The organism is Chryseobacterium sp. UNC8MFCol (assembly GCF_000482305.1).
Lineage (GTDB): Bacteria > Bacteroidota > Bacteroidia > Flavobacteriales > Weeksellaceae > Chryseobacterium > Chryseobacterium indologenes.
The window spans coordinates 1-115,343 of sequence record NZ_AXUZ01000016.1 but is presented as its reverse complement, the minus strand read 5'-3'; the positions used below and the strand labels follow the sequence as shown (position 1 = coordinate 115,343).

At 36.7% G+C, this 115,343-nt stretch carries 107 protein-coding genes, 1 tRNA gene and 1 rRNA gene (1 of these 109 running past the window's edge); 64 read left to right on the top strand and 45 right to left on the bottom strand.

The genetic code is table 11. From position 1 onward, the window contains the following. The 3 genes from M030_RS0111010 to M030_RS0111000 form a co-directional block, all read right to left on the bottom strand. Positions 1 to 761, bottom strand: partial view of an AAA family ATPase gene (locus M030_RS0111010; protein WP_027373556.1) — the 5' portion only. It extends 373 nt beyond the left edge of the window; the window shows 761 of its 1,134 coding nt (coding positions 1-761); it begins with the start codon at positions 759 to 761; the stop codon falls past the left edge of the window. Continuing rightward, positions 758 to 1,408, bottom strand: coding sequence for a hypothetical protein (locus M030_RS0111005; protein ID WP_228375216.1), 651 nt, complete (start codon positions 1,406 to 1,408; stop codon positions 758 to 760). The genes M030_RS0111010 and M030_RS0111005 overlap by 4 nt, the downstream gene beginning before the upstream one ends. A 152-nt stretch (positions 1,409 to 1,560) precedes the next feature. Continuing rightward, positions 1,561 to 1,950 (bottom strand): VOC family protein, encoded by a 390-nt coding sequence (locus M030_RS0111000; RefSeq protein WP_027373554.1) that lies wholly within the window; start codon positions 1,948 to 1,950, stop codon positions 1,561 to 1,563. A 277-nt stretch (positions 1,951 to 2,227) separates the two neighbouring features. On the opposite strand from M030_RS0111000, the gene deoD reads away from it, so the two are divergent. Beyond that, a complete protein-coding gene (gene deoD / locus M030_RS0110995; protein WP_027373553.1) occupies positions 2,228 to 2,938 on the top strand; it encodes a purine-nucleoside phosphorylase in 711 nt (236 codons plus the stop codon). Between the two features lie 75 nt (positions 2,939 to 3,013). On the opposite strand, the gene M030_RS0110990 is transcribed toward deoD, so the two are convergent. The 3 genes from M030_RS0110990 to M030_RS0110980 form a co-directional block, all read right to left on the bottom strand. Continuing rightward, the gene (locus M030_RS0110990) at positions 3,014 to 3,799 is read right to left on the bottom strand and encodes a TatD family hydrolase (RefSeq protein WP_027373552.1); all 786 of its coding nucleotides are present in this window, start codon (positions 3,797 to 3,799) and stop codon (positions 3,014 to 3,016) included. Between the two features lie 69 nt (positions 3,800 to 3,868). Continuing rightward, positions 3,869 to 4,519 carry a hypothetical protein gene (locus tag M030_RS0110985; protein WP_027373551.1) on the bottom strand — a complete coding sequence of 217 codons (651 nt, stop codon included), beginning with the start codon at positions 4,517 to 4,519 and terminating at the stop codon, positions 3,869 to 3,871. Between the two features lies 1 nt (position 4,520). After that, entirely contained in the window at positions 4,521 to 5,234 is a 714-nt protein-coding gene (locus tag M030_RS0110980; RefSeq protein WP_027373550.1) for a DUF434 domain-containing protein, read from the bottom strand. A 423-nt stretch (positions 5,235 to 5,657) separates the two neighbouring features. Here M030_RS0110980 and M030_RS25280 point away from each other — a divergent pair, with 423 nt between their 5' ends. After that, entirely contained in the window at positions 5,658 to 6,497 is an 840-nt protein-coding gene (locus M030_RS25280) for a DUF4822 domain-containing protein (RefSeq protein WP_081806328.1), read from the top strand. A gap of 52 nt (positions 6,498 to 6,549) precedes the next feature. Here the strand turns inward: M030_RS25280 and M030_RS0110965 are convergent, their stop codons facing one another. The 8 genes from M030_RS0110965 to M030_RS0110930 all read right to left on the bottom strand — a co-directional run bounded on the left by M030_RS0110965 (position 6,550) and on the right by M030_RS0110930 (position 17,502). Continuing rightward, positions 6,550 to 7,596, bottom strand: coding sequence for an MBL fold metallo-hydrolase (locus tag M030_RS0110965; protein WP_027373549.1), 1,047 nt, complete (start codon positions 7,594 to 7,596; stop codon positions 6,550 to 6,552). Between the two features lie 11 nt (positions 7,597 to 7,607). Then, positions 7,608 to 9,188, bottom strand: coding sequence for a Na+/H+ antiporter (locus M030_RS0110960; protein WP_027373548.1), 1,581 nt, complete (start codon positions 9,186 to 9,188; stop codon positions 7,608 to 7,610). A 259-nt stretch (positions 9,189 to 9,447) separates the two neighbouring features. Continuing rightward, positions 9,448 to 10,134 carry a hypothetical protein gene (locus M030_RS0110955; protein ID WP_027373547.1) on the bottom strand — a complete coding sequence of 229 codons (687 nt, stop codon included), beginning with the start codon at positions 10,132 to 10,134 and terminating at the stop codon, positions 9,448 to 9,450. Between the two features lie 98 nt (positions 10,135 to 10,232). Then, on the bottom strand, positions 10,233 to 11,987 hold the full coding sequence (locus M030_RS0110950; RefSeq protein WP_081735611.1) for an alkaline phosphatase D family protein: 1,755 nt from the start codon (positions 11,985 to 11,987) through the stop codon (positions 10,233 to 10,235). 95 nt (positions 11,988 to 12,082) lie between these two features. Continuing rightward, entirely contained in the window at positions 12,083 to 12,928 is an 846-nt protein-coding gene (locus tag M030_RS0110945; RefSeq protein WP_027373545.1) for a thiopeptide-type bacteriocin biosynthesis protein, read from the bottom strand. A gap of 8 nt (positions 12,929 to 12,936) precedes the next feature. Further along, positions 12,937 to 15,126 carry a lantibiotic dehydratase family protein gene (locus M030_RS0110940; RefSeq protein ID WP_027373544.1) on the bottom strand — a complete coding sequence of 730 codons (2,190 nt, stop codon included), beginning with the start codon at positions 15,124 to 15,126 and terminating at the stop codon, positions 12,937 to 12,939. Between the two features lies 1 nt (position 15,127). Beyond that, entirely contained in the window at positions 15,128 to 17,233 is a 2,106-nt protein-coding gene (locus M030_RS0110935; RefSeq protein WP_228375214.1) for a prolyl oligopeptidase family serine peptidase, read from the bottom strand. Between the two features lie 86 nt (positions 17,234 to 17,319). Beyond that, entirely contained in the window at positions 17,320 to 17,502 is a 183-nt protein-coding gene (locus tag M030_RS0110930; protein WP_027373542.1) for a hypothetical protein, read from the bottom strand. Positions 17,503 to 17,703: 201 nt separating this feature from the next. Between M030_RS0110930 and M030_RS0110925 the strand changes: the two genes are divergently transcribed. From M030_RS0110925 to M030_RS0110895, 7 genes are all read left to right on the top strand, one after another. Then, positions 17,704 to 19,422, top strand: coding sequence for a helix-turn-helix domain-containing protein (locus M030_RS0110925; RefSeq protein ID WP_081806327.1), 1,719 nt, complete (start codon positions 17,704 to 17,706; stop codon positions 19,420 to 19,422). Positions 19,423 to 19,649: 227 nt separating this feature from the next. Then, positions 19,650 to 21,821 carry an outer membrane beta-barrel family protein gene (locus M030_RS0110920; RefSeq protein ID WP_027373540.1) on the top strand — a complete coding sequence of 724 codons (2,172 nt, stop codon included), beginning with the start codon at positions 19,650 to 19,652 and terminating at the stop codon, positions 21,819 to 21,821. A 128-nt stretch (positions 21,822 to 21,949) separates the two neighbouring features. Then, complete coding sequence (locus tag M030_RS25510; RefSeq protein WP_155857889.1) at positions 21,950 to 22,108, top strand: hypothetical protein; 159 nt, start codon at positions 21,950 to 21,952, stop codon at positions 22,106 to 22,108. Positions 22,109 to 22,219: 111 nt separating this feature from the next. Beyond that, positions 22,220 to 22,390, top strand: a complete 171-nt coding sequence (locus M030_RS25505) for a hypothetical protein (protein ID WP_155857888.1) — start codon at positions 22,220 to 22,222, stop codon at positions 22,388 to 22,390. A gap of 133 nt (positions 22,391 to 22,523) precedes the next feature. Continuing rightward, the gene (locus M030_RS0110905) at positions 22,524 to 23,555 is read left to right on the top strand and encodes a hypothetical protein (RefSeq protein WP_027373539.1); all 1,032 of its coding nucleotides are present in this window, start codon (positions 22,524 to 22,526) and stop codon (positions 23,553 to 23,555) included. A 140-nt stretch (positions 23,556 to 23,695) separates the two neighbouring features. Next, positions 23,696 to 24,655: a hypothetical protein gene (locus M030_RS0110900; RefSeq protein WP_027373538.1), complete on the top strand. Its 960-nt coding sequence runs from the start codon at positions 23,696 to 23,698 to the stop codon at positions 24,653 to 24,655. Positions 24,656 to 24,663: 8 nt separating this feature from the next. After that, the gene (locus tag M030_RS0110895; RefSeq protein ID WP_027373537.1) at positions 24,664 to 26,853 is read left to right on the top strand and encodes a peptidase domain-containing ABC transporter; all 2,190 of its coding nucleotides are present in this window, start codon (positions 24,664 to 24,666) and stop codon (positions 26,851 to 26,853) included. Between the two features lie 72 nt (positions 26,854 to 26,925). Here M030_RS0110895 and M030_RS0110890 read toward each other — a convergent pair whose 3' ends face one another. From M030_RS0110890 to mce, 3 genes are all read right to left on the bottom strand, one after another. Then, the gene (locus M030_RS0110890; protein WP_027373536.1) at positions 26,926 to 28,365 is read right to left on the bottom strand and encodes a T9SS type A sorting domain-containing protein; all 1,440 of its coding nucleotides are present in this window, start codon (positions 28,363 to 28,365) and stop codon (positions 26,926 to 26,928) included. A 158-nt stretch (positions 28,366 to 28,523) separates the two neighbouring features. After that, a tRNA-Ile gene (locus tag M030_RS0110885) sits at positions 28,524 to 28,597 on the bottom strand. 62 nt (positions 28,598 to 28,659) lie between these two features. Beyond that, positions 28,660 to 29,058, bottom strand: coding sequence for a methylmalonyl-CoA epimerase (gene mce / locus M030_RS0110880; protein ID WP_027373535.1), 399 nt, complete (start codon positions 29,056 to 29,058; stop codon positions 28,660 to 28,662). Positions 29,059 to 29,151: 93 nt separating this feature from the next. On the opposite strand from mce, the gene rbfA reads away from it, so the two are divergent. From rbfA to M030_RS0110845, 7 genes are all read left to right on the top strand, one after another. Further along, positions 29,152 to 29,511 (top strand): 30S ribosome-binding factor RbfA, encoded by a 360-nt coding sequence (rbfA, locus tag M030_RS0110875; RefSeq protein WP_027373534.1) that lies wholly within the window; start codon positions 29,152 to 29,154, stop codon positions 29,509 to 29,511. Positions 29,512 to 29,514: 3 nt separating this feature from the next. Further along, the gene (locus tag M030_RS0110870) at positions 29,515 to 30,720 is read left to right on the top strand and encodes an ABC transporter permease (protein ID WP_027373533.1); all 1,206 of its coding nucleotides are present in this window, start codon (positions 29,515 to 29,517) and stop codon (positions 30,718 to 30,720) included. Positions 30,721 to 30,800: 80 nt separating this feature from the next. Next, positions 30,801 to 32,585 carry an endonuclease gene (locus M030_RS0110865; RefSeq protein WP_027373532.1) on the top strand — a complete coding sequence of 595 codons (1,785 nt, stop codon included), beginning with the start codon at positions 30,801 to 30,803 and terminating at the stop codon, positions 32,583 to 32,585. A gap of 62 nt (positions 32,586 to 32,647) precedes the next feature. After that, a complete protein-coding gene (locus M030_RS0110860) occupies positions 32,648 to 33,376 on the top strand; it encodes a shikimate dehydrogenase family protein (protein WP_027373531.1) in 729 nt (242 codons plus the stop codon). A gap of 83 nt (positions 33,377 to 33,459) precedes the next feature. Further along, positions 33,460 to 35,259 (top strand): DUF349 domain-containing protein, encoded by a 1,800-nt coding sequence (locus M030_RS0110855; RefSeq protein WP_027373530.1) that lies wholly within the window; start codon positions 33,460 to 33,462, stop codon positions 35,257 to 35,259. Positions 35,260 to 35,322: 63 nt separating this feature from the next. Beyond that, a complete protein-coding gene (ribD, locus tag M030_RS0110850) occupies positions 35,323 to 36,357 on the top strand; it encodes a bifunctional diaminohydroxyphosphoribosylaminopyrimidine deaminase/5-amino-6-(5-phosphoribosylamino)uracil reductase RibD (RefSeq protein WP_027373529.1) in 1,035 nt (344 codons plus the stop codon). A 488-nt stretch (positions 36,358 to 36,845) separates the two neighbouring features. Further along, complete coding sequence (locus tag M030_RS0110845; RefSeq protein ID WP_027373528.1) at positions 36,846 to 37,448, top strand: IMPACT family protein; 603 nt, start codon at positions 36,846 to 36,848, stop codon at positions 37,446 to 37,448. Here M030_RS0110845 and M030_RS0110840 read toward each other — a convergent pair. Then, positions 37,445 to 38,155, bottom strand: coding sequence for a zinc metallopeptidase (locus M030_RS0110840; protein ID WP_027373527.1), 711 nt, complete (start codon positions 38,153 to 38,155; stop codon positions 37,445 to 37,447). The two genes, M030_RS0110845 and M030_RS0110840, sit on opposite strands and share 4 nt — an antisense overlap. A gap of 104 nt (positions 38,156 to 38,259) precedes the next feature. Between M030_RS0110840 and M030_RS0110835 the strand changes: the two genes are divergently transcribed. The 18 genes from M030_RS0110835 to M030_RS0110745 all read left to right on the top strand — a co-directional run bounded on the left by M030_RS0110835 (position 38,260) and on the right by M030_RS0110745 (position 56,827). Then, positions 38,260 to 39,399, top strand: a complete 1,140-nt coding sequence (locus tag M030_RS0110835) for a GNAT family N-acetyltransferase (RefSeq protein WP_027373526.1) — start codon at positions 38,260 to 38,262, stop codon at positions 39,397 to 39,399. A 53-nt stretch (positions 39,400 to 39,452) separates the two neighbouring features. After that, the gene (locus tag M030_RS25755) at positions 39,453 to 39,629 is read left to right on the top strand and encodes a hypothetical protein (protein WP_165446407.1); all 177 of its coding nucleotides are present in this window, start codon (positions 39,453 to 39,455) and stop codon (positions 39,627 to 39,629) included. 122 nt (positions 39,630 to 39,751) lie between these two features. Further along, on the top strand, positions 39,752 to 40,123 hold the full coding sequence (locus tag M030_RS0110825; RefSeq protein WP_002983537.1) for an NADH-quinone oxidoreductase subunit A: 372 nt from the start codon (positions 39,752 to 39,754) through the stop codon (positions 40,121 to 40,123). A 100-nt stretch (positions 40,124 to 40,223) separates the two neighbouring features. Beyond that, complete coding sequence (locus M030_RS0110820; RefSeq protein WP_002983540.1) at positions 40,224 to 40,784, top strand: NADH-quinone oxidoreductase subunit B; 561 nt, start codon at positions 40,224 to 40,226, stop codon at positions 40,782 to 40,784. Between the two features lie 6 nt (positions 40,785 to 40,790). Next, complete coding sequence (locus M030_RS0110815; RefSeq protein WP_027373525.1) at positions 40,791 to 41,285, top strand: NADH-quinone oxidoreductase subunit C; 495 nt, start codon at positions 40,791 to 40,793, stop codon at positions 41,283 to 41,285. Between the two features lie 75 nt (positions 41,286 to 41,360). Further along, positions 41,361 to 42,584: an NADH dehydrogenase (quinone) subunit D gene (nuoD, locus tag M030_RS0110810; RefSeq protein ID WP_027373524.1), complete on the top strand. Its 1,224-nt coding sequence runs from the start codon at positions 41,361 to 41,363 to the stop codon at positions 42,582 to 42,584. 126 nt (positions 42,585 to 42,710) lie between these two features. Then, on the top strand, positions 42,711 to 43,220 hold the full coding sequence (nuoE, locus tag M030_RS0110805; protein WP_027373523.1) for a complex I 24 kDa subunit family protein: 510 nt from the start codon (positions 42,711 to 42,713) through the stop codon (positions 43,218 to 43,220). A 102-nt stretch (positions 43,221 to 43,322) separates the two neighbouring features. Continuing rightward, on the top strand, positions 43,323 to 44,681 hold the full coding sequence (nuoF, locus tag M030_RS0110800) for an NADH-quinone oxidoreductase subunit NuoF (protein ID WP_027373522.1): 1,359 nt from the start codon (positions 43,323 to 43,325) through the stop codon (positions 44,679 to 44,681). 5 nt (positions 44,682 to 44,686) lie between these two features. Further along, positions 44,687 to 45,559 carry a hypothetical protein gene (locus M030_RS0110795; RefSeq protein ID WP_027373521.1) on the top strand — a complete coding sequence of 291 codons (873 nt, stop codon included), beginning with the start codon at positions 44,687 to 44,689 and terminating at the stop codon, positions 45,557 to 45,559. A 41-nt stretch (positions 45,560 to 45,600) separates the two neighbouring features. Next, the gene (locus M030_RS0110790; RefSeq protein WP_027373520.1) at positions 45,601 to 46,599 is read left to right on the top strand and encodes a 2Fe-2S iron-sulfur cluster-binding protein; all 999 of its coding nucleotides are present in this window, start codon (positions 45,601 to 45,603) and stop codon (positions 46,597 to 46,599) included. Positions 46,600 to 46,695: 96 nt separating this feature from the next. After that, the gene (gene nuoH, locus M030_RS0110785; protein WP_027373519.1) at positions 46,696 to 47,760 is read left to right on the top strand and encodes an NADH-quinone oxidoreductase subunit NuoH; all 1,065 of its coding nucleotides are present in this window, start codon (positions 46,696 to 46,698) and stop codon (positions 47,758 to 47,760) included. A gap of 123 nt (positions 47,761 to 47,883) precedes the next feature. Next, positions 47,884 to 48,441, top strand: coding sequence for a NuoI/complex I 23 kDa subunit family protein (locus tag M030_RS0110780; protein WP_027373518.1), 558 nt, complete (start codon positions 47,884 to 47,886; stop codon positions 48,439 to 48,441). Beyond that, positions 48,441 to 48,938, top strand: coding sequence for an NADH-quinone oxidoreductase subunit J (locus M030_RS0110775; RefSeq protein ID WP_027373517.1), 498 nt, complete (start codon positions 48,441 to 48,443; stop codon positions 48,936 to 48,938). The genes M030_RS0110780 and M030_RS0110775 overlap by 1 nt, the downstream gene beginning before the upstream one ends. Before the next feature lie 4 nt (positions 48,939 to 48,942). After that, positions 48,943 to 49,272: an NADH-quinone oxidoreductase subunit NuoK gene (gene nuoK, locus M030_RS0110770; protein WP_027373516.1), complete on the top strand. Its 330-nt coding sequence runs from the start codon at positions 48,943 to 48,945 to the stop codon at positions 49,270 to 49,272. Positions 49,273 to 49,274: 2 nt separating this feature from the next. Further along, complete coding sequence (gene nuoL, locus M030_RS0110765; protein ID WP_027373515.1) at positions 49,275 to 51,188, top strand: NADH-quinone oxidoreductase subunit L; 1,914 nt, start codon at positions 49,275 to 49,277, stop codon at positions 51,186 to 51,188. A gap of 2 nt (positions 51,189 to 51,190) precedes the next feature. After that, entirely contained in the window at positions 51,191 to 52,684 is a 1,494-nt protein-coding gene (locus tag M030_RS0110760; protein ID WP_027373514.1) for a NuoM family protein, read from the top strand. A 154-nt stretch (positions 52,685 to 52,838) separates the two neighbouring features. Continuing rightward, positions 52,839 to 54,218, top strand: a complete 1,380-nt coding sequence (locus M030_RS0110755; RefSeq protein WP_027373513.1) for an NADH-quinone oxidoreductase subunit N — start codon at positions 52,839 to 52,841, stop codon at positions 54,216 to 54,218. 308 nt (positions 54,219 to 54,526) lie between these two features. Further along, positions 54,527 to 56,827 carry a GAF domain-containing protein gene (locus M030_RS0110745; protein ID WP_027373512.1) on the top strand — a complete coding sequence of 767 codons (2,301 nt, stop codon included), beginning with the start codon at positions 54,527 to 54,529 and terminating at the stop codon, positions 56,825 to 56,827. Between the two features lie 67 nt (positions 56,828 to 56,894). On the opposite strand, the gene M030_RS0110740 is transcribed toward M030_RS0110745, so the two are convergent. Continuing rightward, a complete protein-coding gene (locus M030_RS0110740) occupies positions 56,895 to 58,070 on the bottom strand; it encodes a Pycsar system effector family protein (protein WP_027373511.1) in 1,176 nt (391 codons plus the stop codon). A gap of 26 nt (positions 58,071 to 58,096) precedes the next feature. Here M030_RS0110740 and M030_RS0110735 point away from each other — a divergent pair, with 26 nt between their 5' ends. Next, complete coding sequence (locus tag M030_RS0110735) at positions 58,097 to 61,813, top strand: metallophosphoesterase (RefSeq protein ID WP_027373510.1); 3,717 nt, start codon at positions 58,097 to 58,099, stop codon at positions 61,811 to 61,813. A 320-nt stretch (positions 61,814 to 62,133) separates the two neighbouring features. After that, a complete protein-coding gene (locus M030_RS0110730) occupies positions 62,134 to 62,853 on the top strand; it encodes a hypothetical protein (protein WP_027373509.1) in 720 nt (239 codons plus the stop codon). A 90-nt stretch (positions 62,854 to 62,943) separates the two neighbouring features. Here M030_RS0110730 and M030_RS0110725 read toward each other — a convergent pair whose 3' ends face one another. The 5 genes from M030_RS0110725 to ruvX all read right to left on the bottom strand — a co-directional run bounded on the left by M030_RS0110725 (position 62,944) and on the right by ruvX (position 66,437). Next, complete coding sequence (locus M030_RS0110725; protein ID WP_027373508.1) at positions 62,944 to 63,816, bottom strand: hypothetical protein; 873 nt, start codon at positions 63,814 to 63,816, stop codon at positions 62,944 to 62,946. 51 nt (positions 63,817 to 63,867) lie between these two features. After that, positions 63,868 to 64,644, bottom strand: coding sequence for a nucleoside triphosphate pyrophosphohydrolase (mazG, locus tag M030_RS0110720; RefSeq protein WP_027373507.1), 777 nt, complete (start codon positions 64,642 to 64,644; stop codon positions 63,868 to 63,870). 175 nt (positions 64,645 to 64,819) lie between these two features. Then, on the bottom strand, positions 64,820 to 65,377 hold the full coding sequence (locus M030_RS0110715; RefSeq protein WP_027373506.1) for a DUF5606 domain-containing protein: 558 nt from the start codon (positions 65,375 to 65,377) through the stop codon (positions 64,820 to 64,822). 74 nt (positions 65,378 to 65,451) lie between these two features. After that, the gene (gene def, locus M030_RS0110710) at positions 65,452 to 66,024 is read right to left on the bottom strand and encodes a peptide deformylase (protein ID WP_027373505.1); all 573 of its coding nucleotides are present in this window, start codon (positions 66,022 to 66,024) and stop codon (positions 65,452 to 65,454) included. Then, positions 66,021 to 66,437 (bottom strand): Holliday junction resolvase RuvX, encoded by a 417-nt coding sequence (ruvX, locus tag M030_RS0110705; RefSeq protein ID WP_027373504.1) that lies wholly within the window; start codon positions 66,435 to 66,437, stop codon positions 66,021 to 66,023. Before ruvX ends, def begins: the two co-directional genes overlap by 4 nt. A 115-nt stretch (positions 66,438 to 66,552) precedes the next feature. On the opposite strand from ruvX, the gene M030_RS0110700 reads away from it, so the two are divergent. Next, a complete protein-coding gene (locus M030_RS0110700; protein WP_027373503.1) occupies positions 66,553 to 67,029 on the top strand; it encodes a SixA phosphatase family protein in 477 nt (158 codons plus the stop codon). A gap of 27 nt (positions 67,030 to 67,056) precedes the next feature. On the opposite strand, the gene M030_RS0110695 is transcribed toward M030_RS0110700, so the two are convergent. Then, complete coding sequence (locus tag M030_RS0110695) at positions 67,057 to 68,601, bottom strand: serine hydrolase (protein ID WP_027373502.1); 1,545 nt, start codon at positions 68,599 to 68,601, stop codon at positions 67,057 to 67,059. Between the two features lie 94 nt (positions 68,602 to 68,695). Between M030_RS0110695 and M030_RS0110690 the strand changes: the two genes are divergently transcribed. The 6 genes from M030_RS0110690 (at position 68,696) to rsmD (ending at position 72,126) form a co-directional block, all read left to right on the top strand. Further along, entirely contained in the window at positions 68,696 to 69,160 is a 465-nt protein-coding gene (locus M030_RS0110690; protein WP_155860245.1) for a hypothetical protein, read from the top strand. A gap of 87 nt (positions 69,161 to 69,247) precedes the next feature. Beyond that, positions 69,248 to 69,697, top strand: coding sequence for a hypothetical protein (locus M030_RS0110685; RefSeq protein WP_027373500.1), 450 nt, complete (start codon positions 69,248 to 69,250; stop codon positions 69,695 to 69,697). Continuing rightward, a complete protein-coding gene (locus M030_RS0110680) occupies positions 69,697 to 70,194 on the top strand; it encodes a metallophosphoesterase family protein (protein ID WP_027373499.1) in 498 nt (165 codons plus the stop codon). Before M030_RS0110685 ends, M030_RS0110680 begins: the two co-directional genes overlap by 1 nt. 41 nt (positions 70,195 to 70,235) lie before the next feature. After that, positions 70,236 to 70,730, top strand: coding sequence for a Smr/MutS family protein (locus tag M030_RS0110675; RefSeq protein ID WP_027373498.1), 495 nt, complete (start codon positions 70,236 to 70,238; stop codon positions 70,728 to 70,730). Between the two features lie 18 nt (positions 70,731 to 70,748). After that, a complete protein-coding gene (locus M030_RS0110670; protein WP_027373497.1) occupies positions 70,749 to 71,465 on the top strand; it encodes a DUF3822 family protein in 717 nt (238 codons plus the stop codon). Between the two features lie 88 nt (positions 71,466 to 71,553). Then, positions 71,554 to 72,126 carry a 16S rRNA (guanine(966)-N(2))-methyltransferase RsmD gene (gene rsmD / locus M030_RS0110665; protein ID WP_027373496.1) on the top strand — a complete coding sequence of 191 codons (573 nt, stop codon included), beginning with the start codon at positions 71,554 to 71,556 and terminating at the stop codon, positions 72,124 to 72,126. On the opposite strand, the gene M030_RS0110660 is transcribed toward rsmD, so the two are convergent. Beyond that, the gene (locus M030_RS0110660; protein WP_034722459.1) at positions 72,123 to 72,470 is read right to left on the bottom strand and encodes a winged helix-turn-helix transcriptional regulator; all 348 of its coding nucleotides are present in this window, start codon (positions 72,468 to 72,470) and stop codon (positions 72,123 to 72,125) included. The genes rsmD and M030_RS0110660 overlap by 4 nt on opposite strands. An 84-nt stretch (positions 72,471 to 72,554) precedes the next feature. Here M030_RS0110660 and M030_RS0110655 point away from each other — a divergent pair, with 84 nt between their 5' ends. Next, positions 72,555 to 73,154, top strand: coding sequence for a nitroreductase family protein (locus tag M030_RS0110655; protein WP_027373494.1), 600 nt, complete (start codon positions 72,555 to 72,557; stop codon positions 73,152 to 73,154). 297 nt (positions 73,155 to 73,451) lie between these two features. Here the strand turns inward: M030_RS0110655 and murI are convergent, their stop codons facing one another. The 5 genes from murI to M030_RS0110625 all read right to left on the bottom strand — a co-directional run bounded on the left by murI (position 73,452) and on the right by M030_RS0110625 (position 78,758). Then, the gene (gene murI / locus M030_RS0110650) at positions 73,452 to 74,282 is read right to left on the bottom strand and encodes a glutamate racemase (RefSeq protein ID WP_027373493.1); all 831 of its coding nucleotides are present in this window, start codon (positions 74,280 to 74,282) and stop codon (positions 73,452 to 73,454) included. Between the two features lie 63 nt (positions 74,283 to 74,345). Next, positions 74,346 to 75,470, bottom strand: coding sequence for a radical SAM family heme chaperone HemW (gene hemW, locus M030_RS0110645; RefSeq protein WP_081806326.1), 1,125 nt, complete (start codon positions 75,468 to 75,470; stop codon positions 74,346 to 74,348). A gap of 51 nt (positions 75,471 to 75,521) precedes the next feature. Further along, entirely contained in the window at positions 75,522 to 76,472 is a 951-nt protein-coding gene (locus tag M030_RS0110635; RefSeq protein ID WP_027373491.1) for a PorP/SprF family type IX secretion system membrane protein, read from the bottom strand. Positions 76,473 to 76,523: 51 nt separating this feature from the next. Continuing rightward, positions 76,524 to 77,597: an RluA family pseudouridine synthase gene (locus M030_RS0110630; protein WP_027373490.1), complete on the bottom strand. Its 1,074-nt coding sequence runs from the start codon at positions 77,595 to 77,597 to the stop codon at positions 76,524 to 76,526. Between the two features lie 72 nt (positions 77,598 to 77,669). Next, positions 77,670 to 78,758 (bottom strand): PASTA domain-containing protein, encoded by a 1,089-nt coding sequence (locus M030_RS0110625; RefSeq protein WP_027373489.1) that lies wholly within the window; start codon positions 78,756 to 78,758, stop codon positions 77,670 to 77,672. A gap of 156 nt (positions 78,759 to 78,914) precedes the next feature. Between M030_RS0110625 and M030_RS0110620 the strand changes: the two genes are divergently transcribed. The 3 genes from M030_RS0110620 (at position 78,915) to M030_RS0110610 (ending at position 81,295) form a co-directional block, all read left to right on the top strand. Beyond that, entirely contained in the window at positions 78,915 to 79,898 is a 984-nt protein-coding gene (locus M030_RS0110620; protein ID WP_027373488.1) for a D-alanine--D-alanine ligase, read from the top strand. A gap of 74 nt (positions 79,899 to 79,972) precedes the next feature. Then, positions 79,973 to 80,437, top strand: a complete 465-nt coding sequence (gene coaD / locus M030_RS0110615; RefSeq protein WP_027373487.1) for a pantetheine-phosphate adenylyltransferase — start codon at positions 79,973 to 79,975, stop codon at positions 80,435 to 80,437. A 225-nt stretch (positions 80,438 to 80,662) separates the two neighbouring features. Continuing rightward, entirely contained in the window at positions 80,663 to 81,295 is a 633-nt protein-coding gene (locus M030_RS0110610) for a trimeric intracellular cation channel family protein (protein WP_027373486.1), read from the top strand. A gap of 70 nt (positions 81,296 to 81,365) precedes the next feature. Here the strand turns inward: M030_RS0110610 and M030_RS0110605 are convergent, their stop codons facing one another. Next, a complete protein-coding gene (locus M030_RS0110605; RefSeq protein WP_027373485.1) occupies positions 81,366 to 81,935 on the bottom strand; it encodes a tetratricopeptide repeat protein in 570 nt (189 codons plus the stop codon). Between the two features lie 148 nt (positions 81,936 to 82,083). After that, on the bottom strand, positions 82,084 to 82,581 hold the full coding sequence (locus M030_RS0110600) for a dihydrofolate reductase (RefSeq protein WP_027373484.1): 498 nt from the start codon (positions 82,579 to 82,581) through the stop codon (positions 82,084 to 82,086). A 75-nt stretch (positions 82,582 to 82,656) separates the two neighbouring features. Between M030_RS0110600 and M030_RS0110595 the strand changes: the two genes are divergently transcribed. The 5 genes from M030_RS0110595 to M030_RS0110575 all read left to right on the top strand — a co-directional run bounded on the left by M030_RS0110595 (position 82,657) and on the right by M030_RS0110575 (position 87,099). Then, positions 82,657 to 83,262, top strand: coding sequence for a LemA family protein (locus M030_RS0110595; protein ID WP_027373483.1), 606 nt, complete (start codon positions 82,657 to 82,659; stop codon positions 83,260 to 83,262). After that, complete coding sequence (locus M030_RS0110590) at positions 83,262 to 83,690, top strand: TPM domain-containing protein (RefSeq protein WP_194385281.1); 429 nt, start codon at positions 83,262 to 83,264, stop codon at positions 83,688 to 83,690. The genes M030_RS0110595 and M030_RS0110590 overlap by 1 nt, the downstream gene beginning before the upstream one ends. Next, a complete protein-coding gene (locus M030_RS0110585) occupies positions 83,671 to 84,489 on the top strand; it encodes a TPM domain-containing protein (RefSeq protein WP_027373481.1) in 819 nt (272 codons plus the stop codon). Before M030_RS0110590 ends, M030_RS0110585 begins: the two co-directional genes overlap by 20 nt. Positions 84,490 to 84,687: 198 nt before the next feature. Continuing rightward, entirely contained in the window at positions 84,688 to 85,209 is a 522-nt protein-coding gene (locus M030_RS0110580) for an NAD(P)H-dependent oxidoreductase (RefSeq protein WP_027373480.1), read from the top strand. A 3-nt stretch (positions 85,210 to 85,212) separates the two neighbouring features. After that, positions 85,213 to 87,099 (top strand): monovalent cation:proton antiporter-2 (CPA2) family protein, encoded by a 1,887-nt coding sequence (locus tag M030_RS0110575; protein ID WP_027373479.1) that lies wholly within the window; start codon positions 85,213 to 85,215, stop codon positions 87,097 to 87,099. A 1-nt stretch (position 87,100) separates the two neighbouring features. On the opposite strand, the gene M030_RS0110570 is transcribed toward M030_RS0110575, so the two are convergent. After that, positions 87,101 to 87,916 carry a GIN domain-containing protein gene (locus M030_RS0110570; RefSeq protein ID WP_027373478.1) on the bottom strand — a complete coding sequence of 272 codons (816 nt, stop codon included), beginning with the start codon at positions 87,914 to 87,916 and terminating at the stop codon, positions 87,101 to 87,103. A 231-nt stretch (positions 87,917 to 88,147) separates the two neighbouring features. Between M030_RS0110570 and M030_RS0110565 the strand changes: the two genes are divergently transcribed. The 3 genes from M030_RS0110565 (at position 88,148) to M030_RS0110555 (ending at position 91,443) form a co-directional block, all read left to right on the top strand. After that, positions 88,148 to 90,289, top strand: coding sequence for a M3 family metallopeptidase (locus M030_RS0110565; RefSeq protein ID WP_027373477.1), 2,142 nt, complete (start codon positions 88,148 to 88,150; stop codon positions 90,287 to 90,289). Between the two features lie 176 nt (positions 90,290 to 90,465). Next, positions 90,466 to 90,843: a YchJ family protein gene (locus M030_RS0110560; protein WP_027373476.1), complete on the top strand. Its 378-nt coding sequence runs from the start codon at positions 90,466 to 90,468 to the stop codon at positions 90,841 to 90,843. 6 nt (positions 90,844 to 90,849) lie between these two features. Then, positions 90,850 to 91,443, top strand: a complete 594-nt coding sequence (locus tag M030_RS0110555) for a hypothetical protein (RefSeq protein ID WP_027373475.1) — start codon at positions 90,850 to 90,852, stop codon at positions 91,441 to 91,443. A gap of 152 nt (positions 91,444 to 91,595) precedes the next feature. Here the strand turns inward: M030_RS0110555 and M030_RS0110550 are convergent, their stop codons facing one another. Together M030_RS0110550 and M030_RS0110545 are read right to left on the bottom strand one after the other, a co-directional pair. Continuing rightward, positions 91,596 to 92,096 (bottom strand): peptidylprolyl isomerase, encoded by a 501-nt coding sequence (locus M030_RS0110550; RefSeq protein WP_027373474.1) that lies wholly within the window; start codon positions 92,094 to 92,096, stop codon positions 91,596 to 91,598. Positions 92,097 to 92,307: 211 nt separating this feature from the next. Beyond that, positions 92,308 to 92,559, bottom strand: a complete 252-nt coding sequence (locus tag M030_RS0110545) for a VF530 family DNA-binding protein (RefSeq protein ID WP_027373473.1) — start codon at positions 92,557 to 92,559, stop codon at positions 92,308 to 92,310. Between the two features lie 117 nt (positions 92,560 to 92,676). Here M030_RS0110545 and M030_RS25750 point away from each other — a divergent pair, with 117 nt between their 5' ends. From M030_RS25750 to M030_RS0110530, 3 genes are all read left to right on the top strand, one after another. Further along, a complete protein-coding gene (locus tag M030_RS25750) occupies positions 92,677 to 92,826 on the top strand; it encodes a hypothetical protein (RefSeq protein WP_185097389.1) in 150 nt (49 codons plus the stop codon). A 169-nt stretch (positions 92,827 to 92,995) separates the two neighbouring features. Continuing rightward, complete coding sequence (locus M030_RS0110535) at positions 92,996 to 94,201, top strand: exonuclease SbcCD subunit D (protein ID WP_027373472.1); 1,206 nt, start codon at positions 92,996 to 92,998, stop codon at positions 94,199 to 94,201. 3 nt (positions 94,202 to 94,204) lie between these two features. Further along, positions 94,205 to 97,240 carry an AAA family ATPase gene (locus M030_RS0110530; RefSeq protein WP_027373471.1) on the top strand — a complete coding sequence of 1,012 codons (3,036 nt, stop codon included), beginning with the start codon at positions 94,205 to 94,207 and terminating at the stop codon, positions 97,238 to 97,240. Between the two features lie 85 nt (positions 97,241 to 97,325). Here the strand turns inward: M030_RS0110530 and M030_RS0110525 are convergent, their stop codons facing one another. Further along, a complete protein-coding gene (locus M030_RS0110525; RefSeq protein ID WP_027373470.1) occupies positions 97,326 to 98,351 on the bottom strand; it encodes an LLM class flavin-dependent oxidoreductase in 1,026 nt (341 codons plus the stop codon). A gap of 407 nt (positions 98,352 to 98,758) precedes the next feature. Beyond that, entirely contained in the window at positions 98,759 to 100,894 is a 2,136-nt protein-coding gene (locus M030_RS0110520; protein ID WP_027373469.1) for a S9 family peptidase, read from the bottom strand. A gap of 287 nt (positions 100,895 to 101,181) precedes the next feature. Between M030_RS0110520 and M030_RS0110515 the strand changes: the two genes are divergently transcribed. Further along, complete coding sequence (locus tag M030_RS0110515; protein WP_027373468.1) at positions 101,182 to 101,694, top strand: YceI family protein; 513 nt, start codon at positions 101,182 to 101,184, stop codon at positions 101,692 to 101,694. An 82-nt stretch (positions 101,695 to 101,776) separates the two neighbouring features. Beyond that, positions 101,777 to 102,604 (top strand): 4,5-DOPA dioxygenase extradiol, encoded by an 828-nt coding sequence (gene ygiD / locus M030_RS0110510; RefSeq protein ID WP_027373467.1) that lies wholly within the window; start codon positions 101,777 to 101,779, stop codon positions 102,602 to 102,604. Between the two features lie 66 nt (positions 102,605 to 102,670). Here the strand turns inward: ygiD and M030_RS0110505 are convergent, their stop codons facing one another. The 3 genes from M030_RS0110505 to hutH all read right to left on the bottom strand — a co-directional run bounded on the left by M030_RS0110505 (position 102,671) and on the right by hutH (position 106,301). Next, positions 102,671 to 104,152, bottom strand: coding sequence for a S8 family peptidase (locus M030_RS0110505; protein WP_027373466.1), 1,482 nt, complete (start codon positions 104,150 to 104,152; stop codon positions 102,671 to 102,673). A gap of 150 nt (positions 104,153 to 104,302) precedes the next feature. Beyond that, positions 104,303 to 104,749 carry a GNAT family N-acetyltransferase gene (locus M030_RS0110500; RefSeq protein ID WP_027373465.1) on the bottom strand — a complete coding sequence of 149 codons (447 nt, stop codon included), beginning with the start codon at positions 104,747 to 104,749 and terminating at the stop codon, positions 104,303 to 104,305. A gap of 64 nt (positions 104,750 to 104,813) precedes the next feature. Further along, positions 104,814 to 106,301, bottom strand: a complete 1,488-nt coding sequence (gene hutH / locus M030_RS0110495; RefSeq protein WP_027373464.1) for a histidine ammonia-lyase — start codon at positions 106,299 to 106,301, stop codon at positions 104,814 to 104,816. Between the two features lie 131 nt (positions 106,302 to 106,432). Between hutH and M030_RS0110490 the strand changes: the two genes are divergently transcribed. Together M030_RS0110490 and uvrC are read left to right on the top strand one after the other, a co-directional pair. Beyond that, the gene (locus M030_RS0110490; RefSeq protein ID WP_027373463.1) at positions 106,433 to 107,194 is read left to right on the top strand and encodes a hypothetical protein; all 762 of its coding nucleotides are present in this window, start codon (positions 106,433 to 106,435) and stop codon (positions 107,192 to 107,194) included. Positions 107,195 to 107,280: 86 nt separating this feature from the next. After that, on the top strand, positions 107,281 to 109,074 hold the full coding sequence (gene uvrC / locus M030_RS0110485; RefSeq protein WP_027373462.1) for an excinuclease ABC subunit UvrC: 1,794 nt from the start codon (positions 107,281 to 107,283) through the stop codon (positions 109,072 to 109,074). Positions 109,075 to 109,630: 556 nt separating this feature from the next. On the opposite strand, the gene M030_RS0110480 is transcribed toward uvrC, so the two are convergent. The 3 genes from M030_RS0110480 to M030_RS0110470 are packed head-to-tail and all read right to left on the bottom strand — an operon-like array spanning position 109,631 to position 112,368. Continuing rightward, positions 109,631 to 110,383 carry a hypothetical protein gene (locus tag M030_RS0110480; protein WP_027373461.1) on the bottom strand — a complete coding sequence of 251 codons (753 nt, stop codon included), beginning with the start codon at positions 110,381 to 110,383 and terminating at the stop codon, positions 109,631 to 109,633. A 10-nt stretch (positions 110,384 to 110,393) separates the two neighbouring features. Then, positions 110,394 to 111,476: a PorV/PorQ family protein gene (locus M030_RS0110475; protein WP_027373460.1), complete on the bottom strand. Its 1,083-nt coding sequence runs from the start codon at positions 111,474 to 111,476 to the stop codon at positions 110,394 to 110,396. A gap of 13 nt (positions 111,477 to 111,489) precedes the next feature. Next, on the bottom strand, positions 111,490 to 112,368 hold the full coding sequence (locus tag M030_RS0110470) for a DMT family transporter (RefSeq protein ID WP_027373459.1): 879 nt from the start codon (positions 112,366 to 112,368) through the stop codon (positions 111,490 to 111,492). A gap of 186 nt (positions 112,369 to 112,554) precedes the next feature. Here M030_RS0110470 and M030_RS0110465 point away from each other — a divergent pair, with 186 nt between their 5' ends. Further along, entirely contained in the window at positions 112,555 to 113,106 is a 552-nt protein-coding gene (locus M030_RS0110465; RefSeq protein ID WP_081806325.1) for a GNAT family N-acetyltransferase, read from the top strand. 249 nt (positions 113,107 to 113,355) lie between these two features. After that, a complete protein-coding gene (locus M030_RS0110460; protein ID WP_027373457.1) occupies positions 113,356 to 114,984 on the top strand; it encodes an acyl-CoA carboxylase subunit beta in 1,629 nt (542 codons plus the stop codon). A gap of 229 nt (positions 114,985 to 115,213) precedes the next feature. Here M030_RS0110460 and rrf read toward each other — a convergent pair. Next, positions 115,214 to 115,321, bottom strand: a 5S ribosomal RNA gene (gene rrf, locus M030_RS0110455). Positions 115,322 to 115,343: the final 22 nt, after the last annotated feature.

The following is a 115,343-nucleotide window of genomic DNA, read 5'->3' as shown; positions in this document are numbered from 1 at the left end:
CTTGCTGCAATAAGATTCTGGAGTTTCACTGCTCTACGGTCTGAAATACTTATTCCCGTATTTCTAAGGCTCATAATGGTATTGAGATACACTTCATAAATGGGTTTAAGATCCACTGTTCTGCAGAGTTTCTGGAGTTCTCTGATTTCATCGGCATGAATTCCCGGAACTTCTGTTTCTTCTTCATTTTCGAGTTTTCTTCCTGCTAAAAGTACTTGCTGTAATAATTCCGGATTTACATAATCAACATTGATACGTATCAGAAAACGGTCAAACAAGGCATTCAAAGCTTCATCTTCGGGCAGTACGTTACTGGCTCCCACAAACATCAGAGCGGGCAGGTGTTTGGATTCTTTTCCTCTTTTGAAAATCTTTTCGTTCAAAGCCGTCAGAAGAGAGTTCAGGATAGCTGAATTGGCATTGAAAATCTCATCCAGAAAAACCATTGAAGCTTCCGGCATCATTCCTTCAGTGTTGGTGAGAAGCTCACCCTCTTTTAATCTCCGGATATCAAAAGGACCGAAAATTTCATTAGGTTCCGTGAAACGTGTTAACAGATATTCAAAATTTTTACCGTCCTGAACGGTTTTTGACAATGTTCTTACAATAGCAGATTTTGCCGTACCTGGGGGACCGTACAAAAAAGCATTTTCTCTGGCCAGCAGACAGATCCCCAACAGGTCTACCACATCATTTTTACCAACAAATGTATCTTTTACATAGTTGAGAGCCGTATTGAGTTTATTGATATTCTGTGTCATTGATTTTCTTGGGTTATTATTTTTAGTTCTCTCCAGAATGCCTCTTTATGCATCCCGAATTCTGCCATCAGCAATTTATTGATCAACGGAATTTCTGCCAGTTTATAATCTTTCTTTTCTACAATTCTTTCCAGATATAATTTTCGGTAGGTTTTGTTTTCCAATTCTTTTTCCCAATTTATATTTTTAAGGTCGCAATCATAACCAATTCCGGAATAATGAAAAACGCTTAGAATGTCTTCCAGCATTTTGATCAGTATATCTTCCGGATCTGCAGAATATAATGCTGTTATTATCTCCGGTAAAAATCTCAGTGATAAATCAGCCGAAAGTATAGCAGAAACATCTCTGCTTCCTTTAAATCCTGGAATAAGCCTGCTAAGATCTTTATCAGTATTCTCTCTGATCATATACAACTGAGCACTATGGTACAGTACTTTTGCTGCCCAAACCGCTGTTTTTTTATCATACGCAACCTGATCAGATAAAAACTCCAATCTTTCTTTTTCAAATTCTGTTTCAAAATATACTTCTGCACCTTCTTCCTCTTTCATGGAAATCTCCTGCAAGCTGGAAAAAAGTGTGATGCATTCGTTTTGTCTGAGCAAAAAGATTGTGTCTAGGAATGGTGATCTGGTATCCATCATCTAACAAAAATAAAATTATTTCGTTTAGAATAAAATTTTTAATCAAAGTATTGGTGTTAAATACCGTAACGGAATTTTTTAATGTGAAAAACTGATTAATCAAGAAACCGTGCGTTGTCAGTATTTTAAACCTTGACAACGCACGGCAGGAGTTAAGCGACAATTTCAATGATATTATTTTCCGGATCGAGAATTACACTTTCATAATAGCCATCTCCTGTCGTACGGGGTTCTCCGGCAATCGTATACCCATCTTGTCTCAGGAGATTGGTAAGGTCATCGACTTTTTCTTTGCTTCCTGCTGAAAATGCCAGATGTATGATTCCAAACTGTTGGGAATCGTAGGAGTTTCCCCCTTCCTGAATATCAGGCCTTGTCATGATTTCAATACGGCATCCATTCTCAAAACTCAGGAAATAAGACTGAAATTTCTTAAGAGGATTATCATATTTTTCATTGGAAACAGCTCCGAAATATTTCTGATAGAAAGCTCTTGATTTTTCAAGATCTCTGACCCAGATAGCGATGTGTTCAATTTTCATTTTTTAAATTTTAGCTGATTGAATAGAGCAAAAATAACGGATGGAACTTCCTGATACACGCTCCGTATTGTTCTGTTTTTGTTCTGTATGTACCGGGTTTACATTTTGTCAGAAAGAATATGAAATTTATAAAAGTCTTGCTGTATTTTAGGATTTACAATATTTATTCCGAATATCCTGTAGATTTTATTGCCATGATTTGCCTATCTTGTTTCAGTCATGACAATACTGTCAGCAATCTAAAAGTTATTATCTTTGCGGCAGTCAAAATAAAATTATGAGTATTCACATCAGTGCCAACAAAGGAGAAATTGCCAAAGTAGTATTACAGCCGGGGGATCCGCTTCGTGCACAGTACATTGCTGAAAATTATTTAGAAAATGCTGAACTGGTAAGCAAAACCAGAGGAATATTGTATTATACCGGTCTTTACAAAGGTAAAGAAATCACTGTAGGAGCCAGTGGAATGGGTTTTCCGAGCATCGGGATCTATTCTTTTGAGCTGTATACAGAATATGAAGTAGAAACCATCATCAGAATCGGAACTTGTGGTGCTTATAATACGGATCTTAAGCTTTTTGATCTTTTAAATATTGAAAATGCTGCCAGCGAAAGCACTTATGCTAAATACGCTTGGGGAATTGAAGATGAGATTCTTCCTCACCAGGGAAATATCTTTAGTACGATCAATGAAACGGCTAAAGAATTATCATTGAATGCCAAAGCAATCAACATCCACAGTAGTGATATTTTCTACAGAAAAGATCCTGCTACTCCTGAAATTGCAACAAAATACAACTGCCCTGCAGTAGAGATGGAAGCTTTCGGATTGTTTGCCAATGCACAGCACTTAGGAAAAAATGCCGCAACGATTCTTACGGTAACGGATATCATTCCTACTCACGAAAAAATCTCAGCTGACCAAAGAGAAAAAGCTTTGAATCCAATGATGGAACTGGCTTTGGAATCGGCAATCAAGAGTTTATAAGAAGTCCGGGACGCCGGCCAGGAGAATGGGCAAACTGCTATAAAAAAAGAGCTTTACTTTAGTGTAGAGCTCTTTTTATATTCTGAAAAACTGTCTGGCAGTTTCTGTGGTTTCGTCTGCAACTTCGGAAATTTCTATTCTTTTTAAACGGGCAATTGTTTGTGCCACATAGGGCAAAAATGAGGGCTCATTTCTGCTGTTCTGTATTCTGGGCATATTTTTCGGAAGCATGAACGGAGCATCGGTTTCAATCATCATTCTATCGAGCGGAACATACCTGATCACCTCTTCCAGATGCTTAAATCTTCTTTCGTCGCTGATAGCCCCGGTAAACCCAAGGTAAAATCCTTTATCCAGGTATATTTTTGCTTCATCCAAAGTTCCGGTGAAACAATGAACTACAGCTTCCGGTAATTGTGAAATATATTCGTCTGTTATTTCATTCAACCTTTTAAAGGCTGCTCTTTCGTGTAGAAAAAGAGGTTTATTGACTTCTATGGCCAGCTCAAGTTGTGCTTTATAACATTTTTCCTGTATGGGCCTCGGAGAAAAATCGCGGTCAAAATCAAGCCCGCACTCTCCTACAGAAATAACGTGATCTTGTTCCAAAAGGTTTTTAAGCTCCCTGATGCTTTGGTCAGTCAATGATTTAGCGTCATGAGGATGTATTCCGGCTGTTGAAAATAAAATATCCGGGTATTCTTCTGCGATTTGAGCAGACTCTTTGCTGCCTCGTACGCTTGTTCCCGTGAGAATCATATGATCTACCCCTTGATCCAAGGCCCTGTTGATAATTTCATCATGTTCATTACAGAACTGTTTATTAGTCAGGTTAATGCCAATATCGATGTAAGTGTTCATTTTTTACTGATTTATTATATTTTGCAGCAAAGCTACCAGGTTAGTACGCAACCTTTTTACGGTATTCAGTTATTCATTGATAAATTTTTCGAGAAAACCGATGAGCTTTGTTCCGCCATGACTCCAGCGCAGGCCGTGTCCTTCTTTTTCTCTGACTTCAAAAACAAGGCCGTGTTTATAGTGGAAGAATACATTCCACCAGGTTTGGTGTTCAAGAATATCATAGATTTTAGCCATCACTTTTTCCTGCTTTTGCTGATTATTTCCTTTGATTTCACCCCAGAAGTCATCATCCATTCTTCCGATATGTTTTTCCCAGGCTCTCTGGGCAATGGTAATTTCATTGTTAAAAGGTTCCAGACAGGCTTTTATTAAAACTGGTTTAACGGGAGGAGCTGCATTTTCATCGCGAATACTTGCTGATGTCAGTCTCTGACCTAAGAGAATAAGCCAGTCTTCAAACGGAATTGTCTCTAAAATTTGTGCTTTTACCTCATCGGACTGATCATTTCCAAGAATACCTATAAAGTTTTCGAAGATTTCCTGCCTGTTGATTTTTATTTCTTCATTAAAGTAAGGCAGGTCATATTCCAAAATACCAGCTTGATATTTTTCAATATTGCTTTTCAAACTATTTAGATGCTCTTCTGCCAGTACAGCCAGATATTTTTCTTTCCACTCCTTTGAAATAAAGGGAATATATTTTTTTATCAGATTCATTTCAGTATGTTTTCACCAGATTCACCGATAAATTTTCTTTCTCAATCAGATACCCGACAAGGTTAAACCATTCTTTGCAATGATCCAGAATCCAAGCATCTGAGGAAATAATAATTTCTGAACTTTCGGATAAAAATTTATCTGGATTGTATTGAAGCTCTGCCTCCCAGTTGAGATTGTTTTCTTTGGAAAAGTCTAGAATCATTTGTTTAATTCTGCCACTGTTGGAAACCGGCTGATCAAAAATCCAGACTATTTTCCGGATTTTATTCTCCACATGAAAAGCTGCCACCAGTTCAATCGCCTGCAGGGTCTGATGAACCCTTTTATATGTACCGTGAACACCTGAAAGATCACGTAAACATCCGTCCAGCCCTTTAAAAATATAAGCTCCCGAAAGCCAACTTTCTAACAATATCAGGACATTGAACCCATCGAGATAAACTATTTTGTCCTGTAAATCTGAAGCATTCAATTCTTTTGTTTTCCTGGTGGTCAGCTGATGCTCAGATGCTGAAGCTCCCCTCAACGCCTGAACCTGTCTTGTTTTTAACCTGTATCGGTTTCCTACCAGTTCGGATGTTGCTTTTTCTGGATAACCTCTTGTCAGCAAATAGTGCATATCCTGCACAGCCATTCTGAGTTTACCCAACTGCTTTTCTGAGTCGAACAAGGGATCATCACCGGTATTCTTTCCACGGTTTCTGTTATTCATATTTCAAAAATACTTTTTTAGGAAGAAATAAGAAAACCTACATCTTAATTAAAGTTGAAAGCAAAATATTGTATTGTCGCCAAAGGATCGCCAAGGTTTTTAACAAGCTTCATTTTTTAAGGTACAGGGATTTTATCTTCGGTAAAATTTGTGATCTGTCTATTGTTTGCCACGAATGCAAGATTAAAAAGTTTTTGTCATTCTATGTGCCTATGTGGTTTGAAAATTATAGCCTTACAAATATTAGAAAACGCAACGGAGTGTATCTACGACAATTTTTTACTAATATTTCTCAAAAGATGATTTATTGATTTGAAAATCTTAAAAACGAAAAGCTATGTTTTCTACAACAAAAGAGATATTTTATACAAAGTTTGAAACAGCAATAAGGAATATGTTTGCAAAAGATTTAAAAATACTCTTATGAATACACTGAAAAAATTATGTTATCTGTCTGCAGCAATGCTTTTATCAGTATCTTTTATATCGTGTTCAAATGATGACAATGAAATGATTATTGAACAGCAGACTCCTTTCCAGGTTTTATCTTCCACACCATGGGAAACAACCGGAGCTAAAGATAAAAACGGAAACAGCGTGGCATTAACTGATTCCAGCGTTGCGGGATATGTAGGTTTTGCCTATTTCAAAACTAATGGAAGCTTTGCGATCTATAATTTGACTGATGTCTTAAGGTCGATGGGAACATGGTCTGTAGATGCGCAGGGAAAAACAAGAACTATTTCTTCCCTGAACCCGGACGGAACCACTATTTTTACCCGTGATGTTGAAATTCTTGTTTTAAACAGAAATGAATTTACTTACAGAATACGTCCTAATTCTGCAGATCCTTCAGTTTATTATGACATTATCCATACAAGAACATCTCATGCTGAACCTGCCAATGGACAGCTTACATTAGCTTCTACCCCCTGGGAAACAACAGGTGCCAAAGATAAGGATGGAAACAGCGTGGCATTAAATGACAATAAAGTGGCCGGTTACGTAGGATATTCTTACTTTAAAGCTAACGGAACCTTTAAAATCTTCGGGTTAAATGATGTTTTACGCTCTGAAGGGACATGGTCTATTTCTCCGGATGGGAAAAAGAGAACACTGACTACCCCTACATTTACCAGAGTCGTGGATATTCTGACTCTCAACGAAACGACATTCACATACAGAATAACGCCTGATGCATCAAATCCGGCTGTATTTTATGACATCATCCATACTAAGGTAAACCATAAGGAACCTTTATAGTATTATTTTTTTGATCACAAGAAACCCCTGCTCAAGCCGAACAGGGGTTTAATTATATGTATTCTTTCCACCATTTTTCCCAGACCGTGTGCTCCAGGTGATCGAGATTTACTTTTTCACCGATGAGCGGCAAGGTAATGGGTTGATGGTTTTCTTCTGCATATTTTGAGATCAGTTCCAGAGGTTCGTACCAGGTATGCTGAGACAATTTAAATTTTGAATGGTGTACAGGGATGAAATTTTTCGCCTTCAATTCTTTTACTTCGGTAATAATCTGGTCAGGCAAGGAATGGATGTACGGCCATTTCTCGTTATACTGTCCGCACTCCATTACAGCCAGATCAAAGGGTCCGTATTTTTCTCCTATTTCGGTAAAATGATTTCCATAGCCGCTGTCTCCTCCCAGAAACATGTTTTTGGATGGGGTTTTCAATACAAATGAAGTCCATAATGAGATATTCCTGTTCAGCAATCTGCCGGAAAAATGTCTTGCCGGTGTCAGCGTAATGGTAAAACCTTCTGCAATACTGATACTTTCCCACCAGTTTTTTTCAATAATTTTTTCCGGTTTCCAGCCCCAGTATTCAAAATGCTGACCGGTACCTAATCCACAAATGACAGTCCCTACATGATTTTTTAAGGCCTGTACGGTTTTAAAATCCAGATGATCCCAGTGATCATGGGAAATAAGGAGGAAATCAATATCAGGCATATGCTCCGGTTTATAATAATCTGCACCCTGGAAAGCTTTGATAGACCCGGGCATTGGAGAAGCATTTCCACTGAAAACCGGATCTATTAAAAATCTTTTACCATCAATCTGTATCAGATAAGAGCTATGTCCAAACCATACGAGAATATTTTCTTCACGGGTAAGATTTTTGAGATCAGTTGTTACAAAAGGAAGAGCTGTTCGGGGTGATGTATTTTCTATTTTGCATAAGCTGCTCACAAGAGCTTTGGTCATGCTTTCACCTTCTAATAAGGCTGGTGTGACAAGTATATTCTGGAATTTCCCGTTAATATAATTGGGAAGTGTACTGAAATATTCTTTTCTTTTTTCATCGGGGAATTGCCCCAGTTGTTTTACTAAATTCATTCTTCTGGTATTTACATTCTCACTCTTTCTTCTTCCATATCCAATCTGGTTAAGTAATGTCTGATGTATTCTTCATCTATATTCATATTGCGTCTGTTTTCTTCGCGAAGCCATATGCGTTGCTGTTCCAGTGCCTCAAAATATATTTTTTTACCTTCATCAGACATTTTATGAATGGAGTCTTCCTTATCTTCTTTCTCCCAACGATCAAGCATACGATTAAAATATTCATTCTCGGCTCTTCTTTCCCTATAGTTTTCGTTAAGATAATGCAGGGCTACACGACGCATTTCTCTCCGCAGAAAATGTTCGGATTCTTCTTTCGACCAATACCTTCCTCCGGAATCTGATAAGTTGAGCTTCCTGATCAGCGCCGGCAATGTAAGTCCCTGAAGGATTAATGTGACCAGAATCACTACAAAGGTAATAAAGAGAATCAGATCACGATGTGGAAAGGGTTGTCCGTTATCCATCAGTACCGGGATGGATAATGCGGCTGCCAGGGAAACCACTCCGCGCATTCCCGTCCAGCCCATCAGAACGGGAAGTTTCATCCCCGGGCTTCTGTCTGCAACGTTGATATAATTCCGCATTATCATTGTTGTAAATACCGCCCCAAAGGAAGCCAGAAACCGGACTACAATCAATACTGCCGTAATCACGAGACTATAATTGACGGCATCTGAAAAGCTTACTCCTTCTTTACGTAGCCCCACCATAATTTCAGGGAGATCTAATCCTATTAATAAAAATACAATTCCATTGATTAAAAATACAAAGCTTTCCCATACGTTGGATCCTTTCAATCTTGATTCCGGGGTTCTGAAGATCTCATGTCTCCTGACCGAAAGAAACAATCCGCCACTTACTACGGCCAATACTCCCGAAGCATGAACTTCTTCTGCAGCAATATACATCACATAAGGTGCTACAAGACTTAATATCGCATCCATATTGACATCTGTAGGGAATATTTTTTCGATCTTCAAAAAGATATAGGCAAGCAACACACCTATTCCCAATCCTCCGAAGATCATCCATCCAAAGCTTGCAAGAGCGTCCTGCCATAAAAACTGGCCTGTAGCGACAGCCACCATGGCAAACCTGAATATAATCAAAGAAGAGGCATCATTGAAGAGGCTTTCTCCTTCTAAAACTGTAGAAACATTTTTAGGAACTTTTACAAATTTCAAAATCGCCCCGGCACTTACCGCATCCGGAGGAGATACTATGCCTCCCAATACAAAACCTAAAGCCAAAGAAAACCCCGGAATATAGTAATTGGCTACAAAGGCAACTGAAATTGCAGTAAGAAAAACCACGATAAACGCAAAGCTTGTAATGACACGTCTTAGCTTCCATATTTCTTTCCATGAAACGGCAAAAGCGGCCTCATATAAAAGGGGTGGCAGAAAAATAATGAAGATCAGTTCAGGATCAATTTTGATAACAGGCAAACCGGGAATGAAACTTATAAGTAATCCTGCAATGACCAGAATAATAGGATATGCAACTTTCAAACGGTTGGCTAACATAATAGAGCCAATGATTACGAGGACGAGCCCTAAGTAATAAATAAAATTTTCCACCATTGTCTTTTCAATTAATTTTTAAACCTAATGATATATTTTATTTGGTTTTAATCTCAATAGAAAAATAAATATAAGCAATAGATTCGGAAAATGTTATTTTTTTAACAATTTGGTTTTTACCTGGTAGTAATTAAATTGAAATATTGTAAGATAAAATTTAATTTATTTTTGTCTCAGGTCAGGCGGATTACACAGATCTTTATAAAAATATCTAAGTCAACTATACTGAGAGAACGACATTTTATTTTTCTGCTAGGTCTTATTTTACCAGCCATATCACCAAAAGAGTAAATACCATAATAAGTCCCAACATCAATGCAACTGTGCCGAGTACACTTTTCCAGTACTGTAGGGCATTAAACCGGAAGTTTTCAGGATTGATGTAAAAGGCATCGAATACGAAAGGATCTACTCTTAGATCTGGTCTGAAATGGACAATTCCCTGAATAAATTTTCTTCTGAGTGCCCTTTTATTGCCGGTGTAATAGCTAAATCCGGGATCTATTTTACCAAAATCAACCTCAACAACGTCATCATCATACCTTAATTTCAGAAACCAGGTTTTAACTTTTTGCGCTACCCCGACATCATACACATCGGCAAGGCTCCACCCCTGAATCTGACTGTAAAGAATTTCTTCTTTACTTCCGTTTATTTTATAATAGTGAAGTCCTTCATTATCTACCAGAATTTTAGTCACCCTTTCTGCGGAAGCTTTTTTACCCTGACGGAATAAACGATAACCGATGTAAATCAACGCCGGATAATATACCAAGGCAAGTATGATAAAAGCTGTTACGTTCTTGGCCAACAGAAACGGGAATACCAGAAACATTACAATAGCCACCAATAAAAAAATCGGGCAAAAAATCCTGATCAGCCACGTTATGATCCACCAGGGTTTTGATTCCAGTGGTAAAAATTCTTTCTCTACATATTCTTGCATAATCTCAAGATATGAAAAAAAGACTATAAAAACAAAAAAGAGCTGCAATAGTGCTGCAGCTCTTTTTGTACAAAATTGAAATAAAGATGTTCTTAAAACTATGATATACTATGTGTTTTTTCAGTAGTGGTATTATAAGTTTCGGAAAAGACATTGTCTACGAACCTCCATTCTGCCTGAGCGCTTCCTGGAGTAAACTTTATATGCAGATAACCTCTTTTATGAAGGTTAGCATACTCAAGGTCATCGATCAGTAACGAAAATGCCTGAGCCAGTTCCTGAGCTTTAGCAGGATCGGAGCTAATTCCCAGATAGCCTTCTAATCCGGGTGAAGAGACTGAGCTGCATGCCAATTCTGTTCCAATGAAATTTCCCTGTGCGTTGTTGAGTTTACCCAACCATGCATTGTGTGTATCTCCTGCCAGAACAACTACATTCTTCCCCGCCAAAATAGAATAAAGTTGTTCTCTTTCCATAAAGTAGCCATCCCATGCGTCCAGATTGTAAGGGAGAGTGGTTTTTATTCTGGCGATTTCCTGTGGTGTTAAAGCCGGATCTTGCTGCTGATATCTTTTTTTGATAACAATCAATTGGGCCAATGTGGTCTGAAGGGCTTGCATTGTTGCAGGCTGTGCACTTCCATACTTTTTTATTTCACCCAGAATCTGATTGAGCAGCATCAATAATTCGGCAGGAACCAACATTTTGGTCATGAGGATCTGTTGCCCCAGCACTTTCCATTTCGCTGTATCTGTATTAATCTGAGATCCCAGCCAGGCCATTTGCTCACTTCCGATCAGTTTTCTGCCTGTACTTAGAAAGTCTGTCTGAAACTCTGCCTGTTTAAAGTTTCCTGAACTATCCAGATAATCTGAATATTCCATTTGTTTGTCCCTTGCAATCACTCTTGTATCCATCATGTAAAGGGAAAGTATATTTCCGAAATTAAAACTTCTGTAAATTCTAAGATCTTTTCCGGTTTTTAAGGGAATATACTCGCTGTATGCCTGGAATGCCGCCATTTTTCTTGCCTGAAAATCGCCTTCGTCCGGCTGATGATTTTCTGCTCCGGTTTTATAAGTATCGTTGGCAAATTCGTGGTCATCCCAAACACAGATAAATGGTTTTTTCTGGTGAAGAAGCTGAAGGTTTTTATCTCCTCTGTACTGCCTGTATCGTTCTCTGTAATCATCAAGGGTAAGAATTTCTTTAGCGGGCTTATGAGCTCTTCCCAGTGGGTTGGTGTAAGGATTGGTTCCGTATTGTCCCGGTGCATATTCATAAATGTAATCACCAAGGTGCACCACAACATCTGCTTCGGACTGAGCAATGGCTCCATAGACGTTAAAAAGTCCGGCCGGAAAATTAGAACAGGAAACGACGGCCATTTTCACATCATTCACGGAATCAGATTTGGATGGTAATGTCAATGTTTCTCCAATAACACTGGTTTCTTTCGTAGTTCTGTTATAAAACCTGTAATAGTATTTTGTATGGGAAGGAATATTCTGTACATCAATGGCAATGGTAAAATCATTAACAGTCGTTGCATTGGCTTTTCCACGTCTTATGACTTCTGAGAAAGTATTATTTTTACTGATTTCCCAGGTAATTTCAGCATTGGAGCCCGCTGAATATCTTGTCCAGATAATTACTCCTGTTGCTCCGGGATCAAAACTGGCTACCCCGGATTCAAATCCTGAATTTTTTAACCCGTCCGGAGCTGCGTCTGCATCACCGGTGAAGTCATCACTACAGCTTTCAATAAGAGGTGCGATAAAAAATCCACCGGCTGCTAATAATGAATTTTTCAGAAATCTCCTTCTGCTGAATTGGTTGTTGTTTTCCATCATTACTTTTTTGCAAAGCAACGGTATCTGAAGAAGAAGGCTGTTAACTGAGTTTTAATTATTTTTTATGGTTTTTTAAACAGATGTTTAACTACAGTTTACAAAGGATAATTAATTGTAGTTTTATAATGTCTGAGTAGATAGTCATAGATTACCATTTCAAATAACCTTTGATCAGATATGAAAAGTCTGTTGATATTCATATGAAATATACTTTGAAAAAAAACCTGTAAGGACATTCCTAAAGATTGGTTTTCATTATGGTTGATAATATTTTGAAATGCAAGATTGCCTGCCAGAATATTAATAATACATTCTCTTTCTTTAGAAAATTCTTCAGAAGTAAGAAAATCAACAAATTTTAATTTGAATTCTCTATACTTTTTATCTAATTGTGAATTGAGTTTTTTATCTGCATTAAACTCTTGTTTAAAAACATTATTGAAATTCCTGATCCATCCTAGTTTCTCCGGAATAGTAAGATTGATTTCGTCGAGAGTCTGATCAATATAATACATAGAAACAATAATTTTTTCCTCATCATCATAATGCAAGCACTGCAGAGTAAATTCGCTATTGTTTTGGAATAAGGTTTCGGCATCATCCATTGTATTTTCTCCATATCTCTCTATTTCCCTATTGTAAGTATCTACAATAATATTGGAGATTTCTCCACTTTCTGTATATTCCTTTAAGGCATCATTGATTTTTTCAAAAATTGTATTGTAATTATTTATATTACTGACCTTCAGCCTTATTCTTAGGTGTGGCTCCGGATCAGTATAACGAATGAAAAACCATTTTGAGATATGATTATTTTTTTGAAGATCTTCTATAAAAAAAGCAATAGCTTCTTCCAAAATAATATCAGCAGTTTTTACTCCTGTATAAATTTTAATATACAGCCATTCACTTCCGGGAAAAAATTGTCTCTGGGACACCATTATAATTTTTAATTTTTATACATAGGAAAGACAAATTCATATCTAAAATCACAATTTTCATTGTACAGAAACTCTTCAATATTGATCGACTTTTCACTTTTTATAGTTTGAATAAAAAGTTTTGCCATATCATAATTTTCCAGATTCATTGTTAATGTATTATCAAACTTTGCCCACTGAATCCAGGGTTTAATTTTTCTTTTTGTTCTCCAGTTTTTCAATTCAGCTAAAAAAAGTTTTTTATCCGGAATCATGGCATCAAGATGAGCAATATCCTTTTCTGTAATTTTCCACCGAGCTTTTGAAAGAATGATATTATTATATTCTACCCTTGGCAGAAATTTATAGATCTGATCTAAACTTCCCCAATCAAAATATAGTTTCGGGGCTGCATTTTGTGAATATAAATCAGAAAGAAAATGATAAACGGGTAAGGAATTCGTAAAATAATTATGAGCGTTTGTTAAATAAGGCCGTACTTCTTTATTAAGCTTTTTAGATCGTAAAATAATATCGTCATTCTTCAAAGAAATATACAAATCATCTACTGATATCTGATTTTCTTTATTTAAAACCGATTGGGCAAGATATGGAATTTCATATTGTCTTAAAGTAGGTCTTCGAATTACATTTCCTATTCTTGCTTCCGGTAAATGAATTATTTCAGCTAAAATATATTCAGGGTTCAGTTCTTCTTCTTTTTTTGTAATTGCTTTTGTTAAAGCTTCTATTTTTGATTTTTCTGAACAAAATCTTCCAGAAAAATTAGCAGCACTACTTCCTGTATGGCTATTTATAAATAGTTTCTCCTGACTATTGTCTGAAACAATTTCTGCCAGAAAAGAGATCGTATCGGGCAAATTATTCCAGTTTTCTTCAAAATCTTTAAAGTCTTCATCAGACAATTCTATTGTATATTGGCTTTCTAACAAAGCACTTTGTAGTTTCTCATTGAGAATTTTCTGTATAGGATTAAGAATAATAGTACTATTTTGACCTTTCTTTGAATTAGAAATCTTTAGATCTTCCAAATACGGATGAATCCCTTTTATGGCACTATTCTGCTTATATCCGATACCGGCTTCAGTATCAAGAGCAAGGCTTAGAGAAACTTCCCGTGTTTCATATCTCTTTGCAAAGGCTTTTTTAAACTTTTCTAATGTAGTACCCTGCTGAGGCTGATGTATTTTATTTAAAAAAATAACCGCCTTCTTCAATTCATTTTTCCAAATCCTTGGTAGAGTGAATTTAATATTGGAATATAAATCTGTCTGGAATAAATACTTTCGGTCATATTGTATTTCAAAGGGCTGTATAAGTTTCTCAATTTCATGATATTTTGAAATATGATTTCCTATTTCCTGGTCTATTTCGTCTATTTTTTGTTTTACAGAAAGTAAAAGAGATATTTCTTTATCTGCTTTAATTCTATGTAAAACTAAGAGTATGGCTTCCAAAAAGTCTATTCCTGAAACATTAGGTTCAAGTTCGCTTACAAGAACCTGATTATCTACTAGTTCTTCCAAAAAATCCAAAGCATCTTCCCAAGTTATTTCTTCGTTTACAAGAATTTCTGAAAGTTGCTGAATCGTTTTTCCCGTTTTTGAAAATTCTAATATTTGCTGTAATTCTTCTGAAAGAGGAGCTGAGGAGATGATATACTCTCTTTTGCCATTTGCATATTGGTATTCTATATACCGGATTTTATTTCCAAGTTTATAAATAGTGCTGTTTGGAAAGAACAAAAGCTTTTGTCTTATTTCCTGTGTCTTTACAAAATGTTGTCCCAAAGTAACAAGAAAATGCATATCCAGCCTTGTATCTCTAACTAAATCATCAGTATGATCAGATATTTCTCTAACCACATCATCAAAATTCCCTATACTGACATTAGAAAATAAGCCGAATGGGGTACAACGAGTACACATTCGGCTATAATACTTTAAAATGGTATTTTTTAGTTTTTGATATTCTTTTGCAGATACTTCCCGTTCCGAGCTAAAATATTTAGATAGTTCTTCATACAAGTTCGGTGAGGCTAAATAAATGGCTTCCTGAAATACCTTATCATTAAAAATTTCTCTCAACTCTTCACCTGACACTTCTTCACCACCTACTTTTTCATAAAATTTTTTATATGAAAACAAAGGAGTACGCATCATATACTCATTAAAAAACTGATAAGGAAAACGAGGCATTCTACTTCTCTGTATTTTTTTGTTTGGGTTGATAATCCGGATGGCCAAGTTGCCATAATGCAAACGCAAACATTTCTCCAATATTCGAATAACGCTGTGCAACAGGTACATTCCCTGCATGTCCGCCTTCAAAATCTATTTTTAGTAATACCGGATTATTAGATGTGGTACTAGCCATTAATTTAGCGGCATATTTTACAGGCTCCCATACAGCAACTCTCTGATCATTTATTCCTCCTGTAATATAGGTAGCAGGATATTTTGTTCCCTTTTTAATGTGGTGGTAGGAGTCCATCTCGAGTAATGCTTTAAACTCCTTAGGATCTTTTATCGTTCCGAATTCTTTTGGCTGGGCATTAGGAGTTGTTTCATCTCTAATTGGATTCATAACGCCTACTTCAGCAATCACAGCTTTAAACAAATCAGGCCTTTCGGTCATAGCTCTTCCTACTGTAATGCCTCCTGCGCTGGCACCCCAAATTGCCACTTTATCTTTTGCAGTATATTTTTCTTTGATTAAATATTCAGTACAGTCAATCAGATCTCTCCATGTATTGGGTTTTGTTTCTTTTAAACCACCTAGGCGCCACTTTTCTCCTTTTTCACCACCACCTCGTACATGAGCCACTGCAACCATTCCTCCTTGATTCACCCACAGTAAATAAGTAGTAGAAAAGGATGGGTTTATTGAAAGGCCGTATGATCCATAACTATCAATCAAAACCATATTATTTCCGTTTTTCTTAAGATTCTTATTGTAAATCAAAGAAACTGGGATTTCTTCTCCATCTTTTGCTTTTACAGTAATTTCTTTGACAATAATATCTTCAAATTCGGGATATTTTGCAACAGGAGACAAGTTTTCAGGAATGAATGTATTGTTTTTCACATCATATTTGAAACGTTGGCCTTCATTAGCCCAACCAGCACAAGTTATCCAGATATCAGAAGAATTTTCTCCCTGAGATTGCAAATTAATACTTCCAGATGCATATGGAAGTTGAATAGGAGTATCTTTTCCATCCTTGTACAGGTATAATTTTGCTTCTACCCCATTTTTAGTTGTAGTATAATAGATTCCGTCTTTTGTAATCTTATAGCTTTTAATAAACTCGTCTTTTTTCTCGGGAACAAGAATTTCCGGATGTTTAAAGTTGGGGTTGTTAATACTAGTTTGGCATAGTTGATTAAATGACGTATTAAATGACGATAAAAAAAATACCTGATCTCCACATATATCAAGATTTCTTACTTTATCACTAGCATCATATAATGGTTTCCAGTTTTTCTTACCATTTAATAAGTCTTTTTTACTGATAAAGAATGTTTTTCTATAGCTTTCATAATCTACTAACATCCCTACATAGTATGGATCCTCTCTGTCAATATCGACAATCATCGGAAAATGTTCGTCGATAATATTTAAATCAGGATTATTTTTAGCAGAAAATACATCATTTATCTTTTTCGGATCTGTTCCGATTTTATATAAAACAGTTCGGGTATTCTTATAAAAATCTAAGGATTTAGAATCCGTAGTAGGGTAATAAAGATAGAAGAAACCGCTATTATCATCTAACCATTTTATGCCTCCGCCACTTACGGGCTCAATCTGTCCAATAACTTCAGGATAAATATATTTTTTCTTGACATCAAGAACAATAACTTCTGCCAATTCCTGTCCTTTTTCCGCCATTGAGATGGCAACCTTACTTCCATCCCAGCTTGGATTTATGTAATTGATTACAAATTCGTGATTTGTTTTTTCATTACTTCTATAACTGCTGGGATCATATAGTAATTCTTCTTTTCCTGATAACCCTTCTCTGGAATACAACTTTGCTACTTTCTCCGTATCATTCTTTTTTAAATAAAAATATTTTTCATTACTTGTCACTTTGAGATTAGTCAAAGAATAGCCCTGTCTTTTATCAAATTCAAGCCTTTTGTTCAAATAATAATTTTTGCTGGGAATAAGGTCTAATACTGATTTTGTATAGGAAGTCTGGGACTTCATCCAGTTCATAGTATTTGTATCATCAAGGTTTTCCAGATTTCTATAATCGTCAGAAATTTTAACTCCAAAATATTCATCTGTAGCACGCACTGATGGAGGTAAATTTGATTGTTGAGCATGAAAGAGAAAAGAAGAAAAGCAAGTAATGAAAAATAAGGGCCTCATAAATAAGTTAGTTATTTTACATGAGTATTTCTTAATGGAGTTGGTGTCTGATCGTCATCGCCATCACTATCAATAGCCATACTACCATTATTACCTGCATTATATCCACCTTTAATTACTTTCATATCGTTAATTTTCATAATTTGTACTTTCTTCAACGATAATTTTTTTTCTTGTTTAACTGATTTTTTCATCTAAATTTATTTTAAATTTTAACACAAATAAAAGGATATTTTTCAAATCAACAATGAAAAGGGCTTACGAATTTATAAATCAATAACATACAACAAACAATATAAAGCATTGAAAATAAGACAATTAAATATTTTTATATTGATTTTCAACTTAGTAGTTTTTTGAGTAAGAAAAATGTAAATTTGTACTGTATTGAAAAAATGATGAAGTTAATATTTATAATTTTATTGCTGTTGAGTAGCTTTGGAAATGCTCAAACAAAAACAATTGATTCTTTAGGTGAGTTTAATTATTCACAACTGAAGAATAAATTTGACGATTATTATAATAATGATAATGTTTCTGAATCTAAAAAAATTGCTAAATACTATTTACAGAAAGCAAAAAGAGAAAAAAATATTGTTCAGATAGCGGAAGGATATACTCTTATGCATTTTAATGAAAATTTCTCAACAGCCTTACAATATATTGACAGTATATCCACAGTTACAAAAGATATTAAAGGAAGTTACTGGATTTCCACAGTATACAGACTAAAAGGGAATCAGTACTACAAGTATGATCAATTAAAAGCAGCACTGGACAATTATATCTTAAGTTTAAAATATGCAAAAGAAGAAAAAGATGAAAAACTCATTGCCTATACCAACCTAAACATTGCCTATATCAACAGCTATATAGGCAGAAACGCTGAAGCGGCTAAAATTTTCAGATATTATTACAATAAAAAAGATTTTCTTAAGACAGAACATAATCAAAACAGGGTAAACCTGATCAACTGCTACATTGAAATTAACAAACTGGATTCTGCCAATATATTGATTCAACAGGGATTACAATATTCGATTGAAAACAAAAACAAATATAGCATTAGTCAATATCAATACTTATCAGGGCTTTATCATCTAAAGCAGAAGGAATATAAAACTGCAACCGATGAACTATTAAAAGCCTATAATTATTTTTCAGGAATCAAAGATAATAATGAAAATTATGCACTATACCATATAGGCAGGGCATATAACGGATTAGCAAACAAGGAAAAAGCAGTACAATATTTTACCCAGTTAGATTCTAATATACAGAGTAGTAATATTACCTTTCCTGAGCTTCGGGAGACCTACACCTATCTTATAGATTATTATAAAGAAAAAAACGATAAGGAGAAACAACTATATTATATTGATCGTTTTCTAAAAGTTGATAAAAAGCTTGATGAACAATTCCAGTATTTATCCACCGAACTCCCTAAAAAATACGATACTCCGAACCTGCTGCAGGAAAAGGAAGATATTATTACCGATTTAAAACATAGAAAAACACTTTTACATGTCTCTATCAGTATTTTAATACTCTTGCTTTTATTGCTCGCAGCATTTTACTATAAAACAAAAAAAGCCGAAAAAAAACATCGAAAAATTGCTCAAGAGCTGATTCAATGGGTTGAAAAAAAGAAATCAGAAACAGTATATGTCCCAAGTGAAAATGAGGTAAACATACCGGAAGTATCCGCAAAAGCTGAAATTACTGAAACTAAAATGATCAAAACTGTTCCTGACGATGTTGCTCAATCTATTTTAAAGGCTTTAGACCTTTTTGAAAGCAAACTGCAGTTTTTAAAGAATGGCATTACCCTGGCCAGTTTAGCAAAAAGTATAAAAACAAATACGACCTATCTATCTGAAATTATTAATAATCATAAAGGTAAAAACTTCACTGCTTACCTTAATGATCTACGTATTGACTACGTATTAGATGTGCTTGTAAAGGATAAAAAGTTTAGATCTTACAAATTACCGGCTATTGCGGAAGAAATAGGTTACAATAATGTGCAGGCATTTTCTATTGCCTTTAAGAAAAAGACAGGAATTACTCCCTCTATTTATATCAAAGAAATTGAGAAATCAATTATTCAATAATTTCATCTTTCACAATACTATAAAGCACTCACTTTCAGCAATTTAATTTTTTTTAATTTTTATAAAATCAAATACTGAATTTATAAATTACTTACCATATTCACCTTAAATTTATAAATCCTGATAGGCTTTTCTTGTTTTATCGCAAAAGCTCGTGCATCTTTGCTCCAGATAAAACATCAAACACTTATTTTTGAGTTTATCAAAATTTGTAATAACCTTTAGAAATGAAAAAAGTATTTTCCGCATTAAGTATCACTTTTACAATCTTCGCTTTTTCGCAAGAGAAAAAGAATGATTCTGTGGGAAAATTAATAGAAAAAGAAATACAGGAAGTTGAAATAAAGGCAAGAAAAAAGCTTGTAGAAAGAAAAATTGATCGGCTAGTATTTAATGTACAGAACTCTACATCTGCAACAGGCGGAGATGCAATGGACGCATTAAGAGTTACGCCCGGAGTAAAAGTAATTAATGATAAAATATCCATCATTGGTAAAAGTGGAGTTTCAGTTCTGATAGATGACAAAATTATGCACCTTGCCGGAGATGATTTAGCCAACTTTTTAAAGACTATACCTTCTGACCAGATTAAATCTATAGAAGTTATCACTACTCCACCGGCAAAATATGATGCACAGGGAAACGGAGGTCTTATTAATATAGTATTGAAAAAAACTAAAAAGAATAGCTGGAATGCTACCATAAGGTCATCTTATAAGCAAGCCACTTATGCGACAGGGAATCTTGGAGCAGATTTTAGTTTTCAAAAAGATAAAATCACGCTGTTCTCTTCTATTAATACGGGAGATGGAACCAGAAAAAACATTGATAACAGCAGTATTTATTATCCTGAAGAGAGATGGGAAAATAAAAGTCCGCGAAAGATTGAGAATAAATTCCTTTCAACAAGGCTTGGGCTGGATTATGATCTGACCAATAAACTTTCAATGGGATTTCAGTATTTAGGCAGTTTTTCTGAGATGAATATTAATGAAAATAATACAGCATCATATATTTATGACAGCCGGGATTATTTAAAATCATATATTATTTCGAAGGCAAAAAGTAATGAGAAGCCCAATTTGAATCAGTTTAATTTTCATACAATCTATAAATTGGATTCGTTAGGAAAAAAAATATCATTTGATGTGGATTATTTTTCTTTAAAAGATAAAAACACCCGAAATTACGATGGTAATTCCTGGGATAAGAATGATATTCCGCAATCGTACTTTGCAGCAATAAATAATAATAACCAAGATATTACAAACTATTCAGGAAAAATAGATGCTGAACTTCCGTTAGAATGGGCAAAACTCTCATTTGGAGGTAAGATTTCACAGTCCAGGACTCATAACAATGTCGTTTTTTATGACAATAGTTCAGGTACCCCGATTATAGATGAAAAACAAACCAATGAATTTGATTTTACAGAAAATACACAGGCATTATATTTTTCAGCCAACAAAAAACTGGGTGAAAAATGGGAAGCAAATGTAGGGCTGAGAGCCGAGAATACACAGACGAAAGGATATTCAAGGAATCTTGATCAGGAAAATAAAAATACATATTTTCAGCTTTTTCCTACCGCCTATCTTGCGTATACTCCAAATGACAACCACTCATTTAATATGACATACAGCAGAAGAATAAACAGACCCAATTATAATCAACTGAACCCTTTCAGGATATATGATAATCCTTACTCGTATGTAGAAGGAAATCCTTTTCTGAAACCTTCTTATACCAGTAACTTTGAGTTCATCTATACATTTGATAATCTGGAGTCTAAGATATACTATTCATATGAAAAAAATGGTTTTGAACAGCTGGGTATATTGGATAATGATACAAAAATAACCCGTTATTTTGTATTAAACTTCCTTAAAACCTACAATATTGGCCTTACAGAAAACATATCGTTTAATCCTGTAAAGTTCTGGACAACAACCAATTCATTTGATATTAATTATACAAAATCTACATCAGACACCCCGATAACGGTTGGTTCTCTGAATGGATGGAATACTTACCTTTCTACAGATAATGAATTTTCTTTAAATTCAAAAAAAACATTATCATTTAATGTAGGATACTGGATAAGCCTTCCCGGAGTAAACGGAGTAGATAAAGTGGGTACCAACCAATCTTTATATGCAGGACTTAAATTTTTAATGTTAGATAAAAATTTACAGCTCTCCATTATCGCAAATGATATTTTAAAAACACAAAAACCTGTTTATACGTCATATTCCAACGGTATAAAAACGATGTATCGAAACTATTATGACACGCAGTTTTTTACCTTATCCCTATCTTATAAGTTTGGAAATCAAAAACTTAAAGTTTCAAAACATAATTTTGGAAACCAGGAAGAAAAAAACAGAACAGGAAAATAAACTTTGAATGATTCTTTTTGTAAGTGTACAGTACAAAAAGACCATAATAAATCGCTAGCTAGCAAAAACCCTTGTCAGGGATAGTATGACAAAAAATAAAATTATTAATCCAACTAAAATTAATTAAAATGAAATTAGCAAATTTAAACACAGTTAAACCATTAGATCTTAAAACTATTAAACTTGTATCTGGAGGATATCAGATCGAAGACAGCCTTGAAATCGCAGAAGGCTCTAAGAAAAGAGATGTAGAATCTACTTCAAATGACTCTTTGAAGAGAGACTAATATAAGGAATATCCGTATACTGTCAGGCTTTTACTGACGGTATACGGTTTTCTACAATAGAATATCACAAATATTACTTATTATATGCCATAACCTTCAAAAACAAAAAAAATGACACCAAACAAAACTAAAATCAAATTAACAACTCTAAAGACAGTCAAGCTATTAAATAAAAAAGCAATGACTATTACCTTTGGAGGAAGCCTTTCAAAAGACATTGAAAGTACCGGAAGAGACAGCCAGGCCCGCGATATAGAATCGCATTGGAGCGACAATATGTAACAAATACGTTTCTGTATAAGGCAGTCTTACCAATACAAATCATCGCGTAAGAATTCTCTACATACTCAAAGTTGCCCTACAGAAAGTCAGAAAGTATTCTTTTAAGATCATCCATCCTTTAACATCAAAAAAAATGATACTTATACTATCTTATGACTGGTATGAGCAGGGAACCGACCCTGTAATAGACTGGCTTATCTATCAGAAGGCAGACTTCGCCAAAATTACAATTAATGATTTGGTTAACAGAACCACCGATACCAGACTTGACATCAATACCGGAGAAATATGGATCAATGGAATTGAAATAAGCCATAAGATAAATGTCATCTGGTTCAGGAGGTTTGAGCATGATATCCCTTTTGATTTTTCAAAAAAAACTGACGATCCTTTATTAAAACAAGCCGACTACGAATTACAACTGGAAATCAGAGAGCTGATGCAATATCTTTTCCAGCGATTTAAGAAAAAGACATGGATGCCTCATTATCTGGGAATAAATGCAAATAAGCTTGATCACATTTTTCACGCTAAAAAAAGCGGCGTAAAAATGCCTGAAACAATACTTTGCAATAACAAAGCAGACCTGTTATCATTTTATGAAAAGCATACACATGGGATTATCATGAAGCCCATCAGACACAGCGGATATTTTACAAAAGGAGAAAAAACATTTTCTATATATACCAATACCGTAAAAAAGAATTTTATTGAAACCTTACCGGAACATTTTACACCTACTCTTTTCCAGCAAAAAGTAGACTCTAAAATGGAAATAAGGGTTTTCTATATTGACGGCAGTTTTTATGCGACAGCAATTATCCTTACCGAAGAGAACAAGGAAACAGATGTAAAATTAAGCTTCGGCACAGACAGCATCAACTGGATACCTTACGAACTCCCAAAGGATTACAGAGTACAACTTATTGATTTTTTCCAGAGTTTACATTTAAATACCTGCTCCTTTGATGTGATGCTTACTCATGACAATGAATACATCTTATTGGACATAAACCCGGCCGGCCAGTATACAGCCCCTGGTAACAAATGTAATTATAAAATTGAACAAAAAATTGCCCACTGGCTCGTTGAAAATGATGAAAAAGAAAGAGAAAACCACCATATTCAGCAAAAAAACGCTGAAGGAACTGCCGTTAACCTATAGATTGATGACACAAATGGATACCGACAGCGTAGGAGAACTCTACACACGATCCATTTTTACCAACAGTAAAAAACATTTTTCAACAGGGTATAAAATGTACATTTCTACAAAACCCATATCAAATTTTATTATAAAGAAAGATGAATAAGTATTTGAATATTTTTTCTTTTTGCAAAGTGATTGAGGGAAAAGAAAATGCTATTATTTGCGATTTTCAAAAGAAAAATATAAAATATATCCCCTCATCGATGGTGGAAGTCATCAAAATGCTTTCTACATTACCTTACCTTGAAGTTGAAAATGCTTTCTCAGATCAAAAGGAGATTTTCAATAGCTATATCACCCTATTGCTTGCAGAAAAGTTTGCATTTTTCTCCGATCTGCGGGACGAATTTATCCCCATATCAGATATCTGGGAATCACCACAGGTGATAAACAATGCTATCATAGAATACGGATTTGAAAACTATACTATTACTCAAGCCATTGAACAGCTTGATGACTTAAATTGTCAGTTCCTGGAAATCCGGTTTCTGGCTTGCGGAAAGAAAAATATGGCATCCATAGAAGAAATTCTGAAGTACTGTAATAATCTGGTTTTACGATCCCTTAAAATATACCTTCCCTACGTCAGTCATAAGGTATCCTTACAAATTTATCATACACTAAAAAAGTTTAAAAAACTTGAAGCTATTGTATTTTATGAATCAGATAAAACAAAGGCAAATTATGTCTCGCAAAATATCCTGTTCACGAAAAAAAACATGGAATATATCAGGAGCAAAAACTTTGAGGAAACAGATTTAATTATTGATTTTGAATACTACAGAGAATCCCTGCAGTACAATCCATATTACAATAAAAAAGTATGTATTGACTATTTGGGAAATATAAAAAATTGTTTGAAAAACGAATTGATATTCGGTAATATTAACAAAAACAGTATTATTCAAATTCTAAAAGAAACGAAAATTAAAGAGCTTTGGCATGTATCACATGATATGATACTTGGTCTGAAGGATGATGAATTAAGATACAGCCGGCTTGTGTCCAACGACCTTAGAAAAACAGCAGAAGGCTTATATGAAATAATAAATTAAAAAAGGCCATGGGAAAGTTCATTTTTTTTAAACAGCTCGAGAGTGCTGATTGCGGAGCTACCTGCCTTAAAATGATAGCACAGTTCTACAATCGAAAGATAGATATCCGATATCTGAGGGAGATTGCCTATACCAATAAAAACGGAGTAACGTTGTCTTCCCTGATTAATGCTGCAGACACCATTGGCTTTGAAACTCTTCCTACACAAATAACTTTCGACCAATTATGTAATGATGTTCCACTCCCTGCAATACTGCATTGGAAAAACTCCCATTATGTGGTTGCCTATAAATCTGAAAAGAAAAACAACAAACAGTTTATTCATATTGCCGATCCGGCCTATGGAAAACTAAAATTACAGCAAAAAGAAACTGAGTCCCTATGGAATGTGGATCATGAGAAAAAAGGAATTACGCTCCTTTTTGAAGCTCATACCAATTTTAATCCCCATATGGATAGTGAAGTAAAAAAAATTGAATTTTCGTATTTCCTGCAGTACCTCAAACCCGTGTATGGAAAACTGGCGATTATATTCACATTAATTTTGCTCATCGCATCATTTAATTTTCTTTATCCCTATATTAATCAGCAACTGATTGATAAAGGAGTGAAGGATAAAAGCGTATATTTTATCATCTATTTCCTTGCAGCACAGTTGATCACCTATACTTCATCCATGATTATGGAATTTATTCAGGGATGGATATTTCTTACTGTAAAGGTTAGGTTTGGGTTAAAACTGGTTAATGATTTTCTCATTAAACTGATGAAAATGCCCATCTCATTTTTTGAGAACAAGCTATCTTCTGACATTCTTTTAAGAATAGCTGACCATGACAAAATTGAGAACTTCTTTTCTCAGCATACAATGCAGTTCATTATTTCTGTTCTTTCTTTTTTTATTTTCTCCATCGTCCTCATCCAATATTCAAATATGATTTTTTTGGTCTTTTTCACAGGATCAATAATCTCGGTTTTATGGGTTCTTTGGTTCCATAAAGTCAGAAAATTTTTAAATTATAAAAAATTTGAACTTGAATCTTTAAACAGAAATATTCTCTATGAAGTTGTCAATGGTATTTCTGACATAAAAATCAACAATTTTGAGGTTAAAAAAGTAAAAGAATGGAGAGACACACAACAAGAATTAGTTGAAGTCAACAAAAAGAATCTAAGACTATCCAATACTCAGGAATTTGGAATTAATTATCTGACTCAGATCAAAAACACTATCATTCTCGGCCTGGCTGCCTTTATGGTTATTGAAGACTCCATAACATTAGGAACCATGCTGGCCATTTCATTTATTATTGGCCAGCTTAATGCCCCTCTGGAACATTTCGTACTCTTTATCTATTCCTTACAAGATGCCAAGATAAGCCTGGAAAGGTTGATAGATGTCTATGAAAAAAAGGATGAAGAGGATATTTCAGGCGGTTCTATTAATGAAGTTTCAGCCCATGGTGATATTATTTTTAAGGATGTGAGCTTCGGCTATCAGAATCCCAATGAATACAAAATTTTTGAAAATTTAAATTTAACTTTAAAATCCAATTGTACAACAGCCATCGTGGGTACAAGTGGTAGTGGCAAAACGACTTTAATAAAACTCCTAATGAAATTTTATGAGCCCTTCACGGGAGAGATCACACTCAACAATAATTCGATCGAAAATTTCAATTTTAATAAGTGGAGAGAAAAAATAAGTGTCGTATTTCAGGATGGGTATATTTTTTCAGACTCCGTTAAAGGAAATATTGTAATGGGACAGGAATACGATGAAAATAAATTTAATCACATCATTTCTCAGGCCAATTTAAATGAAATCATAGATATACTCCCTCAAAATGCTGAAACAAAAATCGGTGAAAACGGATTAGGTTTAAGCAAAGGGCAACAACAACGTATTCTTATCGCAAGGGCTATGTACAAAAACCCGGAAATTCTCATTTTAGATGAGGCAACAAGTGCATTAGACTCTGTAAATGAAAAAATAATACACCACAATCTGCAAAATTTTTTCAAAGGAAAAACAGTGATCATTATTGCTCACAGACTCTCAACAGTAAAAAATGCCGATCAGATATTAGTGCTGAAACAAGGGAAAGTGGTGGAAGCCGGAAACCATCAGCAACTGGTGGATAATAAAAAAGAATATTATACCCTTGTAAAAAATCAGCTGGAACTTGACAGTTGATCACAACTTATAGCTAAAAAAAAACCACTCACATTACTGTAAGTGGTTTGATTTTTTTATTTCCCCAAAAGCTTATTCCTTTATGACCTTATGCGTGATGATTTTCCCTGATTTTGTAGTTGCTGTGACAAAATATACTCCTTTAACAAGTTTCCTCACATTGAAAGATTTTCCGGCAGTGAAAGTCTGAATGATCACTTTTCCCGAAATATCAAGTATTTTGATTGTGGAGACCTCTTCTGAAAAATGAAGATTTTCACTTACAGGGTTCGGATACACCGTTATCATCTCTTTTGTATTAAAACTGGAAGCAGACAAACTTCCTGCCACACTCAGACGTGCAATTCTATTCTGATCTACCCCTTTATAACTGGTAAAATATCCTCCAACCACAATTTTCCCGTCAGGTTGTAATGAAACGGTCTCTACATTGCTGAGTGTTCCAAAAAATCCGGTTCCGATGTCAAATGAGGTATCAAGACTTCCATTCGCATTAATTCTCGCCAGGCATCTCCTGGCAATTCCATTATAGCTTAAAAAGCCACCTCCTAAAAGGATTTTTCCATCCGGCTGTAATTCAATGTCATTCACAAAATAATTATCTACACCTGCGACTGCCACAAATGATGTATCTACGTTTCCATTTGTGTTGAGTCGTACAATCCGGTTTTGGGTCGTTCCTTTATAAGTGGTAAAATATCCTCCGACAAGGATCTTGTCATCAGGTTGAACTACGATTATCTGAACAACTGCTCCACCGGGACTGCCACCAAATCCTGTCCCAATATTAAACGAACTGTCAACAGTACCATTCATATTTAGACGGACAATATAATTTACATTGGTGAACGAATAAGATTTAAAACTGCCACCCGCAACAATTTTACCGTCAGATTGCAAGGCAATAGTCTTAACATCTGCATTAAAGCCTGAACCAACGACAAATGAAGTATCTATAGTTCCGTCCGTATTGATGCGGGCAATACGTTGTCGCGGAGTTCCATTATAGTCTGTAAATCTGCCACCTACAAGAATTTTTCCGTCATTCTGTATAGCCATTGTATTGACAAATGCCATCCCTCCGGATGTTGTAAGCCCATTTCCCATATTAAAAGACGTATCTATACTGCCATCTGCGTTTAAACGGGTAATACTGTTTTGAGTAATTCCATTGTACGAGGTAAAATCGCCTCCCACAAGGATTTTACCATCAGCCTGTAAAACAATACTATAAACAACCGCATCAAACCCTGCTCCTACATTAAAAGAAGTATCTAGGCTTCCATCCGCATTTAAGCGGGCAATATTGCTTCTGGATATCCCCCGGTAAGTAGTAAACCAACCTCCTACAAGAATTTTTCCATCCGGTTGTACAGCAGTAGTCATCACTGCGTTGTTAAATCCTGCTTCGGTAACAAAAGATGTATCGAGATCTACGTTTGCCTGTGCCTGCGATTCTCCACTCCATAGCAACAGGACAAAAAAGCTGATAAGAAATAAAACTTTTTTCATAAATACATAAGTTATTAGTTAAATATTGAACAGAAAATTAAGATTCCCGCAATAAGTGGCAAATATAGAAAAACTCTTGACTTACATCCTGAATAATAAAAATGTTACTATAATCATAAAAAAAACCACTCACATTACTGTAAGTGGTTGCTTTTATGTGGTCCCACCTGGGCTCGAACCAGGGACCACCTGATTATGAGTCAGGTGCTCTAACCAACTGAGCTATAGGACCTCAAAACTTGGTTAAATTTTGTGTTTGCAAAAATAGTAAAATTTCTTTCACTACAAAATTTTTTATTGCTTTTCTTGGCAAAGTTCTACCAGCACGCCGTTTGTGGATTTCGGGTGAAGGAAGACAACTAATTTATTATCAGCACCTTCTTTTGGTTCTTCGGAAATAAACTGAAATCCTTCTTTTTTTAATCTTTCTACTTCTTCCAGTATATTTTCAACCCCGAAGGCCAGATGATGGATGCCTTCCCCTTTCTTTTCTATAAATTTTGAGATCGGGCTTTCCGGATTACTGGCTTCCAACAGCTCAATTTTGCTTTCTCCTGTTTCATAGAAAGAAGTCACCACCCCTTCCCTTTCTACTGTTTCTTTCTTATAGGATTCTTTTCCCAACAATTTAGTAAAAAGATCGTCCGAGATTCCCAAAGACTTTACAGCAATACCAATATGTTCTAGTTTCATATAGACTAATAAATATAATTAAATCGTAAATTTGATACCGGAGCAGAATTTCAAAGTATCAATTCAAACAAAAGTACTAAATTTGCAGAAATTATGGAAAGTAACAGACAAAGAAAAGTAGCACAGATCATTCAGGAAGATTTTGCAGAACTTTTTCGCAAACAGGCTTCAGAAAGTAAGCAAAGTATATTGGTATCCGTTTCAGATGTGAAAGTAACCGCAGACTTAGGAATTGCTAAAATTTATTTAAGCATTTTCCCACAGGAATTCCGTACTGCAGTGATGAAGGAAATTGAAGAAAATAAACCTCAATACAGAAATTTCATCGGCCAGAAAATGGCAAAACAGGTACGTATTATTCCACAGCTTAACTTCTACCTGGACACCGCTCTTGATGACGTTGAAAAATTGGAAAGAGAATTAAGAGGCGAAGGCGACAATCCTGTTTTATAGATCTTGAAGAATATTGCATTTTACATAGCATCCAGATACCTTTTGGCCAAAAAAGGGAGTACCGCCGTTACGTTTATAACGTGGCTGTCTGTTGGTGCCATGACGGTTGCTGTGACTGCAATGTTCGTCATTATTTCCGTTTTTTCCGGGCTGGAGGATTTAAATAAAGATCTTATCTCTAATCTTCATGCCGACCTTACCCTAAAAAGTACTTCGGGAAAAACGATTAAAAACCTCGATAAAGTGAATGCCGCTTTATCTGCTCATAAAGAAATTACAAGCTTTTCCCGTGTTATTGAGGAAAAAGTATATATCAGTTCCAATGGGAAAGGCGACATTGCTTATTTAAGAGGTGTCGATTCCGCATATATTAAGGTTAATCCTATTAATAAGGATGTATTTTATGGAACTTACCCGAGCTTCAAATACTCGAATGAAGTATTAATGGAGAATAGCCTTGACAACAGGCTATCCATTCCCGTTGATTCATCCAATAATTATGCAACGATCTTTATGCCGAAGCCGGGAACCGGTATGATCAGTAAAGAAGAAGATATTTATAACAAGCGGGATATTTCGGTCACAGGAGTTTTCCCCGGAAAAGACCAGCTGGACAGTTATATTATCTCTCCTATTGAGCTTACCGAAGAGCTATTAAATCTTCCTAAAAAATCAGCGTATCAGATTGTCATTAAATTAAAAAATTCCGAAAATGCAGATGCTGTAAAGCAAAGCCTGTTATCTTCTCTCGGAAAAACAGTTGAAATAAAAACAAAAGAAGAGGAAAACGCGGCTTTCTGGAAAATGATCAATACCGAAAAACTGTTTATCTATCTTATTTTTGCCCTGGTGATTTTCATTACCACCTTTAATCTTGCCGGAGCGATTATTATTTTACAGCTTGATAAAAAAGAACAGGCAAAATCACTTATTTCCCTAGGCTTTCCTTTGAGCCATTTACGAATGACCTATTTCTATACCGGAATTCTCATTGTTATTTCAGGAGTGATTACCGGTTTAATATTCGGGACAGCATTATGTTACTTCCAGTTGTATACGGAATTCTTCAGAGCGAATGAAGTTCTTCCTTTCCCGGTTAAAATTGTTGGTAAAAATTACTTTATCGTAGCTCTTACGGCATCCGTATTTGGAATTGCCATTTCATGGTTCTTTTCAAAGATCAGCAAAGAGTATATTACTAAAAGTTAACACATAACAGATATACATTTCGTAAAATTAATCCTTTACGGTTTCATTTTTTTGTACATTTACGCCCCAATTTAAAAAAAATGAAACGAATTTTATCTTTTTTCTTATTAAGCTTTGCATTTATCACTGCAGTAGCGCAGATCCCCAACGGATATTATAATCAGGCAGCCGGATTAGCAGGTGCTCCTTTGAAAACAGCCCTAAAAAACATTATAGAAAACGGACACCAGGATCATGGATATGATGGATTATGGAATGCCTATAACACTACAGATCGTGACTATTTTTACGAAAACGACGGAACCGTTCTGGATATTTATTCCGAAGATCCTGCAGGGGCAGACCCATACAATTTCACACCTGGTGTTAAAAAATGTGGAAACTACTCCAGTGAAGGAGACTGCTATAACCGTGAGCACATTATTCCACAGAGCTTATTTAGTTCTGCTTCGCCCATGGTTGCAGATGTTCACTTCATTCGTCCCACAGACGGAAAAGTAAACGGAAAAAGATCAAACTTTCCTTTCGGAAAAGTAGAAACACCTTCTTTTACATCCTTAAATCAATCAAAATTAGGAAACTCAGTTTCTCCAGGATATTCAGGAACAGTATTTGAACCTATAGATAATTTTAAAGGAGATGTTGCCAGAATGATCTTTTATTTTGTTACAAGATATGAAGCCAAGCTTTCAACATTTTCTACAGGAAATATGCTGGGAGGCTCAGCATTCCCTGGCTTACAGCCTTGGGCATTGAAACAGTACATGGAATGGCACGTAATGGATCCTGTTTCAGCCGAGGAAATTGCCAGAAATAATGCGTCTTATACTTATCAGGGAAACAGGAACCCGTTTATTGACCACCCGGAATACGCCAATCAAATCTGGGGAGATCCGGTTTTAGACACTACACCCCCTACTGCAGCTACCAATCTGGTGGCCAATAACCCTACTTCAAACTCTGTTGCGTTAAGCTGGACAGCTGCAACCGATAATATCGGAGTCGCGTCTTACCAGATCTATGCCAATAATGCATTAAAAGCTACAGTAAGCGGAACAACGACTTCAACTACCGTTACCGGTTTATCACCACTGACAACATATGAGTTCTATATTATCGCTAAAGATGCTTCAGGGAATTCTTCAGCGCAAAGTGCTCCTGCCACCGAGACCACACTTGACGGGCCTGTTGTACTACCAAGCTGCGGGACTGAAGACTTTAGTGGCATTCCGGGCTCAGACAACAGCTACGATACGAGAACATGGACAAGTAATAATATAACATGGACTGCCACCGATGCAAGAGTAGATCAAACGATCAGCGGTAAAGCAATCACCATCAGAAACGGAAGCTTAACAAGTTCTACACTTTCCGGAGGAATTCAGAGCTTAACTGTGACAACCCAGGTAAAATTTGGAAACAGTGGTAATTTTAAACTGTTCATCAATGATGTCAATGTAGGAACAATACCTTACAGCGCAAGTGTACAAACCACTAAAATTGACAATATTAATGTAACCGGAAATATTGTTATCAGACTGACCAACTCATCCACTTCACACAGAGTGGCTTTGGATGACCTGTCATGGACTTGCTATAGTGGCTCACTGGCAACAGTTGACACTCAAAAGAGCAAATCAGACTTCTCCATCTACCCTAACCCCGTAAAAAACAATGAACTGTTTGTAAAAGGCGAAAATCTAAACAAAATTTCAAAAGCTGAGATCTATGACCTTTCAGGGAAACTGATTGAAACTTTTGCCCAGCCTTTCAAAAATTCAAATAAAATCCATTTTAAAGGTTTGGTAAAAGGAACATACATCTTAAAAACAGATAATTTCTCTACTAAATTTATCGTGGAATAATTAATAAAAATATTTCAAACTAAAGGCCGGATTTGTCCGGTCTTTTTTTTATTTTTGATCATATGGATTCTAACAAAAAATTAGGACTGATAGGCAGGAATATTTCCTATTCTTTTTCTAAAAAATTCTTCGAAAACAAGTTTCAAAAGCTTATGCTTAAGGACTTTTCCTATGATATTTTTGACCTGAGCGAAATTAATGAAGTAGAAAAACTTTTTTCTTCGCCGGGACTTTTAGGTTTTAATGTGACCATTCCCTACAAGGAAAAAATCATTGATTACCTTGATGAACTCAGTGACGAAGCCGAAACAATTGGAGCCGTAAACTGTGTTTTAATTAAAAATGGTAAAAAAACGGGATACAATACTGATGCATTCGGTTTTGAAAAAACTCTTCTTCTTCATAAAAAAGAACTCCAGGATAAAGCATTGATCCTCGGAAACGGAGGTGCTGCCAAAGCGGTAAAATACATTCTTGACAAGCATAATATCCCTTCCAAAACAATTTCAAGAAGTACAGAAATTAATTTTGAAAATCTTGATAAAACGACAGTTGAGAATCACAAAATCATCATCCAATGCACTCCCGTCGGAACTTTCCCTAATGTGGAAGACCGCCTGAGTTTTCCTTTCGAAGGACTCTCCGCCGATCATTTGGTGATCGACCTGATCTACAACCCCAACTACACCCAGTTCATCATCAAAGCCTCAGAGAAAGGAGCAAAAACCGTAAACGGTTATTATATGCTTGAACAACAAGCAGAAAAAGCTTGGGAAATTTGGAATTTTTAAAAAAAATAACATAAATTAGTGCTTTAATTGGCTTTACAGCTATATTTGAAGGATATTAACGCCACTCACATAAAAGATTTGCTATGATTACAGAAAACAATCTTTCTGAAAACGAAGAAAAGAATCCTAACGAAGTACCACAAGAATCATCAGAAAACATTACGTCTCCTGATGCCAATCACCATGATGATGAAAATGAACATGCAGAAGAACATGATGATGTTGAAATTTCTTTAGCAGATGCTTTAAAGGAAATGGAAAAAATCATTAACACTCCCAACGCAGGCGAGAATTTCAGAAGATTCAGCCTGTTGAAAGAGAAAGCAAGTCATTACATCCATGATGAAGTGGAAGATAAGAAACACGAATATGTGGACGCAGGGAATGCTCCGGAAAATTTCAGTTACGAACACCCTTCCCAGGCTAAATATTCAGCATTAGTGAATATTTTCAGGGAAAAGCATGATGATTTCCAGAAAGGCCAGGAAGAAGAGCAGAAGAAAAATCTTGAGCATCGCCAGAATATCATTGAAAGACTAAAAAATCTATACACCAGCTCTGAGCCGGGAATCAATCTTTTCAAATCGATTCGTGAGATCAAAGAAGAATGGTCAAAAGCAGGACAGGTAGCCAAATCTGAATTTAAAATTCTTAATAATAACTATTTCCACCATTTGAATCAGTTTTATCAAATGCTGGATCTTAACAAAGAATTTTTAGAGCAGGAATACAGCCACAACTTAGAAAAAAGACAGCACATTATCGCTCGTGCCCAGGAACTGGAAAACGAACCGGTGATTCAGAAGGCGCTCAATGAGCTGCAATATCTTCACAAACTTTGGAAAGAAGAGGCAGAGCCTGTTGCAGAAGAATTCCGTGAAAAAACATGGGAAGAGTTTAAAGAAATTTCCAATAAAATTCACGAAAGAAAATCTGAACTTTCTGCCGTGATTGAACAGGAACAAAGTGCCAATCTGGAAAAGAAAAACCAGATCATTGCGGAGATCAAAAAGCTTTCAGAACCTTCTGAAACCCCAAACCACAACTATTGGCAAAATGCTATCAAAAGAGTGGAAGACCTTCGTTCTGATTTCTTAAAAACCGGAAGTGTACCGAGAAAACTTTCCAACCAAAACTGGAATGATTTTAAAACAACGCTCCGAGGCTTCAATACCACGAAGAACAACTATTACAAATCGTTAAAAGGTTCTCAGCAGGCTAACCTGGAAGAAAAATTAAAACTTATCCAGACTGCTCAGGACAATATGAACAATGAAGAATGGGATATCGCGGTTCCGCTATTCAAAAAACTTCAGGAAGACTGGAAAAAAATCGGCCACGTTCCAAAGAGCATGACCAATAAGATCTGGGACGAATTCCGTGATGCTTGTAATGCGTTCTTCAACAATTACAGAGAGAAAAGCAATACTTCTACAGATAACTGGAAGGAGAATTACAAAAACAAAAAAGCACTTCTTGATGAATTGAAAATGGTAACCAACGAAGAAGGAAGTATCGAAAAAATCGAACAGATTAAAACTTCGTGGAACAATATAGGAAAAGTTCCGAGAGATAAGATCGCAATCAACTCTGAATTTAATAAGACGTTAAGAGAAAAATTAAAGATCAATAAAATCAACGAACTGGAACTTAAAGAAGAAGGTCTATCTGAAAATCAGCTTACCGATAAGGCAAGAAAGATTAAAAACCAGATTTCAGATCTTGAAGGTGAAATCGTTAAACTGGAAAATAACCTTTCCTTCTTTAACAAGCCATCAAGAGAAAATCCTTTATTGAAAGACACTTACAATACGATTGACGAGAAAAAAGCTCATTTGGAAACATTAAAGCAAAATCTTCATAATATTATTACAGGAGATTAATTCTTAACAAAATAAATAAAGGCGGAGCAAAGCAATTTGTCTTCGCTTTTTCTTTTTACAAACATGAACAACGACGAATTATATATTAAAAGATGTATTGAGCTGGCTCAAAAAGCCCTGGGAAGAACGTACCCCAACCCTCTTGTGGGAAGTGTAATTGTTCACGATGGAAAAATTATCGGTGAAGGTTATCACCATAAAGCCGGAGAAAATCATGCTGAGATCAACGCTATCAATTCTGTAAAAAATAAAGAACTCATCCCTGAATCTACGATTTACGTTTCATTGGAACCTTGTGCCCATTATGGCAAAACACCTCCTTGTGCTTTAAAAATAAAAGAATTAGGTTTTAAAAAAGTTGTTATTGGTGCCATGGATTCTCATGATAAGGTTAACGGAAAAGGAAAAAAGATTATTCAGGAAGCCGGTATAGAAGTCATTTCAGGAATTCTGGAAAACGAATGCATTGAACTCAACAAGAGATTTTTTACCTTCCACGAAAAGAAAAGACCTTATATCATTTTGAAATGGGCAGAATCCGGTGACGGATTTTTAGATCGAGATTTCAAGCCTACTGCCATTTCGAATTCTTTAGTGAATCAATTTGTACATCAGGTAAGAGCTGATGAACATGCCATTTTGATAGGCACTCAAACCGCATTGAATGACAACCCGGGTTTAACGGTCAGAAATGTAGAAGGTATAAATCCTGTCAGGATTTTAATTGATTTTGATTTAAAAGTTCCGGAACATTTTTCACTCTATAACAAAGAAGCCAGAACATTAATTTTTAATTCTGTAAAGGAAGAGACTCAAGAATATATTCAGTTCATTACAATTGATAAGGAAAACTTTTTACCGGATCTGATGAATGCCTTATACAAAGAACAAATACAATCTGTGATCATCGAAGGCGGGCGCTTTACTCTTCAACAATTTATTGATGCTGATCTTTGGGACGAAGCCATCGTCATTAAAAATGAAGGATTAATATTAGAAAACGGAACTAAAGCTCCGGAATTTAATTATATTCCCTTTAAAAAGCAAGAGTACAGAGACAACATAATCACCTACTACCGGAGACAATACATAATATAGATATCTTCTTATCAACATAATTAATCATAAAGACAAAGCTACCTTTATTTTCAAATCATTATTTCAACTTTTATTTTATTACATAAAAAAAGCTAAATCATCATATTATATAGGATATTTTTAAAACCAGTGAATATTTTATAAAATTATCCATGCTCTATCACCTGGCAATGAAATATTTTACATATATTAGCTAGACATAAATTAAAACCCATGAAAAACAAAAAGAGAATCACAAGACAAAACTTGAGAAGGATCATTGGTGGGGGATTAGTTACTCCAGCTACGTGCTGTACTTTCTATCCACCAAGTTTACAGGCACAATGTTGCCCAAAACCTTATGATATGAGTTGTCCACCACCTTGGTTAGAGGGAGATTTTAAATCAATTTGCGTTTAATAACAGAGCACTTCGGTGCTCTTTTTTATTTAATGTAGTTCAATACTAAATTCTAAAGTTTAAATTTGCAAGATCAACAGCAGTAGGAAATGTTTGAATACAAAACCATAGAAAAACCCATAGAAAATACTCTTTTAAAAGAAAAAGGCAGCAAGTTCATCGGATTTGCTTACCCCGTAAACAATGAAAGTGAATTGAAAAATGCGCTGGAAAAGGTGCGGGAAGAACATCCTAAAGCAACCCATCACTGTTATGCATTCCGAATAGGGCTAAATGGGGAAAACTATAGAGCCAATGACGATGGCGAGCCTTCCGGAAGTGCAGGACTACCAATATACAATCAATTATTGGCTAACGAGATCACCAATGTTTTAGTTATTTCCGTACGTTATTACGGAGGAACCAAATTAGGGGTCTCCGGCCTGGTAAAAGCATATAAAGAGTCTGCCAAAATCACTCTTGAAGAAGCCCATATCATTACACGGGAACTGGAAACTGAAATCGAAATACAGTTTAACTTCAATCAACAAAATACAATATTCACTTTATTATCTAAATTTGATGCGAAGGTCCTCAAGTTTGACGCCAATGAAAATTGTACTCTTACTGCCTCCCTAAAACTGGTACAAAAAGAAAACATCTCGGAAAAACTCTCCGAGATGCAATATGTTTCATTTGAATTTAAAGATTAATCCCTTCTTCCTCCGAGGAGCAATGAGCCCCAATAAAGAAGTTGAGCCAAAGACCCTAAAGCTGCTACCACATACGTTCTGGCAGCCCATTTCAAACTATCCTGTACGCCTACAAATTCTTCAGCAGTTACAGTTCCGGTATCCTTAAGCCATTTCATCGCCCTGTTGCTTGCATCATACTCCACAGGTAATGTTACAAATGCAAAAAGAGTGGTTACCGCAAACATGGCAACGCCAATGGCCAAAACCGTTGTATTTCCATTTGGATTTTCAATACTTCTGGACGCTGCCATTACCGCAATACCTGCAATAAGAACAAACTGCATCAGATTAGAGCTAATATTAACAATAGGAACGAGTTTAGAGCGAAGGTTCAGCATAGAATATCCTACAGCATGTTGCACTGCATGTCCGCATTCGTGCGCTGCCACAGCTGCAGCAGCTGCATTTCTCTGCATATAAACTCCTTCCGAAAGGTTTACTGTTTTATCTGCCGGATTATAGTGGTCCGTCAACTGTCCGGGAACTGATATTACCTGAACATCATTGATCCCGTTATCTCTCAACATTTTTTCCGCTACTTCTTTGCCCGAAAGTCCATTTCGGAGATGTACGTTGGAATAGTATTCAAATTTCGATTTCAATCTCGATGAAACCCACCAGCTCACGAGCATTGAAATTCCAATAATGATATAATAACCCGCCATTTTATATAGATTTTGTGTTCATTTTTACCCATAATGAAATAAAAACTGTGCCAAAGTATACCATATTATTATTTATATTTGTCCTCAAATTTACCTTTAAAAACATGTCTACAGTTTCAATTATTGAAGTAAAAACGGCCGGTCAGCTGAAGCAATTCGTAAGATTCCCTATGGATCTGTACAAAAATAATCCATACTTTGTTCCATCTTTTATCAATGATGAAATAAATATATGGAATGCTGATGAAAATCCCGCCCTTCAATATTCTGAAGCGAAACAGTATTTGGCGTATAAAAATGATAAGATTGTAGGGCGTATTGCTGTTATTATCAACCATAAAGAAGAAAAAGAATTAGGGATCCGGAAAGTACGTTTCGGATGGATTGATTTTATAGATGATGATGAAGTTTCAAAAGCATTAATCCAGAAAGCCATTGATTATGCTAAAGAAAAAAGCATCCGGACTATTGAAGGGCCTATGGGCTTTACTAATCTTGATAAAGCAGGTATGCTCATTAAAGGCTTTGACCAGCTGGCTACAATGATTGGGATCTATAATCACGAATACTACCCAAAACACCTGGAAAAACTCGGACTGGTGAAAGAAAAGGAATGGGTAGAATTTGAAATTATTTTCCCGGAGACCTTACCTGAAAAAATCCACAAATTTAATCAGTTAATTTCTGAAAAATATAAGCTCAAGGTTTTACGATTTAAAAACAAAGAGGAGATCATTCAATATGTAGATCCGATGTTTGATTTATTGGATGAAACTTATAAACATCTATCCACTTACACTCCTATTTCTGATGAGCAGAGAAAAACGTACAAGGAAAAATACTTCAAACTCATCGATAAAGATTTTATCGTGTGTATTGCGGATGAAAACAATAATCTGATCTCATTCGCCATCACAATGCCTTCCTATTCAAAAGCTTTACAAAAATCCGGCGGAAAATTACTCCCGTTTGGCTGGTGGCATTTTTTACAGGCAGGGAAGAAAAACGACAGGGCAAACTTTTATCTGATCGGTATTCATCCCGATTACCAAAGAAGAGGGGTTACCTCTATTATTTTCAAAGAAATCTGGGATATTTTCAGAAAAAAAGGCGTAAAGTTCCTTGAAACCAACCCGGAACTGGAAGAAAACAAAAGCATCCAGCTTTTATGGCAAGATTATAACCCTGTGAATCACAAGAGAAGAAGGACCTACTCCATGGAAATCAATCAAAATGATGAATAAATAGCATCATGTTTTCTCTCTAAAACTCTATTCACCTCAAACACGTTCACCTCATGAAACCACAGCTTATCATTTTCGCCATTTTAATTACCGGATTCATTGTTTACAACTTCTTTTTCCAATCTCAGGATGATAAAACGAATACCGTAATCAACATCCTTTTTGCCAGTATACTCTTTGGATATATTGCATTTATGGCCTACTCTCTTCTTAAAAAAATGAAGAAATAACCTGTTATTTTTATTGATTCTAAATTATCGGTTTTCCTTATTTTCAGCCTACTTTTAAGCTGATAAATTTCATGCTTTCTTGTTTATTCGCTAAATTTGCAAATTGAGATAATAATGCAAAAATGAATTTACCTGAAAGTTATATTCCAATCCTTATCCAGGCTGGTGTAGCAGTAGGATTTGTAGCGGTTTCTTTGCTTGGGGCACATTTCTTGGGGCCACAGCAGAAAAAAGGAAACTCTGTAAAAAACCAAAGCTGGGAATGTGGAGTTCCTGTTGAAGGAAATGCAAGAACACCGTTTTCTATCAAGTACTTCCTGACTGCGGTATTGTTCGTACTATTCGATATTGAAATCGTATTTTTTTATCCCTACGCTGTAAACTTCAGAGAATTCGGAATGGAAGGATTCCTGGCAGTGCTTACATTCGTAGCTATTTTCTTCATGGCATTTTTCTATGTCTGGAAACGTGGTGCGCTCGATTGGGATAAATAAATTTTAATTAAAAGATTGAATGTATTTAAGTAGTTTAAAGATTTCCAAGATCTTATTTTTTTAATCTTTAAATATTTTAATCTTTAAATATTTACTAAAAATGTCAGATAAAAAACCAGTAATAAGAACAGATGCACCTGCTCCCGAAGGATATGAAGGAGAAGGGTTTTTCGCAACAAAACTGAGCAGTGTAATCGGAATGGCAAGAAAGTTTTCACTTTGGCCATTGCCATTTGCTACTTCTTGTTGTGGTATTGAGTTCATGGCTACCCTGAACCCTACCTATGATGCATCAAGATTTGGTATGGAAAGAAACTCTTTCTCCCCAAGACAAGCAGATATGCTGATGGTTTGCGGAACTATATCAAAGAAACTAGGTCCGGTCCTAAAAGAAGTATACACCCAGATGGCTGAACCTAAATGGGTAGTAGCTGTAGGAGCATGTGCTTCCAGTGGTGGTATTTTTGATACGTATTCCGTACTTCAGGGGATTGATAAAATCATTCCTGTAGACGTCTATGTTCCGGGATGCCCTCCAAGACCTGAACAGATCATTGAAGGGGTAATGCAGGTACAAGCTCTTGCAGAAAGCGAAAGCATCAGAAGAAGAGATATGCCTGAGTATCAGAAACTATTAGATTCTTACAACATAAGCAACTAAACGGAAATGACAAACGAATTTGTATTAGAAGCAATCACAAGAGAATTTCCGGAATCTGTTATTTCAAGTTCAGAACCTTATGGGATGCTGACCATTGAAGTAAAGAAAGAAGATATCAAAAAGATCATCCACTATCTTAAGGACTCATCACTGGAATTTAATTTCCTTACAGATATCTGCGGTATTCATTACCCGGAATTCCCGGACAAGGAGATTGGTGTTGTATATCATTTACATAATATGATGGCCAATTTCAGATTACGTCTGAAAATCTTTATGTCCAGAGAAAATATTGAAGTGGATTCTCTCGTTGAATTATATGCCGGTGCCAATTGGATGGAAAGAGAGACTTATGACTTTTACGGGATTAAATTCAAGGGACACCCGGATCTCAGACCTATTTTAAATATGGAAGATCTCGGATACCACCCAATGTTGAAAGAATATCGACTTGAAGACGGTACAAGAACCGACAAGGATGATAATATGTTCGGAAGATAAAAAATAATGCAATAAGCAGTAAGCAGCAAGCCATACGCTTAAAGCCTAAAGCCTATAGCCTAAAGCATTTAAATTATGAAAGATAACTCATTATCCAATATACTTAACCAGTACGAAAGCAAGGAACAGATTGACGGGCAATTGTATACCCTGAATCTAGGACCTACCCACCCTGCTACTCACGGAATCTTCCAGAACGTCTTAACGATGGATGGAGAAAGAATCCTTCATGCTGAGCAAACGGTAGGATATATCCACAGAGCATTTGAGAAAATTTCTGAAAGAAGAAATTATTCTCAGATCACTACCCTTACTGACCGTATGAATTACTGTTCTGCACCGATCAACAATTTAGGTTGGCACATGACAGTAGAAAAGCTGATTGGCGTTCAAGTTCCAAAACGTGTAGACTATATGCGTGTTATCTTAATGGAACTAGCGAGAATCGGTGACCACCTGATCTGTAACGGGGTAACCGGAATGGACTCAGGAGCGATTACTGGTCTTACTTACATGTTCATTGAAAGAGAACGTATTTATGATATGTATGAGCAGATCTGTGGAGCAAGAATGACGACTAACATGGGAAGAATCGGAGGATTTGAAAGAGATTTCACTCCTAAGTTCCATGAGTTATTGAAAGACTTTTTAAAGACTTTCCCACCAAGATTCAAAGAATTCTGTACCCTATTAGAAAGAAACAGAATTTTCATGGACAGAACCATCGGTACAGGAGCTATTTCAGCAGAAAGAGCATTAAGCTACGGGTTTACAGGTCCAAACTTACGTGCAGCAGGTGTAGATTATGATGTGAGAGTTGCACAACCTTATTCTTCATACCAGGATTTCGACTTCATTATTCCTGTAGGAACTTCAGGAGATACTTACGACCGTTTCATGGTTCGTCAACAGGAAATCTGGGAATCTATTAAAATTATCAAACAAGCATACGAAAACCTTCCTGAAGGACCATTCCACGCGGATGTTCCTGATTTCTATCTTCCTGAAAAAGCAGATGTATATCAGAAAATGGAAGCTTTGATCTACCACTTCAAAATTGTAATGGGAGAAACTGATGTACCTAAAGGTGAAGTTTACCATGCTGTAGAAGGTGGAAACGGAGAATTAGGTTTCTATCTTGTGAGTGACGGAGGAAGAAGCCCTTACAGACTTCACTTCAGAAGACCATGTTTCATCTACTATCAGGCATATCCTGAAATGATTACAGGTTCTGTAATTTCGGATGCCATTGTAACGATGTGTAGTATGAATATTATTGCGGGAGAATTAGACGCATAATATAACAGACAAAAAGATAAAAGAGGAAAGAATAAAGACTTTCTTCAAATTAAATAAAAATGAATTTAGATCACGAATCAAAAAGTCTTTTTTCTTGGTTCTTTGTTCTTTAATCTATATAAAAAAATGAGCGAAACAATAGCTTTTAAACCGGAAAGTTTAGCACAGGTACACAAAATTATCGCAAGATATCCTGAAGGAAGACAGAAATCTGCTCTTCTTCCCGTACTTCACTTGGCGCAGAAAGAATTCGGAGGATGGTTAGATGTTCCTGTGATGGATTATGTTGCCGGACTATTAAGTATCAAACCGATTGAAGTATATGAAGTGGCTACTTTCTATACCATGTTCAACATGAAGCCGGTAGGTAAATATGTTCTGGAAGTTTGCAGAACCGGACCTTGTATGGTTTGTGGAAGCGAAAAAATCCTTGACCATATCAGAACAAAACTGAACATTAAGGACGGAGAAACTACTGAAGACGGTATGTTCACCTTAAAGCCTGCTGAATGTCTTGGAGCGTGTGGTTATGCACCCATGATGCAGCTTGGAAAGTTCTTTCATGAAAATTTAACAATAGAAAAAGTAGACGAAATCCTTGAACTTTGCAGACAGGGACAGGTTGCTTTAGACTAATAAAGATTTTGGATCCCGAATTTTGGATTTAAACTCAGTTAATTTTTTTAATAATTATAAAAGCTAGAAGCCCAAAGCCGATAGCGAAAAGCATAATAAACAATGAGTAAAAAACTTTTACTTAAAGACGCACATATAGAAGGTATCCGCTACTTTGAAACATACCGTAAACAGGGAGGTTACACAGCAGCTGAAAAAGCCTTGAAAATGACTCCTGACGAAATCCTGGAAGAAGTAAAAACTTCAGGATTAAGAGGTCGTGGTGGAGCTGGATTCCCGACAGGGATGAAATGGAGCTTTTTGGCAAAACCTGAAGGTGTTCCAAGACACCTTGTAGTCAATGCGGATGAATCTGAACCCGGAACATTCAAGGACAGATATCTGATGGAATTTCTTCCTCACCTGTTGATCGAAGGAATGCTGATTTCATCTTACTGTTTAGGTTCCAACACTTCTTATATCTACATCCGTGGAGAATATTCATGGATTCCGGATATCCTTGAAGAAGCCATTGAAGAAGCTAAGGCAGCAGGATTTTTAGGTAAAAATATTTTAGGAACAGGTTTCGATCTTGAAATCTACGTACAAAGAGGTGGTGGAGCATACATCTGCGGTGAAGAAACTGCACTGCTTGAATCCCTTGAAGGAAAAAGAGGTAACCCAAGATTAAAACCACCATTCCCGGCTGTAAAAGGTCTTTGGGAAAGACCAACGGTGGTAAACAACGTTGAGTCTATCGCGGCAATCGTTCCAATCATTGATATTACTGGTGCTGAGTATGCTAAAATCGGTGTCGGTAGATCTACAGGTACGAAATTGATTTCTGCTTGTGGAAACATCAACAAACCGGGTGTCTACGAAATCGATATGACCATCACGGTAGAAGAATTCATCTACTCTGATGAATACTGTGGAGGTATTAAAGACGGAAAAAGATTAAAGGCCTGTATTCCAGGAGGAAGTTCTGTTCCAATTGTTCCAGCAAACTTATTGTTGAGAACAGTGAACGGAGAGCCGAGATATATGAACTACGAATCATTAGCTGACGGTGGTTTCGCTACCGGAACAATGATGGGTTCAGGAGGTTTCATTGTTTTAGATGAAGACCAGTGTATTGTAGATCACACCATGACATTGGCAAGATTCTACAACCACGAAAGTTGCGGACAATGTACACCTTGCCGTGAAGGTACAGGATGGATGTACAAAATCCTGAAAAAAATTGAAAAAGGAGAAGGAAAAATGGAAGATATCGATCTTCTTTGGGATATCCAGAGAAAAATCGAAGGAAATACCATTTGCCCATTGGGTGATGCAGCAGCTTGGCCGGTCGCAGCAGCCATCCGTCACTTCAGAGATGAATTTGAGTGGCACGTGAAAAACCCCGAGTTATCTCAAACTCAAAATTACGGATTAGCGCATTATGCAGATCCTATCCCGGCTGTTGAAAAGAACGCTTAATTGAAATGAAAAAATTATTGGTGGTCGGCTTAATGATGTCGAGTTTTGTTTTCGGACAAAAAAAAGATTCTTTAGTAGCAGAAAATAATGCAGATTTGTTTAAAACTCCTGTTTATAAAAAACCAGAGCCTTTAAGCAAAAAAGGACAGATGTTCGTTTTTTACGGATGGAACAGAGCAGCGTATAGCAATTCTGACATCCATTTCAAAGGAAATGGGTATGACTTCCAGCTGAATAATGTGACTGCCCAGGACAGACCTACAAAATTTGGAATTGTTTATTTTGATCCAAGTTGGTTTACAGTAACACAGTATAATTTCAGATTAGGATATTTTATTAAGGATAATTTAGCGCTTGTTTTAGGGATCGACCACATGAAATATGTGATGGACCAAAATCAGACCGTTAACTTTAAAGGACATATTTCAGATCCTGAATATGCAGCCATGGTACAAAATGGTCAGGTAAACCTGGCAGATGAGAAGTTCCTTACTTTTGAACATACAGACGGACTTAATTATGAAAACTTAGGTCTTGAAAGATACCAGAGTCTGATCAATAAAAAAAATGTTGATTTGGTCTGGTCTTATGGTGCCGGTGTCGGATTTATGTTCCCGAAAAGTAATGTGAAACTTTTTGGAAATGAAAGAAGTGACCGTTTCCATGTAGCAGGTCTTGGAACTGACGTAAGAGCCAGTCTTAACCTTGTCCTTTGGAATCACGTCATGGTAAGATTAGAAGGGAAAGCAGGTTACATCAATATGTGGGATATTAAAACCACTTTGAATAACAAGCCGGACAAAGCCCAACAGGATTTCGTTTTCGGACAGGTCCTTGCAGGAATTGGATATACATTTAATACAAAGAAATATAAATAACAAAGCCTATTGCTTAACGCATAAAGCTTAAAGCATACAATATGAGCGAAGAAGTTAAAAAATTCAAAATAACCATAGACGGCCAGACTACCGAAGTTATGCCCGGTACTTCTATTCTGGAAGCGGCAAGACAAATCGGTGGAAAATCTGTACCTCCGGCTATGTGCTACTATAGCAAATTGGAAACCAGCGGAGGAAGATGCAGAACATGTCTGGTAGAAGTTTCTAAAGGATCTGAAGCAGACCCTCGTCCTATGCCGAAATTGGTAGCAAGTTGCAGAACGAATGTAATGGACGGTATGGAGGTTAAAAACCTTACTTCTGAGAAAGCTCAGGAAGGAAGAAAAGCCGTTACTGAATTCTTATTGGTGAACCACCCTCTTGACTGTCCGGTTTGTGACCAGGCAGGTGAATGCCACCTTCAGGATCTTGGATATGAGCATGGAAATCTTGAAACAAGAACAGAATTCGAAAGAAATACGTACGAAGCCGATGATCTTGGGCCACACATCAAGCTGAACATGAACCGTTGTATTCTTTGTGCAAGATGTGTATTGGCAGCTAACCAGTTAACAGGTGAAAGAGAGCATGGTATTCTTTTCAGAGGAGATCACGCTGAGATTTCAACCTATTTAAATAAAGCTTTAGATAACGACTTCATCGGAAACGTGATCGACGTTTGTCCTGTAGGAGCATTAACAGACAGAACTTCCCGTTTTGCAAGCAGAGTATGGTTTACAAAACCAATGAATGCTACTTGCAAATGCGATAAGTGTTCCGGAAAAGCTGTAGTATGGATGAAAGGTGACGAAATTGTAAGAGTTACTGCAAGAAAAGACCAATGGGGTGAAGTGGAAGAATTCATCTGTGATACATGCCGTTTCGAAAGAAAAGCATTATCAGACTGGAACATCGAAGGTCCTAGACACATCGACAGACATTCTGTAATTTCATTGAATCACTACGAAAAGCCTAAAGATGAGCTAAGAGTCTTAGACAATCCAATGGCTAAAGAAATCAGTGAAAAAGACGAAAAATAATTTTAATAAAGACAATTAGATTTCAGACACAAGACATCAGACTTAACCTTCTATCTAGTATCTGACATCTCACATCTAAAAATCTTTAAAACAAAAATGGATTTACTTACATTTAAACTTATACTTGTACTAGCACTTTTCCTGCTTTCGTTAACGATTGCAGCCTACTCTACCTGGGCAGAAAGAAAAGTTGCCTCTATCATGCAGGATAGAATCGGTCCGAACAGAGCCGGACCTTTCGGATTACTGCAGCCTCTAGCTGACGGTGGTAAATTCTTCTTCAAGGAAGACTTTACACCTGCCAATGCTGAAAAATTCCTTTTCGTATTGGGACCGGCTTTAGTAATGTTTATTTCATTGATCACGGGAGCAGTTATTCCTTGGGGTAAAAGTTTAAATATTGCAGGTACTTCTTTTGATCTTCAGGTTGCCAACATTGACGTTGGTGTACTATTTATCATCGGAATGGCTTCAATCGGGGTGTACGGAATCATGATCGGAGGTTGGGCTTCGAACAACAAATATTCATTATTAGGTGCTATCCGTGCTTCTTCTCAGATGATTTCTTATGAATTGGCAATGGGATTGGCACTTCTTTCTATCATCATGATGGCAGGAAGTTTAGATTTAAAAGTAATTACTGAAAACCAGACTCACGGTAAACTTTGGGGAATCATTCCTTGGGTTTCAGGGATGAACTGGAATATTTTCTACCAGCCAATCGCTTTCCTTGTATTCTTTGTAGCGGCTTTAGCTGAAACGAACAGACACCCATTCGATTTACCTGAGTGTGAATCTGAATTGGTAACAGGATATTCTACAGAATACTCTTCCATGAAGTTAGGGTTGTATATGTTCGGGGAATACGTGAACATGTTTATCTCTAATGCTTTCATGGTGGTTCTTTTCTTCGGAGGATATAACTATCCTGGTATTGAATGGGTAACTCAGAACTGGGGCGAGAACACTGCAGGGGTCTTGAGTATCGTAGCATTCTTAACGAAAACGGTAATCGGAATTCTGATCTTCATGTGGATCAGATGGACGCTTCCAAGATTCAGATATGACCAGCTGATGCACTTAGGATGGAAAACTTTGATCCCGATGGCATTGGTAAACCTATTGATTACAGGAGCTGTAATTCTAGCGTTTGGAAATTAAATTATCGAACCTAACAGGTTTTAAAAACCTGTTAGGTTTGTGTGAATATTGAATATTAAAAATTAAGATAACAGACAAGATTAGTCTAAAATCTGGTGTCTAACATCTAATATCTATAATTAAATGAAATTAACTAACAGATCAAAAGTTGTTTCCAACAAAGAAATGACCCTTGCTGAAAAAATCTATCTTCCTGCGATCTTTACAGGGATGGGGATTACATTTAAGCATGCTGTAAGAACCGTGATAAAGGGTGCTCCCGCAGTATATTCGTATCCGGAAGTACAGAAGCCAAGAACGACTATCTGGAGAGGCCAGCACGTCTTGAAAAGAGACGAGCAAGGCAGAGAAAGATGTACCGCTTGCGGACTTTGTGCGGTAGCTTGTCCTGCAGAAGCCATCACCATGACTGCTGCTGAAAGAACTAAAGAGGAAAAAGATCTTTATAGAGAAGAAAAGTACGCTTCAGTATATGAAATCAATATGCTAAGATGTATTTTCTGCGGAATGTGTGAAGAAGCTTGCCCTAAATCTGCCATCTACCTTACCGACAGACTGGTAGACGTAGAAACCAACAGAGGTTCTTTCATTTACGGAAAAGATAAATTAGTTGAAAAAATAAATGAAAGGATTGACATCACGACAAGACAATCCGAGAAACAAAAAAATGCGGTAAAATAATGGATCAGTTTTTATTTTTCTTGGTGGCGTTTTTAGCAGTAGCAAGTGCAGTATACTTCGTATTTGCCAGAAATCCTCTCTATGCTATTTTGTCATTGATTGTTACGATGTTTTCAATTGCAGGAATGTACATTCTTCTGAATGCTCAGTTCCTGGCAATTATCCAGATTATAGTGTACGCAGGTGCCATCATGGTACTTTTCCTTTATATCTTAATGATGCTTAACCTTAATAAAGCAGACGAAAGTAAAAAGAACAATACTTTAAAATTTGTTGGAGTTTTTACGGCAGGTCTTCTTTTGGTAGGAGTGTTAGGAGTATTCAGAGGAGTTCAGCAAAACCATATCGTTGTTGAGAATGTAGACAGAGGAGTTGGTCTTACGAAGAACCTGGGTAGACTTTTGTTTAATGAATATGTTTTACCGTTTGAGCTTGCTTCTATCCTGATTTTAGCAGGTATTGTAGGCGCGGTATTAATCGGTAAAAAAGATTTATAAAATTATGGGAGAAGTAAATACATTTATACAAAGCATCCCTTTGAATTACTTCATCATCCTTTGTTCTGTATTGTTCAGTTTAGGAGTGATGGGAGTTTTGCTTAGAAAAAATGCTATTGTGATTCTTGGCTGTGTAGAGCTTATGCTTAATTCTGTAAACCTTTTGTTGGCAGCTTTTTCAGCGTACAAAGGCAACGGCGACGGACAACTTTTAGTTTTCTTCATTATGGTGGTTGCTGCCGCGGAAGTGGCGGTAGGTTTGGCAATTATTGCTATGCTGTATAGAAATACCCGTTCTGTAGATGTGAGTATATTTAATAAATTAAGAGGATAAGAATGGAGAATCTAGTATATACAATAGTACTTTTACCACTTTTAGGGTTTCTTATAAACGGTTTATTCGGAAAAAATCTTCCAAAAATAGTAGTTGGTTCTTTGGCTACAGCAATGGTTTTCGGATCATTCTGTATTGCTGTAAGTCTTTTCATGAATTTCAATTCTGAAAGCCAGCCTGTAATCGTAAAAGCTTTTGAATGGTTTAGAGTAAACGGAGTTCAGATCAATTTTGGATTCCAGATCGATCAGCTGTCTTTGATGATGGTGATGATCATCACGGGTATCGGTTCACTGATCCACTTATACTCTATCGGATATATGAGTCATGATAAAGGATTCTATAAGTTCTTTACTTATCTGAATCTTTTCATCTTCTCAATGTTACTTTTAGTGATGGGAAGCAACTATCTTATCCTATTCATCGGATGGGAAGGTGTAGGTCTTTGTTCTTACCTGTTGATCGGATTCTGGTATACCAATGAAGAATACGGTAAAGCAGCAAGAAAAGCTTTCATCATGAACAGAATTGGTGACCTGGCATTGTTGATCGGGATCTTCATGATTGCGGCTCAGACAAACGCTGTAGACTACCTTTCAGTAGCAGAAAATGCTTCAAAATTTGAATTAGACGGAACAGTGATTATCTTTATCACAGCGAGTTTATTCATCGGTGCTACCGGTAAATCGGCTCAGGTTCCATTATATACATGGTTACCGGATGCGATGGCCGGGCCAACTCCTGTTTCTGCATTAATTCACGCAGCAACGATGGTAACGGCGGGGATCTATTTAGTAGTAAGATCTAACTTCTTATTTACTTTAGCTCCAACTGTACAGGGAGGAATTTTATTCATCGGATTCTTAACGGCAGCTTTAGCAGGATTCTATGCACTGCGTCAGAACGACATCAAAAAAGTATTGGCATACTCTACCGTTTCACAGCTTGGATTTATGTTCATCGCTTTAGGTCTTGGTGCTTATACAACAGCAATGTTCCACGTAATGACACACGCTTTCTTTAAAGCTTTATTATTCTTAGGAGCAGGTTCTGTAATCCACGCTATGAGCAACGAGCAGGATATGCGTTTCATGGGAGGTCTTAAAAAATATATTCCTCTTACTCACGCTACCTTCCTGATCGGAACATTAGCCATCTCAGGTTTCCCTTTATTATCAGGGATGATCTCTAAAGACGAAATTTTAGTAGCAGCTTTCGCTAAAAATCCAATTTATTGGGTAATCTTATTTGTTTTAGCGGCAATGACTGCCACGTATATGTTCAGATTATACTACCTGACTTTCCACGGAGAATTCAGAGGTACTGAAGAGCAAAAGCACCACTTACACGAAAGCCCGTCTAATATGACATTACCATTGATCGTATTGGCTATCCTTTCTGTAATCGGAGGTTTCATTAACCTGCCACACTTCATCGGCCACGGACATTATGCCAAACTGATGGAATGGCTAAAGCCAGTTCTTACGGAACAAAGCTACAGCCAGATGGAAGCTACTCTTTCAGGAGTAGATTTCAATACTGAAATGATCTTATTGGCAGCGACAGTAATTATGTTCTTCTCTGTATGGTTTATCGTAAGAAATACCTATGTAAACAAGAAGAAGATGGCTGTTGCAGAAGAAAACTATACCGGATGGGAAAAGCTTTCTGCTAAAAAATTATATGTTGACGAGCTTTACAACGCATTGATTGTAAAAACTGTTGAAGGATTAGGACGCGGAGGAAAAATGTTTGATAAGGGTATCTTGGATCGTTTTGTAAACTTTGTAGGTGATGGTGCTGAAGATAGCGGAAAAGCTATGAAGCGCGTACAAAACGGAAATGTAGAGACGTATATTCTTATCATGTCTTTAGCTGTGGGAATTATATTAATTGTTAACTTTTTATTACAATAATAATGTCTTGTTTATTATTAACATTATTACTATTACCTCTAGTAGGTTCGGGATTAGTTTTTGCCTGGAAGAATAATTCCAGCAAATATTTGGCACTGGGAATTGCATTGGTACAAATGCTCCTTACGTTTTACATCCTTTCGGATTTTGATTTTACTCCGACGGTAGACAGCGTACTGCAGCACGAGATCAATTACCCTTGGTCGCAATTCATGAAGAGCTCTCTTCACTTCGGTATCGATGGGATGAGCATGCTTCTTTTATTGCTGACCAACATTCTGGCGCCAATCATTATTTTATCTTCTTTCAACGAAAGTGTAAACTACAGAAATACATTCTACGGATTGATTCTGTTGATGCAATTCGGTCTTGTGGGAGTATTTACTTCTTTAGACGGATTATTGTTCTACATTTTCTGGGAAGTCACTTTGATTCCAATTTGGTTTATTGCCGGACTTTGGGGACAAGAGAATAAAAGGTTTGAATTTACTACGAAGTTCTTCGTATATACATTCGTGGGATCTTTATTTATGTTAGCCGGATTGATCTATGTGTACAACCACTCTGCATCATTCGCTTTAACGGATCTATACAATGCACAACTGAACGAAACACAACAGACTGTGGTATTCTGGTTCATTTTCTTTGCTTTTGCAGTGAAATTACCGGTATTCCCTTTCCATACCTGGCAGCCTGATACCTATACCTACTCTCCTACTCAGGGATCGATGTTGTTATCCGGAATCATGCTTAAAATGGCGGTCTATGGGGTAATGCGTTATTTACTTCCTATTACTCCGCTTCCGATTGCAGGAATTTCAGGACAGATTGTAATCATCCTTGCGATCGTGGGAATTGTTCACGGAGCTTTGATCGCGATCATCCAGACGGATATGAAGAGAATCATCGCGTATTCATCTTTCTCTCACGTAGGCTTGATGGTGGCAGGTATCTTCGCTTCTGCGGTAGTTACTTTAAGAGGAAGTTTCAATGTGGAAGGTGCTGAAGGAGCTTTGGTACAGACCTTCGCTCACGGTATCAACGTGGTAGGTTTATTCTACTGTTGTGATATTTTATATAAGAGATTTAAATCAAGAGACATCAGACAAATGGGGGGATTGGCGAAAGTTGCTCCTAAGTTTGCCGTGCTATTCCTGATCATTATATTAGGTTCCATGGGAGTTCCATTAACTAATGGGTTCATCGGAGAATTTATTCTATTGAAATCTGTGTATGATTTTAACGGGACAGCAGCTGTAATTGCTGGTCTTACGGTAATTCTTTGTGCGGTGTACTTATTGAGATTCTATGGAAAAGCAATGTTTGGAGAAGGTGATGCAGCTGTGTTAAGTACAGCAAAAGATTTATCAGGGGTAGAATTTTCTGTATTGGCAAGCTTAGCGGTTTTTGTGATTTTACTGGGTATTTTCCCTCAACCGGTAATCGATATGGTAGGTAGTTCAGTGAAGTTTATCTACACGGCGATGGCTAACTAAAAAATTAAAAGATTTAAAAATTAAAAAAATAAGAGATTAAAAAAAGGCAAGAATAAAGAGAAAAGAACAAAGAGTTTAAGAACCGATTTACGGATATTATTCACATTTTCAATTTTATTCTTTCAATTAAAATCTCACATCTCAAATCTATATTATGAGTGTTTTAATTATTGTTTTCCTAACGGCAGTTATTGCGTTATTTTCGGGAGTTTTTGAACAAGGAAAATTCGCAAGATACATTGGGATTTTGGGTTTAATCATTGCATTGTACGTAAGTTTCATGCCTGAATGCTCGTTTTTCGATCATTACAAACATATGTATGAATACAGTGCCAATGCTGCATTGTTTACCAAAATATCCATTGTAACAACCTTATTGTTATTCTTCCTTGGAGGTTTTGCTTTCAGCAACCACAGAAGCCACCAATCGGAATTATACGCTTTGATGCTATTTGCATTATGTGGAGGAATTGTTCTTTTCGGATACCAGAACCTAGTTACTATGTTCTTAGGTGTAGAAATTCTTTCCATTCCGTTATATGTAATGGCCGGAGCCAACAAAACTGATCTGAGATCAAATGAAGCTTCCATCAAATATTTCTTAATGGGTGCATTCGCGACAGGTTTCTTATTGTTCGGTATTGCATTTATCTACGGAAGTGCCGGAAGTTTTGATTTATATAAAATCCATGATTTTGGCGTAGCAAACGCTACGAACGTGATGTTTATCCTTGGGGTATTATTGATCCTTTGTGCATTGGCATTCAAAGTAGCGCTGGCACCTTTCCACATGTGGAGCCCGGATGTATATTCAGGATCTCCTTCACTGATCACTGCTTTTATGGCGAGTGTGGTTAAGATTTCAGGATTCTTCGCCCTGTTCAGATTGATGACGATCGGTTTTGCAGGAGTAACACACGAATGGATCAATGTTTTGGGAGTATTCTTAATCATTACTTTATTATTAGCAAACGTTATGGGTCTTGCTCAGACGAATGCAAAAAGAATGTTGGCTTACTCTTCAGTATCTCACGCCGGGTACATCGGATTGGTATTCTTCGGAATGACAAGTCTTTCTACGTATAACTTAGCATTCTATTTATTCGCCTATTCTTTATCTACAGTTGGAGTTTTCATGTGTCTGATCTGGGTAGAGAAATTAAAAAGAGAAACTTCTTTCGGAGCTTTCAAAGGATTGGCAAAAACAGAACCTTTATTGGCAACGGTGGCTACAATCTCTATGCTTTCTATGGCAGGAGTTCCGTTGACAGCCGGTTTCATGGGAAAATTTGCTTTATTCTCCCAGGCAATGAATGGTGCCGCTTTCCTTGTATTGGTAGCCGTATTAGGGTCTGCCCTATCGATTGCTTATTATTTAAGATTGATCATCGCAATGTTCTTCTTTAAAGAATCAACATTCAAATCATCTGAAAAAGTAACCCTTACTTATAATATTGTTGCTGTAGCCGTAATTGCATTGATTATTATTTTAGGAGTCTTCCCGGATTTCTTTGCAAGCATGTTCGGACTGTAAATAGTAGTATAATAATTCATATTAAAAACCTTTCAGTTCACTGGAAGGTTTTTTGTGGTCCTTAAAAAACTGTATTCATTAACAATGTTCATTCAGTTTTCCGGGGTAAATTTTTTAAAATTGTAAAGGAAAATATACTTACATGGAAATTTTTACAGAAAGAGAATGAACATCCGCAGAATACCTTATTCTTTTTCAATTTTTTCCTCAATAAAGAATAATAAAACAAAAAAAAGATCATTTTTACCCAGCCAAAATAAATTTGTAAGTAGAGTATTTTTCATAACTTTACTTTCAAATTTCAGCTTTTGGCTAATCTCTACAAAAAAGACTCTCCCTTTCAGGTTTTCATATCATTCAAAAAATATTTGGATGTCCTGGAACACATCCGTTATAACGACCGAATGGAATACAGGGTCAACTATGCCGAATCGCTGATTGAAAGCACCAGGAACTTTAAAGAACTCAAAGAAGGCTTCCAGGATATAAGCATTCTCGAAAAAAATGCAGATCTTATCAGATTACTTCTTGCTGATCTTTTTCCGACTGGCCTTACCCATAATGAAATAAAGGCAGCCAGCATCCCTCTTTCAAATATCACGTTCAATTATACGGAACGATTTAAAAACATCCTTAAAGATGCCGGAAAAGATTTTGAAATAGAACTCAGAAACATTACGGATAACGAATTCTATGTATTCTGCTGTTGCCTGATTCTCCAGAGCTATTTCAAAAAAGATATCAGAAGCACAATCCCGTTTTATTATGATATCCCTAATCAGCAGGGAATCATGAAGCATTATAAAATAACTGTAAACTCAGACTTCACAGAAATAATCCCTACCGAAAATGCCAGAATACCTTCTGATGACATTCTCGATATGCTGTTGGAAAATCTCGATGATTTTAAATTGTGGAAAAAGTACTTTCCTTCCCAATCCTGGATATTGAGAGGGTTTACCATTATTTCGCTGGTAGACTGTACCTCAGAAGTAGCTTTATCCGACCTGAAGTCCAGTATGATAGAAATCGATCCTGAAAATTTAAATCCTAATGAGAATCTGACAGAAATTTTCAAATCCTATTTTGATGTTGCTGATCTGAATTTCGGGATTATGACCTTTAATAAAAAGGAACAGAAACTTGATAAACTTCCGATCTATGAAAGTCTTTTAACCAATCATATTCTTGATTTCTGGATTAATACATTTGATGAAGAAACACGTAAAAACACCTTTGAAAACTTAAGCAATAATTCAAAGCCAATTGTCGTCAGCAATGTGAACAAACTGGATGAAAATGTAAAACAGCTGCCCTCTTTCAGTATTTTAAAAGATAATAATATCAACAGCTTCATGGTGATTCCCATCATGAAAGATAATGAACTTCTTGCCATTATGGAGTTTACCTCCCCTCTGGCAGGCAGCTTCAATGGTTTAAAGCTTAAAAAGATGGAATTTTTCACTGATATGGTGTTGTTTTCTCTCAGTAGATTTTATTTTGAGAAAAATTATCAGATTGAAGCCATTATCCAACGTGAATACACAACCATCCATGACAGTGTTGTATGGAAGTTCAGAAACGAGGCTGAAAGATACTTTACAGCTTCACTGGGGAAAAAAATGTATACTTTAAAACAGATTTCCTTTAGAAACCTTACTCCGTTATTCGGGGTCTCAGACATCCGTTCTTCTTCAGAAAAACGTTTCAACCTGATGCTTGAAGACCTGAATCAGCAAATTGAAGCTCTGAAAGATATTTTCACCCTGACAAATTCGGATTCCGAAAAATTCATCCTGGCACTTGATATTTTTGAAAGCGAACTCAATCACGAAATCAAAGCTGATACAGAACAACGTTTTCAAAGATTATTACGGGAAGAAATACACCCTTTCTTACAGGGAAAACTGGAAGTAAGAACGTCAAAGGACGTAAAACTAAAGATTAAAGACTATTTTTCACAGCTCCTGGCCCAAACCAATTTATTTTACAATCACAGGAAAAAACTGGATGATTCCATTACTCTTGTCAATAGAAAACTCGCAGATATTCTGGATGAAAGCCAGGTAAAGGCACAACAGGTCTTTCCACATTATTATGAAAGGTTTAAATCCGACGGAGTGGAACACAACCTCTATATCGGTTCTACCATTGCTCCGGATCTCCATTATACGGCAAAAGTCGTTCACAGATTGAGATACTGGCAGTTGAAAACCATTTGTAAAATAGAAAGGGAATTTCAGACTTTTAAAAAAACGCTTCCCATTGAGCTCGATATTGCCTCATTGATTTTCGTCTATAATGAAAAAATTGACATCCGCTTCAGAATGGATGAAAAGCGCTTTGACGTAGACGGCGCCTACAATTCTTACTACGAAATCATCAAAAAGCGTCTGGATAAAGCCCACGTCAAAAATTCATCGGAAAGAATAACCGCCCCGGGAAAAATCACCATTGTCTATTTTGGAATGGAAAATCAGAAAGAATACCTCGAATATATATCCAAACTGCAAAAGAAAGAAATTCTGCAGCATGATGTAGAATTCCTTAAAGTGGAAGATCTCCAGGGAATCACAGGCCTGCTGGCGTTGAGAGTTTCATTGGTATAGGCGAACATAACAAAAAAATGATTATCAGATATCATCCAATAATCATTCAGCTCTTATTTATTGTTAATTACAGACTCAGAAAAGCTACACCAAAAGACAGTACCGAAATAATAATGCCGGCCATAAAGATCTTATAGGTAATGGATAAAAGCTTGTACTTCCTGTCCAGGACTTTTCCCAGATAATACAGGTCTTTCACCATAGAATCGTAAATATAATCTCTGTCTTTGATCAAATCCCTCATGGCATTGTGATAATCATCAAACATCATCTGCTGGAAATTTCCAAAAAACAAAAGGTTGACTTTTCTGTTCACAATATCCTGAGGTGTAAAAGTCGTTTTGGTGACGTTCGGTTTGGTTGAAAGAATGGCAAATACGATTGTAAATACACTTGAAAGAAGCAATATAAAGCTTGGAAGAATGAGATGCGAATTTTTTGGAGCATCAAGTTTCGGAACAAGCACAGAAAGACAAACTGAAATAATGATTGCATTGACAGAAAGTAAGATATTGGCTTTGCTGTCTGCGATATCACTCAGTCTCGTATGGTTATTCAAGGTTACTCTGAATAAAGTATCAACGCTTCTGTCTGATTTCTCCTTTTCTTTTTTTCCTTCGATATTCTCTTTTTTATCTTCTTTTTTTTGTTCTTCTTTTTCCAGTTTCTTCTCTATTTTCTTGATGTTTTTCTTTTTTAAAGGCTCCCAGTTTTCCTTAGCATATTCGGTATAAAAGGTATGCTTGTTCTTAAGCATATCCAGGTTACCCGAATTCCATTCTTCGTTGGAGAAACATTTTACATTGGTAAGTTCCCATTCTTTTCTTAAAGCATCAGAAATATCACTGTAATCGTGGCCTGCAAAATGACTGAAGTCTGCATCCTTTACAATTTTCTCCAGTAACCCCTGCGGCTCATGCGTGATTTTCGTTGCCAGAATAAGCTTTTCCACATCATCAATATAGTTTGTCGGATAATTTTCCTGATGTAGAAAATTTTTCATGATTTCCACGCCTCTTTCTTCATGGTTTTTAGCACATTCTATATATCCTGTATCATGAAACCATAAAGCCACGAGCACTTTTTCCTGATCCTCTTCAGAAACAGGTGTATTCTTCATGATTTCCTCAGCCTTATTGACCGTATAGGCAGTATGAATAAAATTATGGTAAAAGTAAACTGAAGATAACTTATCTTTGAATAAGATTTCAACATAATTTTTAGCTTTGTCTAGAATGTTCATCCTTGAATTTTTGTTAATGTAAATTTATGAATTTATCCTTTAAAACACATTTAAAAAATACTTCTATTGTTCTTAGAACGGTAATGTCTGCCGGAGCACTGTATTCCTGCGCAACCTATAACGTACAAAAGGGCAAAAACTTATTCGAAGTAGCAGATTCAGAGATAAAATCTGAAAACGATTTTAAATTGTTCCTGATCGGGGATGCCGGAAATGCAGATGAAGCCCAGGCACAGAAGACATTGAATTTACTTAAAGGCAAACTGGATTCTGCGAGCAGTAATTCAATGCTGATCTTTCTTGGAGATAACGTTTATCCCAATGGAATGCCTCAGAAGAAAGATAAAGATTATCCTTTAGCCGAAAAAAAACTGGAAGATCAACTCGCCATCACCAAAAATTTCAAAGGAAAAACACTGGTAATTCCGGGAAATCATGACTGGTACAGTGGGGTCGAAGGATTAAATACTCAGGAAGGTTTCGTTAAAAAATATTTTGATGATAAAAAAGCTTTTTTACCTAAAAGCGGATGTCCTATTGATGATATCAGCCTTTCAAAGGATATTAAATTAATCGTTATCGATACAGAATGGGTCATTACAAACTGGGACAACCACCCGGGAATTAACAAAAACTGCAATATCAAGACACGGGAAGATTTTTATACAGAATTTAAAGATCTTATTATTAAAAACCATGGAAAAAGAATTATTGTTGCCTTACACCACCCGATTATCAGCAGTGGAACCCATGCCGGTTTTACCTCGGCAAAATCTCATCTGTACCCTTTTAATAGCAAGGTTCCTCTTCCTGTAATAGCCAGTACTGTTAATATCCTGAGAAGCTCTTCAGGAGCAAGCCCCGCCGATATCAATAACCAGCATTACGCGGATCTTGCCAACAGATTAAAAAGCATTGTACAGGATAAAGAAAACATTATTTTTGTCTCCGGACATGATCATAACTTACAATATCATGAAGAGGGAAATATAAGACAGGTCATCAGCGGGGCAGGCTCCAAAGTTGACCCGGCTACCATTGTTGAAAAAACAGACTTCTCGTATGGCGGCAGTGGCTTTGCCGTTATGAATATCAGAAACGATCAGAGCACAGATATTGAATATTTTTCTACCAAAGATGCCCAATTGAAAAAGTTGACCCATATTTCCGTTATTTCCAAGCCGGATGTATTTGTGAACAACTTTCCCAATTCTTTTCCTGTAACATTCTCTTCGAGTATCTATCCTGTTCAGCTCACTGAAAAACGTAAATTTTACAGATGGCTCTGGGGAGATCATTACAGAAGATATTACGGAATTCCGATTGAAGCACCAACGGCCAATCTTTCAGAACTCAATGGCGGATATATCCCTTTCAGAGAAGGAGGCGGAAACCAGTCGAACAGTTTAAGATTAAAAGCAGCTGACGGACAGGAATTCGTGATGCGTGGGGTGAAAAAAAGTGCTATCCGATTTCTTAATAACATGGCTTTTCAGAAAAGTACACTCGGCGAGGAGCTGGCAGATACCTTTCCTGAGAAATTCTTATTAGACTTCTATACAACCAATCATCCCTTCACGCCATTTTCAGTCGGAAATATGTCTGAAAAGCTGAATATTTTCCACAGTGATCCAAAGTTGTATTATATCCCTAAGCAAAAGGCTTTGGGGAAGTATAACCAAAACTATGGAGACGAAATGTACATGATCGAGGAGCGTTTTTCTTCAGATCCGAAAACTTTGGCCTCCCTGGATAATGCAAAGGATATTCTTTCTACCGACGATGTATTGAAAAATATTAACAAGAGCACCAAATACTCTGTAGACAAAGAATCTTATATCAGAGCAAGAATGTTTGATATGCTGATTGGTGACTGGGACCGACATTCTGATCAGTGGAAATGGGCAGAATATGAAGTTGGGGATAAAGTGGTTTATAAGCCGATTCCAAAAGACAGGGACCAGGCATTCAGCAAATATGACGGGGCAGCTTTTAAAATTATCATGAATGTTCCCGCCATCCGCCATATGAAAACCTTTACAGAAGAGATCAGCAGTGTAAAATGGCTGGCTATGGAGCCTTACCCGATGGATCTGGTTTTCTTAAAAGGAGCAACCAAAGAAGATTGGGAAGCACAGGCAAGATATATTCAGGAACATTTAACGGATCCGGATATCGATAATGCTTTTCAGAATCTTCCCAAAAAAGTGCAGGATGAAACCATTGCTGATATTCAGCGAAAACTTAAAATAAGAAAAACAAAGCTACAGGATTACGCGTCCCAATACTATGATGTACTGCAGGCAAAAGTTCCTTTAGCCGGCACCACAAGCCCGGATAAATTCGTTATTACAAAAAACGGACACTCAGTGCTTGTACAACAATATAAATTAGGCAAAAACAAAGATCAGAACGAGCTCGTTTTTGAAAAGACGTATCATGATTCAAAAACAAAGGAACTTTGGATCTACGGACTTGAAGACGATGATGTTTATGACGTCGTAGGAACCGGTAGTCCTAAAATGACCATCAGGTTAATTGGTGGCTATAACCATGATGTTTATAATGTAGCCGACGGAAGAAAGGTAAAAATTTATGATTTTAAATCTCAAAAGAATACCTATAATGCAGGTAATGCTACCAAAAATATCTCTGATGACTATGATATCAATTCTTACAATTACAAGCATCCGAAATACAATTCTGTAGCCGGTTATCCCAATGCTGATTACAACCCGGATGACGGGGTTATCATAGGTGTTCTGGCCAATTATACGGTCAATAATTTTATCCGTGATCCCTTTACCCAAAAACATAGTTTAAAAGCTAATTTCTATACTGCCACGGCTGGTTTCAGCCTTGTTTATAAAGGAATATTTAAGAAAGCTATCTCGGGATGGGATTTCAATTTGGACGCTGCTTATACTACTCCACGTTTTTCTCAAAACTTCTTCGGGTTGTCTAATGAAAGCGAATACAATAAAGAAGATACAGAAAGAGAGTATAACAGAGCCCGAATCTCGAAATTCAATTTTGCGCCGTCAATCTCCCAAAAAAGCTGGATGAACCTCAGCCATCAGATTCAGCTTACTTTTGAGGATAATAAGGTACAGAGAAAAGATAATCGGTTCGTTAATATATCCCCTGATGTAAAACCTGAAGTATTCAATAGCCAGCAGTTTGTGGGAGCCAACTATACATTTGGTTATAAAAATGCTGATAACGTTGCCTTTCCTACTCTCGGGCTTGAATTTATGCTCAATGCCGACTGGAAAGCAACTCTTTCAGATTTCAACAAAAACTTCCTGACTTTTAGAGGAAAGCTTGCCATTGATCACAGAATTGATAAAAAAGGAAATTTTGTATTTGCCAATTCAAGTAATGTCATGTGGATCAATAATAACAATTTTGAATTCTTTCAGGCTGCCGCAATCGGAGGTAATAATGGAATGAGGGCTTTCAGAAATGAAAGGTTTTCCGGTAGATCCTATTTTACCAATAATTCTGAAATCCGGTGGGATTTCGGCAGAATACGAAACAATATTGCTCCAACCAATCTGGGAATTCTTGTGGGTTATGATATCGGCCGTGTCTGGAATGATACTGAAAATTCGAGAAAATGGCACGAATCTGTAGGCGCCGGGATCTGGTTAAGCATTGTGGAAATGATGTCCGCAAGATTAAATTATTTCTATGGTTCAGACGGAGGAAGGATTTCTGCAGGAATAGGAATGAAATTTTAGTGAAAAATAAATTTAACTCTAATTTTTAATGTAAAAAAAAGAGTTGTAAAAATTACAATTCACCGACAGCAAACCGCCCGTCAGGCTTTTTATTGTTTAGAATTTAAAAAAAATAATTTAAATAAAAATTAATAATTCCACTTTTTAATTGATACTTTTCACACATAACTTAAATATGGTTTTTAAATAAGAGCCATATTTTCAGCGTCAAATACTAAATACATCGATAGACCTATATTTTTGTTGATTTCAAAAAAAATGAATGTTTTAAAAAGAATATATATTTGTTTAAAATTATTTCAATAAAAATCAACAAAAAGATGAAAAAAAAGCTATTATACATGGCATTATTAGTGATGTCCATAAGTAGTTACGCACAAGTTGGGATACATACTTCCACGCCACAACATTCATTACATGTAAACGGTTCTCTTCAGGTAGTAAAAGACATTAATGTAGGCGGTAATGCCAACACCAAAGGAAGTTCGGGAAACCGTGGGGAATTTCTGATGTCAAATGGAGCCGGCAATGCACCGGTATGGAGAAACATAGAATCTGAAAACTTCCTGAAAGTTATTTATGTAGGAAACAAAAATGACATAAGCCCTGCCAGCGGAAGCTATACAGGAAGCCACACAGCTCCGGTCAGTACACATGAAAGTTATTCCCAAACGTATATTTTCAATGTAAGCAACAAAATTGATACTTCCTATTTGACCTATAATTCCGGTACGGGACTATTCACCGTAGTGAAAGCAGGTTTTTATAATATTGTGCCTTATGTCACCTACGACCTGAACTTAAATCCATCCGGGCAGACCGCAGGAACGGCCAATTCATACATTCAGAGAGTTGCTCCTTCACAAACCACGCTGGCAGGGATCTCTACAGGTCATGGAGAACGCACCACCGGGCTGAATCATAATTTATCTTCCATCAATTTTTTCAATCCCGGGGATACTTTCAGAATACGTTGCCGCTACACTCAGAATTTCAGACTGTCCGGTGGCAATATTCATATATCTTATCTCACACCTTAACAATTTGGCTTCAAATCATATCAATTATACTATTCAAAAAAATCCACAGAGTTCTTCTGTGGATTTTCATTTATGTCTGGGCGTATGAAATTAAAAAGAGAATTGATAAACGTTCCCGCCTTCACTCTTTGCTTTTTCATCACCTATTAATACTGTGCTATCATTTAGAAATACGATCGCTTCCTTCTGAGAATTATGATTCAGCGGAATTTTCTGTATTTTAGAAGAACCAAAATCGTCCGCATTAAATCCGGTAAGAACATGAACATTTTTATGGGTAAGCAACACGATTTTATCTTTTGTAGTATTGATCGTTGCTGATGTAATCGCTGCATCACTATATCCTCCCTGAAGTTTTAAAGTACCTATCAATTTAGCTTCAAAATCGCCTTCTTTATTGGGAACTTTAAAAACCAAAAACGTTCCGTCAAATCCTTTACTCCTGTTTTTGGTAAAAAGATAAAAGTTACCGTCCATTTCCACAAAAGCTTCACAATCGTACAGTAAATTGGATTTTTTAGGCGGAAATTCCGTTTGTCCCTCGTAATGAAATGTTGTGGTCTGTACAACTTTAGTTGTTTTCTGCGTTGGATCCTGCAGATCGGTTTTTAAAATAGCCAGATCTCTCCTGTCATTATCATTATTTCCGAAATCCCCGATATAAATATTCCCTTGGGTATCCGATATAATATCTTCCCAATCTGTATTTTCAGCATTCTCTACAGGTACTTTCGCAATCATTTCTCCTTTATCATTAAGGCCGTATACTGCGTTTTTATTACCTCTGTCTTCGATGACCCAGATTGTTTTTTTTTCTTTCGACAATGCAAAACCTGAAACTTCCTTTAATTTTTTAGGAAATGAAAATTGTACTTCCAGGTCACCGTTTTTACCCGGTGAATTCTGAGCTTTTGGATTACAACTCAGCAAAAAAAGAAAAGGTAGCATAAGAAATCGTAACATTTTATTTATTTAAAAGTTTAAACTGAAAATAAGAAGCATTAATCATTCCAATCAGGAGTTGCCGGACAAGAGTTTTGCCTTTTCCCAGAGGACATCCATCTCTTCGAGTGACATGTCGGCAAGTTTTAATTCTTGCTCATCCGCCATTCCCTCCATCTTCTGGAATCTTGAAATAAATTTCAGATTGGTTCTTTCCAATGCAGAATCCGGATTGAGACCTGAAATTCTGGCATAATTAATCAGGGAGAAAAATACGTCTCCAAGCTCCTGCTCCTTTTTTTCCGGATCAGTTTCCGCATGAAATTCCTGAATCTCCTCATCCACCTTTTTCCAGGCATCTTCGGCATCGCGAAATTCGAAACCGATTCCTTTTACTTTGTCCTGGATTCTATAGGCTTTCACCAAACTTGGCAGACTCTTCGGAACACCTCCCAGAATAGATTTGTTCCCTTCCTTAAGTTTGAGTTTCTCCCAATTCTGTTTTACTTCTTCTTCATCTTTCACCTGGGTATCTCCATAGATATGAGGGTGTCGGAAAATCAGTTTTTCGTTGAGTGAATTGATCACATCTGCAATATCAAAACTTTCTTTTTCCGAACCTATTTTAGCATAAAAAACCAGATGAAGTAAAACATCGCCTAATTCTTTTTTTATTTCCTGTAAATTGTTCTGCAGAATGGCATCGGATAGTTCATAAGTTTCTTCAAGAGTCAAATGGCGCAGGGATTCCAGGGTTTGCTTCTGGTCCCAAGGGCATTTCTCACGAAGATCATCCATAATATCGAGTAATCTTCCGAAAGCTTCTAGTTTTTCCTGTTTCGTGTTCATAATAATGGGAAATTCAATCTATACAAATGTAAGGGTTATTCGGGCATCATTACAAACGTTGGGAGTAAAAGTTGCGGAATGCAGATTCAATCTTTGGGTATCATCAATAATGCTGCTGCCAACAAAAAACCTCATCATTTCTGACAAGGTTTTATATGGTGAATTCAGCAAAGAATTATCCTTTTTTAGTGTGTGTACTTTTCGGAGCTGATTTTGCTGCTGAAGTCGCTTTTACTTTTGGAGCAGCAGGTTTTTCTGCCTTTGGAGCTGCTTTTTTAGCTTCCTTTTCGATGCTTACTTCCTCTGCAGGTTCTCCTTCCAAAGTTTCAGGTTCTGCTTTTACAAAGCTTTCAGGAGTGATATATCCTGCTTTCTGAAGAATGTTGTACCACTGGGCCAGCTTTTTGATATCGGAAGAATACACTCTTTCTGTATCATAGTTAGGAAGTGAAGCCAGCATAAAGTCTTTTAACTCTGCATCTGAAGATTTGTGAGAGATCGTTTCTTTATAATCGTTGTTTTTAGCAATATTTTCAAAAACTTCGAACAAAGGAACTTCTTTTTCAAATGTAAACATGGCAATATTATCCAGTAAGCTTACCTGGCTTGAATTTCCGATGCTTACTTTTTTCTTGTTGGTAACATCTTCAATAATGAATCCGTTTCTTAATTGAGAAACTAATTTGAAAAGTCCCGGTTTTCCGGAAATTGAAATTATTTTTTCTAACAGCATAATTTTATTTTTTGTAAATTTTGCAACGAGCTTAAGCTTTTGCTTTTTATTATTTCTTTTAATCCTTGTTTACATTATTTTGGGAATCTCATCTTATAGCCGATATTTACATCGCCCTGAGAAATCTTTGTCAGTTTCCCTTTTACCAGTTTCTTCTTTAATGCACTTAAATGATCGGTAAATAAGATCCCTTCGATATGGTCGTATTCATGTTGAATTACGCGGGCTCTAATATCGGAAAAAGTTTCTGTATGTTTCACAAAATTTTCGTCATAATATTCAATAACGATTGTCCCTTTCCTTTTTACATCTTCTCGGACATCCGGAATAGAAAGACAGCCTTCATTAAATTTCCATTCTTCACCTGATTCTTCAAGAATTCTGGCATTGATAAAAACTTTTTTGAACTCTGCCAACTCATCTTTGATATCTTCATAATCCTCATCTTCTGCAAGAGGTGTTACATCGATTACAAACAGACGAATATCCAACCCGATCTGTGGCGCAGCAAGACCTATGCCATTGGCGCTGTACATCGTTTCAAACATATTATCTATCAATTCCTGTAATCCGGGATAATCTTTGTCAATATCTTTACCCATTTTTCTTAAAACAGGATCCCCAAAAGCTCTTATCGGTAATATCATCTTACTCTTTGTTCTAAAAAATTCTGCAATATGATGGTTGCACTTACTTTATCTATTAATCCTTTTTCCTGTCTCTTTTTCTTGGTTTTTCCACTTTGTGAAATAAAAAAGGAGGCCATTTTGGATGTAAATCTTTCATCAAAACGATGGACTGCAATATCCGAAAATTCTTTTTTAAATTCTTCAATGAATTTTAAAATATCGGTTTCCACCTCGGAAATATTTCCTTTCAAATCTATGGGAAGCCCAATCACTACCTCATCCACCTTATTTTCATTAAAATATTTTTTCAAAAATTCAATCAAAATTTTGGTTTCCACAGTGTCCAGACCACTGGCTATAATCTGCATGTCGTCGGTTGCAGCAATGCCACAACGTGCCTTTCCATAGTCTATTGCAAGGATTTGTCCCATAATTTTGCAAATTTACTAAAATTTAATGATTTTATTCATAACGCAGTTTTTTTATATAAATCATGTTTTATTCCATTATTTTTTTTATAATTTTAATCTTCCAAAAAACAATTATATGAAGAGACTCATCCTCGTAAGACATGCAAAGAGCGACTGGCCGGAAGAAACGGAGGACTTTGACAGACCTTTGGCGGACAAAGGTTTGGAGGACGCTATGAACATGTCCAGATTCATGAAAAATAATCATATTTCAATTGATCATTTCGTATCCAGTCCTGCGGTACGAGCGCTGAACACCTGCAAAATTTTCAACCAGGCCTATCAGCTGAACTGTTCTACGGATCAGAAATTATACAATCCATCGGAAAGGAGTTTTGAGTCTGTCATTTACGATCTGGATGATAATTTGAGTTCTGTAGCTTTTTTTTCTCATAACAATGGAATTTCCAATTTTGCCAATTCCATTTCTGAAGATATTTTCCATTTTCCCACCTGCGGAGTTGCCGGTTTTGAAGTAGACTGCAACTCATGGTCCGAATTTGACGGAGCAAAGAAAAGACTTCTTTTCTTTTATGAACCCGGAAAAATATAAAACGGGCTTTAGCCCGTTTCTATTGAATTATTTTTTTCTCAGATCCAGATCATCAAAATCAAAGCTAAAATCAGTAACTCCGGAAATAGCCTTCAGCTTTGCAGATTGTGCTTTCCCGGTTTCATCGTAATCAAAAATGATATACGCATCTGCATCATAGCTTCTGTCGTCCCATTTTATGATGAAAGAATTATTGGAAAACGGAAGCAGCTCTCCTTTTAACCTTGGTGAATTTTTACACGAAAGTCTGTACGTATTTCCCTGGCGGGCAATGTCCACATCACCAAACCATACATCGTTGTACGTTCCTACAAACTGTTCTGCTTTAGGCTGAAGCGTCTTTTCTTTTTTAAAAGCCTCTGATTTTGCAAAAGCATCCTTCTTTTCTTTATCGTAGTCAGCGTTGATTTTAGACATTCTTTCACCATATGTTTTCAGCCAGTTTCTGTCTGCTACTCCCAGATAAGAATCTTTCACGGTGTTGGTAATGGTATTGAAAGCAGCCCCGGACTGCTGATTGGTTAAAACAACAATTCCCAGTTTCATATCCGGAATCAGGGTAAACTGCGTCACTGTCCCAATCAATCCACCCGTATGCTGTACCTGTTTGTGACCTTTTACATCGCTTAAAAACCATCCTAATCCATATCCGTAAAAACTGGTATCATATGGATTTTTGGCAGCTACTCTATCAGGAATCTGAAGGCTCCACAATTGTTGGGCATTCTTATCTGACACCAGTTTTTTACCGTCTTTCGTGGTAAAATTATTCATCAGACATTCTGCCCAGGTCGTCATGTCTTTGATATTACTCATAATTCCTCCTGCAGCATTACCTGTTTCATTCCAGTCATGAGGAACTGCTACAGCCTTTCCATCTACCGGAGCATGAGCATCTATTTTATTGATTGCTGCTTTAGCCCTGTTATAACTGCCAAAACTTGAATTCATCCCTACCGGTTTCATAATTCTCTGTTCAATAAATTCTGCCCAGCTGAGTCCCGAAATTCTATGGATCACTTCGCCCGCAACAATGAACATGATATTATTATAATCAAGCTTTGTTCTGAAAGGATTTTCAGGCTTAAGGTACCTTACATTGTGTACAATATCATTCACTGTCAGGCTACCCCCTTCAGGAAAAAACATCAGATCTCCCTGCCCCAGCCCTAAACCGGCTCTGTGCGTAATCAAATCCTTGATCGTTATATTTTGGGAAACGTATGGATCATACATCTGAAATTCAGGAATATATTTTGAAACTTTATCGTCCCAGCCTAGCTTTCCTTCATCTGCAAGAATAGCCAGTGCTACACAGGTAAAACCTTTGGAATTGGAGGCTATACCAACCAGGGTATTCTCATCCATTGGCTGTTTGGTTGTAAGAGAGCGTACTCCGAACCCTTTGGAATAGGTTACTTTTCCATCTTTAACAATTCCTACCGACATTCCGGGAACATCGAAAGTTGTAAGGGTGTTTTGGATCAGCTCATCCAATTTTTTCTCTTCAACCTGAGCATTCACTACCCCTACAGTTAAAAGAAAAATGAAAAAAGAAAACTTTTGTTTCATTATTTTATTAATTTTCTCAAATTTAGTAAATATTGATCTTAATTTTGCACAGTTAAAAGTTTACTTACATTACGAACCATCAGTTTTGTTACCTATGAAAAAGTCCATATGTATTTTCCTGTTATCCTTTTTTGCCATCAGTTTTGTAAAAAGCCAGACCAAGGTTTCAAATCCTTTACTGCTGCAGACCTGGAAGCTCATCAGCCTGGATACCTATATTTACACTTATGAAAGAAGAGATGTTTCTGACAACAAAAGCTATGGAATCAGATTCAAAGAAAATGGAAAACTACAGGGAAGTTTACCGCGCCCGGGAAGTGGAAATGGCAATCCTGAAGATATCACCAATAAATCATTACGATTCGAACGTTACACAGGTGACTGGAAAAAAACTTCGGACAGTACACTTACCATCACCTTCCCTTCCAACGCAAGCATGAATGGTCATTTTATTATTTCAAGACTGACCAGCACTGAATTAAAACTAAGAAAGCTTTTCGATCCTAAAACAGAAAAGAAAATGGATTCTATCCGCAGAGAGAAAAACATTCTTGATTAATCTCTGAAAAAATCTCCTTTAATCATCAGCCCGTAAAAATAATTTTATTCCAGCTTCTTTATATTTGCAGAATAAAAGCATTAAAAAATGGCATTGAACCGATTATTGGCTTTCTTCATCCTGATGATAAGCAGTAATTTATATTTTTCCCAGAACGTTACCATCAAAGATGATAAAGTTTTACTGGACGGCAAACAGATCTTAAAAGCAGAAAAGCTCAGTCTTGCTCAATATTCTTTTTTCTCCATGAAGAATGATGATGAGATTTTGATGTACAAATACATGGATAATGAAACTCCAAGCTATATAAGTGATGATTATTTCATTTTAAATTTTCTGACTGAAAAAGTAAAAGTAGAATCCGGAGATCTGGGAAAAGTTTCCAATTTTATGAACTCAAGAAAGGGGATGGAAAAGATCATAAGATGGCTACTGAAAGAAAGAGTTATTAACCACGACGGTGAGCTGAACTCTGACCGTTTGGCTGTCTTCAAAGAGAAATACGACGAAAATATTACCGCCAGAACCCTTAGATAATGACAAAGATTCTCCTCCTATCCGACACCCATTCGTATATAGACGACCGCATTCTGGAATATGCTTCACAGGCAGATGAAGTCTGGCATTGCGGAGATTTCGGAAGCATGGATGTGATTGAGCAGCTTGAAAAAATAAAGCCTTTACGAGGAGTATACGGCAATATAGATAATGCCAGAATCCGTGCTGAATTTCCGGAAGTGAATCGTTTTTTTTGTGAAAAGCTGGAGGTTCTGATGATCCATATTGGTGGATATCCCGGTAAATATACCCCGTTAACAAAGAAAGAAATCTCTGAAAAAGCTCCGAAATTATTTATTTCCGGGCATTCTCATATTTTAAAGGCGATGTACGACGACAAAAATAATCTTTTGCATCTCAACCCGGGTGCATGTGGGAAACAAGGCTGGCATAAGGTAAGAACTATGATGCGTTTTGTAGTAGATGGTGAGGAAATAAAAGATCTGGAAGTAATAGAGCTAGGTCCAAAAGTTTAAAGCCGTGACAGGTCAAGTTGGTAATTCAAAGCAGGCAAAAAATGAAAATCGGGGATACCGTTTCTGTAGTAGATGAAGATTTAAGCGGAGTCGTGACTTCCGTGAAGGGGAATATTGTTGTCTTTAAGGATAATTATGGTTTTACCCACCAATATCCAAAAGAAAAACTGGTACCCAAAAATGCGGAGTTGTATGAAAATATAAGGGTGGTAAAAAAAGCAGAGCCCAGAAAAATAATTTCTAAAAAACATCAGAAAAATCATTTGGTTTTGGATCTGCATTTTCATAATTTGGTAAAGAATCCTGATGACTATGATAGTTTTGAAAGACTCTTCATTCAAAAGGAAAAATTAATAGAAGTATTGGAATTCTGCAGGAAAAATAATTTAAAGAGACTTGAGATTGTTCATGGTATTGGTGACGGAACCTTACAGAGAATGGTTCGCGATGTTCTGGAAAGCCAGGTGAGCATTGATTTTTATAATAAGGAAATACTTCACCATCAATCAGGTGCGGTAATGGTAGAATTTCACTAAATTTGCAGCAATTGAATTATGAACGTACTTAATTTACTTTTTACCAAAGACGGGTTGATTTATCAGATTGTAAAAAATAAAAGCATTCTGGAAGAAAAATCGTATTTCGTTACTGAAGAAACCCCGGCCAACCTTATCGATGATAAACTGGATGAAGTCCTTATCAAGCAACGTTTTGATGAGATTCAGGTGGTTTCGGCATTTAATCATTTTACTCTGATGCCTGAAGGTTTTTCTGATCACGATGCGGGTTTTGATCTTATTGCTTACAATGCTCCTGCTGACAAAGAGAAGGAAGAGCTGATGCTTTCTATAAATAAAAAATTCAATATTCAGTTTTATTATACTTTTCCTAAAAACTATTATAAAAAAATAAAGGAGCTGGCGGTACCGGTACACTTTAATTTTTCCGGAGAAAAGTTTTTAAACTCTGTCAACAATAAAAACAATAAAGAAATCCACATCAATCTTTATCATAACCAGTGTGAATTTTTTGCGATTGATAACAAAAAAATCATCCTTTATAATAACCTTGATGTGAACTCAGAAGTTGATTTCCTCTACTTCATTATGTTCACATTGAGCAAGATCGGTTTTGGAATTAATGAAACCAGCTTTTATGCTTACGGTGAAACAACGGAGAATGAAACGTTCATTTCCGAGCTCCAGAAATTTGTTAAAAACCTGAAAATTGTTTTTGACAACGTTCCTAATAAAAATTTTATACTTAATTAAGGGATAAAGGATCACGAAAGAAAAGATACTTTATAAAACAAATAATTGTAGCTTTTCTACAACCTTTTACCTAAACCCTAATAAAAATATGTTCAGAATCATATCCGGCAAATGGAAAGCCAAAAAAATAGCCGCTCCTAAAAACTTTGATGTAAGACCTACTACAGATTTTGCGAAAGAAGCTTTATTCAGCATCCTGGAAAATAAATACGATATGCAATCGATTTCCGTTCTTGATTTGTTTGCAGGGATTGGTTCTATTTCGTTAGAACTGGCTTCCAGAGGATGCCAGGATGTGACGTCTGTAGAGATGAATCCGAAACATACGGCATTTATCAATTCTACAGCTTCAGAACTTGATATGGCACTTCAGATCAATGTACAGAGAGGTGACGTATTCGACTGGCTTAAAAAATTCAGGAATAAAAAATCTTTTGAAATTGTCTTTTCTGACGCCCCTTTTGAAATGGAAGAAAAGAAGTATTATGAGCTTATTTCCTTAGTACTGAATAATAAGTACTTAAAAGAAAACGGAGTGCTCATTGTAGAACACCAGAGCCGAATGAAACTGGAGCATCCCAATCTGACCGATACCCGAAAATACGGAAATGTAAGTTTCAGTTTTTTTGAACCTAATAAACAAGATAATCAGGAAATTTAATTCCTGATTATTTTTTTTGACAGTTCAGGTGATCCTTCACCCCATTTTGTAATCGCTTCTAAAACAGGGAGCAGAGTTTTTCCCAATTCTGTCAGTTCATATTCAACCACCAATGGAGGTTTTTCCGTAAAAACGGTTCTGCTTATTACGTTGTCGTCTTCCAATTGTTTAAGCTGCAGACTTAATGTACGCTCAGTAATCGTAGGAATTGACTTTCTCAATTCATTATATCTTTTCGCACCATCGATCAGATGATGCAAAATCACTGCCTTCCATTTTCCGCCGATAAACCTCATTGTAACACTGGTACAGCAAGGGTATGACTTATTATCTATTGTATACATTTTTATACTATCATTTTTAACCGTTATTGCAAAGTTATTAAACTTAAATTAATTTTGTAACTATAAAAATGATAGTATAAAATTATGAACTTTTTAGATCAAATGAAAAAAAGGTATACTGTAAAGAAGTATAACCCTCAGGGAGTCATCAGCAAGGAACAAATCCACCAGCTGAAAGAAATTCTTAACCTTAGCCCTTCTTCCATCAATAGCCAGCCATGGAATTTTATTTTTGTACATGAACCGGAAGTGAAGGCGCAATTGGGAGAAAAATCTTATTTTAACAAGGAAAAGGTTTTGGACAGCAGCTATATTATTGTATTCCAGGTCATAAAAAACATTGAAAAATTTGAAAAACAAATTGAAGAAACCCTTTCGGAAGGTAATATTACCTATTACAAAACCATGGTGAAACCTAAGGGTGAAGCAGCCGTAAAAGCCTGGTTAAGACATCAGGTATATCTGTCGCTGGGAGTATTTCTTTCTGCCTGTGCAGCAATGGGAATAGATTCTACCCCGATGGAGGGAATTGAACCTGAAGAATACGACAACATCCTTCAGAATGTTGAATATGAAACACTTTTTGCCGTAGCTATCGGTGAAAGACATATTACAGATGCGAACCAGCCTCAATTCAATCCTAAAGCAAGATTGCAGGCCGAGAAAGTGATTCTGGAAGCATAATTTTAAGCGCAGGTCTCACAATTTTTTTTCACAAGAAATATATAGTAATACTCTCGCAGATTATGTAGCAGATCATAAAACAAAAAATTCTGCGTAATTCTCGAAATCTGCGAGAAAAATTCTGAGAATAAAAATATCGAAGATAAAATATTGGGTCTTAAAAATGCAAAACTCAGAGCATTTGTGTCTTTGTCTTGTTCAACATATAATTATAATATTGCGATTGCTTCGCTACACTCGCAATGACGAGGGTAAGAAATAAAAAAGTCTGCTTCTTTACGAGGCAGACTTTTTATTTTATAATACTTTCAGTTCTAAATCGATTGTTTTTCCAAAGAACTTTTTTGAAATTTTTTCAAAGTTTTTTGTCAGATCCGAAAGATAGAAATGATAATTAGGTTTCGGATTATGATCATTCAGCAAGTTATATTTATCCAGAATGATTTTCAGATGATTGGCCACAATATTGGGAGAATCGATTACCCGAACCCTGTTTCCGTAATATTGTTTGATTTCATCAATTAAAAGGGGATAGTGTGTACATCCTAAAATCAATGTTTCAATATTCTTTAATTTACTATTGCTGAGATAATTATAAATAATCGCATGGGTTATCGGATGATTCTTAAAACCTTCTTCAATGGCAGGAACCAATAATGGTGTTGCCAGCTCATCTACCTTGATCCATTTATTATGCTTTCTGATGCTTTTTTTATAGAGTCCGGAATTCACCGTTGCTTTGGTAGCAATCACTCCCACGTTATTATGAATTTCATACGACACTTTTTCAGCAACAGGATTAATAACGTCAATCACAGGAACTTTACCTGCGACAGACTGCATAACTTCATTCAAAGCATTTGCGGTAGCCGTATTACAGGCAATCACAATGGCTTTACAGTTCTGTTCCAACAGAAAATTGGTAATCTTCGTGGAATATTCAATAATAGCATCTTTTGACTTCTCTCCGTAGGGAAGGTGTTTGGTATCTCCAAAGTAAATCAGGTCTTCAAGAGGAAGAAGTCTTTTAATTTCTTTAGCTACGGTAAGGCCTCCTACACCACTGTCAAAAATACCGATAGGCTGGCTGGATGAAAGATGCGAATAATCTTGTTTTTTAGTTTTCAAATGAACTGAAATTTTATACAAAAATAGTGAATTTTACGGTGTTAATATTGTACCGAAAAAAAATTATACAATGAATATATCCGATGCAATTCCATCAGCCATAAACCAATGTTTTTCGGGGATTTTCAGATGATCGTTTTCAATGATTAAAATTCCTTCGTCAATTTTGGATTTTATTTCGGTTTGAAAATGTTCTAATAATCTTTCCGGGAATTTGGCTGTTAAACTTGTAATATCTACTCCCCATATTGTGCGCAGCCCAATCATAATCATCTCATTAAACTGATCCTCCTGTGAAAGGATTTCTTCTTCTTTGGCAAGAATTTTTCCCGCCAGTTTTTTAATGTATTGCTGGTTGTTTGCTACATTCCAGCTTCTCACATCAAATCCATTGTAAGAATGTGCTGAAGGGCCTATTCCCAAATATTCCTGGTATTTCCAATAGGCAGAATTATGTCTGGAATAAAATCCTGGTCTGGCAAAATTGGATACTTCATAATGTTCAAAACCATTATCCTTTAAAAAATCTGAGAGGTAATAGAATTCTTTATTTTGTTCTTCTTCTCTGGGGCTTTTTACTTTTCCCTTGGAAATCCAGTTTTCCAAAGCAGTTTTAGGCTCAACCGTAAGGGCATAAGAAGAAATATGGGGAACTTCAAGAGCTATTGTTTTATGTAAATTTTCTTTCCAGATCTCCAGATTTGAAGTGGGAGAACCATAAATTAAATCTATGCTGAGATTTTCAAATCCAAAATCCTGGGCACGTTTTATAGAACTCTCCGCTTCTGAGGCATTATGCGCCCTGTTCATCAATTTCAGGTCTTCTTCAAAAAAGCTCTGAGTACCAATAGACAGACGATTGACAGGCGTTCCGGATAATTGCTTTAAAAAGTTTTTATCAAGGTCATCGGGATTAGCTTCCAGGGTAATTTCGATATCTTTTTCAAAACTGAAATAGCGCAAAACCTCATCTATCATGGAATTGATTTCATCAACAGATAGAATAGAGGGTGTTCCACCTCCGAAATACAGGGATTTTAAACTTTGGTTCTGTAATTCATTTTTTCTCAGCATAAGCTCTGTTTTCATGGCATGAAGCATTTCATCCTTAAAATTCAGAGATGTTGAGAAATGGAAATTACAGTAGCTGCACTTCTGTTTACAGAACGGAATGTGAATATATATCATAAAAAAAGCTCTGAAAAAATTCAGAGCTCAAATTTATTTAAATTAAATTGATTAATATCTATATCCTCTAACATTAATAAAGTTATCGAAGTTGTATCCAAGACCAATCATGAAACTGTTTCCACCATATGTCTGGATATCAGATAACCCAAGGTTATATGTAGCACCGATCATAAACTTATTGAATCTTACTTTTACAACCGGAGCGATTTCCAACTGCTGGCTGTCGAATCTGTTTTGAGCGGCTCTATAACTTACCCCGAAAGAGAACGCGTTAATTTCATTTTTGAAAGTCGCCATTAAGTTGTAATCCATTACTCTTGTTGAGTTGGTATTCAGGTTGATCATCGCTGCAGGCGTGATCATAATATTGTCTGCAATATGCCAGTTGTATCCTAAGTTTAAGAAAAACTTAATCGGAGAAGGCTCATAACCGTTTACAATCGGTCTGTCATTACCTAATGCAATATCATTTACAGATACACCCCCGAAAAGGTTTCTGTAAGTAGCAGCCAAACCAAAATTGGCATAAGCCATAAAGATATTACTTTGATCCCCTCTTACTAAAGGATCTCCCTGATCTTCTACGTTAATTTTCGAATAATCAAAATTTCTATTATACAAACTAACACTGGTACCAAACGAGAACTGATCTTTTCTGTCTCCTTCACTACTTAGAGGAATAAAATATGAAGCACCCACTGTAACACCTCCCGCAGATTCAGCTCCATTGCTGTCTCTGAACATGGTAAGACCGGCACCTACTCTATCGAATATGTTTGCATTGATTCCCACAGATTGAACATTTGGGGATTCGCTGAATTTTGAAAATTGTTTTTGATAAATGGCATTGAGCTGTACGTAATCTGTTTTTCCGTATTGAGCTGGGTTGAACAGGAAGTCACCATCCAAAAGATACTGTTGATAATATGGTAGTGATTCTTGTGCTTTGTATGCATTTGACAAAAGAGCTAAACATACGATAGCATATAGTTTTCTCATAACAAATCTTGATTTCAATTCAACAAATATAAAAAAAATCTCAATATATTTTTAGTTTTCTAAATAATTTCTCCATTTTTTTACAGCATCCTCCATATCTTTGGGCATTGGGCTCTCAAAATATAATTCCGTTTTAGTAGTAGGATGTATAAATCCCAGGGTATGGGCATGAAGTGCATGTCTTGGCAGAATTTCAAAGACATTATTGATAAATTGCTTATATTTTGGAAGATTTACTCCTCTCAGAGGGGTATGACCTTCATACCGTTCATCATTAAACAAAGTATGTCCAATGTGTTTGAAATGTGCCCTGATCTGGTGGGTTCTTCCCGTTTCCAGCTTACATTCTACCCATGTCATATATTTGAACCTTTCCAATACTTTATAGTGCGTAACGGCATGTTTTCCCTGACTTCCGTCTTCATAGACATACATTTGCATCCTGTTTTTAGGATGTCTTCCGATATGTCCTCTGATGGTACCTTCTTCATCTTTAAGATTTCCCCAAACAAAAGCCCAATACAGCCTTTTCGTAGTTCTGTTGAAGAACTGCTTGGCCAGAAAGCTTAAGGCATATTCATTTTTAGCAATAACCAAAAGACCTGATGTATCCTTATCAATCCTATGAACAAGCCCTACCCTGTCGAGATCAGACTTTTGCCCGTTCTTTTCAAAATGATAAGCTAATGCATTCACTAGGGTTCCGTCCCAGTTACCATGTCCCGGATGCACTACCATTCCGGCTTCCTTATCAACAACAACCAGATCATCATCTTCATACACAATATTCAAAGGGATATCCTGCGGAATAATTACATTTTCCCTTGGAGGTCTGGTAAGCAGTACAGAGATCTGATCACCCGGTTTTACCCGATAATTCTGCTTTACCGCAACTCCGTTTACAATAACGTTTCCGGCCCTGCAGGTCTGTGAAATTTTATTTCTTGACGAATTCTGCCTGTGTATCAATAGAAACTTATCAATTCTTAACGGATCCTGTTTCGGGTCAACAGTGATATTAAGATGCTCATACAATCCCTTATTTTCTTCGTCTATATCGATATTTTCAATACTGTTGGAGTCTAATAACTCTTCATCTAAAAAATCTTCGTTATCTTCTGACATTGTTTTTGATTTTTATACAAAAGGCTTCAACATTTTCAGTTGAAGCCTATATTTTATTAGCATAGTGGCGTATTACTCTACGACTACTTTTTTCGCTTTTGGTTTTTCTGCCGGCTCTTTTGTAGCTGTAGAAGCAGGTTTATGTGCAGTTCCTGAAGTCTGACTGTTTCCGGTAGCTTTAGGCTTATCCGAAGTTGAACCAGCCGGTTTCGGACTTGTAGTCTGAGCCTTTGGAGTCTCTGTTTTTACAGGTTCTGGCTTAGGGATCTCTCTCTTAGGGGCAGGTGGCGGGGCTACCGGTGGTACATAGCTTGGCTCGGAACGAACTTCTTCGTATTGTACCGGTGGCAGAGAAGTATCTACTTTCATACGATAGATAGAATTCAACTGCTCCACCTTGGCTCTAAGCTCTGCCGGGGTTCTCTTACTTGCCCAAAGATCAATCTGCATTCCCTGATCACGGACATCTCCTGAGGCCGGATCCTGGTAATAAATAATATCAGACTCATCTTTATTCCCGTCTTCATGCTCTACCAACCCTACTTCAAACATACTTTTGGCAATAACGGCTCTGGCTTCTTTTACCGAAAGCCCTACTACGTTAGGAATTGAAATATTTCTCATAGGACCGGACCCTACTACTACATCGATCACAGAAAACCTCGGTAAACGTGCTCCCGGATTTACTGCATTTCCTTTATATAAAATTCTTAGAAGGGCATCTTTCTGAATACTCGGTTCATAAATAGTATCTCCGATTTTAAGACCAACCTGGTCTAATCTCTGGAACGCCAACCCTGAATATTTATTGATTACATCCGGTACAGCAATCTGAGCCCATGTTCTCGGATTTACTTTTAAACGAACTGTTCTTCCGTCTTTTACACGGGATCCTGGGGCAGGATAAATCTGCAGAACCTGAAATGGTCTGTATTTAGGATCATAATTCGCGCTATCTACTTCATACTCCAGTCCTGTATCATCTAATATTTTAACTGCATCGTGTACAGATTTATTGACTACATTGGGAACAGGAATTTCCTGACCGTGGTTAGTATGGTATTCCAACCAACGAAATGTAAGCCATACCAGACCCACGAAAACGCCGATGGCTATTACTAAATTCAGTAAAACTTTCCAATTGAAAAGTGATTTAAGCATACTTAAAATTACTTTAATTACAACGGCAAATATAGCTAATAATTTTAGAATGGGCTTTTTATTTAACACAATTCATTTTTGATTTTAAAATTTCCTTATTTCCCGTATTGCATTACATAAAATGTTTAAATTTGCCTTAATTGATACTATATGGTTATGAACAAAAAAAGTGTTGCCGTAGTAATGGGAGGCTATTCTGATGAATATGTAGTTTCTTTAAAAAGCGGACAATTGATCTATGATTCCTTAGACAGAAATCTGTATGATGTATATAAAGTAGTAATCCTTAAAGATGAATGGTATTTTTTAGACGAAAATGATAAAAAGTATCCCATCAACAGGGGTGATTTTTCAGTTACCTTAGATAATGGTGAAACATTGAAGTTTGATGTATGTTTCAACATCATCCACGGAACGCCCGGTGAAAATGGGATACTGCAGGCATATTGGGATGCAATAGGTCAGAAATACACAGGTTGCGGTTTTTACCAGAGTGCCCTTACTTTCAATAAAAAAGATACCCTTGCTGTATTGTCCAAATATGGAATCCCTTCTGCGAAAAGCATTTATCTGAGAAAAGGAGAGCACATTAACGTTGATGAGATCATTTCAGAATTAAATCTTCCTCTTTTTGTAAAACCTAACCAATCCGGTTCATCACTCGGAATTTCCAAAGTAAAAGAAAAGTCAGAACTGATTGCTGCTACGGAAATTGCTTTTAAAGAAGATGACGAAATCCTTATTGAAAGTTTCCTGAACGGTATGGAAGTTTCTGTAGGAGTGATCGATTTTAAAGGAGAAACAATTGTTTTGGGAATCACTGAAATTGTTCCTCAGAATGAATTCTTTGATTACGAAGCAAAATATGAAGGAGCATCTGAAGAAATTACACCGGCCAGAATTGATGAAGTAACGACAAAAAAAGTAGAAGAAATCGCGAAAAGAGCTTACAACTCACTGGGAATGAGCGGATTTTCAAGAAGCGAATTTATCCTGATGGACGGAGTTCCTTATATGCTTGAAATGAATACTAACCCGGGATTCTCTCCTGCCAGCATTCTTCCTCAGCAAGCAAAACATTATGGAATTTCTATCATGGATCTTTGTGGAAATGAAGTTGAAAAAGCACTTAATAAATAATTCAGAAGTTCAATATAAACATAAGATCCATCGCTTTCTTATCGTTTTTGACTCAAACTCATAACTTGTACAACATGAAAATTGCTGTTTTCCCGGGATCGTTTGACCCGATTACCTTAGGACATTACGATATTATAGAAAGAGCGGCACCGCTTTTTGACAAATTAATTATTGCCATCGGACAAAATTCTCAAAAAAAATACATGTTCCCATTGGAAAAAAGAATGGAATTCATTCAAAATTCCGTGGCTGAATTTCCTAATGTAGAAGTAGATTATTTCGAGGGCCTTACGGTAGATTATTGTTTTGAAAAAAATGCGCAGTACATTATCAGGGGACTTAGAAATCCTGCTGATTTTGAATTTGAAAAAGCAATCGCCCACACCAACAGAACCTTGGCTCATAAAAAACTGGAAACGGTATTCCTTCTGACATCATCCGGAAAATCTTTCATCAGCAGCAGCATTGTAAGAGAGATCATTAATCACGGTGGTGAATATGAGCTCCTGGTTCCGGATTCAGTAAGAGTCGAGAGATAAATAGATACGTAATGAGCAATCAGGAATGAATAACAATGATGTATATTGTGGTTGAAGAAATTGATAAAACCCGACTCTGACTTGAAATTATTGAAAGTTTAGAATATATAAGTCCGGAAAATATTTTACATTTAAAAACAGAATGTGAAGAACTGGTAAAATTATCTCAATTTAAATGGCATAATTTTTATTACTGATTGCTCATTATTCATTATTTATAACTTTATGCACGAACAGTTCAATTTCGCGATAGAAGTCCTCGGAACTATTGCCTTCTCCATGTCCGGAAGTTTTGCAGCCATGCAGAAGCGGCTCGATCCGTTTGGGGTGCTTATTATTGCCTTTGTGACTTCTGTAGGAGGAGGAACTGTAAGAGATCTTTTACTTGATATCCCAGTATTCTGGATGCATGATCTCCTCATGTGCATTTTAATCTTGGTGACCAGTATCTTTTCCATGGTATTTAAATCACTGGAAAAAAACTTTAAGGTTACCTTATTCATTTTCGACAGTTTCGGACTTGGCCTGTTTACCATTATCGGGATCCAGAAAGGATTGAATGTAGGAATACATCCGCTCATCTGTATTGGCTTGGGAACCATTACCGGATGTTTCGGAGGGATTATCCGCGATATTCTGCTCAACCGGATTCCTCTTATTTTCAGAAAAGAAATTTATGCTACAGCCTGTATTGTAGGAGGTGCAGCATTTTTACTGATGACCAAATACACATCTTTATCCTATACTTTCATTCAGATTTTTACAATTTTACTGATTGTAGGGATAAGAACTTTAGCCGTAAAATATCACTGGCAGATGCCAAAGTTTTACGGATATGATCAGACTTCTGAAATGTAGAAATATCTTTTAAAAATAAAAAAAGCACCTGTTTTTCTTTCAGGTGCTTTTTTATATTTATTTTTTCTGACTAGAAGAATTTTCCTCTGTTTCTCATATTCGGATTATGCATGTGCTTTTGCATAGATGGCATTTTCAACTGATCTTTCATCATTTTGATCTGATCAGTCATCATACCGGCACTGTCTAATCTTTTTGCTTCTTCCAGGAGTTTTTGTCCTTCCTGTTTTCTTCCTTTAGATATCGCTGCTGCTGCAAGGTTCAGGGTAGCCATAGCCCGGTCATGTTTCATATTCAGACCATATTCCAGCGCTTTTTTCATCAAAGGCTCTACTTTCGCCGGGTGATCCTGAGCTTGTGTTAATCCCTGTAAATAATGGAAATACCCATACTGAGATTTATGAAGCTGCCCCTGGTAATCTGTTATTTTTGTCAGCCATTCTGCAGCTTTCTCCATATTTTGTTTTCTTAGCTGCCAGAATGCCAAAAGGATATATTCATTTTTAAAGAAAAGCAGAATCGGAAAAGCAGCCAAAAGAAACACAACAATTCCCCAACCAAGATTTCTTGTGAAAATCATCATATAAAGTCCTAATAAAATCAGAATTGCTGCTACTGCAATTTTTATGTACTTATTCATTTTTAAATTTTAGAAGTGCAAAGATAATAAATTTAAGCCTTAAAGTTCAAAAAGTCAATGGTGAATGGTCAATTCTACGTGCTTGTCCGTTGCTGGTATCATCCGGAAATCACAATTTACCTGCAAAGCCAAATTTGACTTTGGACCTTTAATCTTCTTTTTTGTTTCTTTCAAACGTCTGAAAACAGAAATCATACATATTTTTCTCATCTTTTTCATGGCAGGTTTCATTCGTTTTTTTCCAGATTTTTCCGTCTATTTTAGGGAAGAATGTATCAGCTTCAAGATCAGCCTGTACAAGGGTAACTTCCAGCTTATCCACCATATCCATGGTCTGTTCATAAATATTTCCGCCTCCTATGATAAAGACTTCCTCATCAATTTTTTTAGCAAATTTTACAGCCTCTTTTATACTGCCCACAATAAGAATACCTTCTTCAAACCAGTCTTTTTTTCTTGAAACAACAATATTTGTACGGTTAGGAAGAGGTTTCCCAATACTTTCATAGGTTTTTCTACCCATAATTACAGGATGCCCGGAAGTAATATCTTTAAAATGTTTTAAGTCTTTAGGAAGATGCCAAAGCAACTGGTTTTCAAAACCAATTTCATTCTTCTCTCCCATTGCTACCACTATTGTTGTCATTCAAATATAATTTTTCACAAAATTAGCACATAATTTGTATATTTGATTAGCACAAAAAATTAAAAAAAATAAACTATGAAAAATAAAGGATGTCTGGGCGCCGGAACCATTGGTATTGCCCTCCTTATTATTGTTGCAGTTCTATTCTTTTGGGGAAAAAGCGGATATAACAACTTTGTAACCAAAGAACAGAATGTGAACACAAAATGGTCTAATATTGAGACTGTATATCAGAAAAGAGCGAATCTCATTCCTAACCTTGAAAGAACGGTAAAATCTTACTCAAAATTCGAGCAGGAAACGTTAACACAAGTTGTTGAAGCACGTTCTAAAGCAACATCAATCAACATCGATCCTACCAATATGACCGATGCAGATATTGCAAAATTCCAGGCGGCACAAGGAGAATTATCCGGAGCATTAAGCCGTTTAATGGCTGTAGTGGAGTCGTATCCTAACCTAAAAGCAGATCAGCAGTATATCAACTTCCAAAGAGAATATACCGCTATCGAAAACAGCATCAGAACTGAAACGGTTTATTATAACGAAGCTGCCCAGGATTATAACACCTCGATCAAAACTTTCCCCAATAATATTTTGGCGAATTTTACCAACTTTAAAGAAAAACCTTATTTCAAAGCTGAAGCAGGCGCTCAAAAAGCCCCTGAAGTATTCAAATAATGAGTAAATTCCTTACCAATCAGCAAATCGCTTCCCTTACGGAAGCGATTCAGTCGGCAGAAGACCATTCTACGGGAGAAATTAGAGTTCATATTGATTCTAATACGGAAGACCAGCATGCTAAAACGGCATTTGAAGTCTTTAAAGAACTCCGTATGGATAAAACTACCGATAGGAATGCGGTGCTTTTTCATGTCAATTTTGAAAAAAAATATCTGACTATTATAGGAGATCTCGGGATCCATGAAAAAGTGCATCAATCATATTGGGATCATCTGCATGACTATATTACGGCTGAATTTGCAAAAGGAAATTATTATAAGGCATTAAAAAGTGCCATTCTTGAAACAGGTCTTGAACTCAAAAAATATTTTCCTGTAGAAGGAGAAAACCCAAACCAACTCCCGAATGAAATTACGTTCTCTTAAAATAGTATTTTCATTTTTACTGATCTGCTTTTACACCATTGTATCAGCACAATATACCGTACCTGAAAAACCGGCAGTACTCTATCCCGTTTTTGATGAAGCCAATCTTCTTTCCCAACAGGAGAAAGATGAGCTTAATAATAAACTGATCAAATTTGCCGATACTACCTCAACAGAAATTGAGGTAGTGATTATCAAGTCTACCAAAGGCGAAGATGTCAATTTCCTGGCAACCATGTTCGGTCAAAAATGGAAAATTGGAAAAAAAGGGGTCGATAATGGTGTCGTATTTCTGATTGCTACCGAAGACAGAACCATGTCTATCCAGCAAGGAAGAGCAGTAGAGCAGTATCTGACGGCTTCTGTAGCAGGGCAGATTCTGGACTATATTGTTACTCCAAACTTTAGAAAAGGAGATTGGTACGCAGGAATCAATGGCGGTACATCAGCCATTATGGAAGCGGTGCAGGGAAAATTTAAACCTGTAGCCACTACAGCACCTTCCGGTAATGGAAGTGCTCTTAAAGTACTCGTTATCGCCTTTATCATTTTTATCATTATTGCCATCCTGTTTGGCAACAGAGGAGGCGGACGTGGTGGTGGCGGAAATTATGACGACGATGATGATGTCATTATCAGCCGAAGAGGACGCAGAAATTATCCTGGTGGTTTCTTCCCTTTCCCGGGCAGTTTCGGAGGCGGTGGCTTCGGTGGAGGAAGCTCCGGAGGTGGCGGAGGTTTCGGTGGCTTCGGAGGCGGAGGTAGCTTTGGCGGAGGCGGAGCATCCGGTGGATGGTAATCTTTGAACAATGATAACAACACATAAACAGGTCAGGTCTTTACGGCCTGATTTTTTATTTAAAACCTTAAAATAACCTGTTTTATTTGATTTATTTTAACATTAAATTGACATTTACATGTTAAAAAATTAATAAACATACACAAATTCATTCTTTTATTCAAAAATTTATCATTATATTTACTGAAAACAGGATTTATGAAGAAGACATTAGTAGTATTTGCACACCCTTATCTGGAGCACTCTAATTCGAATGTGGAGCTCATTAACTTCTACGTTCGACACCAGCATTATACTTTACGCGATCTTTATGAAGAATATCCTGATTTTCATATCGCAGCCTTCAGAGAAAGAAAACGTTTAGCCAACTACGACCGGTTTGTTTTCCAGTTTCCTTTAATATGGTTCGGAATGCCTCCTTTGCTCAGATTATGGATTGATGAAGTTTTTGACAGAGACTGGCTGCAGCCCGGAAAATACAACCCGCTGGAAAATAAAGAAGTCTACATTCTGATTACCACCGGCGGAAAAGAAAGGTCTTTCAGTAAAACAGGTACCTATCAATATACCGTTGACGAGTTGATCAGCGGCCTTATTGTTTCATTAAAAGTTTTCAAAGCAGATATTAAACATATCAAAATTGTTTACGAAGCTAATAAGTTGTCTAAAAAAGAAATTATTTTACATAAAAAAGAGTTTACAGAACTACTCAATCAATAGCATATGGAGTCCAGCTTAGCGATGAACACATTAATTTTCTTAGGTGTAGCCATTATTATGGTTCCACTGGCCAGAAAATTGGGTTTAAGTTCTGTAATCGGTTATATTTTAGGAGGAATTATTATTGGTCCTTATGTGCTGAAATTGACAGGACATAATGTAAATGACATCATGCACGCCAGTGAATTTGGTGTTATTATGCTGTTATTCCTGGTAGGACTTGAACTTGAGCCCCGGAAATTCTGGGAAATGCGAAAAAAGATCATGGGATTAGGCCTTACTCAGATGCTTCTTACCATTTCTTTACTTTTCCTTGTATTCATCACCGTTGGCTGGAGAATAGATAAAGCAATTGCTGTGGCCATGTGCTTTGCTTTGTCTTCCACAGCTATCGTTCTTCAAACCCTGCATGAAAAAAACAACCTGAAAACAATGGCTGGCGAAGCATCGTTTTCAACTTTATTATTCCAGGATATTTCTGTCATCCCTATTTTAGCCATACTTCCTATTGTTGCTAATTATAAGGCAAAACATCATGATAATGAAATTCAGATCCTGATTCAAAAACTTCCGGAATGGCTTCAGGCCGGGACAGTAATTTTCGGAGTGGCTTTACTCATCTTATTGGGTAGATATGTATTCGTTCCTTTTTTACGGTATGTTTCAAAATCGGGAATGACCGAGCTATTAACAGCTTCTTCCCTATTTCTGGTAATCGGAGTTTCTGAGCTGATGATTGTGATCGGACTTTCACCTGCACTGGGAGCTTTCCTGGCGGGAGTGATGCTCGCCAACAGCGAATTCCGCCATGAGCTTGAAGCGCAGATCGATCCTTTTAAAGGCTTATTACTGGCTGTATTTTTTGTAAGCGTAGGCTCAACGATAAATTTCAATATCATTCAGCAGGATCCTCTTTTTATTTTCACTACCGTTTTTGCTGTCGTAACAATAAAATTTGTAGTCTTGTACATCATCGGAAAGTTTTTCAGGATGGATAATCCGCAAAGCTTGTTTTATGCATTTGCCCTTTCGCAGGTGGGAGAATTCGCATTTGTCCTCATCAACTATGCTTCCGATCTTTATCTGTTAAGTCCCGAACTTAATGCTCAGTTAATGGCTGTAACTGCTATCACGATGTGTATCACTCCTATTCTACTCATTGTCAACGACAAATTTATCACCCCGAAATTTATCAGGGAAATTCCTGAAGAGGAGCATGATTTTAATATTCTTGACAGTGACATTAGCCAGAAGAAAATAATAATTGTAGGATTTGGGCATTTCGGAAGTACTGTAGGCCGTCTTCTGAAAGCCAATAAAATATCAGCAACCGTGCTGGACAGAGACTCCGACCGTGTGAAATTGTTAAGAAGTTATGGTTTTAAAGTCTATTATGGGGATGCCACAAGAATTCCCATTTTACGAGCGGCCGGTATTGAAGATGCTGAAATACTCGTTTTATGCCTTGATGACCCTGATGATAATATGTTTATTGCAGAACTTGTTCGTGAACATTATCCGAAGGTAAAGATTTTTGTGCGGGCGAAAAACAGAATCGACGCGTATGAATATCTTAACAACGGAATCAATCATATCTACCGTGAAACCTTAGGTACTGCCGTTGATATGGCTATTGACGTCCTTCATGAAACGGGAATGAGAAAATATGCGGCAAGGCGTCTGGGACAAAGGTTTATGGCTATTGATAAAGCTTCTATCAGAAAGCTGGCAAAATCGAAAGAGGAAGATGATATTGAATTATTTACCACAAAAGAAATCCTCCAGCGGGAGGAGGAATTACTTGCTTTTGATAATCTTAATTTTGATACTAAAAATTGGGAGGATTCCTCATCAACCGAAGAAGAAGATGAGGAAGATTCCCAGGGTTAATTTATTGAATGCTTACGCTTCCGCCACTGCTTTCGTCTTTACTTACATTTTTCAGTTCGCCTTTTTTAGAAATATCAACACTTCCACCTGATGATGCTGACGCCTTTACAGAAGACACCGCGCTCAACTGGACACTTGCACCACTGGAAGCATCAGCTTCTACATTGTCTGCAATAACCTGCTGGGCAGAAATACTACTTCCTGAAGAAGCACTCACGTCTGCATGTTTTGCTTTTCCTGAAATATCAATACTTGATCCAGAAGACGCCTCAATATCAAGGTTTACCGCCCAGACCTTTCCACTGAAATTACTGCTGCTGCCTGCATTGATGTTAAAATCATTCGCCTCAAGATCACCGGAAACACTTCCCGCACTTGACACCTCAATATCCGTTTTTTCCTGGGTAAATTTATCTTTTACGGTAATTTTTGCCGCAGAATCGGCTCCAAGTTTCGAAAAATCTTTAGTATAAATTTTCGCGCTTACATTATTGATATTCATCACTCTGATTCCTCTTTTATAATGAATATGGAGCTTTCCCCCTTCATTATCTACAAGAACTTCGTTGATTATACTTTGAGGAGCTGAAATAACTACTTTCTCAGTTTCCGACTTGATCACCTCTGCATCAATAGCCTGTGAAACCTGGATTTCATCAAATTCTCCGGTAAATTCTTTCTGCTGCATCGGGCCGCTTTCTTTATTGATTACTTTCTCTACCCATCCGCTTTTTTCTCTGTTTTTCTTCTCATGTCTTTCGTTACATGAGGCCAATACCACTAAGGCTGAAAAAATAAAAAGAGTCCTTGTTTTCATGTTTATTATCTTTTATAGATTATTTTCTTGCTATTTTAATATTAAAACAACTAATGTATGAAAAATATTACATCAGTACCGAAAGACTATGTAAGTATTCAAAATTAACTAATAGTCTGGCATGTATTCACTTAAAAAATATATTTCTGTTTCTTTATCTTAATTCGATTTACAAAATAAGTCCTATACAGTAAGTTTTTAATATCTTTATGCTTTAATAACAACTATTTTATGAAGAATATTTCATCGGTATTATTAATTTCTGCCTTGGCGTTCAATCAATCTTGTACTACAATGAAAAAAACCGATACTCAACAGGAAATTCCTGCTCCTGACCCGTCTTTATCTTCTAATCCGTTTATGAAGAAAAGCAAGCTTCAATACGAAGCTCCGGAATTTGATAAAATTAAAAACGAACATTTCAAACCGGCTTTTGATTTTGGTTTAAAACAACATGCTGCTGAAATTGAAAAAATTGCCAACAACCCGGCTTCTCCTACTTTTGAAAATACAATTGTAGAATTGGAAAAAAGTGGCGAAGTTTTGAAAAGAGCAATCATTGTTTTTTCGAATCTTACAAGTGCTAATACCAACCCTACATTACAGGCATTAGATCAAGAATATGCACCAATTTTTGCTGCACATTCCGATAAAATGTACCTGAATGAAAATCTTTATAAAAGAATCAAATCGATCAAAGAAGACGGATTAGATTCTGAAAGTAAAAAGCTTCTTCAATATTACAAACAAAATTTTGAGATTGCAGGTGCTAATCTTTCAACGGCAGACAAAGAGAAATTAAAGCAATATAACCAGGAACTTGCCTCTCTTTCTACTCAGTACTCCAACAAATTACTGGAAGCAAGAAAGCAGGGAGGGGTATTCTTTGCTGATGCAAAGGAACTTGACGGGCTTTCTGCAGATGAAATCGCTGCGGCTGCAGCTGATGCTAAGACTGCAGGACAACCTGGAAAATATCTTCTGGCTTTACAGAATACTACGCAACAACCTCTTTTGCAAAATTTAAAAAACAGATCCACAAGAGAAAAACTTTTCAAAGCTTCGTGGACGCGTGCTGAAAAAGGTGATGCCAATGACACCAGGGAAACCATTGAAAAACTGGCTAAACTTAGACTGAAAAAAGCACAGATCTTAGGTAAAAAGAATTTCGCAGAATGGAAATTACAGGACCAGATGGCCAAAACTCCTGAAGCTGCTACTAAGCTAATGAATCAGGTGGCTACTCCAGCTGTAGAAACGGCAAGACGTGAGGCAAAAGATATTCAGGATCTGATTGATCAGCAAAAAGGAGGTTTCAAAGTAGAACCTTGGGACTGGAATTTCTATGCAGAGCAAGTAAGAAAAGCAAAATTCGACCTTGATGAGAGTGAAATAAAACCTTACTTTGAAATCACTACGGTTTTAGAAAAAGGAGTTTTCTTCGCAGCAGAAAAATTCTACGGACTGACGTTTAAAAAAAGAACAGATCTTCCGGTTTACCATCCTGATGTTGTAACCTACGAAGTTTTCGATCACGACGGTAAATCGATTGCTATTTACTATCTTGACTTCTACACCAGGGACTCTAAAAACGGTGGAGCATGGATGAGCAATTTCGTTGAACAGTCTTACTTAATGGGTACAAAACCTGTCATCGTAAACTGCTACAACTATCAGAAACCGGCTCCGGGAAAACCTTCATTAATCAGTTTTGATGATGTTTCAACAATTTTCCATGAATTTGGACACTCGATCCACGGAATGTTTGCAAGTCAGAAATACCCTTCATTATCCGGAACTAACGTACCGAGAGACTTCGTGGAGTTCCCGTCACAAATTAACGAGCATTGGGCATTGGATCCGGTTGTACTGAAAAATTATGCTGTTCATTACGAAACAAAACAGCCGATTCCGCAAACATTGGTAGAAAAAATCAAAAAAGCATCAACATTCAATCAGGGATATATGACCACTGAATTGATCTCTGCTGCTGAACTTGACATGGACTGGCATACAGTAAGCGATGAAAAGCAGTTTATTCCTGTTTTAGATTTTGAAAAACAATCGTTGGCAAATCACGGATTCAATTTAGCAACAGTTCCGCCGAGATACCATACTCCTTATTTTGCTCACATCTGGGGAGGTGGTTATTCAGCAGGATATTACGCTTACTTATGGTCTGAAACTTTGGATAATGACGCATGGGAGTGGATTAAAAACAACGGCGGCTTAACAAGAGAAAATGGAGACCGTTTCAGAAAATATATTCTTTCCGTAGGAAATTCTGTAGACCTTAACCAGGCATTCAGAGATTTCACAGGACATGATCCGGACATTAAGCCTCTACTAAGAAACAGAGGATTTATCAAATAATACAATCAGAAGCATTCTTTTTAGAGTGCTTCTTTTTTGTTGAAATATTAATTTCATAGGAACAGGTACATCATAAAGGCTTACCCGAACATCTCAGTTGTTGAGAGGTTATAATAACTAAAGCCCATTTCTATTGATATTTCTTATTTTTGTAGCTCGAAATTAAAATACACCCTATGAATTGTCCCTGTTGCTCAGGAAAAAGTTATGAAGAATGCTGCAAACCTTATCATACAGGAGAAAAGCATGCGCCAACTGCTGAAGCCTTAATGCGCTCCCGATTTTCTGCCTTCGCTGTTCCGAATGGAGAATATTTAATGGAAACTACCCTTCCGGGCAAAAGAAAGTACCACAACAAACAGGATCTTCAGGAATGGGGTGAAATCAATGAGTGGACAAAACTGGAAATCATCCAGACGCCCGCATTAAACCATGTAGAGTTTAAAGCGTATTACACAGATCAGGACGGCCATCCTCAGGTTCATCATGAGTTTTCTGTTTTTCAAAAAATGCATGAACGCTGGTATTATGTTTCAGGAGAATTTTTAGATTAATATAATATGAAGACGAGTTTTATTTACACAGTATTGCTGCTGATTTGCGGTTTCGCCTTTTCCCAGGCTCAGACCGCAGATGACAAAAAACAGATCACGGCTGCCGTTACGGATATTTTAAAAGGCTTCCAGACTAAAAACGGAGAACTTATGAACAAATATGTAGACAAAAACTACGGAATAGGCGTTCTTTTTAAAAGTGGCGGTAATCTTGGGTTTGTATCGAATGAAGATGTGGATTTCAGTATGCCATTAGGGTATATTTCAAAAGCATGGACTATCAGAAATCAGTTTCCTATCCAGTTTGATTCAGCTTACGAGTATGATTCAGAAAGCAAAAAATGGAAAAAAGAGGGATTATTTGTTCAGTTCAACTCTGATGCAGTGAATGAATATGCAGATCAATTCCCTGATCAGTATTCTGTAAAAGATCAGATGATTTTTAAAATTAATTCTGATGCTAAGAATGTAGTTTTTGTAACGCTTGCCGAGAATACTAAAGAGAAAGCTCCGATCAACGGATTCAGGTTTGTGATGACTAAGATCAAGGGGAAATGGGTTCTTACGTTTATTGATGTAACGGAATATGATGCGGAATAATGTGGATAATCATCACGGTGTAGGCCACTCCGCCAAATCGTAGATTGACATCCCGGAATGCCAAGGCATTGTTTGGCTGACATAAACCATAAAAAACCACAGCTGAAGCTGTGGTTTTTACAAATGTCCCGAATACCGGGCATTTTTATTTTTTAGTGACCTTCAGTTCCGTCAATTCCGTGTGCATGTCCGTGAGACAATTCTTCTTCTGTTGCCGGACGAGTGCTTAGCACTTCTACCTGGAAATCTAATACTTTACCTGCCATTGGGTGGTTAAGATCTGCTACAACAACCTCCGGAGTTACTTCTACTACAAACGCCTGGAAGTTATTCCCCTGGTTGTCTGATAATGGTAAAATCGCCCCGATCGGAGGAGTACCTGATTCTTTAAACATCTCGATTGGCAATTGTGCGATAGCATCAGGTTGTCTTTCACCGTAAGCTTCTTCCGGCTGAATTACAAAAGCAGCTTTATCACCAGCTTTCAATCCTAAGATATTTTGCTCAAATTTTGGAATCATCATTCCCACACCGTACAAGAATGTAAGTGGATTTTCTGTTGTTGTTTCTTCTACAAGAACTTTACTTCCATCCTCTTCGATGGTGTGAAGAATGTATTTTACAGCTACAACGTGATTGTTTTCAATTGTCATATTATTCTTTTTTGTCGTGAGCTCTTTCACGATTAATGGTACAAAGATACTGTTTTTGAAATGATTTGATCAGGTTGAAAGACGGGAGATGGAAGAAGGAAGTTATGAGGGGCATAAAGTACACCACATCTGTTTTTTAACTTCCAAAAATTCATTTTTACTAATTTAAAAAATAAGTTACAAGGCGGAAATAATTTCCAGCTTTCGCCCTTTATTTACTATTTCTGTTTTCTTCTCTCTTCTTCTGTCTTAGTACAAACAGATATAAACTTTCCACTTTTGTCCTTGCCCATGGTGTTTTTCGTAAAAACTTAAGGGAAGAACTGATACTCGGATTATCTGTAAAGCATCTGATATTGATCTGCTCACCCAATTTCTCAAAGCCTTCGTAGTATTCTACCAATTCTTCGAGAATGGCATCGAGTCTTTTTCCGTGTAAGGGATCTTTTGATTTTTCTTCCATAACGCAGTAAAATTAAAACATTTTATCAGACTTACCGACTAAAATTGTTTCGACTCTTAATCTTTAGTATTTTTGATGAAGCGATGGCTTACCCATAAAGTTATCCGTATCAAAAATATGAGCAAAAACAACGAAGCAAACAGGAAAAAGAATAAAAAGATGATCGACCAGAAAAAACGGAAAACACAAAATGCTGAAGCAGAAAGAAAAGCCCGTTTAAAGCAGATTCTGGAAGATTTTAAAGCAAAAGAGGACGATCAAAAATAATCCATCCTTCATTACTAAACATCCTGGTTTTGAAACTGTAAAATTGTCTAAGGTTCAAGCAGATTCTTTTGACACAGGTGTAGATCCCGATGAAGTAAGGTAAGCCGTAATTTTAACAATACAACTTCATTTATCTTTGGATATTGACTGTTAACAATGATAATTTTTTATGAAAATTCTGCATACTGCCGACTGGCACTTAGGAAAAAGACTGGATCGCTTTTCGCGTCTCGAGGAGCAAATATTGGTGATGGAAGAAATCATCGGCATTGCTGATGAAGAAAATGCAGATCTTATCCTGGTGGCCGGAGATCTCTTTGATGCCTTTAACCCCGGCGTAGAAGCTGTGGAACTTTTTTATAAAACCCTGAAACGTTTATCCAAAAACGGACAACGTCCTGTCATTGCCATTTCAGGAAATCATGATTCACCGAACCTCATCAACGCACCTGATCCATTGGCCAGGGAATGCGGAATTATTTTAATCGGACATCCCAAAACAGTCATACAGCCTTTTGGAACAGAATATTTCAGCATCCTGAACTCCCGGGAAGGCTTTATAGAAATGAAAATCAATACCATTGATTTTCCGGTAAGAATCCTTCACACCCCTTATGCCAATGAGATCCGTTTAAAGGAATATTTTGGTGAGAGTAAAGAAGAAGAAATCAACAAAGTCCTTGCCCACACCTGGAATGAGCTTGCAGAGCAGTTTTGTGATGATGCAGGAGTCAATCTGCTGACGGCTCATTTATACATGAATAAAAAAGGAAATGAAATTCTGGAAGAACCGGAGGGGGAAAAACCTATTAAAATAGGAAATGCTGATCTTATTTTTTCGGATAGTATTCCTGAGCAGATTCAATATACGGCATTAGGACACCTTCATGGCTTTCAGAATATAGGAACCAGAGAAAAACCTGTGGTTTATTCTTCTTCTCCGTTATGTTACAGTTTTAGTGAAGCAGGTCAGATAAAATATGTATCTATTATTAATGCAGAGCCGGGAAAATCTGTTACCTATGAGAAGAAAGCTTTGAAAAGTGGAAGAGCGTTGGTACGGAAAACATTCACTTCAACAGAAGACACCATTAAGTGGCTTAAAGAAAATCCTGATACCTTTATCGAGCTTACTTTAGAAAGTGAAACTTTCTTAACCGCTGATGAAAGAAGGCTTATCTATCAGTCTCACAACGGAATTGTGTATCTGATCCCGAAAATTAAAAATAGAGAACTCATAGAGCCGGAAAATCACGAAATTAACCTGAATCAAAATATAGAAGCATTATTTAAAGATTATTTTAAATCTAAAAACGGAGGCCAGGAGGCTAATGAAGAATTGATGAATTTGTTTAATGAAATTTTAAATGCCTGATCTATGATTCCAGTAAAATTAACAGTTGAAGGTTTATATTCTTACCAGGAACGCCAGATTATTGATTTTAAAAATCTTACGGAAGGCGGTTTATTCGGTATTTTCGGGGCGGTAGGTTCCGGAAAGTCTTCGATTCTTGAAGCCATCGCATTTGTGTTATACGGCGAAACGGAACGTCTGAATATGCGTGATAAGAGGGCGTACAACATGATGAATTTAAAATCAAACAATTCTTATATCGAATTTGATTTCATCAATTTTGAAAATAAACAGTTTCGTGCAACCAGGGATTTCAGACGTAATTCCAAGAAATTTGACGATGTAAAGCCTTATTCCGTCACTTTTTATGAAAATATTGATAACAAATGGGTTCCGCTGGATCATTCCAATGCGGAGACGATCATTGGGCTAAGTTATCCTAATTTCAAGCGAACCATTATCATTCCACAAGGTCAGTTTAAAGAGTTTCTTGAACTTGGTGCTGCAGAAAGAACCAATATGATGAAGGAGATCTTCAGTCTTCAGAGATTTGATCTCCAGAATAATGTTTCTTCCCTGAACGTCAGAAACAGGTCCGAACTGGATCAGCTTGAAGGACGGCTGAAAGGTTTTGAAGAAATCAGTGAAGAAAAGATTCAGCAGCAAAAGGAATTTTTAACAGAGGAACAGAAAAAACTCACTCAGGTCAATGAGAAACTGGAACAGGTATCCAATACTTATCAACAGCTAAAGAATTTAAAAACCGACTTTGAAAGCCTGCAACAGAACAGAGAAAATTTCGCTGAGCTCTCTCTCCAAAAACCCATGATTGATGCGCTGGAAATTAAGACCGATCTGTACGACCGCGTTTTCAGGGTTTTTAATCCTTTGATTATTGAAAAAAACAAGCTTTCAAAAGAAATAAAAGATCAGCAGACGGAAAAAGAAAACCATGTGAAGGTTGTACAGGACACTGAAAAAAAGTTCAATGCTGTCAAAGACCAACTGATTATTCTTGAGCCCCAATTTAAATCTTTGGATCAATCCAGAATACAGGAAAACGATCTGAATCTAATTGTCAATATTCTCAAATTTTCTGAAGAGATCAAAGTACTCAATGAGCGTACGCAGAAGGGTTCAGAAAAAGTAACGGAAGTAGAGACAAAAAGAGAAAGCAACCTTAAAAAGATTACAGAACTTACCAAAAGTCTGGTGACTTTAAAAGAGCAAAAGCTTGACACCGCTCTTCTTTCTCAAATTGGCAACTGGTTTATTCAACATAAAAATTTACAAAAATCCCTGCTTGAGCAAACGGAAAAAACTGAAAAACAACAGAAACAGGTTCATGGCGTCGCTGAAGAATTAAAGGTTTTTCCTTACCAAAAAAATTATCAGGAAAATTTCAGAACGCAGAAAGAAAGTCTTGAAAGTAACAAAAAACAATGGGTTCAGAAGCTAGACCATTTAAAAATACAAAAAGAACTATCCCGTTTTGCCAGTGAACTTCAAAACGGAGAATCCTGTCCTCTTTGTGGTTCTAAGGAACATCCCTATATTGTGGAATTTCACGATGTACATATGGAAATGCAGGAAACCCAGGAAAAGATAAATGCTCTTGATGAGCAGCTTCAGAAACTTCAGAAACAGGAAACGGAAATCGAAAAAGTTCTTGATAGAAAAAAGATTTTTGAAGATCAGCTTATCAACGAACAAACGACGTTACAAGCCATTCAAAAAGATCTGGAGAATCATATTCAACTTTTTATCTGGAATGATTTCAGCCCTGCACGTGAGGAAGAATTTGATAAAAAACGCCAGGATTCTTTTGCCGTAGAAAAAAAGATAGAAGAAATAGAACGGAACATTACCGCGGAACGTGAGGAAACCGACAAAGAAAACAAGCTCTTAGAAAAATATAAATCGGCGCTGGAAGCCTTCAGACTGGAAGAAGCGACGAAACAGGAACAGATTAACATAAGCCGCTCGGGACTTAAAACTCTGGACTGGAATCTTTACCAGCAAAAAACGGTTCAGGAAGTTGAAGAAGCTTATCAGAAGTTGGTTCAAAGCAATAAAGAAACCGAACAGAATTATCAGGCAGCCGTTGAACAGGAAAAAATATTGGCTCCCTTGCTGGCAGAACAAAAAGCCGTTGTTAGTCAGACTGAAAAACTGATCATGACGCTTGAAAAAGAGATCGATAATCATCAGAAGGCTATAGCCGGCTCTTTAAAGGAGCATCAATTCGCAGATTTCAAAGAAGTTGAACATATTCTTTCTCAGGAAATCAATATTGAGCAGTCAAGAGCTCAGATCCAGAAGTTCAAAATCGATTTCCAAACCCTGAAAAAAGTGATTGAAGGATTGGAACTCAAACTCAAAAATCTTTCTTTTGACAATGAACAGTTTTCCTTGGCAGAAAAGCAATATAATGACGTGAAAGCTGAAGTTCAGCAGGTCAATGATTCTGTCGTTACAATGACGTCTGAAATTCAGCGTCTGGAAAAAGAATATGCTAAAAAAGAACAACTTTTAAAAGATCTTGCAGCTCTTCAGAAACGTGCTGAAAATTTAAAACTGATGGTCAATCTTTTCAAAGGAGCCGGTTTTGTACAATACGTTTCTTCTATTTATCTGAGGCAGCTCTGTGACCATGCTAATGTGCGTTTTCACAGAATGACCCGGAACCAGCTGAGTCTGCAACTCAATGAAAATAATGATTTCGAAATCATCGATTACCTCAACGAAGGCCGCAGCAGAAGTGTAAAGACCCTATCGGGAGGTCAGGCATTCCAGGTATCACTGAGCCTTGCACTGGCATTGGCAGAAAGTGTACAGGCGAATGCACAGGCAGACAAGAATTTCTTTTTTATCGATGAAGGTTTCGGGACGCAGGATACGGAGTCTGTCAATATTGTATTTGAAACCCTTACCAATCTGATCAAAGAAAACAGAATCGTGGGAATCATCTCGCACGTGGAAGAGCTTAAAGAAAAAATTCCTACAGCGCTTACCATTATTAAAGATGAAGAAAGAGGTAGTTTGATCGGAATTGGCTAAACAATAAATTTTAAAAACGCAAAAGTCACAAAAGTTTTATCTGAAAAATACTTTTGTGACTTTTGTGGTTGAATAATCTCTTTAATTATAAGTGCTGAACCAAAGGCTTTACTTCATTCCCGAATAGCTCGATGGATTTCATCATTATATCATGGGCAGGATCGCCGATATCCATATGCCCGATAAACCTCGTGATCCCGAAAAGCTCTTTCATATAAGCAATTTTATCTGCAACTTCTTTCGGACTTCCGATAAATAAAGCTCCATCTTTACTTCTTCCTCCGTCATACTGCATTTTAGTATAAGGAGCCCAGCCTCGGGAAGCCCCTACCCTGTCCATCTGGGATTTATAATTGTGGAAATATCCGTCTACAACATTGGGATCATCACTTACAAAAGTGTGTGAATGAACTGCAATCTGCATTTCAGCCATATCATGCCCTGCCTTTTCGTATTCCTGCTTATAAAACTCAATCAGGTTTTTAAACTGGATCGGCATTCCTCCAATGATGGCTACCACTAAAGGCATTCCTAATTGAGCAGCATTCAAAACAGATTGTGGCGTTCCTCCTACTGCTCTCCAGATCGGAAGTTTCCCGTCATTTTTTGCTCTCGGGTAAACAGTCTGATTCTGCATTGGAGCCCGAAGCTTTCCTGACCAGCTTACGTTTTCTTCAGAATTGATTTTTAACAATAATTCCAGTTTCTCGTCAAATAGCTCTTCATAGTCGTTCAATGAATATCCATATAAAGGAAAAGATTCTATAAAGCTTCCCCTTCCCACGAATATCTCAGCTCTTCCATTGGAAATAAGATCCAGTGTGGCAAAGTCTTCATAAACTTTTACCGGTTCCGAAGAACTCAAAACAGTAACCCCACTTGCTAATTTTATATTTTTTGTAATACCGGCTGCCGCGGCCAATACCATTTCCGGAGAAGAAACGGCATAATCCGGGCGGTGGTGTTCTCCCATTGCAAATACGTCAATTCCTACCTCATCCATTAATTTTACCTGATCCAATATTTCATGAATCTTAGTTCCGGCATCTCTATATTTTCCGGTGGACTGGTCTAATGCCAGATCTCCAAACATTCCTATTCCTAATTCCATATTGTTGATTTTAGTACTACAAAAATAGCGCTATGAAATATCATATGCATTGATGTTTGATAAGAACGACGACCATATGTTTACACACTAAAAGTACAAGAACATCAAAGGTTTCAGCAAGGCATACTCCAGTTTTTTTGCCACGAATTCATAATTTCTTTTAATAAGGCTGCATATTAATATATATTCTATGTGTCTATGTGGTTCTAAAATTTGAACCACACAGACACATAGGTTTTATGCGTCAAAAATATTCGTGAATTCGTAACAATAGAGCATACCAAAATTTTATCACAGATAAAATCCTTGCGCCTTAAAAACAGTACGTCATTACATCTTTTTGCATATTTGTAATTTCGAATCAATACACAAACGAAAAATCCAACCGTTATGGTTGGATTTTACTATTATTTCTTCAGATATAAATCAAAATAATCTGTGATTTTCTGCATCAGGTGTACCCTGTCTTTTCCGATCACGTTGTGTGGGTGTCCCGGATACGCAAAGTAATCCAGCTGAACTCCGTTATCAACGGCCGATTTAATGAACTTTATAGAATGTTGCCATACTACGACATCATCCTGAGCACCATGAATCATCAATAGTTTTCCTTTCAGATTCTGAACTTTATCCAACAGGTTGGCTGCAGCATATCCCTGAGGGTTTTCCTGTGGCGTATCCATATATCTTTCACCATACATAATTTCGTACATGCTCCAGTCGATTACAGGGCCTCCCGCAACTCCCACTTTAAATACATCCGGCTTGCGAAGCATAAAGCTTGTTGTCATAAATCCTCCGAAGCTCCATCCATGGATTCCCATTTTTTCGGCATCTACATAAGGAAGAGATTTTAAGTAGTCTACTCCCTTCATCTGGTCATTCATTTCTGTGGTTCCCAGGTTTCTGAAAACAGCCTGCTCGAATTTCATTCCACGGTTTGAAGATCCTCTTCCGTCCATTGTGAAAATGATGTATCCGTTTTGAGCCATATATTCATACCACAGGTTTCCTGAAGCCGGAAAGCTGTTGGTGATCAGTTGTAAGTGTGGTCCGTTATAAAGATAAACGATCGTCGGATATTTTTTGTTGGGATCAAAATTTGTTGGAAGAATAATTTTTCCATACAAAGGAGTTCCGTCATCAGCTTTTAATTCGACATTTTTAATCTCAGGTCTCTGATAGTTCTTTAACGGGTTTTCAGAGGTGAGAATATTACTGGATTTCAGATTTGATGTATTAATGATATTAGCGATTCTTGGTGAGTTCGCATTGCTGTAAGCATCATATAAGTAATTCCCATCATTGCTTAACGTTCCGATATGCATTCCCGGTGCATCATCCAGTCTCTGCATTTTGAAGTTGGTCCAGTTGATCTTATACAAATGTCTTTCTAAAGGCGTTTCTTTTGTTGACGTAAAATAGATTTCCTTTTTCTTCTCATTGAATCCCAGGATATCGGTTACCAGCCAGTCTCCTTTTGTGATCTGTGCCACAAGTCCTTTTTCAAGGCTGTAGTGGAACAGGTGGTTGTACCCTGTTCTCTGGCTTTGCCATATAAAGTCTGTATTCGAATTCGGGAAGAAAGTAAGCGGATGCTGTGGCTCCACATATTTGCTGTCTGTTTCTTCAAATAATGTTTTTACCAATTCTCCTGTAGCCGCATTATATTGATTCATTTTCATATGATTCTGGCCTCTGTTCAGAACAGCGATGAAAATATATTTAGAATCCGGGCTCCAGGTAACCGCTGTTAAATACTGATCTTTTTCACCTTCTACTTTTAAGAAGGTTGTAGTTTGGGTTTTAATATTATATACTCCCAAAGTTACCTGATGAGACGTCTGACCGGCCATCGGGTACTTGATATTATGGTTCACGGCAGGGGTTACAGACCAGTCAATGATCGGGTAATCTGCCACCATGCTCTGATCCATTTTATAGAAGGCTACGCTTTCAGAATTGGGAGCCGGGAAAATTCCTGTATCGATTCCGAATTCGTTTCTGTGAACAGCCTGACCACTGATGATATTTTCATTGGATTCATTCGTTACCGCGATCGTTTTTCCGTTTTTACTGACAAATAAATTATTCTTTGCTGTAAATGCAAAGGTTTGTCCGTCACTGAACATTTTCACATTGGCAGCATCTTTGTCCATCGTTGCTGTATTTTTTACTTTCCAGTCATTTCCGGATTTTTCGATCCAGAACATTTTGCCTCCGCTATTGAAATATCCTCTTGAATTATCGGCAAACCTTATCTGTGGAACAGCTTTCAGTTTATCATCCGAGAATTTATTCAACTGAGTTAAAGACACTAAAGTATCTTGTTTATTGGTTTTAAGATCTGTGATCAGATATCCTCCTTTCACACCCTGAATATAAGATTTCCCGTCTGCAGACCATGAAAACTGAGAAATATTTTTCACGGCAAGATTTGTTCTCATCCCATTTACAGCCTCCGCCATCGTAAATTTCTGCGTCTGGGCCAATGCTGCACCGCCCAAAACAAGCATCAATAAAGAAAATTTATTTAATTTCATTGTATAGAATTGAATCCATCAAAAATAAGAAATAAAAATCATCCGTTAAGAAATGTTAAAATAAAACCTTCATAAAATAGAATTAATGCATCCAATGAAATTATTTCTTAACTTACTACTAGAATTTTTTGAATTGAAAATGGAGAACTTAAATTGAAAATTGATGGATTTTAAACCCAAACTAATCATTTTAAGTATCAGAAGCATTTCTTATCCTATATCAATGTTCCGTATATGCTCCCTATCCTAAATTTGCAGTATCAATAACAAATAAAAAATACAATACAATGGCAACAAAATGGAACCTAGACCCAACACATAGTGAAATCACTTTCAAAGTAAAACATATGATGATTTCTAATGTAAAGGGAAGCTTCAGAACTTTCACTGCAGAAATTGAATCTGAAGACGAATTTTTCGGTAATGCAAAAACTACTGCAACGATCCAGACTGATTCTGTGTTCACTAATAATACAGACAGAGATAATCACTTAAAATCAGCAGAGTTTTTTAATGCTGAGGCACATCCAACCATCACTTTTGAATCTCAAAATTTAAATAATGAAGTCGTTGGAAATCTTACGATCAACGGGATCACAAAACCGGTAACTTTGGACGTTGACTTCGGAGGAATCAATGTTGACCCATGGGGTAATACAAAAGCAGGTTTCTCTTTTGAAGGAAAAATCAGCAGAAAAGACTTTGGACTTAACTGGAATGCAGCTCTTGAAGCAGGAGGTGTAATGGTAAGTGATGATGTAAAAATTGCCGGAGAATTGCAGTTTGTAAAACAAGTATAATTTGGTACCATATCATATAAAAGGTTCAGGGATTTTGCTACAAAACCTTGAACCTTTTGTTTTTTATTAATTCCTATCAATTATGAATCTACATGATCTTCAAAATATAAGTGATCAGTTTAATTCAACTGAAAGAATGCCCGTTTTATTTCTCGGCCACGGATCACCAATGAATGCAATTGAAGAAAATCAATTTGTACAAGGCTTCCGAAAAGCAGCCGGAGAAATACCAAAACCCAATGCTATTTTGTGTATTTCTGCCCACTGGTATACGGAAGGAACTTTTGTGACGGCTATGGACATGCCCAAGACCATTCATGATTTTTATGGTTTCCCAAAAGCTTTATTTGATGTACAATATCCTGCTCCGGGAAGTCCTGAACTGGCAAAAGAAACGGCAGAGCTTCTGCTACCGGCCATCGTGGAAGAAGACCACAGCTGGGGACTTGATCATGGTGCCTGGTCGGTGATCAAACATATGTATCCGGAAGCTGATATTCCTGTGGTACAGCTCAGTATAGATCATACAAAACCTGCACAATACCATTATGATCTGGCCAAACAGCTTAATAGACTTCGGGAAAAAGGGATCCTCATCATCGGAAGCGGAAATATTGTTCATAATCTCCGACTGATAGACTGGAAAAATATCAATACCGTTGGTGCCGGCTGGGATTGGGCGATTGAAGCCCGTGAAAAAACCAATAACTGGCTTCTGGACGGCAATTTCCAAAATATCATCGAATACCAGAAGCAAGGTACATCCTTACAGTATGCCATCCCAACTCCTGATCATTATCTGCCTCTCATTTATACGTTGGGATTAAAGGACAGGTCTGAGGAACTTGCATTATTCAACGACGAGCTCATCGGAGGCTCTTTAAGTATGACAAGTGTCAGGATCGGATAAGACCTTAAAATAAAAAGGAAATACCTCAAGAGATATTTCCTTTCTTTTTATAGTTTAGAATTTGTATTACTGAACAGCCTTTAGCACATTGATATTCCCGTAGCCGTAGCTGGAATTTACGTTAGGATAATAAGTGGCAGACTGTCTCATTTTGTTCAGTACCTGATCTCTGGTCCAGGAAGGATTTTTAGCCCAAACCAAAGCAGCAATTCCCGCGGTAGCAGCGGTAGCTACAGAAGATCCTCCTACATAGTCAGACTGTCCGTTATAATAACTTAACACAGGAACGGTATTCCCTGAAGCTCTCTCCATCTGAAAGGTAAAATCAATCTGGCTTCCGGAATGGCAGACATTACATTTCTGGTTGGATGTTCCTTCCTTCACCCCTGTGATGGCTTGTGTTTCAGACATGGATGCAGGGAAGATCACTCCTACAAAATTGGTAAAACTCGTGGAAGTTCCGCCTGCGCAGAAAATCAGTTTTCCTTTACTATAGGCATATTTTACCCCGTCTTCAATTTTACCTACTGAAAAGATATGTCCCATTGACATGGAAATAATCTTTACATTGGCATTATTCCCCAGTTCTGTAAATGCAGTCTTTACCCCGTTTTGTTCTGCGGAGGTTTCCAGCACCACGTTTTCTGCAGCTCTGTAAGCAATTAAATTGGCATTATAAGCAACCCCCACCGGTAATCCCGCATTATTTCTTGGTGCAGTCATTACTGAAGCCATCTTCGTTCCATGCCCACACTGGTCGGCTGACCCATCTGAATTGAATACTCCGAATTTACTGATTGTTCTTCCTGAGGAAGCCCCATTATTAAAGCTTGTTCCAAGCAAGGTTTGTTCAGGTGAAACTCCTGTATCTACAAGACCGATGGTGACGCCTGCTCCGGTACTGTAGCTCCAGGCATCGGGAATATTGTGTTTGGCAAAAGCCCACGGAATTTTTGCACCCGGAGTAGTTGAGGTATAATCTGCGGTATTTAAAGCTGTGGATGAAAAGCCACATCCTGATGATCCGCTACCTGAAGATTTTGAAGCTAAATTATATTGGTTTTCTATTTCAAAATAATGGTAATCCGCCGGCTCCACATATCGGATATTTTTCATCTGACGAAGTGCTGTCAAAGTCTCTTCCTTTTCGATAACGACATCTATCTGATTAAGATATTTATCAGAAGTAAGAAGAAATCTCGCAGGTTCCGATCCTTCATATTGTTTGATTACGGATAAAATTTCGCCTTCCATAACCTTATTTTCCGGAGATTTACTTCTGTCAAAATCGTCCTTAGAGGATCCAAATCCGATAGATACCATCCTGTTTCCGCGAAAAACTGCGCTCCACAAAAAATGATCTGATTCGTTGCTCCAGTTGAAGGTACCATCAGTTTTGATAGACTGATTAATTCTCTCATTGATTTGTTTACCTGTCAACGGATCTTTCTGAGACACTTCAATTTTCGGATTTTCATTTTGAAGTTCATCTCTGGTACAGGAATGTAAAGCAATACATAGTGCCAGTAGGAATACACTTTTTTTCATATGTTATAATTTTGATTGTGATCACAATATAACACTTTACCGGGAATTAACGAATTTTAAAAAGTGAATTTAGCATTAAACAACACTAAATATAATATAAAAACGAAATAAATAGCAAAATATTAACAAAATAATAATATAAAAATACAGTTAAAGTATTTTCTCATAACAGACACTGCTTTCTATTCCCATATATTGTCCATAATTGGGAATCCTGTAGAATCCGCTTTTTTCATATACGGAAATCGCACTATGCAATCCTGAAGAAGTTTCCAGGACAGCTTTTCCAAATCCCTGTTCTTTAGCCCAGCTTTCTAATTCAGTAACCATTGCAGAAGCTAATCCTCTTTTTCTGAAATTCAGGTCCGTGTACATCCTTTTAATTTCAACGGTATCTTTGGAAAAAGGTTTAAAAGCCCCGCACGCAGCCGGAATCCCATCAACATACACTACAATACAATTTTTAAGAGTATCTACGGTATTAAACTGGCTGAAAAAATCATCATTTTCACCATTATGTTCGGCTAATGTCGCATCAAGATGTTTTACCAGATTTTGAAAGTCCGGGTGAGTGGAATCCAGTCTTTGTATTGTCATGACTATTTAAATTTTAAAAATTAAAAGCAAAAAGCTTCCGATTGGAAGCTTTTATATAGTACGGTTAGTTGACGATAAATTTTCTTTCATTAATAAGTGCTGCAATCGCCAGCATATCTTTACCGATAAGCCTGTCGTCTTCCAGTTTAGAAACTCTGGAGCGAAGAATAGCAAAGTTTTCTTCAATGACTTTGGAACATTTGGAAGGTCTTCTGAACTCCAGTCCCTGAGCGGCAAACATCAATTCAACAGATAAAATATTAACCAGGTTTCCAAGGACCTGATTGAATTTTCTTCCTGAAATACTTCCCATAGAAACATGGTCTTCCTGACCTAAACTTGTAGGAATAGAATCGGCAGATGCAGGGAAACATAATGTTTTGTTTTCTGTAACCAAAGCAGCTGAAGTATATTGAGGAATCATAAATCCTGAGTTTAATCCTGAGCTTTCTGTCAATAATCTTGGAAGTCCGTATTTTCCTTCCAGCAGCAAGTAGCTTCTTCTGTCAGAAATATTTCCCAATTCAGCCGCAGCCAATGTAGCATAATCTAACGGTAATGCCATTAACTGTCCGTGGAAATTTCCTCCCGAAATAGATTCTTCTGCACTAAGAACAATTGGATTGTCTGTGACTGAATTTAATTCTGTTTCAGCCATACTCCTCAAATGCTCAAAAGCATTTCTGCTCGCTCCATGTACCTGTGGTACACATCTCATCGAATAGGGATCCTGAACTCTCTCGCAATCTTCATGCGCTTTCATGTTCTGCGATCCTTTCAGGAACTTAAGCATTCTGGCCGCCACTTTTTTACTTCCTTCGAACGGTCTGATATCATGAAGTTCTTTTTTGAACGGGCTTGCAGAACCTCTGTATGCTTCGATACTCATGGCAGCCGTCATATCGGCAAGGTCAAGTAAATATTCGAATTTTTCCAGCCCCTTAATGGCATGAGCTAAAATAAACTGGGTTCCATTGATTAACCCCAGCCCTTCTTTAGGTCCCAAAACCAAAGGTTCCAGATTATGCTTTTCCAAAACATCCATCGTTTCAGCCACCTGATCACCTTCCCAAACCTGTCCAAGCCCCAGCAATGGCAATACAAGATGGGCCAACGGAGCCAAATCTCCTGAGGCACCTACAGAACCTTGTTCAGGTACTACAGGAATGATATCTTTTTCAAGCATCAGGATCATTCTTTCAATCACATCGAGAGAAACCCCGGAAAACCCTTTTGATAAAGCATGAACTTTAGCGATCATCATAATCTTGGAAAGTTCTTTATGAATAGGTTTTCCTACCCCTACAGCATGAGAAATAATTAAATTATACTGTAACTGCGCTGTTTCATCAGCTGATATTTTAGTGTCGCACAGCGGCCCGAATCCCGTATTGATTCCATATACACATCTATCGGACTCTACAATTTCCTGTACGTTTTTCTGAGATTTTAAAATTTGTTCTTTTGCTGCTTTGTTCAGCTTGGCTTTATTAGGTTTTTTACATATTTCCAGAACATCATGGAATGTAAAAACATCTACTCCGTATATCATTTCTAAAAAATTTTCTTAAAATTAAGCATTTAACAATAATTGGAGAAACTAAATTTCATTGTTCTATATTTTTATGAAAATGAGTGAATTAATTTATTATTTTTAGGCCTGAACATAAAAAACAATAATACATGAGACTGAAAACTTTACTGCTGGCTTTATGCGTTGCAGGAACTTCCACCTTCGCACAGAAAGTAAAATACTCAAAGGAAGAGATCAAAAAAATGGAAACTTATCTTTTTAATGAAGGTTTTAATACTCCATCTCCCAAAAAGACATCCACTATTATTTTAAAAGACGGAAATACCTATAAAGGTTTCTGCAATAAGATTGAAACTAAGAAGGGACAAATCTATGAAGTAGCTATTAAAGATAGTGTTACTAAAAAGAACAGTACTTTTAATGCCGATCAGATCAGTGAAATGTATGTATATCCAAGCAATGCAGAAAAAATTGCAAAAGTGGCCAAATACATGGGAAATATCAGAAACTTCGGAACAAAGAAACTGACCAAAAACACTAATAATGACCGAATTTACTTTGTAAACCAAACAGTTTCCCTGAAAAATAAAAAGGACGATAAAGAATTTCTGATGCAGGTTATCAATCCGGGGTTTGACGATATTATCGCAGTATATCATGATCCAAGGGCTAAGGAAACTACAGGGTTTTCTGTCATGGGCTCTCCACAGCTTGGCGGCGGCGTTATTAAATCCTATTATGTAAAAAAGGGGGACAAAGTAATTTGGCTTCATAAAGATGATTTTGAAGACCATTATGATTTCCTTTTCGGAGACCATCAGGAATTTATGAAGAAATATCCAAAGAAATCTGTAGAATGGGATTACTTCAGTTTCCTTGTGAGTGAATATACGGCAATGATGAACGGATAATGAATTTCAAGGCATAAAAGAAACCTGTAGAGCAATCTGCAGGTTTTTCTATTTTAAGATATAGAAAGTTTCCTTAATTTTGTTATATGAATCCTTCTTTAGAATTACAGCTCAAAACTTTACCATCCGAACCCGGCGTTTATCGTTATTATGATAAAAATGATCAGCTTTTGTATGTTGGTAAGGCCAAAAATTTAAAAAAGAGGGTACTATCCTACTTCAATAAAAATCTTTCCGGGTACAGGATTAAAATAATGGTCAGTAAAATCCAGCGTTTGGAAACGACTATTGTGAACAGTGAGTATGATGCTCTTCTTTTGGAAAATAATCTGATTAAGGAACATCAGCCGTTTTATAACGTCATGCTGAAAGATGACAAAACCTATCCCTGGATTTGCATTAAAAATGAGGATTTCCCGAGAATTTTTCTCACCAGAAATAAAATTAAAGACGGTTCCGAATACTATGGGCCTTATGCGAAAGTTCGTCCTGCTAAAATTTTACTGGATACGATTAAGCATATATATAAACTGAGAACCTGTAATCTTAATCTTTCCCCTGCAAAAATAGCAGACGGAAAGTATAAAGTCTGCCTGGAATATCATATCAAAAACTGTGAGGGCCCATGCGAGGACCTTGAAAGTAAGGAAGACTATGATGAAAAGATAGAGGCCATCCGCGGGATAATCAAGGGGGACTTCCGTAAGGCAAAAGAATATCTGGTAAATCAGATGATGAAACTGGCCTCCAACCTACAGTTTGAGGAAGCCCAGATCATTAAAGAAAGATTAGACATTCTTGAAGATTATCAGGCTAAGAATACTGTTGTCAACCCCAATATTGACGATGTGGATGTTTTTGGAATGACCAGTGATGAAACCGCAGCTTATGTCAATTTCTTTAAAATAAGGAATGGTAATATCATTCAGAGTTTTACAACGGAGATTAAAAAAATTCTGGAAGAAACTGATGAAGATATTATGGAGGAAGCATTGATAGAAATCAGACAAAAGTTTGATTCCAATTCAAGGGAAGTTCTCCTGCCTTTCCATCTTTCTATAGAAATCCCCAATGTAAAGCTTATTGTTCCCAAGGTAGGTGATAAGAAAAGAATTGTGGAACTTTCAGAAAAGAATGCCAAAGAATATCGTCTGGAAAAATTAAAGCAGGTTCAGATTGTAGATCCTGAAAGACATACGAACAGAATCATGGCGGAAATGCAGAAATTGCTGAGAATGCCTTTGGAACCAAGACATATTGAAGGTTTTGATAACTCCAATATTCAGGGAACCAATCCGGTATCTGCCTGTGTGGTTTTTAAAGACGGGAAACCCAGCAAAGCGGATTACAGAATTTTTCATCCTAAAACAGTAGAAGGGCCAAACGATTTTGCTACCATGGAAGAAGTGATCTACCGCCGTTACAAAAGGATGCTGGATGAAGGAGAAAGCCTTCCGCAGCTGATCCTTATTGATGGTGGAAAAGGGCAATTATCTTCGGCCGTAAAGAGTTTAAGATTGCTGGGACTATACGGAAAAATTACCATAGTAGGAATTGCAAAGCGGCTGGAAGAGATCTTCTTCCCGGAAGATCCTATCCCATTATATCTTGATAAAAAATCTGAAACTTTAAAAATTCTTCAAAGGGTAAGAGATGAGGCTCACCGTTTTGGAGTAAAGCATCACAGAACCCGAAGGAAAAATTCCACAATAAAATCTGAGTTGGAAGAAATTCCGGGTGTTGGAGAAAAAACAATAGAACTATTGTTGTCAAAACTGAAATCCGTAAAAAGAATTAAAGAATCCAATCTTGAAACATTAGAAGAAATTTTAGGAAAGACCAAGGCCAAAGTTATTTGGGAATTTTTCAATATAAATTAACTTCTTTAAAGTCATATACTGATGTCTGCCAATGATCTTTTTTTTCAGCAGATTTCACCTCAAAAGTTCTGTGAGCAGTAAACTATTGAAGGCACTGCTACAATTCAATCTGTCAAAATTTATGACTTTAGCAGTAAGTTTATTAAAAATTAGCAGTTTTTCACAATCTGCACCGACCGCTTTATAGTAATAACAGCGGTCTTTTTTATGATTCATATCCATATGAAACAGTCTTCAACGGATTATATTTTCTATTATATCAAAAAAAGACAAAATACATAAATACCGATCAACAAAAGAAAAATTAATAACAATTAATATCTTATGATAAAAACTTAACTAAAAATTAACAATATTTATATTTTTTATCGTAAATTAGTATTGTAATAAAAGGTATCATTTATTGATGAGGATGATTTTCATTATACTATCATTAAAGGATAATGAAAAATTGATGGGTACACAACCATTTACTTCCTAAAAAACACATCATCATATTAAAAACGAATAAGCTCTTTTTCAAGAGCTTATTTTTATATTGTAATCGAAATACCTTTTATTTACCTGTAAACACTTCCTTAGTATATCTGCCATCAGATTGAGGAATATCAATGACGATACTGCCATTTTCAAAATATCCAACAGTTGAATTACCGTCAGCCAGTTTTACAATAAAAACATCTTTTTTTGAAGAATTTTTGAAAACAGCAAATGGCACAGAGCTTCCTGACTTAGCTAAAATAAACTGACTGGCATCAATCTGTATTTTCTGGACATCCGTTTTTCCATTAGAAAAATTACCTGCTGTTGGAGCCACTGAAGTTGATTGAGCTACAGGTTCTGAAACAGAAGCTACCTGATCAGATACTTTTTTCTGAACAGCCGGTAGCATCTCAACAGGATTAGAAGACGCCACTTTTAGTAATGCATCCTTTAGTGCATCCGGATATCCCGTTTCAAATTCTTTGATATCAGAACGCCCTTTGGATTCGAAGATTACTTTTTTATTGCAATCTTTAAATTGTACAATAACTTTATTGGTGAATAAGCTCTTATCATTAATTACTTCTGCGTTGACGATGTTACAGGAATTATCTTTAGCTTCAGCAGGCCATTGATCTATATGAGCAGGTAGAACGGTATAATTCTTTGCTGCCAAACCCTTAGCTAAAAAAGCCTCCAATCCAAAAGTATCACCTTTAAAGGTCTCGAATTTTTGTGGAATTGAAACATATTTATAATCCGAAACTTTTTGTCCGAAAACTGCTGCTGAATATACAGCCATTATAATTACTAGTGTCTTCTTCATTTTTATTTTTTTAATCATTTCTAAATGCTCCCATATCGAGCTTAAGTGAAAAGAAATTAGAATAAAAATTGGAGCCTCCTATCCCTGAATTTGTAATCGCATAATCCAATGTAAGGCCTCTGTATCTTATCCCAACTCCTGCGCTTGGCTGGAAAGAAACTTTTCTTTTAAGATCTTCAATATCTGTGATAGATTGAAATCTGTTGATACCCAATCTTACAAATATCATTTTCTGATATCCTAATTCAGCACCTGCATATGGGCTGATACTGGCAAAATCAGTTGAAACCAGTGATGCCGTTTTTGCAAAATCTACATTTAAACCTGCTTCAGGTAAAACATAAACACTGCTGTTGATTTCAAATAATTTACTGGCACCTACGTTAAGTTTAGGCATGGTAAGCTCCATCTTATCTTTTGGTGCAGGGTTAAATTCTTCCCCGTTTACAACCGTTGAAAGTTCCTTTTGGTTAATACTCCAGAAGTTTACCGTCGTTGTAATATCCCGGATCATCCCTCCAAATTTCCATCCGTTATCTGCCTTATAAATTGCTCCCACGTCAAAACCAAATCCATATCCGTTTGCAAATTTACCCACATTCCTGTATACAATTTTGGCATTCACCCCTACGTTCAGATTCGGGTTTCCACCAGGTCTGAAGGCATATGAAAGGATGGCAGCATAATCAGATTGTGAGAACTTGGTTATCTTATCATAATCGATATTTCCTTCGGAATCGATCATCTGGGTTGTATTCAATATGTTATCTACACCCAGTCTCACTACCGAAACACCAAATACGCCTTCTTCCAATACCCTGGCATAGGCCAGATAATCATACTTTGCAATAGATTCAAAATATTCTGCGTGCATCGCTGCGCCCTGCCAGTCTCTTTCAATGGACATCAATCCTGCAGGGTTCCACATAGGAGCATAGACATCATCCTGGTTAGTGATTACCGCTCCTCCCATCGCCAGTCCCCTCGCGCCTGCTCCGATATTTAGAAATTCATTGGAATATTTCCTGATGATCTGTGATTGAGACCACCCAAACAGCAGTGAAAATGCAAGTAAAAAATATTTTTTCATCATATACAATTGATGCTTAGTTAAAGTTTTTAGTTTTCCTGGCTTTTATTAATCCGTTCACTATGATTGCCAGTATCATAACTGCTGAAGCAATATAAAATATAGGGCTCATATGTTCTGATTCCCCAAAGATAAAAAAAGCTAGTATAATTCCGTAAACTGGTTCTAAATTAACTGTTAAAATTAGAGTAAACGGTGATATATACTTCATGAGCTTAACCGATTCCAGCATCGGAAAAGCGGTGAAAACACTGGCCAATAAGCATATTAACGCCAGATCTCTGTAATTTATTTCATTCATATGGATAATTTGGCCTGAAAACAGATAAAATAACATTAAAATAAACCAACCACAGAAGATCTCATAAAATATAATATTACCAGAGCTTGTCTTTCCAAACATCTTCCCATTAAATACGGAAAAAACGGTCCCGAAAACAGCACAAAAGATCCCATATATAATTCCTTCTTTAAAGTGGAATTCTGTTTTAAAAATCATCAGAATACAAGCTACGATAACCACTCCCATGACCACTTCTGAAACATCCACCTTTCTCTTAAAAATAATAGGTTCCAGTATTGATGCAAAGAGTGTAGACAACGAAAGACAGCTTAAAGCTATGGAAACATTCGAAACCTTAATGGAATAAAAAAAACAGTACCAGTGGAGAGCCATTGCAAATCCTATGGCAGCGAGCTGGAAAAATATTTTTTTCGAAACAGCGATGCTTTCCTTTTTATAAATTCTGATAAATACAAAAAGAAAAATTGCTGCAAACAACATTCTGTAAAACACCAAAATTTGGGCATTGGCATGAATCAACTTCCCTAAAATAGCGGTAAAACCCCATAAAAATACAATTAAATGCAACCTAAAAAGTGCCAGCTTATGCATATTCTTTCTACTTCAATTTTTTAACAGGCAAAGGTACAAATAGGCTTTTATAAATCTTATAAAAAATATAAATTTACATTAGTAAAAAAAAGATAAATAAAGTTTTTTATAGATTTTCTTGCTAATACCTGATTCATTCTATTCATTTCATGAAAAAGAGAATACAAGAGAGAAAAAAAGTATACCATGATATTAAGTCCTGAAATTAAAATAAGAACGCAACGTGTAATTATGCAGCCTGTCCGAGACTCAGACATCAATGCTATCTTGGAACATTTCACAAGTGAAATCACCAGATACATGCCCTTTAATCCGCAAGGAGACAGAGAGGAGATTGTAAATTTTGTGAATGAATCAAAAAGAACTTTATCTCAAAACACAGATCTGGTATTGGTTGCCCTGGATTCAAATGAAGATTTTATCGGATGTTGTGGTATCCACAATATAACACAGGAATCTGTTGAGCTAGGTTTATGGCTGAAAAAGGGCGTTCACGGGAAAGGACTGGGAAGTGAAATTATAACAGGCCTGATTGAGTTTCTCGAAAATCATTTTACTTTTGAATATATCCTCTACCCCGTTGACGAATCCAATGTTGCCAGTAGAAAAATTCCGGAAAAACTTGGGTTTATTCCTGCTAAAAGGTATAAGAAGTACAAAGATATTCTCACCGATCTTAGTATTGTAGAGTATAGAAAATACTACGAGCCCGCAATGATGAGTAACAAAAAACCCTGAAAATTTGGTAAACTTTCAGGGCCTTCAAATAATAAACTATTAAAAAAATAAACTAGGAACAGAGTATTTGCAGAGGATATCACCCCCTGTTACTCTGATGTAAAGTTAGAAAAAATCTCAATCATTTAAAAATATTTTTCTGTTAAAAAATTCACAATTTACTAATAACCAAAGTATTAAACACTTGTTTTACTTCACAGCCATATTCTTCATAAAAATAGTATCTTTAAGCGTAAAAATTGAAATCTTATGGACATCGAATTCAACAAACGGGAAGATCACAACAGATTAAAGTTATCAGAAATCAATCGCTTGCTCACCGAAATCAAAAAAGGAGGCGGAGAAAAGAGGCTTCAAAAGCTTCGTGAAGAAGGAAAAATGACTGCAAGAGAAAGAATAGAATATCTTCTTGATAAGGATTCAGATTCCATTGAAGTAGGAGCATTTGCCGGATATGAAATGTATCCTGAGCATGGTGGTTGTCCCAGCGGGGGAGTCGTAGTAGTGATCGGCTACATTTCAGGAAGACAATGTATTGTCGTGGCTAATGATGCGTCTGTAAAAGCAGGAGCCTGGTTTCCGATCACAGGAAAGAAAAATCTCAGAGCACAGGAAATCGCTATGGAAAATAAACTTCCTATTATTTATCTTGTAGATTCTGCGGGAGTTTACCTTCCTATGCAGGATGAAATATTCCCTGATAAAGAGCATTTCGGAAGAATATTCAGAAATAATGCAAAGATGAGCTCTATGGGAATTATCCAGATCTCAGCGGTTATGGGAAGTTGTGTAGCCGGAGGAGCTTATTTACCTATTATGAGTGATGAAGCCATGATTGTTGATAAAACAGGCTCTATCTTTCTTGCCGGAAGCTATCTTGTAAAAGCAGCCATCGGAGAAAGCATCGATAACGAAACGTTAGGAGGAGCAACCACACATTGTTCTATTTCAGGGGTGACCGATTATAAGGCCAAGGATGATAAAGATGCTCTGAATAGAATTAAAAATATTATGAAGTCTCTCGGAAGTACTGAAAAAGCAGGTTTCGATAGAACAGAAAGCTATCCGCCTAAAGAAAATCCGGAAAATATCTTCGGAATTATGCCTGCTTCGAGAGCGGAACAATATGATACTTTTGATATCATCAAATGTATTGTGGATAACTCAGAATATGAAGAGTATAAACCTGATTACGGTAAAAGTATAATCTGCGCCACAGCGAGAATTGACGGATGGTCTGTAGGAATTGTAGCCAATCAGAGAAAATTGGTAAAAAGTGGAAAAGGAGAGATGCAGTTCGGCGGAGTAATTTACTCAGATTCTGCAGATAAAGCTACCCGATTCATTGCCAACTGTAATCAAAGAAAGATTCCTTTGATCTTTTTACAGGACGTTACAGGATTTATGGTAGGATCTAAGTCAGAACATGGAGGAATTATCAAGGACGGAGCCAAAATGGTGAATGCCGTTTCCAACTCTGTAGTTCCAAAATTTACTATTATTACCGGAAACTCTTACGGTGCCGGAAATTATGCAATGTGCGGAAAAGCATACGACCCAAGACTTATCGTTGCATGGCCTTGGGCTGACCTGGCCGTAATGGGTGGGGCACAAGCTGCAAAAGTACTTGCACAAATCCAGGAATCTACCCTTAAAAAGCAAGGAAAAGAAATTTCTGAAGAAGAACATAATGAAATTCTGGATACGATCTCAAAAAGGTACCAAAAACAAACAGAATCTACTTATGCTGCAGCCAGATTATGGACAGATGCCATCATTAATCCTGTAGATACCAGAAAATGGATTTCCATGGGGATTGAAGCTGCTAATCACTCTCCTATTACAGAAAAATTTAATTTAGGAGTGATCCAGGTCTGATCACCTATTTCATAAATAAAAATCGGCTATCTCAATTTTTTGAGATAGCCGATTTTTTATATTCTAGCTATATAATAAGTTGAAAATTGAGAATTGAGAGTTGAAAATGCTCAATCAGGAATGATCTAGTGGATTAGGGCTTACTGCCTATTGCCTGTAACCTGCTTAGGTATAAAGCAAAAAAAAGTCTCATACATTGCTGTATGAGACTTTTTAAAAATAAAATAAAAACTGGCGGCGGCCTACTCTCCCGCGTTAGCAGTACCATCGGCGCTGGTGGGCTTAACTTCTGTGTTCGGAATGGGAACAGGTGAGCCCCACCGCTAAAACCACCCTAAAGGTTGTATATAAGATGTCAG

What these genes read in the sequence shown, in the direction of transcription:
- M030_RS0110690 (WP_155860245.1), top strand. Translation starts at nt 68,696, where the DNA reads ATGAAAAAGTCCATATGTATTTTCCTGTTATCCTTTTTTGCCATCAGT.
- M030_RS0110535 (WP_027373472.1), top strand. Translation starts at nt 92,996, where the DNA reads ATGAAAATTCTGCATACTGCCGACTGGCACTTAGGAAAAAGACTGGAT.
- M030_RS0110555 (WP_027373475.1), top strand. Translation starts at nt 90,850, where the DNA reads ATGAAGACGAGTTTTATTTACACAGTATTGCTGCTGATTTGCGGTTTC.
- rsmD (WP_027373496.1), top strand. Translation starts at nt 71,554, where the DNA reads ATGTTCAGAATCATATCCGGCAAATGGAAAGCCAAAAAAATAGCCGCT.
- M030_RS0110905 (WP_027373539.1), top strand. Translation starts at nt 22,524, where the DNA reads ATGATACTTATACTATCTTATGACTGGTATGAGCAGGGAACCGACCCT.
- M030_RS25755 (WP_165446407.1), top strand. Translation starts at nt 39,453, where the DNA reads ATGAAACCACAGCTTATCATTTTCGCCATTTTAATTACCGGATTCATT.
- M030_RS0110580 (WP_027373480.1), top strand. Translation starts at nt 84,688, where the DNA reads ATGAAGAAGACATTAGTAGTATTTGCACACCCTTATCTGGAGCACTCT.
- M030_RS0110725 (WP_027373508.1), bottom strand. Translation starts at nt 63,816, where the DNA reads ATGTTACGATTTCTTATGCTACCTTTTCTTTTTTTGCTGAGTTGTAAT.
- M030_RS0110815 (WP_027373525.1), top strand. Translation starts at nt 40,791, where the DNA reads ATGACAAACGAATTTGTATTAGAAGCAATCACAAGAGAATTTCCGGAA.
- M030_RS25505 (WP_155857888.1), top strand. Translation starts at nt 22,220, where the DNA reads ATGACACCAAACAAAACTAAAATCAAATTAACAACTCTAAAGACAGTC.
- M030_RS0110515 (WP_027373468.1), top strand. Translation starts at nt 101,182, where the DNA reads ATGGCAACAAAATGGAACCTAGACCCAACACATAGTGAAATCACTTTC.
- M030_RS0110465 (WP_081806325.1), top strand. Translation starts at nt 112,555, where the DNA reads ATGATATTAAGTCCTGAAATTAAAATAAGAACGCAACGTGTAATTATG.
- M030_RS0110700 (WP_027373503.1), top strand. Translation starts at nt 66,553, where the DNA reads ATGAAGAGACTCATCCTCGTAAGACATGCAAAGAGCGACTGGCCGGAA.
- M030_RS0110505 (WP_027373466.1), bottom strand. Translation starts at nt 104,152, where the DNA reads ATGAAAAAAAGTGTATTCCTACTGGCACTATGTATTGCTTTACATTCC.
- M030_RS0110620 (WP_027373488.1), top strand. Translation starts at nt 78,915, where the DNA reads ATGAACAAAAAAAGTGTTGCCGTAGTAATGGGAGGCTATTCTGATGAA.
- M030_RS0110835 (WP_027373526.1), top strand. Translation starts at nt 38,260, where the DNA reads ATGTCTACAGTTTCAATTATTGAAGTAAAAACGGCCGGTCAGCTGAAG.
- M030_RS0110965 (WP_027373549.1), bottom strand. Translation starts at nt 7,596, where the DNA reads ATGAATTTAGTAAAACAACTGGGGCAATTCCCCGATGAAAAAAGAAAA.
- nuoK (WP_027373516.1), top strand. Translation starts at nt 48,943, where the DNA reads ATGGGAGAAGTAAATACATTTATACAAAGCATCCCTTTGAATTACTTC.
- nuoL (WP_027373515.1), top strand. Translation starts at nt 49,275, where the DNA reads ATGGAGAATCTAGTATATACAATAGTACTTTTACCACTTTTAGGGTTT.
- M030_RS0110735 (WP_027373510.1), top strand. Translation starts at nt 58,097, where the DNA reads ATGAATTTATCCTTTAAAACACATTTAAAAAATACTTCTATTGTTCTT.
- M030_RS0110985 (WP_027373551.1), bottom strand. Translation starts at nt 4,519, where the DNA reads ATGAATCTGATAAAAAAATATATTCCCTTTATTTCAAAGGAGTGGAAA.
- M030_RS0110695 (WP_027373502.1), bottom strand. Translation starts at nt 68,601, where the DNA reads ATGAAACAAAAGTTTTCTTTTTTCATTTTTCTTTTAACTGTAGGGGTA.
- M030_RS0110890 (WP_027373536.1), bottom strand. Translation starts at nt 28,365, where the DNA reads ATGAAAAAAGTTTTATTTCTTATCAGCTTTTTTGTCCTGTTGCTATGG.
- ygiD (WP_027373467.1), top strand. Translation starts at nt 101,777, where the DNA reads ATGAATCTACATGATCTTCAAAATATAAGTGATCAGTTTAATTCAACT.
- M030_RS0110845 (WP_027373528.1), top strand. Translation starts at nt 36,846, where the DNA reads ATGTTTGAATACAAAACCATAGAAAAACCCATAGAAAATACTCTTTTA.
- M030_RS0111000 (WP_027373554.1), bottom strand. Translation starts at nt 1,950, where the DNA reads ATGAAAATTGAACACATCGCTATCTGGGTCAGAGATCTTGAAAAATCA.
- M030_RS0110755 (WP_027373513.1), top strand. Translation starts at nt 52,839, where the DNA reads ATGAGTGTTTTAATTATTGTTTTCCTAACGGCAGTTATTGCGTTATTT.
- rbfA (WP_027373534.1), top strand. Translation starts at nt 29,152, where the DNA reads ATGGAAAGTAACAGACAAAGAAAAGTAGCACAGATCATTCAGGAAGAT.
- M030_RS0110960 (WP_027373548.1), bottom strand. Translation starts at nt 9,188, where the DNA reads ATGGTGGAAAATTTTATTTATTACTTAGGGCTCGTCCTCGTAATCATT.
- M030_RS0110660 (WP_034722459.1), bottom strand. Translation starts at nt 72,470, where the DNA reads ATGTATACAATAGATAATAAGTCATACCCTTGCTGTACCAGTGTTACA.
- M030_RS0110500 (WP_027373465.1), bottom strand. Translation starts at nt 104,749, where the DNA reads ATGACAATACAAAGACTGGATTCCACTCACCCGGACTTTCAAAATCTG.
- M030_RS0110950 (WP_081735611.1), bottom strand. Translation starts at nt 11,987, where the DNA reads ATGATGGAAAACAACAACCAATTCAGCAGAAGGAGATTTCTGAAAAAT.
- nuoF (WP_027373522.1), top strand. Translation starts at nt 43,323, where the DNA reads ATGAGTAAAAAACTTTTACTTAAAGACGCACATATAGAAGGTATCCGC.
- M030_RS25510 (WP_155857889.1), top strand. Translation starts at nt 21,950, where the DNA reads ATGAAATTAGCAAATTTAAACACAGTTAAACCATTAGATCTTAAAACT.
- M030_RS0110550 (WP_027373474.1), bottom strand. Translation starts at nt 92,096, where the DNA reads ATGACAATTGAAAACAATCACGTTGTAGCTGTAAAATACATTCTTCAC.
- M030_RS0110475 (WP_027373460.1), bottom strand. Translation starts at nt 111,476, where the DNA reads ATGATGAAAAAATATTTTTTACTTGCATTTTCACTGCTGTTTGGGTGG.
- M030_RS0110795 (WP_027373521.1), top strand. Translation starts at nt 44,687, where the DNA reads ATGAAAAAATTATTGGTGGTCGGCTTAATGATGTCGAGTTTTGTTTTC.
- M030_RS0110630 (WP_027373490.1), bottom strand. Translation starts at nt 77,597, where the DNA reads ATGTCAGAAGATAACGAAGATTTTTTAGATGAAGAGTTATTAGACTCC.
- M030_RS0110715 (WP_027373506.1), bottom strand. Translation starts at nt 65,377, where the DNA reads ATGCTGTTAGAAAAAATAATTTCAATTTCCGGAAAACCGGGACTTTTC.
- M030_RS0110990 (WP_027373552.1), bottom strand. Translation starts at nt 3,799, where the DNA reads ATGAACACTTACATCGATATTGGCATTAACCTGACTAATAAACAGTTC.
- M030_RS0110625 (WP_027373489.1), bottom strand. Translation starts at nt 78,758, where the DNA reads ATGCTTAAATCACTTTTCAATTGGAAAGTTTTACTGAATTTAGTAATA.
- M030_RS0110565 (WP_027373477.1), top strand. Translation starts at nt 88,148, where the DNA reads ATGAAGAATATTTCATCGGTATTATTAATTTCTGCCTTGGCGTTCAAT.
- hemW (WP_081806326.1), bottom strand. Translation starts at nt 75,470, where the DNA reads ATGATATATATTCACATTCCGTTCTGTAAACAGAAGTGCAGCTACTGT.
- mazG (WP_027373507.1), bottom strand. Translation starts at nt 64,644, where the DNA reads ATGAACACGAAACAGGAAAAACTAGAAGCTTTCGGAAGATTACTCGAT.
- M030_RS0110585 (WP_027373481.1), top strand. Translation starts at nt 83,671, where the DNA reads ATGAAATTACGTTCTCTTAAAATAGTATTTTCATTTTTACTGATCTGC.
- M030_RS0110480 (WP_027373461.1), bottom strand. Translation starts at nt 110,383, where the DNA reads ATGAAGAAGACACTAGTAATTATAATGGCTGTATATTCAGCAGCAGTT.
- M030_RS0110600 (WP_027373484.1), bottom strand. Translation starts at nt 82,581, where the DNA reads ATGACAACAATAGTGGTAGCAATGGGAGAGAAGAATGAAATTGGTTTT.
- M030_RS0110560 (WP_027373476.1), top strand. Translation starts at nt 90,466, where the DNA reads ATGAATTGTCCCTGTTGCTCAGGAAAAAGTTATGAAGAATGCTGCAAA.
- uvrC (WP_027373462.1), top strand. Translation starts at nt 107,281, where the DNA reads ATGAATCCTTCTTTAGAATTACAGCTCAAAACTTTACCATCCGAACCC.
- M030_RS0110575 (WP_027373479.1), top strand. Translation starts at nt 85,213, where the DNA reads ATGGAGTCCAGCTTAGCGATGAACACATTAATTTTCTTAGGTGTAGCC.
- M030_RS0110920 (WP_027373540.1), top strand. Translation starts at nt 19,650, where the DNA reads ATGAAAAAAGTATTTTCCGCATTAAGTATCACTTTTACAATCTTCGCT.
- M030_RS0110790 (WP_027373520.1), top strand. Translation starts at nt 45,601, where the DNA reads ATGAGCGAAGAAGTTAAAAAATTCAAAATAACCATAGACGGCCAGACT.
- M030_RS0110900 (WP_027373538.1), top strand. Translation starts at nt 23,696, where the DNA reads ATGAATAAGTATTTGAATATTTTTTCTTTTTGCAAAGTGATTGAGGGA.
- def (WP_027373505.1), bottom strand. Translation starts at nt 66,024, where the DNA reads ATGATATTACCGATAAGAGCTTTTGGGGATCCTGTTTTAAGAAAAATG.
- M030_RS0110860 (WP_027373531.1), top strand. Translation starts at nt 32,648, where the DNA reads ATGGATTCTAACAAAAAATTAGGACTGATAGGCAGGAATATTTCCTAT.
- M030_RS0110590 (WP_194385281.1), top strand. Translation starts at nt 83,262, where the DNA reads ATGAGTAAATTCCTTACCAATCAGCAAATCGCTTCCCTTACGGAAGCG.
- M030_RS0110730 (WP_027373509.1), top strand. Translation starts at nt 62,134, where the DNA reads ATGAAAAAAAAGCTATTATACATGGCATTATTAGTGATGTCCATAAGT.
- ribD (WP_027373529.1), top strand. Translation starts at nt 35,323, where the DNA reads ATGAACAACGACGAATTATATATTAAAAGATGTATTGAGCTGGCTCAA.
- M030_RS0110825 (WP_002983537.1), top strand. Translation starts at nt 39,752, where the DNA reads ATGAATTTACCTGAAAGTTATATTCCAATCCTTATCCAGGCTGGTGTA.
- M030_RS0110525 (WP_027373470.1), bottom strand. Translation starts at nt 98,351, where the DNA reads ATGGAATTAGGAATAGGAATGTTTGGAGATCTGGCATTAGACCAGTCC.
- M030_RS0110685 (WP_027373500.1), top strand. Translation starts at nt 69,248, where the DNA reads ATGGCATTGAACCGATTATTGGCTTTCTTCATCCTGATGATAAGCAGT.
- M030_RS0110925 (WP_081806327.1), top strand. Translation starts at nt 17,704, where the DNA reads ATGATGAAGTTAATATTTATAATTTTATTGCTGTTGAGTAGCTTTGGA.
- ruvX (WP_027373504.1), bottom strand. Translation starts at nt 66,437, where the DNA reads ATGGGACAAATCCTTGCAATAGACTATGGAAAGGCACGTTGTGGCATT.
- deoD (WP_027373553.1), top strand. Translation starts at nt 2,228, where the DNA reads ATGAGTATTCACATCAGTGCCAACAAAGGAGAAATTGCCAAAGTAGTA.
- M030_RS0110670 (WP_027373497.1), top strand. Translation starts at nt 70,749, where the DNA reads ATGAACGTACTTAATTTACTTTTTACCAAAGACGGGTTGATTTATCAG.
- M030_RS25280 (WP_081806328.1), top strand. Translation starts at nt 5,658, where the DNA reads ATGAATACACTGAAAAAATTATGTTATCTGTCTGCAGCAATGCTTTTA.
- M030_RS0110470 (WP_027373459.1), bottom strand. Translation starts at nt 112,368, where the DNA reads ATGCATAAGCTGGCACTTTTTAGGTTGCATTTAATTGTATTTTTATGG.
- M030_RS0110955 (WP_027373547.1), bottom strand. Translation starts at nt 10,134, where the DNA reads ATGCAAGAATATGTAGAGAAAGAATTTTTACCACTGGAATCAAAACCC.
- M030_RS0110895 (WP_027373537.1), top strand. Translation starts at nt 24,664, where the DNA reads ATGGGAAAGTTCATTTTTTTTAAACAGCTCGAGAGTGCTGATTGCGGA.
- M030_RS0110865 (WP_027373532.1), top strand. Translation starts at nt 30,801, where the DNA reads ATGAAACGAATTTTATCTTTTTTCTTATTAAGCTTTGCATTTATCACT.
- M030_RS0110460 (WP_027373457.1), top strand. Translation starts at nt 113,356, where the DNA reads ATGGACATCGAATTCAACAAACGGGAAGATCACAACAGATTAAAGTTA.
- M030_RS0110680 (WP_027373499.1), top strand. Translation starts at nt 69,697, where the DNA reads ATGACAAAGATTCTCCTCCTATCCGACACCCATTCGTATATAGACGAC.
- M030_RS0110820 (WP_002983540.1), top strand. Translation starts at nt 40,224, where the DNA reads ATGTCAGATAAAAAACCAGTAATAAGAACAGATGCACCTGCTCCCGAA.
- M030_RS0110610 (WP_027373486.1), top strand. Translation starts at nt 80,663, where the DNA reads ATGCACGAACAGTTCAATTTCGCGATAGAAGTCCTCGGAACTATTGCC.
- M030_RS0110980 (WP_027373550.1), bottom strand. Translation starts at nt 5,234, where the DNA reads ATGAATAACAGAAACCGTGGAAAGAATACCGGTGATGATCCCTTGTTC.
- M030_RS0110760 (WP_027373514.1), top strand. Translation starts at nt 51,191, where the DNA reads ATGTCTTGTTTATTATTAACATTATTACTATTACCTCTAGTAGGTTCG.
- M030_RS0110775 (WP_027373517.1), top strand. Translation starts at nt 48,441, where the DNA reads ATGGATCAGTTTTTATTTTTCTTGGTGGCGTTTTTAGCAGTAGCAAGT.
- M030_RS0110780 (WP_027373518.1), top strand. Translation starts at nt 47,884, where the DNA reads ATGAAATTAACTAACAGATCAAAAGTTGTTTCCAACAAAGAAATGACC.
- M030_RS0110840 (WP_027373527.1), bottom strand. Translation starts at nt 38,155, where the DNA reads ATGGCGGGTTATTATATCATTATTGGAATTTCAATGCTCGTGAGCTGG.
- hutH (WP_027373464.1), bottom strand. Translation starts at nt 106,301, where the DNA reads ATGATATACGGAGTAGATGTTTTTACATTCCATGATGTTCTGGAAATA.
- M030_RS0110635 (WP_027373491.1), bottom strand. Translation starts at nt 76,472, where the DNA reads ATGAGAAAACTATATGCTATCGTATGTTTAGCTCTTTTGTCAAATGCA.
- M030_RS0110570 (WP_027373478.1), bottom strand. Translation starts at nt 87,916, where the DNA reads ATGAAAACAAGGACTCTTTTTATTTTTTCAGCCTTAGTGGTATTGGCC.
- M030_RS0110930 (WP_027373542.1), bottom strand. Translation starts at nt 17,502, where the DNA reads ATGAAAAAATCAGTTAAACAAGAAAAAAAATTATCGTTGAAGAAAGTA.
- mce (WP_027373535.1), bottom strand. Translation starts at nt 29,058, where the DNA reads ATGAAACTAGAACATATTGGTATTGCTGTAAAGTCTTTGGGAATCTCG.
- M030_RS0110490 (WP_027373463.1), top strand. Translation starts at nt 106,433, where the DNA reads ATGAGACTGAAAACTTTACTGCTGGCTTTATGCGTTGCAGGAACTTCC.
- nuoD (WP_027373524.1), top strand. Translation starts at nt 41,361, where the DNA reads ATGAAAGATAACTCATTATCCAATATACTTAACCAGTACGAAAGCAAG.
- nuoH (WP_027373519.1), top strand. Translation starts at nt 46,696, where the DNA reads ATGGATTTACTTACATTTAAACTTATACTTGTACTAGCACTTTTCCTG.
- M030_RS0110675 (WP_027373498.1), top strand. Translation starts at nt 70,236, where the DNA reads ATGAAAATCGGGGATACCGTTTCTGTAGTAGATGAAGATTTAAGCGGA.
- nuoE (WP_027373523.1), top strand. Translation starts at nt 42,711, where the DNA reads ATGAGCGAAACAATAGCTTTTAAACCGGAAAGTTTAGCACAGGTACAC.
- M030_RS0110940 (WP_027373544.1), bottom strand. Translation starts at nt 15,126, where the DNA reads ATGCCTCGTTTTCCTTATCAGTTTTTTAATGAGTATATGATGCGTACT.
- coaD (WP_027373487.1), top strand. Translation starts at nt 79,973, where the DNA reads ATGAAAATTGCTGTTTTCCCGGGATCGTTTGACCCGATTACCTTAGGA.
- M030_RS25750 (WP_185097389.1), top strand. Translation starts at nt 92,677, where the DNA reads ATGAGCAAAAACAACGAAGCAAACAGGAAAAAGAATAAAAAGATGATC.
- M030_RS0111005 (WP_228375216.1), bottom strand. Translation starts at nt 1,408, where the DNA reads ATGATGGATACCAGATCACCATTCCTAGACACAATCTTTTTGCTCAGA.
- M030_RS0110520 (WP_027373469.1), bottom strand. Translation starts at nt 100,894, where the DNA reads ATGAAATTAAATAAATTTTCTTTATTGATGCTTGTTTTGGGCGGTGCA.
- M030_RS0110655 (WP_027373494.1), top strand. Translation starts at nt 72,555, where the DNA reads ATGAACTTTTTAGATCAAATGAAAAAAAGGTATACTGTAAAGAAGTAT.
- M030_RS0110740 (WP_027373511.1), bottom strand. Translation starts at nt 58,070, where the DNA reads ATGAACATTCTAGACAAAGCTAAAAATTATGTTGAAATCTTATTCAAA.
- M030_RS0110605 (WP_027373485.1), bottom strand. Translation starts at nt 81,935, where the DNA reads ATGAATAAGTACATAAAAATTGCAGTAGCAGCAATTCTGATTTTATTA.
- M030_RS0110945 (WP_027373545.1), bottom strand. Translation starts at nt 12,928, where the DNA reads ATGGTGTCCCAGAGACAATTTTTTCCCGGAAGTGAATGGCTGTATATT.
- M030_RS0110855 (WP_027373530.1), top strand. Translation starts at nt 33,460, where the DNA reads ATGATTACAGAAAACAATCTTTCTGAAAACGAAGAAAAGAATCCTAAC.
- M030_RS0110595 (WP_027373483.1), top strand. Translation starts at nt 82,657, where the DNA reads ATGAAAAATAAAGGATGTCTGGGCGCCGGAACCATTGGTATTGCCCTC.
- M030_RS0110545 (WP_027373473.1), bottom strand. Translation starts at nt 92,559, where the DNA reads ATGGAAGAAAAATCAAAAGATCCCTTACACGGAAAAAGACTCGATGCC.
- M030_RS0110530 (WP_027373471.1), top strand. Translation starts at nt 94,205, where the DNA reads ATGATTCCAGTAAAATTAACAGTTGAAGGTTTATATTCTTACCAGGAA.